Origin of the sequence: Listeria sp. ILCC797, from assembly GCF_900186185.1 — a bacterium.
Taxonomy (GTDB): domain Bacteria; phylum Bacillota; class Bacilli; order Lactobacillales; family Listeriaceae; genus Listeria; species Listeria goaensis.
In genome coordinates this window covers 112,983-210,475 of sequence record NZ_FYBS01000005.1, presented here as the reverse complement: position 1 = coordinate 210,475, position 97,493 = coordinate 112,983, and the positions used below count along the sequence as shown (strand labels likewise).

Here is a 97,493-nt window from a genome sequence, read left to right as displayed (position 1 = left end):
ACCAATAATGGAAATCGCTATTTTTTTCCCGTTCATGGTTACACCCCTTTTCTCTATTTATATAAAAAACACCTCTTATAGTATACAACAAGAAACTCTCTTTTAAAATTAAAACCCCCAATTTTGTTGGTCTTACTCTTCCTCCCACACTAGCCGTTCTTGTGTTTGTAGCGTTATAACAACCTCCCTCTTACGTACGCTTTTGCCATAAGGTCGCGCAATTCAGGCAGGGCATTCTAATTGAAACTCATCTCCAGTTTATGTATTTTTCTTACAATTTTAATAGAGCATGTTACTTTTCTTACTGCCTATGTAGATTTTGTGAGCTTTTTAAAAAAAGGACATAAAAGAAAAATAGATAGACAAAAATCCAGTAATAATGCCATCTTTAAAAAATGAGCTTTACTGGATTTTTGCTTACTTTTATTTATTTTTCTAATCTTTCGATACCGTTTTATATTTCTTACCTGGCCAAAATGCCCATCTGCCAAACAGTGTTGTAACTGCTGGAACGAGTAGCGGCCGAACTAAAAATGTATCTAGTAATATACCAATAGCTGTAATGAGTCCAAATTGGACGAGCAGATTAATTGGCAACGTTGTTAAAACTAAAAAGGTTGCGGCTAAAATGACACCTGCAGATGTAATAACCCCGCCTGTTTGGTGTACGCCTTCTTGAACCGCTTTTCGTAGCGGCCATTTTTCTGCGTTTTTCCAAATACTTGAAATCATAAAGATATTGTAGTCCTCTCCTAGCGCCACAATAAATACGAACGCATAAAGCGGTATGAGCCCTGAAATGGCTGTTACACCAAAACCGTGATGCAAAATGAGCCAGCCTAATCCAATTGCCGCCGCATACGAGATTAAAACAGACAAGACAAGATAAATAGTCGCTGTAATCGAACGCAAATACGTCAATAGCAAGATGCTTATAAGCGCAATGACAAGCGGAATAATCACTTTTTCATCATGTTCCGTCACAGCGCGGCTATCATACTGGGCAGCCGTTTGACCAGCAACATACGCTTTCGCTGAATCATCACTTGCCACTTGTTTGATTTTTGGAATTAAATCCATCGCTTCATTGCTGTAAGGATTCATATCGAGTACGACATCATATTTCACCACACTCGAATTCTCTCTACTTTTTTCAGGCAAACTAACAGATTGAACGCCTTTTATGTTCTCTAAATCCTTCCTGAGCCCTTCAGATGGGTTTTCAGCAAGCACCTCGACTTTAGCTAAATACCCCGCCCCGTAATGATCACTTATTAGCTTAAACCCTTCACGTGATGGCATATCTTCTGGAAAAGTTGAGAGTGTGTCATACGTATAGGAAACATTGGTCGTTTGAATGGCTGCTCCCCCAAGTAGAAGCAGTGCGACAATAGTGACAATAATTGGATGTTTCGTGGCAAGTTTCCCAACACGATTCCAAAATTGGTTTTCGCTTTTATGTTTTTTATTCGGATGCGGGATAAAAGGCCAAAATGAAACGCGGCCAAATAGCCCAAGAAGCGCCGGAACTAGCGTTAGCGATGAAAGTAGCATAATCAAAATGGCAAGGCTAAACGGAATCGCAAAGTTGTGAAATGAACCGTACTGTGCAGCAAGTAGCATTAAGAGTGCCACCATGACGGTAAGTCCGCTTAATAAAATAGCGCCCGACGTCCCACTAAACGCTGTTCGGAAAGCTTTGAAGCGGTTTTCCTCATGACGTAAAACAGAGCGATAACGTGTAATGAGGAACAAACAATAGTCGGTCCCGGCTCCAAACAAGAGCACGGTCATAATGGAAAGCCCTTGCGAACCATACGTGATGAAACCATGTTCGCCTAGAAAACCGAGTAGTGGCGTAATCATCAAGTAAGCAAATCCGACCGCAATAAGCGGAATAAGCGCTAAAATCGGCGAACGATAGATGACAAGTAAAATAATTAAAACTATGAGCACCGTTGCAATAAGTAGTGAAACATCGGCATCTTGGAATAGCCCTGTCGCATCAACGCTAATACCTGCTGGCCCTGTAGTCCGCGCAACTAGCTCATCTTTACTCGATATTTTTTGGCTAAAAGGGTTCTCGCCTAGTACCCCTTCCGCACGCGTTTTTATTTCATTCATCCCCGTTTTAAGTTCATCTGCTGTGGCAGACTCGTCCATCAAGATAGTTTGAATGAAAGTCGTTTGGTCTTTTGAAAGTTGCTGTTTTAGGACAATTGGTGGCAGTTTCTCAAGTGGAATCGTGGCTTCCTGATGCGCCACTGGTGTTTTTGTAAGCGACGCATTAATGGCTTGAATGCTCGCTAAGTCCTCATTTGTCAAACCTTCTGCACGATACCAAGTAATCAGAAGCGGCGTTCCCGCCTGACCACCAAAATATTCTTTTACTTTGTTGTCCGCTACAACAGATGGCTCGCTACTTGGAAGGTCGCTTGCCGCATCATCTTTATATTCATCCGCACTCGGCAAGAAAAGCTGCAACAAAATCACAGCAAGTATCCAAATGGAAAGCGTCACAAAACGCCCTTTCTTTCCCCCAACACCATCAGCCATTTTTTCCAAAAAGTGACTCATATCTTTTCCCCCTTCGTTTATCAGTCGATAAATAGATTAGCATACTTTCACTTATCAATCGATAAATATGCTTCGATAAAAAAAAGATATTAAATTATACCTCTTTTTTACATAGCCCAAACAAAATAAAATTAATCGTTTCTTTCACACGAACATCCGTCGGTTCAGCACTTTCAAACTTGCTCATTTGCGAGAAAAGTGGACTTATCGCTGAAAGGAAAAAACGAGCAGCGCGTTCTGCAGAAATAGGTTCACGAATTTCCGCACGAGCTTCTAATTGCTTAAAAACATGCTCAAATGGACGCAAATACGTATCACGCCAAAGCGTATAAAGTAAAAATTGATTTTCTTCTTTTAATTCATTCAAAATATCATGAATCATTAGTAAAATATTGGTCGGGTGTTTATCAATTAGCATGATAACCATCTCATTTAGCGCATCCACCGGCGCTAAATTTTTCCGAATTAACTCGCTCATGTCAGCTTGAATGCTCGTCGTAAGCTCCTTCACAACCTCAAGATAGAGCATCTCCTTATCTTTAAAATGGTGATAAAGTGCCGGCTGCGTAATTCCAGCGATGACAGCAATTTCACGCGTTGACACGCTCCGATATCCTTTTTCCATAAATAAATCTCGGCCAGCATCTAAAATTTTCTTGCGCGTAATTAAAAATTCTTCTGCTCGACTTCTCTTCACCATGTCAAACGCTCCTTTTCCTCAACATGGTTTCATTTTATCATAAACAAACAAGATTTTCCCACCCTTCTTTTAGATTAAAACTGACATCGCTTTCCTAAAAAAACATTCTTCCCTCCTAAAATTCATTCCAAAAATCCGAATTGAAATCGCTAAATGTAAGATAATCTAACAAAATTCATAGAATTCATAAATAATTCTTGCAATTAAAATTTATTTATGTATTATAGTGGCATAAAGAAATTAATCAATGTTAGTTTATCTAACATTAAAGGAGAGTTGAATATGGAATCTGTCTTTATGTTTTTTTGTACATTGTTAGTTTGGCTTATGACACCAGGAATTGCATTATTTTATGGTGGCATGGTACGTCGAAAAAATGTTTTAAGTACAGCGATGTATAGTTTTGCTTCGATGGCCGTCATCTCGATTTTGTGGGTTGTTGTAGGTTATTCGCTCGCCTTCGCACCAAATAATGGCTTCATTGGCAGCTTTGACTGGAGCTTTTTAAACCAAGTTGGTTTCGCACCGAATGAATTATACAGCGATGCTATTCCCCATCTGCTCTTTATGATGTTTCAAATGACATTCGCTGTTTTAACAGTCGCTATCATATCTGGCGCTTTCGCAGAACGAATGAATTTTGCCGCCTATCTTGTTTTCATTATCCTTTGGTCACTCCTCGTCTACGCCCCTGTCGCACATTGGGTTTGGGGTGACGGCGGTTTCCTTCGCAATCTAGGCGCGCTTGATTTTGCTGGTGGTAATGTCGTTCACATTAGCTCCGGTATAACAGGTCTTGTACTCGCCATCATGCTCGGACGAAGAAAGGAAGTCGATACGGCTTCACCACACAATCTTCCCCTTGCTTTAATCGGGGGAATCTTCGTTTGGTTTGGTTGGTACGGTTTCAATGTCGGCAGTGCGCTCACAATTGATAACGTCGCAATGGCGGCATTTGTCAACACAAACACAGCGGCTGCGGCCGGCATTATCGGCTGGTGCCTTGTCGAGTGGCTAACGAATAAGCGTCCCACTATGCTTGGAACAATTTCAGGCGCTATCGCGGGTCTTGTATCCATCACTCCCGCCGCTGGTTTTGTCACCGTTCCTGCTTCCATGCTCATCGGCCTTCTTGGCGGCGCGCTTTGTTTCTGGGGTGTCTACTGGCTAAAAGGAAAAGTCAAATATGATGATGCTCTAGATGCATTTGGCCTTCACGGAATCGGTGGCATCTGGGGCGGTATCGCAACCGGCTTGTTCGCCACAACTAAAATCAATGAGGCAGGAGCCGACGGTTTATTTTATGGAAATCCGGCGTTATTATTTAAACAACTGGCAGCCATTTCCATAACCGTTGTCTTCGTCGCAATCGCAACCATCATCATCGTTGTACTTATCAAACTCGTCCTCCCGCTTCGTGTTAGCGAAGAACAAGAATACAAAGGCCTAGATTTGACACTTCACGGCGAAAAAGCTTATCAGGATTAAAAGGAGGTTTTACAATGGCAAATTTAACAAAAATTGAGATTATTACGCGCCCCAACCGATTTGCAGCCTTCCAAAAAGAATTGGCTAAAATCGGCGTTAGCGGTTTAACTGTAACAAAAGCACTCGGCACAGGTCTTGAAAAAGGCTTCATCGAATTGTACCGCGGCAAAAAGAAAGAAAATAATATTCATGAACGCATGAAAATTGAAATCGTCGTAAGTACTGTTCCTGTAGAAGACGTTTTACGCGTCGTCGAAAATACACTCCGAACTGGAGAACCAGGCGATGGGAAAGTTTTTATTTATCCGCTTAGCGAAGTGATTAAAATTAGCACAAGCGAAACTGGAACCCAAGCACTTCAAGATTCACCTACTGAAAATTAAAATTAACCAAATAAATGCCTCCTTTTCTAAAAAAATCATGAGAAATTGTCTTTTCCCCTTTACTATGGGCGGAATACAGCTATAATTGATAGTGAGATGTATTTAGATTGGAGGCGCGAGCTCATTTTATGCGTAAGATTCCCATTTTCACTATAATTGCTGTTTTGCTAATTGGTGGCGGATATTTCTACTATCAACACATGAGCACAAGAGTTGATATTACGTTTAATTTTACACCAACCAAAAAATCAGCAGATCATACTGTTAGCGGCACAATTGACGGCGCGGGTACTGAAGAAGTTACTATCCCGCTCTCTGAAGAAATGTGGAAGACCGTTAAAAAGGGCAGTCGTTATAACGTAGAAGCGACATTCTATAATAAAAATAAAGTCAGTAAAGAAGTAGCTAAAAATTTACAAGGTCCTTTCTGGGAAAACGAGGCCAATCAAGGTCTACTTGTAAATAAAGTTAAAGTCGATAATATGGAAGCCATTACGACTGGATTTTAAAAAAGTGGTGCGAAGCTAAAAACTTCACACCACTTTTTTTATTTATTTGATGACTTCCGTTTTTTTCGGTACAGATGGACAAGAACGAAAAATAAAATAATAATTGGAACGTAAATCACAAGTATTGGAATGAACGCTGTAAAAGTTGTCATTGTTGTTTTTCTCCTCCATTGTTATGGTTCTTATTCTTTTTCAGGAACAGTCAAACCTAACTCCTCTAATTGTGCTTTGCTTACTTCACCAGGCGCGTTTGTTAGTGGGTCAACTGCACTTCCTGTTTTAGGGAACGCAATTGTGTCGCGCAAATTGTTTTTTCCAGCTAAAATCATCACAATGCGGTCGAGTCCTAGCGCGATACCGCCGTGAGGTGGCGTGCCGTAGTCAAGCGCATCCATGAGGAAGCCGAACTGTTCTTCTGCTGCTTCGTCCGTAAAGCCGAGCGCGCGGAACATTTTTTGCTGTACTTCTTTTTGATAGATACGAAGCGAGCCGCCGCCAATTTCATAGCCGTTTAGCACAATATCATAGGCTTCCGCCATCGCCTCTCCTGGCTTTTCTTCCAAAAGAGGAATGTCTTCTGCTCTTGGTAAAGTGAACGGATGATGTGCAGAAACGTAGCGTTTTGCTTCTTCATCGTACTCAAATAGTGGCCAATCTGTTACCCATAAGAAAGCGAATTTGCTTTCGTCAATCAGTTCCAGCTCTTTCCCAAGTTTTGAGCGGAGTGCCCCAAGAGAAGCCGCAACTACTTCGCTTGTATCTGCTGCAAAAAGGAGTAAGTCGCCAGCTTCTGCATCAAGTGCTGCGCGTAATTCAGCCTGCTTTGCTTCGTCAAAGAACTTCGCAATTGGACCTTTTAACTCGCCTTCTTCAACTTTAAGCCATGCCAGTCCTTTCGCGCCGTAAGTGCCGACAAATTCACCTAGCGCATCAATTTCTTTACGCGAGTATTTATCAGCCGCTCCTTTTGCGTTAATTGCTTTAACAACGCCGCGAGCTTCAATTGCAGACGTGAACACTTTGAATGCCACATCGCTTACAAGAGCTGAAATATCGATTAGCTCTAGGCCAAAGCGTACATCTGGTTTATCGCTACCAAAACGTGACATCGCTTCACTGTAGGTCATGCGCGGAAATGGTGCACTGATTTCAATCCCCTTCGCTTCCCGTACAACGTTTACGAGCATTTCTTCGGTCATGCCCTGAATTTCTTCTTTGGATAAAAAGCTAGTTTCAAGGTCGACTTGAGTGAATTCAGGTTGCCGGTCGCCTCTTAAATCTTCGTCGCGGAAACAACGAACAATTTGGTAATACTTGTCAAATCCAGCTGTCATTAAAAGCTGTTTCAAGATTTGCGGTGATTGCGGTAGCGCATAGAAATTCCCCGGATAAACGCGGCTTGGAACTAAATAATCACGCGCCCCCTCAGGCGTGCTTTTCGTTAAATACGGTGTTTCAATATCATAAAAACCAAGTTTGTTTAATGTTTCGCGGAAAACGCGCGTCACCGTGTGGCGCATTTTAAATGTTTCTGCCATTTCGTTGCGGCGCAAATCAAGATAGCGATATTTTAAACGTAGCTCATCGGAAACATTGATGCCGTCTTCAATGTAAAATGGTGGCGTTTTGGAACGATTTAAAATCGTCACGCTTGATGCCACAATTTCTACTTTCCCAGTTGCAATTTTAGTATTGATAACCGCCTCATCACGCGCGGCCACTTTTCCTTTTACGGTAATGACAAACTCTGAACGAATGGATTCCGCAATACGAAGCGCCTCTTCGGAAAACTCCGGGTTAAAGACGACTTGGACAATTCCTTCGCGGTCACGCATATCGATAAAGATAAGCCCACCTAAATCACGACGTTTTTGTACCCAACCGTGTAATACGACTTCTTGACCAATGAATTTTTCTGTTATTTCTCCGCAATATGCTGTTCTCTTTTCCACGTTTTTTCCTCCTTAGGATTTCGTTAAACGGCTTATAAGTTCCTCAGCTGAAACTGAAATTTGTTCACCCGTTTCCATATTTTTAAGCGGGTATTCACCCGATGCAAGCTCTTCTTCTCCGATGATAACCGTATATTTTGCTTCTTTGCGATTCGCATCTTTCATTTGCGCTTTAAATTTGCGCTTTTGGTAATCTTTATCAGCACTTATACCAGCATTTCGCAACTGATTCACGATTTTAACTGCTTCAAGTTCTGCTTCCTCGCTCGCTACAATGACATAACAAGCAAGTTCCTTATCTTTTGGAATTTCAATTTCTGCCGCCTGAAGCGCAAGAAGCACACGTTCAACGCCCATACCAAAACCAATTCCCGGAGTATCTGGACCATCAAATTCTTGCACAAGTCCGTGATAGCGACCGCCGCCACAAAGTGTCGTTTTAGCCCCAAAACCTTCCTCATCACTCATAATTTCAAACGTCGTATGATTATAGTAATCAAGCCCGCGGACAAGCGTTGGATCCACTACAAACGGAATGTCAATTGCCTCTAAAAACCCTTTTACTTGGCTAAAATAGAGACGGGAATCTTCATTTAGAAAATCTAAAATAGATGGCGCCGTTGCCACAAGTGGATGTGCGTGGTCCGTCTTGCAATCCAAAATACGAAGTGGATTTTTATGCAATCGATTTTGACAATCCGAACAAAACTCGTCAATGCGCGGTTCGAAATGCGCAATCAGAGCATCCCGATGTTTCAACCTGCTTTCTTTATCCCCTAGACTGTTAATCGTTAGCGAAATATTTTTAAGACCAATGGATTTATAAAAATTCATCGCAAGCGCAATGACTTCCGCATCAATCGCAGGATCCGCACTCCCAATTGCCTCCACGCCAATTTGTGTGAATTGACGCTGCCGCCCGCCTTGTGGCCGCTCATAACGGAACATCGGTCCATTATAGTATAGCTTCACTGGTTGATTGACATCACCGAACATTTTATGTTCAACAAACGCGCGTACAACCGAAGCAGTTCCTTCCGGACGCAGTGTTAAACTCCGATTTTTTTTATCATGAAATGTGTACATTTCTTTTGAAACAATATCCGTTGAATCTCCGACACCACGTTCAAATAACTCCGTGTGCTCAAAAATTGGAGTACGAATTTCTTCATAACGGTAGTTTTCACAGATTTCGCGAAATTTATCTTCAAGAAAATGCCATTTTTGTACCTCTTCAGGTAAAATATCTCGCGTGCCTCGTGGTAATTGAATTTTCATCACATTTCCTCCTTTTTTGAATATAAAAAAATCCCTCGTCACTTGTCCGAAAACAAGGGACGAGAGATGTAGATTCACCCGTGGTACCACCCTAATTGGAATTTTTGAAATTCCCACTCTTCCGTTAACGCCGGACTACGTTTCGACCTACTCGTTTTCGATCAAAACCTCGGAAGTGTCTTTCCAAAAAGTTTCACCATGAATTTCTCTCAGCAAATGAAATTCTCTCTTTTATGGGAGTGATTCTTTGTACTTTTCTTCGTCATCAGTTTAAATATGAATTATTTCTAGGTTACTAAAAAAAACGACTAAAGTCAATTAGCTAAAAGAAAAACTGTAAAATTATATCAAATAACATTCAGTAGTGCGTAAAATTGTTTTCTTTTTTCAAAAAATTATGGTTAATAGTTCCATGAAAGCTTAATTTGTGGTACCATTTTAATGACCTGAAGAAGTTTTTATAAAGGTGGTGTAGCAATTTCGTGAAGAATAAATTTTTATTTATCACCGTTTTATCGGCGTTACTCATTGCAGCGGGGGTTATTACAACGATTGCGATGGCGAATGCAAATGCCGTTCGCGTTCAGGCGGAAGTTTTAAACGTGCGAAACGGTCCAGGTCTTGCTTATGACGTAACAAGTCAAGTCCGTAAAGGTGACGTGCTTCGCGTCATTGGAGAAGAAAATAAATGGTATAAAGTTCGTTTAGATAACGGAAATAGCGGTTGGGTAGCCAGCTGGCTCGTTGAAAACACAGATGTGAGCGCTGCAAGTAATAGTATGGCGATCGTAAGTTCTGAAAACGGCTTAAATGTCCGGTCCAAACCGTCAACTGATAGCACAGTTTTAGGCATATTAAATACAGGTGATCAAATCAATGTTGTGAGTGAACAAAACGGCTGGGCTCAAATTCAATATAAAGGGCAAAACGCTTGGGTAAATGCGAGTTACATAACAATTCGTGAATCAACGACAAAAGTTGACCAAAATAATTTGCAAAGTTTAACGATTCGTGATGACTCTACAAATATTCGAAGCAAGCCTGATTTAAGCGGTGAAGTGATTGAAAAAGCAAACTCTGGTCATGCTTACGGAATTCAAGGTGTCCAAGGTGACTGGTATCAAGTTCAAACAGCTGATGGACAAACTGGTTATGTAGCAAACTGGGTTGTCGATGTAGGAAATGAAAATGAAAAACCCGCTAAATCAAAAACGACGAAACTTTCTGAAGCAACTATCGTCCTTGATCCAGGCCACGGTGGAAACGATCCCGGTGCAAAAGGTGAAAATGGAACCATAGAAAAGAAAGCAACGTTAAAAACAGCAAATGCCATTAAAGCTCGACTAGAGCAAGCTGGCGCAAAAGTGATTATGACGCGTGACCACGATGAATATATTTCATTACGTCAGCGTACAAAAGTAGCTTCGAAAAACAATGCTGATGCATTTGTCAGCTTGCATTTTGATAGCCTTGAAAACAACGACGAAAGCGTAAGCGGCCAAACTACTTACTATTATGATAGCAGTGATAAAGGGCTCGCAAAAAGCATTAATAAGAGTCTTGGCAATACCCTTCCAACAACAAATCGCGGTGCTCGTGTTGGCGACTTTTACGTTGTACGCGAAAACTCGCAACCTGCTGTTTTATTAGAACTTGGCTATTTAAGTTCAAAAACTGACGAAGCCAACATCAATTCTAATTCATACCGCACAAAAATTGCTGAAGGCGTAACAGAAGGACTCGCAAACTATTTCGCAAACTAAAAAAACCGGAAAGTAAGTGTTAAGCTTACTTTCCGGTTTTTCTATTTCATTAAATCAGCTGAATCAAGCAAAATCGTGACTGGCCCGTCATTAACAAGCGAAACTTTCATATCCGCTCCGAAAACCCCGGCGTCTACACCTAAACCAGCTTTTTCCAACTCTTTATTAAATCGATTATAAAGCTTTTCCGCTTCCGCACCCGGTGCCGAGTCCGTGAAACTTGGTCGGCGCCCTTTTCTTGCGTCTGCATAAAGTGTGAACTGCGATACGCTAAGCACGTTTCCCGAAACCTCTTGAATGGATAAATTCATTTTCTGGTTTTCATCTTCGAAAACACGGAGATTTGCAATTTTTTGTACTAAAACATCAATTTCTCGTTCTGTATCCGTATGAGTAAAACCAACAAGAAGCAAGAATCCTTGTGGAATTTCCGCAATAATTTCATCATCTATCGTCACACTTGCACTTGTAACCCTTTGAAGCACAACACGCATAGCCAATCATCCTCCCTAGCTCATCAATCGTCTTACCGTATAAACATCTGGAATTTGTTTAATTTTATCTACAACGCGCTGTAAATGATTAATATTATGAATTTGCAAAGTTAATACGAGCGTTGCCATTTTATTATTATCAACTTTCGCATTCACGCCATTAATGTTTGAAGTCAAACTATTAATTACTTGCAAAATATCATTCAATAAGCCATTGCGATTATAACCATAAATTTCAATATCCACATTATAATCATTTTTCGCCTGAAAATCTGCATCTTCCCACTCTACGCCGATGAGCCGCTCACTTTCGATGAACTGCACATTCGGACAATCCGAACGGTGAATCGAAATCCCGCGCCCCTTCGTAATATAGCCCACAATTTCATCGCCCGGAACAGGGTTACAACATCTGGACAAACGAATAAGCAGATTGCCAACACCTTGAACAACTACACCCGCATTATGCTTGATTTTAAGCTTCTCGTTATTGGCCTCCGCATTGCTATTCCGCGCTTCCGCTTGCGAAAGCAATTTTTCCGTTTGCTCCTCTTGGTCGCGCTCCTTCCGCTCTTTCTCCGTCAAACGATTCGCCACTTGAAGCGCCGTAATCCCGTTATATCCAACAGCAGCAAACAAATCATCTTCATGGGAAAAATTCAGCTTCTCAAGGAGACGTTTGAGATTTTCGTTCGTCATAATCTTTTTAGGTTCAAAATCCATTTGCCGAAGTTCTTTTTCAACCAAATCCCGGCCTTTTTCGACATTTTCTTCTTTCGCTTGCCGTTTGAAGAATTGACGGATTTTATTTCGCGCCTGCGACGTCTGCACGAGTTTTAACCAGTCACGACTTGGCCCGTAGGAATGCTTCGACGTTAAAATATCGATAATATCCCCAGTCTTCAGCTTATAATCGAGTGTGACAATTTTGCCATTCACTTTCGCGCCAATCGTTTTATTCCCAATTTCCGTATGAATTCGGTATGCGAAATCAAGTGGAACCGAGCCGTTTGGTAGCTCGTAAACATCGCCTTTCGGTGTAAACACATACACAACGTCCGCAAATAAATCTAATTTTAACGATTCCATAAACTCTTCCGCATTATCAGACTCATTTTGGTACTCCAAAATTTCACGGAACCAAGTCATTTTATTATCAAATGACGTTTTCGAGTTAACGACTTTTCCTTCTTTATACGCCCAGTGCGCGGCAACCCCGTATTCTGCAATTTGGTGCATCTCATGCGTCCGAATTTGCACTTCAAGCGGTTCGCCTTGCGGTCCAATAACCGTCGTATGCAGCGACTGATACATATTCGATTTCGGCATCGCAATATAATCCTTAAAACGTCCCGGCATCGGTTTCCAGCGCGTATGAATGACGCCCAGTACCGCATAACAATCTTTAATGCTACTAACTAGAATCCGTACCGCCAATAAATCATAAATTTCGTTAAATTGCTTATGCTGTTCCGACATTTTGCGATAAATCGAATAAATATGTTTCGGCCTACCAGAAATATCCGCCTGAATATTTAATTCATCCAAGTTGTCTGAAACGCCGTCAATCACATCTTGCAAATAGCGCTCACGCGCACCGCGTTTTTGTTTCATCAAATGTACAATGCGGTAGTATTGTTGCGGATTCAAATAGCGTAATGCTGTATCTTCAAGTTCCCATTTCACGCGGCTAATCCCAAGTCGATGAGCAAGCGGTGCGAAAATTTCAAGTGTTTCCGTCGAAATCCGGCGCTGTTTTTCTACCGGAAGATGTTTTAAAGTACGCATATTATGCAGTCGGTCTGCTAACTTGATCAAAATAACTCGAATATCTTGCGCCATCGCAATGAACATTTTCCGATGATTTTCAGCTTGCTGTTCCTCATGCGATTTATATTTAATTTTCCCAAGTTTTGTAACGCCGTCCACAAGCATCGCCACTTCAGCATTAAACGTTTCTGTTAAATCCTCAAGTGTCACATCCGTATCTTCGACAACATCGTGTAAAAAACCTGCCGCTACCGTTTCAGGGTCCATTCTTAGCTCAACAAGAATTCCTGCTACTTGAATTGGATGAATAATATATGGCTCTCCCGATTTTCTAAACTGTTCACTATGTGCATCTCGCGCATATTCATAAGCCTTTTTCACAATTTCCAGATGCGTTTCATTCATATAATTCGAAGCCATTTCGATGACTTGCTCTGCTGTCAAATTTTGCTCTTTCGCCATTTTATCCACCCCCTTCTTTTCCCCTTGTCTAAAATAGATTCTTAGTTACTATTATACACAACTAAAGTGGCTTTAGAAAGTAGTTTTCATGCGCCACTAGAAAAAAACACTTTCCAAAAGGAAAATGTTTTTTCTAACTTAAAAGTCCATCAAAATCAAGCGATCATACCCGTTCAATTTTTTATGTCCTTCTAATTCTGTCAGTTCAATTAAAAAGGCGCACCCAGCAACAATTCCACCAAGTTTTTCCACAAGTTTGATCGTTGCTTCAATCGTACCACCCGTTGCAAGCAAATCATCTGTAATGAGCACACGTTGCCCCGGTTTAATCGCATCTTTATGCATCGTTAGCGTATTTGTACCGTACTCAAGCTCATACTCCATTTCAATTGTTGCACGCGGCAATTTGCCAGGTTTACGTACTGGTGCAAAACCAATACCAAGCGCATAAGCAACCGGGCAACCAATAATAAAGCCACGCGCTTCTGGCCCAACAATCAAATCTACTTGTAGTTTTTCAGCATACTCGACAATCTGATCTGTCGCAAATTTATAAGCTTCACCGTCATTCATAAGCGGTGTAATATCCTTAAATACAATGCCTTCTTTTGGCCAATCCTCCACGATTGCGACAAATTTTCTAAGATCATTTAAATCCATGTTTATTCCTCCAAAGTGGGTAGGCACTAGGCCTCCATAATGCGCTTCATCCAGCTAAATAGTTCATTAAAGCTCGCATAAAGCAGTTTTTCTCGTGTTGCAAGTTCTTGTTTTTTCGATTGATAAATTTCGGCCTCTTCTAAATTTCGTTTTTCTGAAAGGTTATTTAGTAAAATCACGCCACTTTCTATTTTAACAAAATCCAGCTCAAAAAACACGTTTGACATAAAATCAATTTGTTGTTTACTCCAACCGAACTTTTGATTTAAAGCAGGACCATACTTTTCAAGCGAAAAAGGTTGATATTTTTTAATCAGGGCAAAAAGATTCGCAAATGCCTTTCTATCTGGCAGCGCCTGGAAATCTTGATTTTCAGATGCTCCGAAATGGACATAAATCCGCTCAGGCTGGAACTTTTTAATGAACGCCTCCACGTGACCCGTTTCTTTCGGTAAATCAACAAAAACCACTTCACGCGCGCTCTCCCTGTCATCAGGCGTATACACCACATTCGCAGCAATCGCCGGAAGTTTCGTTACGGTTTCTTGGTTAAAGCAGATGAAAACCCGTTCGCGCTCAGATTCTTTTAATAAACGTTGCCATTCTGTTCGGTTACGCGCATCAAAAAGCTGGAACTCATTGACTTCAAGATCAACCAACCTAAGTTGCGGCTTCCGAATATGATTCCATTCATTCACATTCAGTTCGCCTACAACGCTAACAAGCGCATTTTGTGCCACATTATCCGCCAAGTCACCTAAATTGAAACCAATGCCATCTAAAAGCACGTTTTGGTCGGTCAGCACCGTTTTCAAATGCGTTTTATCCGCACCAATTCGTTTCGTATCTTTCAAATTAATCTCTTCAAATTGGAAAACTGGTTTCACATTGCCCGTTCCAAATGGCGCCATCTTTTCAATCATCTGAATGAATGGCAGTGAAACGTCAGCGAGTTGCAACGTGTCTTCCACGCTAAGCTCTCGTTTTACACTCGTGACATCTAACGCATCAGCCTGCGCAATTAAAGCCGCTTCAAGCGCCGCTAAATTATGAAGCGACACCGTCATACCAGCTGCCATGGGGTGCCCGCCAAACGCTTCAAGAATCGCCCTGTTTTTATCAAGCTCTTGATACAAATGGAAATGCGGTACACTTCTGCCAGAACCTTTAGCAATCCCCGCCTCCTCATCAATGGCAAGACAAATGACCGGACGATTAAATTTTTCTACTAATCTAGACGCAACAATTCCTAGCACGCCTGGATTCCAATCCTTTTCAGCAACCACAATGATACTCGGAATTTCAGTTTTCGCCTCCAAAATTGCAACGGCGCTCGCGGTGATGTCACTAACGAGTTTCCGTCGATTGACGTTTGCTTCATCAATTTCCTCGGCCAAATATTCCGCTTCCTCCTCATCAAAAGCGAGTAGCAATTCCGCAGCCGGGTCAGCAGCGCCTAAACGACCGACAGCGTTTAATCTTGGGGCGATGGCAAACCCAATTGTTTCTTCGTTTGCCTCCTCCAATTTGACACTTGCTTTCGAAGCGAGAACACGCAAGCCTGTGTTTGGCTTTTCACGAAGCACTTGAAGTCCCTTTTGTACAAGAAGACGATTTTCATCTGTTAATGAAACAAGGTCCGCTACGGTCCCTACGGCTACCATGTCTAATAAGTGCGTCGGCTCTTCGCCAAGCAGCGCGTGCGAAAGTTTGTAGCTAACGCCGACCCCCGCTAAATCTTCAAAAGGATAGTTCGAGTCGGGGTGCTTTGGGTGGATAACCGCAACTGCTTGCGGCAAGGTTTCGCGCATTTCGTGGTGGTCGGTTATAATGACATCCATCCCGATTTCTTGAGCAAAATCCATCACTTCAAGAGCCGCAATCCCATTATCAACCGTAATAATCAAATCGAAGCCTTGGTTCTTAATCATTTGAAATGCGTTCTGATTCGGCCCGTAACCCTCCGTGAAGCGATTTGGAATATAAAACTGTACAAGTGCCCCCAAACTTTCTAACGTCTTGTAAAGCACCGCAATGCTCGTTACGCCGTCCGCATCATAATCACCGTAAATCATAATTTTTTCGCCCGCTTGAATCGCAGACTTAATCCGTTCTACAGCTTGCTCCATTTCTGCAAGTAAAAAAGGATCATAACTCGCATATTTGGAAGGATTCATGAACTTATCGTACTGCCCTTCCGTCGTAATCTTACGTTTCACAAGCATTTTCGCAAGCGGAAGCGACACATTCAACTCTTTAGCTAGGTTTGCTACTTTTTCGCCGTCAACTTCTTCGGTCTTCCATCTGTATTTTGAATGAATCACAATTCCCCCACCTTTCAACCCTCCTATTATATCGGAAAACATCGGAAAAACCAATAGTAAAAAGCCCAAATCAAAATCGATTTGGGCTCCAGAGTAATGCTAAACGGCAATAAAGTCTTACCGTTTAGCATCACTCTGATTTTGCGAGCTGCGTTTTGTATTCAAATATTAGTTTTGCTCATCCTGATTTTCAACTTTCGCATCGGCTACTTCTGTTTCTTCTGTGTCGCGAATTGAAATCGTGGACGTTTTTGTTTGCATCGCTTTCGCCGCCGCAAGTTGGCGTTCTAGATTTGTTTTTTCTTCATGAAGTTGTTTGACTTGCTTATTCATCCCTCGTACTTTAGCAATATTCAAACAGAAAATAATCAAGCCTCCGATAAGCACTGAGCCTAAAATAACTAATATAAGCGGCCACTCTAGTTTTGCGAAAAAGAAATTGACTTCAACTGATTCAACATTAATAATCGCAAAAACAGCAATTAAAATCGCTAAAATAATTCCTACAATAACCTGCCATTGATTTTTCATAGCATCTGTCTCCTTTTTTCTAATTATACAAATTTATTCCCGCAAAAAATTATGCTAAAACAAAAGCCGGACAACTCGTCCGACTTTCGTTACTCGTTTTTATACCATAGGTTGCGATGGGTTATTTCTTTTCTTTTTCTTAACCGTTGCAATTGGTCCTTTTTTATTCACTTGACGTGCTTTAAAGACATACCACAACTGCATGGCCATGAAAATGGAAGAGAATACGCTTGAAACAAGCCCAACAAGTAAAGCGATTGAGAAGCTTAAAATCGATTCACTACCAAAAATGACAAGCGCCACAACCGTGAAAATAACCGTCAAGATAGTGTTAATCGAACGCGTGAATGTTTGACGTAAACCGTGATTAACAGCAAATGCCACATCTTCTTTCGTCTTATAACGCCCCATCTTGCGTCCAATATCTCGAATCCGGTCCGCTGTTACAATCGTATCATTAATCGAATACCCGATAACAGTTAGAACCGCCGCAATGAATGTCAGATCAACCTCAATCTGGAAGATACTGAAGAAAATGAAGATGGTAAAGGCGTCAAATAGTAACGATAGAATCGCCGCAATCCCCATATAAAATTCAAAGCGGATCGCAATATAAATAACTATGAGTACCGAAGCTATTGCCATTGCGTACAAGCCGTTTTTCGCGAGTTCTTTCCCGACAGTCGGCGTTACTGTGCTAATGCTTGGTTCATGTTTATATTCTTTCTCAAAATGCGTTTTAAATTTCGCAATTTCATCTTGCGAAAGAGCACCTTTGTAGGAAACTACCGCCGTTTTGTTATCCTTACCTTGGAAAACAATATTATCAGACGGCATATCAATGTCATCTAAATCTTTTTTAATCTGCTGTTCTGTTAGCGGTGAATCAGACGTAATTTCTGCTCTCGTACCACTCGCAAAATCAATGCCCAGATTAAGTTTAAAGAAACTTAAAACAACAATCCCAATAATGGCGATGCCCGTAAAAATCCACAAGAACAACCGGTGATTCTTAACGAAATCAAAACGATCAAATGGTGTTTTTAAGTCATACGTGCTAATACCATCATGCAAATTATGAATGGCATCAGGTTTCACACTAAAGGCACGTGGTTTATTGTTTAATACGTTGCTCTTAACAAGCAAGCCAAGCAGTACACGCGAACCCCAAACGGCCGTTAGGAAGCTGACTAAAATACTAATAATTAGAACCGTCGCAAAACCTTTAATCGAGCTTGTTCCAAAGTAGAACAATACACAAGCAACAAGTAAAGTCGAAATGTTTCCATCGAAAATGGCACGGAAGGCTTCTTTTACGCCGACTTCAAACGCCGCTTTCGTCGATCGCCCGACTTTCAGTTCTTCTTTTATTCGCTCATAGGTGATAACGTTCGCGTCGACGGCCATCCCTATCCCGAGAATCAGCCCGGCAATCCCTGGAAGCGTCAGCGTTGCGTTCAGCAAGGCTAGAACGAGTAAAACAATGTATGTGTAAGCAACAAGTGTTACACATGCAATAATCCCAGGAATACGGTATACAAGCATCATAAAGATGAAAATAGCCGCAACCCCGATAATTCCAGCAAGAATTGTTTCATCAAGCGCATCTTGACCAAATTGTGCCCCAACAGATGTCGAGTATACCTCGGTCATCTTAACTGGTAAAGCACCCGAATTTAGCAAGTTCGCTAAGTCTTTTGCTTCTTCAACAGAAAAATTACCCGAGATTTCAACCTTATTTGTGTCTAAAACTTGGTTGACATTTGGTGCCGATAAGTAAGCAGGATCTTTTTTAGTTCTCTCTGTTTTATATTTTTGGCCCTCTTTCCAGTCTAACCAAATAACGAGTTGGTTGTCAGGTTTTTCAGCCAAAATTGTTTTCGTCACATCAGCGAATTTATCAGCACTTTTTAGTTTCAGTGTGACAATCGGTTGATTATTTTGATCGAAAGCTTGTTTTGCTCCCCCAGGAACTAAATCAGAACCATCCATCATAAGTTTATCGTTTGCGTCCCTAAAAGAAAGTTCCGCTGTTGTCGATAACATTTTTCGTGCTTCATTTTGATCCGTCACCCCAGCAAGCTGGACACGAATACGGTTATTTCCTTCAATTGTGATGCTAGGCTCAGCTACGCCGATACTGTTAATCCGGCGATCGAGGGCACTTACAGTATCCGTAAGTGTCTGTTTAGTCACTTCACCTTTTCCAGAAGCAGGCTCTACTTGATAAAGCACTTCAAATCCGCCCTGTAAATCTAGTCCCAAGTTAATATTTTGTAAAACCATTTTCCCTGTGCTGAAAACGACCCCAAAAATAATTGCCACGACTAGGAAGAAGGTTACTAACCTACTTTTCTTAATCATTTCTTTTCCTCCCTCATCTAAACCATGAAATGCTATTTAGAAAGTTCAGAAGATGTCGCTTCATTATCTTCCAAATTCTCTGTTTCATTGTTTGCGCTAGCGCTAATTGCTGGCTCGTTAGATGTTTTTGTAATAAAGTCCATTAATTGTCCAATGTTCATCTGCATTATATCATTGACACGTTCATGCAAATTCGGAGTGGGATTTGTAGCCCATTTAACTTCTGTTAAAAATGACCAAATGTGTTCTGGTTTGATTTCTCTATAACTAAGAAGATGGAAATCTTCCACTTTAATTAAAATAGCTGGTTCCAAACTTTCATACCAGTCTTCGTGCGACATCGCACTTCCCCTCCCTCATTTTACAATCAACTATTCCCATTTTATCTAAAAATCAACCAAATGAAAAGCAGAAAGTGAAAAATCCACATAAATGACACATTTAATTGTTCAAATTGGTACTTCCTAACAAAAAAGAACCGCCCTAGTTTGAACTAGAGCGATTTCTTTATTTTTCTTCAGTTTCTTTTTCAGTTTCTGCTACTTCTTCAACTGGCTCAGTAGGTGCTACTGCAGGAGCAGCGTTTCCTTTTTCAAGAACCGTACGAATCGCATTGCGATCGAATGTCAGCTTCGTGTTGCCAGTTTTTAGTACGACAGTGCCATCTTCAATTGCTTCAACTACGCCATGAAGACCACCAATCGTAATAATTTTGTCGCCTTTTGCTAAACTATTTTGCATGTTTGTTACTTCTTTTTGACGCTTTTGTTGAGGTCTAATTAGTAAGAAGTAGAACAAGACAATCATCAAAATAATTGGAATAAATGCTGTTAAACCACCCAAAAATTGTCAGCTCCTTTAAAAAAATATTTATTAAAAATTTTTCGCATTTGGTCCGTTAAAACCATATTGCTCAAAAAATTCTTCACGAAATTCTAGCAGACGATCAAAGCGAATTGCTTCACGTACTTGCTCCATTAAGTTTAACAGAAAATGCAAATTATGATAAGTCGTAAGTCTTATTCCAAATGTTTCATCGCAGCGAATTAGATGGCGAATATAGGCTCTGGAATAGTTTTGACAGGTGTAACAATTGCAGTTTTCATCAAGCGGTCCAAAGTCGTTTGCGAATTTGGCGTTTTTAATAACTAGGCGTCCGTTTGAAGTCATACATGTACCATTACGCGCAATGCGTGTCGGCAAGACACAGTCAAACATATCGATGCCTCTAATGACCCCATCGATTAATGAATCTGGCGAACCAACACCCATTAAATAGCGGGGTTTTCCACTTGGAAGAAAAGGTGTTGTGAATTCAAGCACTTCATTCATGACGTCTTTTGGTTCGCCTACTGAAAGGCCGCCAATCGAATAGCCTGGAAAATCAAGTGAAACGAGATCTTCCGCACTTTGACGTCGTAAATCTTCATAAGCGCCGCCTTGTACGATGCCGAATAGACCTTGAATATTAGGCTTCATATGCGCTTTTAGACCGCGTTCTGCCCATCTGGACGTACGTTCTACGGAGCGCTTCATGTATTCATGTGTGGCTGGATATGGTGGACACTCGTCAAAACTCATCATGATGTCAGAACCGAGTGCATTTTGAATTTGAATAGCTTTTTCAGGTGATAAAAATAGTTTGTCGCCATTTAAATGATTGCGAAAATGAACGCCTTCTTCTTTGATGTCGCGCATATCGCTTAAGCTAAAGACTTGAAAGCCACCTGAATCGGTTAAAATAGGTTGGTCCCAGTTCATAAACTTGTGCAGACCACCAGCCTGCTCAATCAATTGCTCACCGGGTCTTAACCATAAGTGATAGGTGTTGCTTAAAATAACACCCGCACCCATCTGTTTAAGCTCTTCTGGCGACATTGTTTTGACAGTTGCTTGCGTGCCAACAGGCATAAACATTGGCGTATCAAACGTACCATGCGGAGTATGTAGTTTTCCTAACCTCGCACCTGTTTTTTTATCAGTTTTAATTAATTCATAACGAATAGCTGTCATGTGTTACCTCTTTCTTTTTACTCTACTAAATAGCATAACGAAAATAAACATAGAAAACAAGGTTTTTCACAAAATTAATGGATAAACATCGCATCGCCAAAACTAAAAAAGCGATACTTGTCTTCTACAGCATGCTGATACGCTCGCAAAATATTTTCACGCGTGGATAAAGCGGAAACGAGCATGATGAGTGTCGACTTCGGTAAATGGAAATTAGTAATTAACGCATCTACCGCTTTAAACGTATAGCCAGGGAAAATAAAAATATCCGTCCAGCCAGAATCGGCTTTTAATTCGCCGTCAAATTTTGTTGCAATTGTTTCTAGTGTCCGAATGGAAGTCGTACCAACAGCCACAATTTTTTTGTCGCTTGCTTTCACTTGATTTAAAACCGTTGCAGTTTCTTCCGTCAGACGATAAAATTCCGAATGCATTTTATGGTTTTCCGTATCGCTAACGTCTACCGGACGAAACGTGCCAAGACCAACATGGAGCGTCACAAAACACACGTGAACTCCTTTAGACCGAATCGCCTCTAAAAGTTCTTCAGTAAAGTGCAGACCCGCAGTTGGAGCGGCAGCAGAGCCATTTTCGCGCGCATAAACCGTTTGATAGCGGTCCTGATCGCTTAGCTGCTCTTTAATGTAAGGCGGAAGCGGCATTTCTCCGAGGTTTTCGAGCACCTCATAAAATATGCCCGTATAGTGAAACTCCAAAATACGACCACCATGCTCAAGCTCCTCAACACACGTCGCCGAAAGCTCACCCTCACCAAATGTGATTTTCGCACCTACACGAATGCGTTTCGCAGGCTTCACAAGCGTTTCCCACTTATTTTCTTCTTTTTGTTTTAATAAAAGCACTTCGATATGTGCGCCCGTCTCCTCTTTAATTCCGTGGAGGCGAGCAGGTAGAACGCGCGTATCATTTAATACAAGCGCATCTCCTTCGTTTAAATAATCGATAATATTCGTAAATTTTTTATCGCTTAAATCCCCCGTTTTTTTGTCCAGCACCATTAAGCGACTTGACGTGCGGTCAAGTAATGGCGTTTGAGCAATGAGGGATTCTGGCAAATCAAAATCAAAATCTTCAACTTTCATTCATGGACACCTTTTTCGTTTTGAATTCCAAAATGGTCGTACGCTAATTGTGTTGCGAGCCGACCTCTTGGTGTACGTTGCAAAAAACCAATTTGCAGTAAATATGGCTCATGCATATCTTCAATCGTTTCGCGTTCCTCACCGATGCTTGCTGAAATTGTATCAAGTCCAACTGGGCCACCACGAAATGATGTCATAATCGTTTGCAAAAGCTTCTGGTCAATCGTATCAAGTCCGCGCGGGTCAACACGTAGAAGCGTTAGCGCATCTCTTGCGACTTCATAAGAAACAAGTCCATCGCCTTTAACTTCAGCAAAATCACGCACGCGTTTTAATAAACGATTGGCAATCCGCGGGGTTCCGCGTGAACGCCTAGCAAGCTCAAGCGCGCCGTCTGCATTAATTTCCGTCGTTAAAATTTTAGCCGTCCGTAAAATGATATCCATCAATTGTTCTTCCGTATAAAATTCCAAGTGGTCAATTACACCAAAGCGGTCGCGCAGTGGCGCCGATAATTGCCCCGCACGCGTTGTCGCTCCAATCAGCGTAAATGGTGGTAAATCGAGGCGTACCGACCGCGCAGATGGCCCGTTTCCGATAACAATGTCCAAACAATAATCCTCCATCGCAGGATAAAGCACTTCCTCAATGGATTTTGATAACCGGTGGATTTCATCAATGAAAAGCACATCGCCCGGTTCGAGTGATGTTAAAATTGTCGCTAAGTCGCCTGGACGTTCAATCGCGGGTCCACTTGTCGTTTTGATGTTTGTTCCGAGCTCGTTCGCAATGACCATCGCAAGCGTCGTTTTCCCCAAACCAGGAGGGCCGTATAAAAGCACATGATCCAGTGCTTCTTCCCTTCTTCTTGCCGCCTCAATAAAAATGCCAAGATTATGCTTGACCTTGTCTTGACCGATGTATTCTGCAAGCAATTGTGGCCGCAAGCTTGTTTCAAACGAGATTTCTTCAGGACTCACATTTTCGGAAGAAACAATACGCTCATCCATGCCACATCCCTCCTTAATTTGTCATTAATTTCAAAGCTAGTTTAATATAGCCGTCACTTGTAAGCATCTCATCTTGCAGTTTCGGCACGATTTTCTTCAGTTCGCGCTCACTATAACCGAGTGCCTGTAAGGCAAGAACCGCCTCCTCGAGCTGCGGCGGAAGCCCATCTGTAATTTCTTTTTTAGCCACAAAATGAGGAATCTCACTTGTCACCACGTCGCCTAATTTTCCTTTTAGGTCAAGGATAATCTGACGCGCTGTTTTTTTCCCAACACTAGGGAATTTTGTTAAATACACATCGTCTTCGATTTCAATCGCATTAATAAGCTGCGTAGCATCTCCTGCGGCCGTTATAGCGAGCGCGCTTTTAGGCCCAATTCCTGAAACACCGAGCAGTTTTTTAAACAAATAACGCTCTTCCGTCGTTTGAAATCCGTAAAGCGTAATATTATCTTCACGAACATGTTGATGTAAATAGACTTTCGCTTCTTTTCCTTCTTGCGCCGCAAAAGCAAACGGGTTGCCGGCAACAATTTGGTAGCCGACCCCGTAAACTTCTACAACGATATATTCAGGTGTAATGGCCGCAACTTGGCCTTTCATATAATCATACACGTCAATTCGTCCCTTCTGTCATACCATACCTTTCATGATAGCATATTACGAACATTTGTGCTAACAATCGTCTTACAGTTGTGCAATGCAGTCTTTAATGACACGTGCTGAATGCTTGAACGCCTCTTCTTCCTCGCCGTTCAGCTTTAACTCAATAATTTCTTTGACGCCGTCCTGATTAAGAACCGCTGGAACACCAATCGCCAAATCGCGCTCCTCGTATTCGCCTTCTAACACACACGACACCGTAAGTGCACGTTGACTTCCGCTAAAAATATGCCGACAAATCTCAACGATTGTGCCACCAATTCCGTATTCCGTACAACCCTTTTGGTGATAAATTTCAAAACCAGTATCGCGTGCAATCTCCCCGATTGCTTTCAAATCAAGAGAATCGCCTAGCTTCTCCGCGCTATATTCGTTCACCGGTTTCCCGTAAATGGAAGAATGCGACCAAACAGGAAACTGCGAATCACCATGTTCACCTAAAATGAAGGCATCAATACTTTGCGCCGCAATATCAAGACGCTCCGCGAGTAGCCTCCGAAGCCGCGTTGTATCAAGCCATACACCAGTACCTAAAACGCGATTTTTAGGTAGCCCCGATAACTTCCAAACTTGATAGGTAATGATGTCACAAGGGTTTGTAGCCACCAAAAAAATGCCATTAAAGCCACCTTTCATCATTTCCGGAACAATACTCGCAACAATTTTCGATGTGCTTTTTTGCTCATCAAGCCGCGTTTGCCCTTCCTTTAAAGCACCTGCTGTCACCGTAATGACCGCAATATCCACATCTTTACAATCTTTTGCTTCACGTACAGAAATATCCATTTTTCCCGGAATAAACGCAGCCGCATCAGCCAAGTCTTTCCGATTTCCTTCCACACGATCTTGATTTATGTCAACTAAAATAAGCTCTTCAATAAAACGCTGATTCACAAAAGCGTGAGCCGCCGCAGTTCCAACGTTCCCCGCCCCAATAATCATAACTTTCCGTGGTTTCATTCGTTTACTTCCCTTCATTATTTCACTACGCTCTCTATTCTACAAAAAAAGTAGAAGCTTCCGCAACTTATTTTAAAAAGAAACGCAATAATTTTTCCCGATATTTCGAATTCGGATAACGAAATTTCATATCAAAAGCAGTCGTCTGCCGCAGCACACTTTTCTCGTGCGAAAACGTCCGAAAACTGGCTTCCCCGTGATAGTTCCCCGTGCCGCTATCACCCACACCACCAAACGGCAAATAAGGCGTAGCAATGTGCATCAGCGTATCATTAATGCACACACCACCAGAAGATGTTTTAAAAAGAAACTTCCGCTCGATTTTTCGACTTGCAGTAAAAAGATAAAGCGCAAGCGGCTTAGGACGCTCACGAATAAACCGAATCGCATCTTCTGTCTCCGCAAAACGAATGAGTGGCAAAATCGGACCAAAAATTTCCTCCCGCATCACAGGACTATCCAAATCTGGCGCTTCCAAAAGGTACGGCGCCATTTTCAAATTCGCTTCATCGACGAATGCATCTGGCACATAGCTTTGAAGCCGTTTAAAATGCGCCTCGTTTACAATCCTTCCGTATGCTTCATTCATCAGAGGGTTTCCACCGTAAAGTTCCGTTATCGCTTCTCGAAGCTCCGCTTTAAATTCATCATAAATGTCGTCCTGAACTAAAACATAATCCGGTGCAATGCACGTTTGCCCAGCATTCACCCATTTTCCGAAAGCAATGCGTTTTGCAGCCAGCTTCATATTTGCATCGTTCATCACAACAAGCGGACTCTTTCCACCAAGTTCAAGCGTGACAGGAGTCAAATGATTCGCCGCTTTTTGCATCACAATTTTCCCAACGTGCGTCGAACCCGTAAAGAAAATATAGTCCATTTTTTGATCCAGCAATTCCGTCGTCACGTCCACGCCACCATTTACAACCGCAATGATTTCTTCACGAAAGCGCGATAAAACGTGCATCAGCACTTGTGCTGTATGAGGTGCGAGTTCCGATGGTTTTAAAATCACCGTATTCCCAGCTGCAATGGCCCCAATCAGTGGTGCGAGCGCTAATTGGTACGGGTAATTCCACGGGGCGACTACAAGCACCGTGCCGTACGGCTCACGTTGAATAAATCCCTTGGAACCAACATGCGTCAAGCTCGTCTTCACTTTCTCGACACGCATCCATTTTTTCAAATGCTTTAAAGCAAAAGAAATCTCTTCATAAATAATCCCAATCTCTGTCATGTATGCCTCAGAATTGCTCTTCCCCAAGTCCTTTTCGAGTGCTTCCAAAAACAGTTTTTCGTTTTCTTTCAATAGCATCGCCAAATTTTCAAGCGTTGTTTTTCGGTGTAGAAAACGCTTCGTATGCCCCTCATCAAAATAAGCTTTTTGCCGCCCCATAATATCACTAATTTGCATGGTTTTCCCTCCTAAAAAAGGCGCCACATTTTGTCGGCACCTCTCTCGTTTAGTCGTTATTCGAGTTTGTATAAACTTCTTGCACATCATCATCGTCTTCTAAAATGCTAATCATCTTGTCAAATTCAGCGCGCTTATTTTCTGGAACTTCCTGATAAAGCGTAGGTTGCATCGTAAGTTCTGCCGCTTCAAATTTTAAGCCTGCCTGCTCCAACTCATCTTTCACCACCGTAAAATCCGCTGGCGCCGTAAAGACTTCAAACGCTTCATCACTCGTAATAATATCTTCAGCGCCCGCCTCAATCGCAAGTAGAATGAATTCATCTTCACTGAGGTCTAAATTTTCCCGCAACACAACTAAGTAGCCTTTCCGATTAAACATATAAGCCACACTACCCGTTTCCCCTAAACTGCCGCCATTTTTATTGAAAGCAACGCGCACATTCGTCCCCGTACGGTTTTTATTATCCGTAAGCGCATGCACCAAAACAGCCACACCACCTGGACCATACCCTTCGTAGGAAATTTCGTCATAGTTTTCCCCCGCCTGATTGCCAGCCGCCTTTTGAATTGCGCGTTCCATATTATCATTTGGCATATTCGCCGCTTTCGCCTTATCCATAACAAGTCTGAGTGCAGGATTTAATGCGGGATCAGCTCCACTTTTCGCCGCCACATAAATTTCCTTGGCAAGCTTCTGAAAAACCTTCGCCCGTTTTGAATCCTGCGCATTTTTTCTTCCTTGAATATTCTTCCATTTTGAATGCCCCGCCATAATCCGCTCACTCCTTCATTAAAATTCTAACGTATTCAATCTAGCCATGCAAGTTTATAGGCAAAAGAAAAGCACCCAGATTTCTCCGAGTGCTCTTCTTTATTTCGCGTATTCAACCGCTCTTGTTTCCCGAATCACCGTTACTTTAATGTGTCCTGGATAATCAAGTTCTTCTTCAATACGTTTGCGAATATCTCTAGCTAGGCGATATGATGCTAAATCATCAATTTCGTCTGGCTCAACCATAATCCGAACTTCACGTCCAGCTTGAATGGCATACGATTTTTCAACACCCTCGTAAGATTCCGAAATTTCTTCCAGTTTTTCTAAACGACGGATGTAATTTTCAAGTGTTTCACTACGCGCGCCTGGTCTAGCAGCAGAAAGCGCATCCGCAGCAGCAACTAAAACAGCAATGACAGATGTCGGCTCAGTATCCCCGTGATGGGAAGCAATACTGTTAATGACAACATCATTTTCTTTGTATTTCGTCGCTAATTCGACACCAATTTCAACGTGACTACCTTCAATCTCATGGTCAATTGCTTTCCCAATATCATGAAGTAAGCCAGCGCGTTTTGCCAGTGTCACATCTTCACCAAGCTCCCCAGCTAAAATTCCAGCCAGTTTAGCAACTTCCAGTGAATGATTTAAAACATTTTGTCCGTAACTTGTACGGTAACGCAAACGACCTAAAATTTTAATTAAGTCTGGGTGAATCGAATGAATCCCAATTTCGAAAGTAGCTTGTTCCCCAACTTCACGGATGTGCTCATCCACTTCTTTACGTGCTTTGTCGACCATTTCTTCAATACGTGCCGGGTGAATTCGTCCATCTTGAACTAATTTTTCCAGTGCAATTCGCGCAATTTCACGGCGAACCGGATCAAAACCTGATAAAATTACAGCTTCTGGCGTATCATCGATAATTAAATCAATACCAGTTAGTGTTTCAAGCGTACGGATATTTCGTCCTTCACGCCCAATAATTCGACCTTTCATTTCATCGTTTGGAAGTGTTACAACAGATACTGTCGTTTCAGCAACATGATCTGCCGCACATCGTTGAATGGCAAGTGATAAAATGTTTTTCGCTTTTTTGTCCGCTTCTTCCTTCGCCTTGCTTTCAGATTCCTTCACCATGATAGCTGTATCATGAGAAAGCTCCTCTTCTACTTGGTTAAGGATGACTTTTTTCGCTTCTTCTTTAGTGAGTGCGGAAATGCGTTCGAGCTCATCTTGCTCTTTTTGAATCATCTCATCAATTTTGCTTTCCTTCTCTTCAATATGTTGTTGTCGTTTACTGATATTCTCCTCTTTTTTCTCGAGTGTACCTTCTCTTTTACTTAAAGAAGTATCTTTACGGTCGAGGTTTTCCTCCCTTTGCAATAAGCGATTTTCTTGTTTCTGTAACTCTCCTCTTCGCCCACGAAGTTCATTTTCGATTTCAGTACGTACTCTATGGCTCTCTTCTTTTGCTTCTAGCAACGCTTCTTTTTTCGTTGTTTCCGCCTCTTTTTTAGCATCTTCAACGATTAATTCAGCTGTTCCACGAGCAGCAACCAGTTTCTTTTCAGAACTAGCTTTATAAATAAGTGAGCCGACAACCAAACCGACGATTAAGAAAAGCAAACCGGAGATGATTGCGACTACTACGCTCATCCTTACACCTCCTTCGCTATTCAGTTTTCGTTATCATTATGTCGGTGGCCAAAAATGATTGGCACAAAGTGTATTTTCTATCATTAGCTGGATAGACTCCAACTTTACTAAAAAGCAGTTTTATTTTCCATCATCACTCTTTAGCAAATGTAAAATATACAATCTAATTTTATATTTGAATATACGTATTGTCAAGGAAAGGGCAGAATAATACGAGAAAAAATACCTTTTCGCCTGTTTTATACAAAAAGCCTAGTTTATATTCAACTATAAACTAGGCTTTACTTTTATTTTATTCGTCTTCTAAAAGACTAAATTCTTCATCTGCATCTGGTGTACTAGCTTGTTCTGAACTCGCGTCAATGCCATACTCCGCACGAACACGCGTTGAAATTTCATCCCGAATTTCTGGATGCTCTTTTAAGAATTGTTTCGCGTTTTCACGACCTTGACCAATACGTTCCTCATTGTAGGAGTACCATGAACCGCTCTTATTGATTACATCTACTTCAGAAGCCATATCAACAAGTTCACCTTCACGAGAAATTCCTTCCCCGTACATGATATCTACTTCAGCCACTCGGAATGGTGGTGCCACCTTGTTTTTAACAACTTTAATTTTCGTTTTATTCCCAATCACTTCGGTTCCTTGTTTCAACTGTTCAGCGCGACGAACTTCTAAACGAATTGTCGAATAGAATTTCAATGCACGTCCACCTGGCGTTGTTTCTGGATTACCAAACATTACACCAACTTTTTCACGAATCTGGTTGATGAAAATCGCAATGGTTTTGGATTTATTAATAACACCTGATAATTTACGCAAAGCTTGCGACATCAAACGAGCTTGAAGACCTACATGGGCGTCCCCCATCTCCCCTTCAATTTCCGCGCGTGGAACTAATGCAGCAACGGAGTCAATAACTAACATATCTACTGCGCCACTTCTTACAAGTGCTTCTGCAATTTCAAGCGCTTGTTCACCTGTATCTGGTTGTGAAAGCAATAATTCATCGATATTGACACCTAAATTTTTCGCATATGTTGGATCTAAAGCATGTTCAGCATCAATAAAGGCAGCTGTTCCACCTTGTTTTTGCACTTCAGCAATGGCATGAAGGGCAACGGTCGTTTTACCAGAACTTTCTGGCCCGTAAGTTTCAATAATTCTTCCTCTAGGATACCCACCGACGCCTAAAGCAATATCAAGAGCTAATGAGCCGCTTGAAACAGTGGAAATATTTTGGTCACTATGTTCACCTAATTTCATAATAGAACCTTTACCAAATTGTTTTTCAATGGATTTTAAAGCTTGGTCTAAAGCAGCTTGACGATCGTTCACGTTATTGCCTCCTCTATATATCTCTCTTAGTCATATTTCTCAATTTGAAATTCTCTTAATTTAAATTCCTAAAGTAACTATACCTTATTTCAAATTAAGAATCAAGCAAAAAGCGAACATTTATTCGCATTTTTTAAAAATCGCTTTTTAACATTCTCACACAAGTATTATAACGCGTGCTATAGCTGTTCGTCCAACTCTTTTTTCAGCGCCGTTTCTTACTTTTTACAGTACTTCACAGCCTTTTCGCCTTAATCAAAAACCCATCTTTTCCGCTAAAAAGTGATTAATAATTTGAAATCCTTGTTTTACCGCACGATTTCGATTATGATTCCGATCTCGCCCAAAAACAAAAGAATATGTTTCCGTTTTGAAGCCTGCAACACTAAGGCCAATAAAAACTGTTCCTGGTAAGTGTCCATCTAATTCACCTGGTCCAGCTACGCCAGTAAAACTAATTCCCATTTTTGCATCACACAGCTTGCGTATATTTTCAGCCATCGCTTTCGCACATTCTGAACTTACTACGCCGTGTTCAGCAATAATATTTTCTGAAACACCAAGAACATCCTTTTTCATTTCAGTGCTGTATGTCACCATACCGCCTTTAAAAATATCCGATATACCTGTTGTAGCTCCTAATTCAGCTTGAAAAAGCCCTGCCGTTAAACTTTCGGCCGCAGAAATCGTTATTTTTTCTTTTAACAACTTCGAAATGACTACATCTGCAAGGGACGCCTCACCGTAACCATATAAAAATTCACCATCTCGTTTTAAAATTTCCTGCTCCGTTTCGAAAAGTAATTTATTCGCTTCTTCTTTTGTTGCGGCTGAAGCTGTAATTCGAATTTCAACTTCATTATCCGTTGCATATGTTGCGATAGTCGGGTTCGTCTGCTTCTCAATTAAATCATGTAAATCAGCAGCTAGTTTTGACTCGCCGATACCGAAAAAATGCATTATTTTCGACTCTAAATGAACTGCTTCCCCTAGTGAACTTTTGAGGAGCGGTTTCGCATACTGCTGAAACATTGGCTTCATTTCCGACGGAGGTCCAGGCAGGAGCATATAATTTTTGTTTTCCAACTCGAAAAACATGCCCGCTGCAAACCCAAAGTCATTTTGTAAGACAGTGGAACCTTCAATGACTAGCGCCTGCAATTTATTGTTTTCCGTCATCGCCCGCTTGCTTGCGGCAAAGTAGTTCGTTATTTTATCTAGATGAAACGCATCCTCCACCAAATTTTTATGAAGATGACTCGCTAAAACTTGTTTCGTCAAATCGTCTTGCGTTGGCCCTAAGCCGCCAGTAAAAATAAGGAGGTCACTCCGCTTCTCAGCAATCGTAATGACTTCATGAAGGCGCTCAGGATTATCTCCTACCACCGTATGATGATAAACAAAAATGCCAACATTCGCTAACTCTTTGGATAAAAAAGCGGCGTTTGAGTTTACAATTTGACCCATTAAAATTTCTGTTCCGACCGCAATGATTTCTGCACGTACCATATCCACACCCCTTTTAATTTAACGAGAAAAAACAAAATACTTCCTCCAAAAATTGCTTGGCTGAAGTATTTCTGTTTGTTACATAGAGCCTTTGAAAACTCCACGATTTTTATAAAAATAGTCGATTCCCGACCAAACTGCGAAAAATGCGCAGACATATAGGAAAATCATATCGACGCGAATTCCCGTCCAAGCAAATGGGAAATTGTCTAAAAACATTAACGGAATTGCAATCATCTGTGTAAATGTTTTTATTTTTCCAAGTTGCCCAGCAGCAAGCACTTCGCCTCCCTCAACAAGAAGTAAACGCAAGCCTGTTACGGCAAGTTCACGGCTAATAATTAAAATGACAATCCAAGCTGGCGCGATATTCATTTCGACCAAAATGATGAATGCCGCTGTAACAAGTAGTTTGTCCGCCATTGGATCCGCAAATTTACCAAAATTGGTAATGAGATTGTATTTCCGAGCTAGGTGCCCATCAAACCAATCCGTTAGTGCCGCAACAACAAAAATGATTGTCGCAATTAAACTTGTTACAGGAATTGTAGAATCCAACCATTCAACATTTCCCCATGAAAATGGCACAACACAAATAATGACAAAAATCGGAATTAAAATAATACGTGCCACCGTGAGTTTATTAGGTAAATTCATTCTTCCATCTCCCATCTTTTACTATTATTCATAAAGAAAGTATAGGCAAGCAATCACCTATACCTCTTTTATGTTACTAATTAGATGTCGTTGAACTATTTGTACTGTCATCACTATTGTCTTGAAGTGTCACAGTTAATACTTGCTTCACTAGCGTTGGTGCAAGTTCGAGCGTTTCGCCGTTTATTTTAACAGTAGTTACAGGGGCATTACCAACAACAATCGAAATGGTTTTGTTTTCACCACCATCAATGGCTTCACTCTTTTCCCCGTCTTTTAAAATACCGTTATAAATGTTAGCGCCTGCTTCTGTAGAAACGCCTACCCAGCTATCGCCACCAGATGCTGATAATTCAATCGTTAGCTTATCCGCATTTGCGACTGTATACGTTGTTGCATTACCTTGTGTTTCACCTTTTGTAATCGTAACTTGTTTGTCTTCCTCTTTTTTCGCTTCTTCTTCTTTCTTCTTAGCATCAGCAGCTTTTTGCTCTTCTTCTTTTTTCTTCGCCTCATCATCACTATTAGTTGATTTTTTTGTCGAAGAACCGGTATCGTCCTGAACTTTAACCGTTTGATTATCGTTCGTCGAAGTCACCTGATCATCATTTGATTTATTGGCAAAAACAAAATACCAAATAATAAAGAGAATAAACAGGATAAAGAGCGCAATAAGCACTTTTGGTAAAATATCAAAAAAACGATTTCGCGTTGAAGCAGACCCGCCAACAGAATGCGTTGTAAGTGGCGCCGCCTTTTTTTGTGCCCTACTTTGCTCTTGGTTCACCACTTCTTGTTGCGAATAAGGAACTTCCGATTCGAATTCAGTAAATAATTCTGCGCTGTCTAAATCGACTGCTTCCGCATATTGTTTAATAAAAGCACGCGTATAAAATTTACCAGGCATAACCGAATAGTTGCCCTCTTCAATTGCAACTAAATATCTTTTTTGAATTTTAGTAATTTGCTGTAAATCATCCAAACTGAGTCCTTTTTCTCGACGTGCAGCTTTCAGTTTGTCGCCTAAATCAGTCAATATAAAACACCTACCATATTAAATCTTAATTTATCTATCACATGTTCCAGCCACCATTAACACCCAGAGTCTGTCCAGTAATATAATTATTTTCATCACTCAGCAAATAAGAAGCGGCATTTGCAACATCAACAGGTGTAGCAAGTCGTCCTAACGGAATTTCCTGCTTTAAGTCAGCCTTTTCACTTTCAGAAAAACGCTCTAGCATCGTCGTATCTACAGCGCCTGGTGTAATCGCATTGACGGTCGTTCCAGTATACGCTATTTCTTTGCTTAACGCTTTTACAAAAGCAAGCTGTGCACCTTTCATTGTTGAGTATACAACTTCCATTGCTGCTCCAACTTCTCCCCAAATAGAACTTATAAAAAGAATTTTGCCACACTCGCTCTTTTGTATTTTGGGTAAAAAAGTGCGAACTAAGCGGAGCGGCATTTCAACATGTATTTGATAAAGATGTTTCAATGATGCATCTGAACTATCCATAAAAAGTGTATATTCAGATTCCCCAGCAGCATGAACAAAAACATCAAGTTGAAAAATGGAGTCCACAATGTTTATTAAACTTTCAGGATTTCTAAAATCAGCTTGGATTGGAAAAATATCGACTTGCGAATTAGCAAATTCAGCCATAATTTCTTTAATACTTTCGAAATTCTTGTGATAATGCAAATAAAGATGGAAACCATCCTTTGCAAGACGCCTCGCAATTGCTTGTCCAATTTCACCACTTGCTCCAGTTATAAAAGCATATTTATATGTTTTATCCATTTTAAAACTCCCTGAAAACCTATTAAATTCATAATAGCATGACTTCGTTTATAATACCATTTTTTCGTTGAGTTTGCTCATAAAAACTTGAGATTTTATACTTTTCTTTAATTTTGTTCAGGTAAAAGGGTGAAAGTTGTAATTTTATCCTCATCAGCCAGAGATTGGATAAAAGAATCAATGTCCGATTTAGTCACCGCTTCAAGTGCTTCTGGAATATCAAATAATGAGGCATCTTCTAAAATATATTGACTAAACTGATTGGCAATAAATTCAGGTGAATTAAGCGATCTCAAAAATTGCCCGATTTTTTTACGCTTAACAAGTTCTATCGTTTCTGCTGATACACCTTCTTTGGCGCTTTTAAAAATAGCGTCTTGAATCGCTTTTGACTGTGCATCAGGGTCCTCGGCATCCCCACCAATAATCACAAACGAAAAGCTGTCTTGTAGCGAATAATCAAACCCAAATGTGTCATCAATGACGCCCGCATTGTAAAGGTTTAAATAGTTTTCTGATGTTGTTCCAAATAAAATTTCTAGCGCAATATCCGCCGTCATTTCATGTTTAACTGCTTCAAAACCACGCAATAACCCGATATCCTCTTTCACGCCCACTAAAACTTTCGCTACTTGCACAGGAAATGATACATTTCTATGCTTCATAGCCACTTGTTTTTGTTCGTTCGGGAAAGAACGTTTTATTTCAGCTGGCGGAGCAAACGATTTTTCACTTTGATTTTTACGAATGTCTGCCATCATTTCCTCTGGCTCAAGTTGTCCGACAACAAATAACACCATATTGCTTGGATGATAAAACGTGTGGTAGCAAAGATATAGCAAATCTTTGTCGATTTCCGCGATGGATTCAACCGTTCCCGCAATGTCAATTTTAACTGGATGCTCTTTATACATATTTTCAATTACGCCGAAATAAGCGCGAAAGTCAGCATCATCGTCATACATTCGAATTTCCTGACCGATAATTCCTTTTTCCTTCTCAACCGTTTCTTTTGTAAAGTAAGGTTCTTGTACAAAATTAAGTAGTGTTTCTAAGTTTTCCGGAATGTTTGATGTCCCCGAAAACAGATAAGCGGTTCTAGTAAAAGATGTAAAGGCATTTGTAAAAGCCCCTTTTTCCCCGAATTTAAAGAAGATATCGCCTTCCTCTTTTTCAAACATCTTATGCTCTAAAAAGTGAGCAATACCGTCTGGAACATGTTTCATTTCCGTTTCGCCAAGTGGAACAAAGGTATTATCAATCGAACCGTAATTCGTTGTAAAAATCGCAAATGTTTTACTGAATCCTTTTTTGGGCAGCAAGTACACTTTCAAACCATTATCAAGCTGTTCATGATAAACGCTTTCGCCAACTTGTTTAAAATCGATTTTTTCCATCAAACTCACTCACCTTTCTCCAAGAAATAAATCGTATCTTCTTGAATTTTTTGTATCGCGGCAACAACTTCTGCTTTTGTCGTCGCTCTAATTTTTCGGATCCAATTTTCAAGCGTTAAATCGCTCTTTTTAAGCACGTTACTATACGCCAGCTCAATTAGTCCTTGGGCGCCGTCACTTGTTTCAAGCAATTGGTTGATATACAATTCTTTTGTTTGCTCAAGCTCTTCTTCCGTAAAATCTCCAGCTTTCATTGCGGCGACTTGTTCTTTAATAATCGTCATTGCTTGTTCGCGATTTTTTTCGTCAATGCCTGCTGAAATGAGCATAAATCCTTTAAAGGAATCTACTCGGCTAGAGGCATAATACGCCAGACTCGCTTTTTCACGGACATTGATAAAAATTTTCGAATTCGCGTAGCCACCCAATAAGCCGTTTGCAATTTGCAGTGGGACAAAATCAGGGTCACCGAATAAAACGCCCGTATGGTAGCCTAACACGAGCTTTGCTTGGTTGATGGGTTGGTTTTCGGTAATCAAACGTTCAGCAGTTGCTGGTTTTGACGGGACAACCGTTAGCTCTTTCATTTCGCGTTCACTAAAACCTAATTTTTTCACAAAAGGAGCTACTTCATCACGTGACAAATTACCACATATGAACAGTTCAATCGTATCTTCGCGAAGAAATTCTTGATAATAAGAATAAAGATTTTCTGCGGTGATACCCTCAAGCTCTGAAAGAATGCCCGCAGCCGGATATTGAAAAACGTCATCTGCGAACATTTCCTCGATAAGGCGCATATTCGCATAACGAATTTTATCGTCATAAACGCTCTCAAGTCGACTCTTCAAGTTCACTTTTTCCCGAGCAAACGTTTCTACATCAAAAGCTTTTTCAGACACATTTGGGTTGAAAAACACTTCGTTTAAAAAAGCAAACGCATCGGCTAAAAGTTGTTCTCCTTCTGGCACAAGCTGCCCGTCCACCATATCTAAGACAGCCGTAATGATATGCTCATTGCCTTTTTTCTCGACCGAAGTAAAAAAATTGGCGCCGTACAAATAAGCAAGCCGCCGCCTAAAGGTCGTTTGCGTTTTATATGTAGCATTATTCGTTTCAAGCATCATAGCAAGAAGCGATCGTTTCGTAATTGTTTCACGTTTTAACGGCGAACGAAACTTAAATACAATACGATTTGATTTAAATTTTCCCGTTTGAATAAATGTTGTATGTATTGTTCCTAATTTTTCTTGATAATAATCCATATTGAAGGCTCCTTCCGATTTTACCCTACCCCTCATTTTAGCGTAACTGCTGCGGAAGTACAATTCTAAAAGCTGAGCCTCTGCAAAATGCAGAGGCTCAGCTTGTGCGCATATTTATAAGGGTATTATTTTCCTTTAATGTAATTGATGCCGTCTGCTTTTGGCGCTTCTGCTTTACCAATGAAGCCGACAAGTGCCAAGATTGTTAAGACGTAAGGTGCAATTTGTAAATAGATATCTGGGATTTCTTTGAAGAATGGCAATGAGCCTCCCGTGATGGCAAGACATTGTGCAAATCCAAAGAAAATAGCAGCGCCCATTGCGCCAAGCGGATTCCATTTACCAAAGATCATGGCAGCTAGCGCCATGTAACCTTGTCCTGAAATTGTTGCATGACCGAAGTCTAACGTAAAGGACTGTGCGTATACAGCACCACCTAGGCCACCTAAAATACCAGAAATAATCACACCTTGATAACGCATGAAGCGTACTTTTATCCCCATCGTGTCAGCCGCAAGCGGATGCTCCCCAACCGAACGAAGACGAAGTCCAAAACGTGTTTTATAAATGATGAACCAAGAGAGTATTGCGAATAAAATCGCCACATAACTCATAACTGGCACATTCATGAAGAAAATTTCACCAATGAATGGAATATCTTTTAAACCAGGAATATCCGGTTTCCCAAAATAATAGGTGATTTGATCCGTTTGACCTTTATCATAAATGACTTTTACGAGAAAAAGTGAAAGTCCTGTAGCTAAAAAGTTAATCGCTACACCCGAAATAACATGATCAGCACGGAAATTAATCGTTGCAACTGCATGGACAAGGGAAAATATCCCACCAACAAGCATCGCTGCAATTAGTGATATCCACGGAGTTAACGCACCAAAGACATCTTGAAAAGTAAGGTTAAAGACGATTGCCGAGAATGCACCCATGACCATCATACCTTCTAGCCCGATGTTAACGACACCGCCTCGTTCAGAATAAACGCCGCCAAGTGCTGTGAAAATTAGTGGTCCTGCCATGAGTAACGTACTGGAAACTATCGTTGCTAAAATCGCAGTCATTCTGCTTTCGCCCCTTTCTTAAATTTCGCCATCGTCCAACGAATGATATAACTAGATGCTACAAAGAAAATAATAAGGGCGATGATGACATTAACTAATTCATTTGGAACTCCTGCAACAGCTGGCATATTGAGCGCACCAATTTTAAGGGCACCAAATAGTAAAGCCGCGAAGATAATTCCAATCGGAGAGCTTCCGCCGAGTAGGGCTACGGCGATTCCGTCAAAGCCGATACCAGGCGAGGCACTCAGGACGTATGCATTTCCATATGTACCAAGGCCTTCCATAACGCCGCCAAGTCCTGCTAGACCACCTGCAATGACCATTGACATAACGATTGTTTTCTTAACGCTCATTCCGGCATACTGGGAAGCGTTTTCGTTAAAACCAACTGCTTCAATTTCATAACCAAATGTTGTTTTATTTAGCATCAGCCAAATAATTAAAGCGAAGCCAAGTGCAATTAAAATCCCCCAGTGCAAGGTCGAATATTGTGTGATTTCTTGCAAGAACGCGGATTGTAGCGAAGCACTTTCGCCAACAGTTTTGGTTTTATCAAGCCCATCGGTTAAGAGATTTTGAACGACATAGTTGAAAATATAAAGCGCCGTATAGTTAAGCATGATAGTTACAATAACTTCATTTACGCGCAAAGTTGCTTTTAATATCCCTGGAATGAACGCCCAAAATGCGCCAAAAAGGATACCGGCAATAACGGCTAGTGGCAAATGAATCCATTTCGTTAAGCCATCAAATTGTAGCGCTACGATAATCGATCCTAGCCAGCCCATAAGCATTTGCCCTTCTGCTCCGATATTGAAAAGCCCTGCTTTAAACGCAACCGCTACTGAAAGCCCGACTAAAATGTAAGGCGTCGATTGACGAATGGTTTCACCAATGTAGTAAGGTTGACCGACAACGCCGTCAATCAGAGCGGAATAACCAGCAATTGGATCATAGCCAAAAACAAGCATGATGATAGCTCCGGAGATGAGTCCCAAAATAACGGCAGTCACGGGAATAACAAGTGCATTTAACATACTTTTGACTTTACTCATGAACTTCTTCCTCCGTTTCTGCCTTTACTTTCGAGCCAGCCATTAAGAGTCCTAGTTCTTGTTCCGTTGTTTCTTCTGGCTTCACGATAGCTACGATTTTGCCTTCGTAAATAACCGCGATTCGGTCACTCACATTCATAATTTCATCAAGTTCAAACGACATTAAAAGAACCGCTTTTCCTTTATCGCGCTGCTCAATCAAGCGACGGTGAATAAACTCGATTGCCCCAACATCTAACCCACGTGTTGGTTGAGCCGCAATAAGAAAATCAGGGTCGCGACTTACTTCCCGAGCTATAATCGCTTTTTGTTGATTCCCCCCTGAAAGGGCTTTTGCTGCCACGTATTCGCTACTTGCGCGCACATCATATTCTTCAATTAAACCACGCGCAAAATCATACATCGCTTTATGATTTAAAAAGCCTTTACTTGAGATTGGTTTCTTATAATACGTTTGAAGCGCAATATTTTCGCCTAAACTCATCTCGAGCACTAAACCATGTTTATGGCGATCCTCTGGAATATGTCCTAACCCAGATTCTGTAATTTTACGCGGTTTATTGTTTTCAATAGATTGTCCGTTTAATTTAATCGTGCCTGCCGAAACTTTTGTCAAACCGCTAATGGCTTGAATCAATTCACTTTGTCCATTTCCATCTACACCAGCAATCCCAACAATTTCTCCTGCACGAACAGACAAGTTTAAACCACGGACGCTTTCAACGCCTCGTGCTTCTTTTACTACTAAGTCTTTCACTTCAAGAACATCTTTACCGGGAGTAGCTGGTTTTTTCTCCGTTGTAAAGACGACTTCACGACCAACCATCATATTCGCTAGTTCTTGTGGATTTGTTTCGGAAACATTAACAGTTCCCATTCCTTTACCACGTCGAATAACAGTGACACGGTCACATACATCCATAATTTCTTTTAATTTGTGCGTAATTAAAATAATCGATTTCCCTTCTTTAATTAAAGCGCGCATAATTTGAATGAGCTCTTTAATTTCTTGCGGCGTAAGCACCGCTGTTGGTTCATCAAAAATTAAAATATCTGCACCACGATAAAGTGTTTTTAGAATTTCAACACGTTGCTGCATTCCAATTGAGATATCTCGTACAACGGCATGCGGATCTACACGTAAACCATAACGATCAGAAATTTCTTGAATTTCTTGAATGGCCTTTTTCTGTTCAATGACGCCAAATTTATTAGGTTCTTTACCTAAAATAATATTTTCTGCCACTGTGAATTTGTCGACAAGCATAAAGTGTTGGTGGACCATTCCAATACCGAGATCATTAGCTTTATTTGGGCTATGAATATCTTCTTTTTGACCTCTTACGCGAATTTCACCACCATCTGGTTCATACAAACCGAATAGTACGTTCATTAGTGTCGACTTTCCTGCGCCATTTTCACCTAACAAAGCATGGATCTCTCCCTGCTTTAACTGTAAGGTAATGTTATCGTTAGCTACAAATCCAGAAAACTCCTTTCTGATTCCTAACATTTCAATAACATAATCCACATTCTCACTCCCTTTATCCGCTTCTTCAAAACGGAAAAACAGCCACTCGCGCATTTCTCACGAAAGACGCCGCCTCTCCCCGATCAGTCTAAAAGCGATTCTCGAGTTTTTTATCCGTTTATATCAATGCACTTTTCTGTAAAAATATGTATGTACGATAAATCCTAGTATCAATAAAAAAGGCATCACTTTATTTTATTTCTATTTGCTTTCCAATGCAATCATAATTTATAAAAAAACAAAAATATCTTTTGGGTTTCTTAGTAAAAGGGTTTACCTATCACTAGAAAGCGGTTTCATTTAGAAATTGAATGACAGGCCGCCAGTGGAGGCGGCCTTGCCAGTCTTTATTTCATCACGGTTTTTCTGGAACTTTAATTTCACCATCAACAATTTTTTGCTTATATTCGTCAACTTTTTTCAGAATATCAGCAGAAATATTTTCTTGATGTGGAGATAGTCCAACAGCATCCTTATCTAAACCATATTCGATTTTCTCGCCACCAGGGAAATCCCCTGCTTTAGCACGAGTAGATAAGTCTTTAACAGCGATATCAACACGTTTAATTTCAGAAGTTAAAGTAACATTGTACTCTTTACCATCGTTTGCTTTAACTTTTCCTTCGTCCCATTGGTCACGGTCAACACCGATTACCCAAACAGCACGGCTAGGATCTTTTTTCTTCAAGTTTTTCGCTTCTGCAAACACACCGTTACCAGTGCCGCCAGCAGCATGGAAGATAACATCTACGCCGCTTGAATACATTGTCGAAGCAATTTGTTGTCCTTTATCTGCTTTTGCAAAATCATTTGCATATTGAACATCAATTTTCGCATCAGGATTTACAGCTTTTACACCTTCAGTGAAACCAGCTTCAAAACGGTCAATAACTTCACCCTTAACACCGCCGACAAAACCAACTTTATCAGTCTTCGTAGTAAGTCCAGCTACTACACCAACTAAGAAAGATCCGTCATTGTCTTTAAATCCGATACTTACAACATTATCACGATCATCAATGTTATCATCGACAATAGCAAAGTGATTATCTGGATTTTGCTTAGAAACTGTTTCAATCGCTTCTTTTAATTTGTAACCAATACCGAAAATTAAATCATAATCAGAACGAACAGCTGTGTTTAAGTTTGTTTTGTAATCAGCTTCAGATGCAGATTGCAAGTAGTTATAGCCATCTGTACCTTTTTTCATGTCGTTATCTTTACCGAACGCTTGAAGACCTTCCCAAGCTGATTGGTTAAATGAACGATCATCTACACCGCCAGTATCAGTAACCATAGCAACAGTGAAGTTTTTATCACTATCTTTGCTACCTCCGCTTTTACTATCCGAATCATTCGAACCACAAGCTCCCAAAACTAAAGCAGAAGCTAAAACTGTTGTTAGTGCTAAAGCAAATGTACGCTTTTTCACCTGCAAACCCCTCCCAAGAGATAAAATGTCAGCTAGATTTAACGGTTTACTACGAACATTCGTATCTTTTTAGGATATGTAAGTTCCCTTTTTGCTAAAAACGAAAATTCTTTGTAAACGTATACCTCTAACTGTTTTTAATATACCATGTTCTGCCTTAGAAATAAACAATGAAAGTCACATTTTTTAAATACAAGTAAATTCCGAAAATTTATTTTTATTCTAAACCCGTTCACTTAGTAAGCGTTTACATTTATTTCTAAAGAAAAACCAGTTCAAAAAATGAGCTGGTTTTCGTTATTATTCTTCCCCTTCAATTCGTTCAACGTTCACTCGGCGGGGTTTACTACCTTCATGTGGACCGACTACTCCGCGTTGCTCCATCTCGTCAACGAGTCTAGCAGCCCGGTTATAGCCAATTCTGAATTTCCGTTGTAACATCGAAACAGAAGCGGTTTGCATCTCTATGACAAGCTGGACGGCTTCATTGTAAAGTTCATCTTCACTTTCTTCTGCTACATCAGGCACATCATCTGGAATCATTTCTTCGTTATACTGCGCTTTTTGTTGCGCAATCACGAAATTCACCACTTTTTCTACTTCTTCATCGGATAAAAACGCACCTTGTACACGTGTTGGCTTACTTGAACCTACAGGTAAGAACAACATATCACCACGGCCTAGTAACTTCTCAGCGCCTCCCATGTCTAGAATTGTTCGCGAATCCGTTGCGCTAGAAACCGCAAAAGCAATGCGTGAAGGAATATTTGCTTTAATTACACCCGTTATGACATCTACAGAAGGACGTTGCGTTGCAATAATGAGGTGGATACCAGCGGCACGCGCCATTTGGGCGAGTCTCGTAATGGCATCTTCCACATCATTTGAAGCAACCATCATTAAATCAGCAAGCTCATCGACAATGACGACAATAAATGGCAATTCTGCTTGTTTTTCTTCATTTTCTTCGTTATGGCGGCGAACATGTTCATTATATCCTTCCATGTTTCGTGTCCCAGTATGTGAGAACAAATCATAGCGTCGTTCCATTTCAGCGACTACTTTTTGCAAGGCTTGTGCCGCTTTTTTCGGATTGGTTACGACAGGTGCTAATAAGTGTGGAATGCCATTATATACATTTAGCTCGACCATTTTAGGGTCAATCATCATCATTTTCACTTCATGCGGCTTGGCACGGAGTAAAATACTTGTGATGATGCCATTAATACAAACTGATTTCCCGCTACCTGTTGAACCTGCAACGAGTAGATGAGGCATTTTGTTTAAATGGGCTAACGTTGCCTCGCCGGAAATATCACGCCCGAGCGCAATTTGGAGTTTATCTTCAGGTTTATTTTGGCTGTTATTCTCAAGCACTTCACGCAATGTGACGACTGCCACATTTTGGTTGGCAACTTCAATACCAATAGCCGATTTCCCTGGAATTGGTGCCTCGATACGGATATCTTTCGCTGCAAGGGCAAGCGCAATATCGTCGTTTAGCGAAACAATTCGGCTTACTTTCACACCAACTGCGGGTTGCACTTCATATTTGGTAACAGCGGGTCCTAAATGCACCTGTGTTATTTTCGCCTTTACACCGAAACTTTCAAATGTTTCTTCCAGTTTCCTAGCATTCGCTTTAATTTGGTCATACTCCGCAGATTGATCGGTCGGCTTAGCTTCTACCAATAAATCAAGAGAAGGCAATTGATAGATTTCATTTTCAAAAGACTCTTGTTCAAATTTCAATTCAGCTTGAACAACTTCCTCTTTTTTCTCCTCCGCGATAGTTTCTACAACAGGTTCTGGAGCTTGATTTTGGCTGAAATTAGAAATAATCGGTGGCAATTTTTCTTCGACGTTTTCTTTTTTGGGTTCCTCAGCTAGTTCTTTTGGTAATTCATTTTCTTTTGGTAATTCATTTTCTTTTGGTAATTCATTTTCTTTTGCTAGCTGTTTTTGCTCGCGCTCAGCTTTTCTTTCTTTGCTTTTTTCATTCCAAGCTTTGCATTTTTGGACGACGAAAGTTACCGCTTGTTTGACTTTTTCTTTCACAACAGCAAGCGGAACTCCAGAGGCAAAACACAAACCTACGAAGACAAGAATAAGTCCGATTATATTTGTTCCTACTTTAGACACGAGAAAATAAGTAATCGAGGACACGAAAGCCCCAATCATTCCGCCCCCAACGGTTAGGACAGTGCTTGGGTGAATGAGGTTTGTGAACGCAACTTCCCAAGAATATTCCAAAAACGCTCTGTCTGCTGGAAGGTTTTGCGCGATAAAAGTCATATGTAAAAGGGTTGCGAGTCCGATAAATATTAAGTAAATGCCAATGAGTCTTTTCGAAAACATTTTCGGTCGCACGCGTTTAATCATCAAATAGCCACCGAGAATAACAAGGCCAATTAGCAGGCCATAGCTAAGCGAGCCAACTAATAGTTCGCCGAGCGCGTAGACGTGTTGGCCGATAAACCCTAATTTGAATATACCAACGAGTCCTAATGCAATTAAAATAAGACCTGTAATTTCGAAACGAAAAATAGGATTATTTTTTTTCTTTGAACGCGAATTTGTTCGTTTGCGCGTCGCCGTTTTTTTCTTTTGAGTTGCCAATATTTTCCCCACCTTATTCTCAGTTTCTCATGAAAATCCTGCTTTATTATAACATATTTCAACTTCGCTTGACTCATTCAAAAGTCCTATTTACCAAACAAATGTACGTAAAAAACCGCAACACTTAATGGAAAAGTCGCGGTTTTCTTGTTACAATTCGGCACCACTTTGAATAATTTTATTGACAATGCCGTATTCAATCGCAGCATTAGCAGAAAGCCAAAAATTACGATTGGTGTCTTTTGCAATTTTGTCAAGCGGTTGTCCAGTTGCTTCGCTAATCATACGGTTAATTCGTTCACGCATTCTAATAATTTCACGCGCTTCAATTTCGATTTCGCTATTTTGACCTTGCCCCCCACCAAGAGGTTGATGAATCATGTAATGCGTGTTCGGCAAGCTAAAACGATTTTTCTTTTTAGCTGCTAAATAAATTGTGATGCCTGGACTAGCCACCCAGCCAGTGCCGATAATACGGACTTCCGGTTTGACAAAACGTATCATATCATGAATTGTATCTCCTGCTTCAATATGGCCACCTAGGCTATTAATAAAGATTGTAATCGGATTATCATTCAAAGATTCTAAAAGCAACAACTGACTAAAAACTTCTTTGGCTAAATCTTGATTAATTTCGCCGTATATTAAAATGGTCCGATTATCAATCATTTTTCGTGTTAATAAATGATTAATATCTTGGTTTCTGTCTACTTCCATTCTGCACTCCTCTTCAAAACAATTTATTTGTTCATTGTACCTTTTTGAGCAAACAAGTTCAAAAGATATGTGTAGTAGACTATAGAAAACTTCAAAATAAAACGCAAGCACACCTTCCACAGACAATGAACGAGAGAATTTGCGTGCATTGAACTAACAGTTTCCCCGAGGCCAGAAATCCGAAATTTGCTGTTTGTCAGAGTTCGGTGCATTTTATAAATGCGGCGTCCGTTTCGGTCTCATTTTACCGCCGCGGACTTCTGACATACTTCCGCCAACTGCCAAAAAGGCCTCTGGATCAATGTCGTCTAAAATCGCTTTTAATTTGACTTCTTCAAACCGAGAAATAATAACAAAAATCACTTTGCCCGTATGGCCTGAATAACCGCCAGTAGAATCAAGATAGGTCACACTTTTGCCAATTTGCTCCATAATTTCAAGCCCAATTTCTTCATAGTACTTGCTGATAATAAAAGCACTTTTTGATTCGTCCATTCCTTGAATGACAATATCAATGACTTTATACGCTAAAAAGTATGTAATGAGAGAATACATCGCTCTATCCCAATTAAAAGCAAATCCTGCTACACAAAAAATAATAATATTGATGACCATAATGATTTGTCCTGTAGAAAAAGGCGTTTTACCATTAATGATGATGGAAACAATTTCCGTCCCGTCAAGCGCCCCTCCGTTACGAATTACAAGTCCCACGCCTAGTCCAAGCGTCACACCGCCAAAAACAGTTGCGAGCAGTAAATCATCTGTTACAGGTTCAAAATCATGCAGTAAAAGTGTCACAATAGACATGACCGCAATGCCATACAATGTGAATAAAGCAAATACTTTACCAATATGCCGGTAACCGAGAATAAAGAAAGGAATATTTAAAACAAAGGTTAATATACCTAGAGGAAGCGGCGAAAGTTGCGAGATAATAATGGAAATCCCCACTACGCCACCATCTAAAATTTGATTATTTACGAGGAAAAGTTCAAGGCCGACACCCATTAATATTGCGCCGACAGTAATAATAAAAATTTTATAGAACAGCCACTTTATTTTTTTACGCCTACGAATCTTCACTTCTCGTAATGCTTGTTCTTCTAAAAAATCCGAGTTTACTTGCAAAGCCATCACTTCCTGTTTTCCGCATTTTATCTCTTTTTAGTATAGCATAGCCACTTTTAAGTTGTATAGAAACTTCATTTGGTGAAGTACTTTTACACTTGCCGAATTCTCCTTACTTATAGTAAGATAAAAGGTGCGCAACTTGTGGAGAATAGCATAACAATGCGTATCTTTTCACATAATAAATTAATAAAATAAGGGTGATAAAAAATGAGTGACTATCAAGTGTTGTTATACTACAAATACACGACAATTGATGATCCTGAAACATTTGCAAAACAGCATAGTGCTTTTTGTAAAGAAATTGGATTAAAAGGAAGAATTTTAGTAGCGACCGAAGGGATTAACGGAACAGTTTCAGGCACAAAAGAAGCTGCCAAGCAATATATGGAGCATATGCATGCCGACGCTCGCTTCCAGGATATGGTTTTTAAAATAGATGAAACCGACAAACATGCCTTTAAAAAAATGCATGTCCGGCCTCGTACGGAAATTGTATCGCTTCATTTAGAAGATGATGTAAACCCTCTCGAAGTAACGGGAAACTACATGGCACCTGAAGAATTTCGCGAAGCTCTAAAAGATCCAGACACGGTTGTCCTAGATGCAAGAAATGATTATGAATTTGATTTGGGACACTTTCGCGGTGCCATTCGTCCAGATATTAAAGCATTCCGCGACTTACCAGAATGGGTAGAAGAAAATCGCGAACAATTTGATGGTAAAAAAATCGTTACTTACTGTACAGGCGGAATTCGTTGTGAAAAATTTTCTGGCTGGCTGAAAACGGCAGGATTTGAAGACGTTTCGCAACTCCACGGCGGTATTGCCACATACGGCAAAAACGAAAATACAAAAGGCGATTTATGGGACGGCATGATGTATGTGTTTGATGAACGTATTTCTGTACCTATCAACCGTGTTGAACACCGAGTTGTTGGCCGTGACCATTTTGACGGGACACCGTGCGAACGCTATATTAACTGCGCGAATCCTTATTGCAACAAGCAAATTCTTGCTTCAGAAGAAAATGATGAAAAATATTTGCACAGTTGTTCTCATGAATGCCGCGTTCATCCTGAAAACCTCTATGTAAAAAATAACCACCTTTCTCAGGAAGACCTAGAAACTCGCCTTCTTGCAATTGGCGAAACGTTATCAAAATCCATTCGTTAAATGGAAAAAGCAAAAATGCGTCTTTGCATTTTTGCTTTTTATTTTGCCAACTTCTGAAAATCAATTCCTCGTGCCATACAAAAATCTTGCAACTCACCCTTCACAATGAGCGGCGTGCCAGAAATTTCAAGCATATTTTTAGCGTCAGCAAGCACGAATAAAGCCGCCAAATTTTCTTTAAAAAGTCTCAGCTTCTGAATAGTTGCCCCCTTCCCTTCTTTTTTCAAAGAATGAAGAACAAGGCCAGCGATACCAGCAGCTTTTGCACCTAAAATAAAACTTTTCATCATATCAAGTGGCGTTTTGATTCCTCCCGACGCGATAAATTCCATGTCGCTAAACTCTGGTCGCTTAACATCAAGCAAAGACTCTGCCGTTGTTAACCCCCACTCTTGCATAAAATCATAACCTTGATCTCGTCTTCGGTCATTTTCAATTTCTGCAAAATTAGTTCCACCACGTCCGCCAAGATCCACAGTTTGAACCCCAAGTTCTTTTAAAAGCCGAACCGTTTCAAAGCGCATACCAAAGCCGACTTCTTTGACGATAATCGGGATATTTATTTGTTCCGTATATTTTTTTATCGCCTCTGCCCAGTGCGCAAAATGACGGTCACCTTCACGCATCACGAGCTCTTGCGCCGGATTAATATGAATTTGTAATATATTTGCTTCTAACATTTCGATGGCACGCTTCGCTTTTTCAACGGAAACTTCCGGGCTTACATTTGCAAATAAAATGCCGTTTGGGTGTGTCTTCCTGACAATTTCATAGGTGGGAATTAAATCCGGATTTGAAAGAGCAGCAGACTGTGAACCGACAGCCATCGCAAGGCCGGCTTCACGTGCGATTTCGGCTAAATCTTGATTGATATTTTTCGTGTGTGCACTGCCACCTGTCATAGCGTTAATATAGAAAGGGACATCAAACGTGTGCCCTGCAAATTGTGTTTGTAGTGAAACGTCTTGTACGTCTAAGCGAGGAAGTGACGTTCCTAAGATTTGTAAATCTCGAAAAACATATTCCGTTCGCTCATAGTTTTTTAAAGCAAGCGTCACATGTTCGTCTTTTCTGCGTTCTCTAAGCAGCGCTTCTTTTTTATCCAATTTCTTCCCCACTTTCTTCATTTGAAAACTTGACTTCAAACGGGCTAATCTCGCTAAACCATTTTGCTTTTTCCCCTTCTGTCGGGGTGTAAACGGCATTATTCTCCATTAAAATTAAACCGTGAAATGTCTGAATATCGTCCTCACAGTCCTCGCAGTAGGCAATCTCATCTTCATTCCAAGCTGCGAAGAGAACGTCTTTTTTTAAAGCTTGATGCGGATAATCTAAAATGAGTTGTTGGGCGATTTCGCGATATTTTGAGAAGGCTTCTTCTTTCTTCTCAAAAGTAAAACTTGAAACGATATTTTCTTCCCATTCTTCAAAAAACCACCATGGTTCGTAGTCACCTGTTGTTAAAAGCACTTTCCATTCAGTCATTTGAAAACATCTCCCACACTACAGAATAGTTAAATTATAGCAATTGGACTGCGGAAAGTAAATTTTTGAAACTCGGGAGAAAAAGCGCTAAACTAAGATGTAAAGGATAAATGAAGGGTGTGTATCAGGATGGCAATTGAAACAGCAATTATTCGCGTTACTGGCTTTGTGCAAGGTGTTGGCTTTCGCTATACGACAAAACATGTGGCCTATAAATATGATGTTTGCGGGACTGTAAAAAATTTAGATGATGGTTCTGTTGAAATTGCGGCGCGTGCGGAAAGTGACAAGCTTGAAAAATTTATTGAGGCTGTAAAAAAAGGCCCCTCGCCTAGTGCGCGCATTCAAGAAGTTTTCATCTACAAAGGCGCTCCTGTTCCTGAAACGAAAACTTTTGATATCGTTTACTAAAATGAGGGCTTGAATTCCAGTACTATTTGAATTATAGTTAAGGAATGAACCGGGAAAGGAGCTGATGCGCGTCGTGACAATTCTTGTTCAAATGTTTTCAGAGCCAGAGTATGTATCACTTACTGTGACATTTTTACTTATGCTTGCGCTATTTCGTTTTTGGCCAGTTATCACACTGTTTAAACCTAAAATGTTATCGCGCGCTGAAGCAATCCATGTTTCTCATTTAACGATTGATAGGCGAATAGAAATGGTCAATGAGCATGTTAGTTTCGTCGTTAATTGGATTGTTGCTACTTTGAAAAAAAGTCAGTCCGATGACGAAGAAAGCCATCGTTCTTAATCTTTCAAGCAGAATGAACTTTTAGGAGGAAATAAGAACAGTGAAGAAGAAAAAAATTATACTCATTAGCATGCTTGCGGTGGCGCTACTCGTCCTTTCTGGATGTAGCATGGATCCATCACAAAATCAGGACGGCTTTTTCTATACGTATTTAATTGCACCACTTGTTTGGTTTATTCAGTTTGTGGCATCATTCTTTAACGATAATTACGGGATTTCTATCATTATTACAACTCTTATTATCCGTGCCATTATCATGCCGCTAAACTTGCGTACAGCGAAAGCACAAATGTCCATGCAGTCCAAAATGGCTGTTGCGAAACCTGAAATTGATGATATTCAAGCGCGCTTAAAACGTGCGGCAACAAAAGAAGAACAATCAAAAATTCAACAAGAAATGATGACCGTCTATAAAAAATATGATATTAATCCGATGCAAATGGGTTGTTTGCCACTTCTCATTCAAATGCCGATTTTAATGGCGTTTTACTATGCTATTCGTGGATCAGAAGAAATCGCAAGCCACACTTTCTTATGGTTTAATTTGGGCTCACCAGACACGATTCTAGCTATTATAGCCGGGCTCGTCTATCTTGGTCAATATTTTATTTCAATGATTGGTTATACTCCTGAACAGAAAAAACAAATGCGTATCATGGGATTACTATCCCCTGCGATGATTTTATTTATTTCGTTTTCAGCGCCTTCTGCACTTGCTTTGTACTGGGCTGTCGGTGGGATTTTCTTAGCTGGTCAAACTTTACTTACGAAAAAACTTTATATGAACAAACATCCAGAAGTTAAAGAAATGGCGAAAGAAGAACGCGAATTCGAAAAAATTGTCGAGGAACAAAAGAAACAACAATAAAAAGAAGCTGGGGCGTTATAACCCCAGCTTTTTTTTATTTAGTTACCTCAGCTTCTTCTTTTTGAATAACAGGTAACGTGATGGTAATTTCTGTGCCTTTATCTTCTTCGCTTTTTGCGTTAATGGTTCCTAAATAGCCTTCAACTAGCTGCTTGGCGATAGCTAGTCCTAAGCCGTTCCCACCTTTTTCGCGACTGCGTGCCTTATCTACGCGGTAAAAACGATTAAATACTTTATCAATTTCATCAGCAGAAATTCCGACACCGTGATCGCGAATTGAAATGTGAATTTTGTCTTTCACTTTGAAAACATTCATATTCACTTCTTTCGCTCCGTCCGAATACTTCACAGCGTTGTCCATAATAATAATGAGTAGTTGTTCCAAATGATTGTGCTGAATCATCGCATGTAAATCGGTTTCTTTCTCGTCTAAAGTAAAAGTAAAATCTTCATACATGACTTCAAAATTGCGTTTTACTTGCTCCACAACATCGTTCACATTGACGATTTGAAGTTCTTTTGTTTGAGAAACTTGTTCAGCGCGCGATAAATCAAGCATTTCTTGCACTAAGCGTTTCATTCGGTTGAGTTCGGTTAGCGAAGCATTTAATGATTCGTCTAACACCTCTGGATCACTTTTCCCCCACCGATTAAGTAGTTTCAAATGACCTTCCATAATTTGCACTGGTGTCCTCAGTTCATGCGAGGCATCTTCCACAAATTGTTTTTGCTGCTCAAAGCTCGTTTCAATTCGCGTCATCATGTCGTTAAAAATAACGGTAAGCTCAGTAATCTCGTCACGCGACTTGGATGTCGTTTCAATTCGTTTTTGGAAACCATTATTGCGAACATCATTCATTCCTTTCGCCAGTTTCGTTAACGGACTCAGGAAGTTTTGTGCGAGCAAATAACCCAACATTCCACTAATAAATAGTGCAACCCCGCCAAGAATGAACATCGTTACAAGCAATTTACCCATAATTTTGTTGTAACTTGTTAACGGATTAATAATTTGAACATAACCGATAACAGTAGAATTATCACTTATGGATGTAATTGGACCTTGTGAAATCAACATTTTATCCCCATTAATCGTGGGCTTACTTGTCACCCGTTCATTCGTTTGCCGAAAATATTGTGTAAAATCGTTGTTGGCCGTTTTTGTACTGGCCGTTAAAAAGTACTTTTGAATATATTGCCCATCTGCATCATAAAGCGCAATGACTTGGTCTTGTATTTTACGGCTGATGTTCGGATTTTTATCGAAAACTTCGACCAGCAAATCCGTATTATCAAGATTTCCGCTTTTCAGCACTTCATTGGCTGTTGTTTCAGCTAACAACGAATCGACTTTCTGCTCTTCTTCATTTAAAAGCATTTGTCCAATGCCTTGATAAATTGCGTATGAAAACAGGAAAAATGTAAGGAAAATGGCGGCACTGGCGCCGAATGTCCATTTAAACTTTAAAGAACGGCTCTTTAGTGAAAAGTTACTCGTCGTCATGTACGCATCACATAGCCTGTGCCCCGAACGGTCTGAATATAGCTTTCTTCATCAGGGTGATCGATTTTATTCCGCAAATAACGGACATAGACGTCCACCACGTTCGTTTCAACCTCAGTTTCGTAACCCCAAACCTTATTTAAAAGCACTTCTCTGGTTAAAACAATGTTGATGTTTTCCATTAAGGTTAAAAGTAACTCATACTCCCTTTTTGTTAAGTCGATAACTTCCTCACCTCGGCGAACAATGCGGCTTTCCTTTTCTACAACTAAATCACGATATTCGAGCGTCGTTTGTTTTAAGGATTGCTCAGCATTTTCAACGCGACGAAGGAGTGAGCGCAAGCGCGCAAGAAGTTCTTCTATCGCAAATGGTTTTACGATGTAATCATCTGCCCCGTGATCCAGTCCTGAAACTCGGTCAATAACTGAATCTCTTGCTGTTATCATTATAATTGGTGTTTGCTTCACTTGACGAACGCGTCGGCATACTTCTACACCATTTAAATGCGGTAACATTAAATCAAGTAAAATGGCATCCCAGTCTTCTTCGAGTGCAAGTTCTAGCCCCGCTCTTCCATCATTAGCCACTTTTGTTTCATAGTTTTCATGTTGAAGTTCAAGCTCTATAAAACGTGCTAAATTTTTTTCATCTTCAACGATTAAAATTTTACTCATCTGAAAAACCTCTCTTTCGGTTTCAAAAACATCATACCTATTACTATTGTAACTAACTTTGCAGATAAAACAACTAATAATCCCTTTATGACAACTTTTTTGATAAAATCTTAGCTGATTTTAAGAAATCAGACTTATTGCTGTAAGTATACCAGCCTCCATAAAAAGCTGTAAACAAAAAACACACCTCTTAAAAGAGATGTGTCTTAGTTATTTTTATTCATCAACTTCTGGCCACTCTGTATGGAACACGCCAGGTTTGTCGACACGCTCGTACGTATGAGCGCCGAAATAATCGCGTTGAGCTTGGATTAAGTTCGCTGGTAGAACTTCGGAACGGTAGCTATCATAATAGCTGATTGCCGCTGTGAACGTTGGAACCGGAATCCCAGCTTTTACAGCTTCAGAAACTACTTCGCGAAGTGCTCCTTGATAGTTATGCGCAATATCTTTAAAGTATGGATCTAAAAGAAGATTGCTTAAATGCTTATCATTATTGTAGGCATCTGTAATTTTTTGTAAGAAACGGGCACGAATAATACAACCCGCGCGGAAAATTTTCGCAATTTCCCCGTATTGAAGATCCCACTCATACTCGTCGCTCGCCGCTTTCATTTGCGCAAAACCTTGGGCATAAGAAGCGATTTTACTGAAGTACAAAGCACGACGTACAGATTCAACAAACGCCTTCTTATCACCATCAAAATGATAGCTAGAAGGGCCGCTTAAAATGGTGCTGGCGTATTTACGTTCATCTTTAAGCGCAGAAATATAACGCGCGAAAACAGATTCTGTAATGAGCGAAAGCGGTACGCCTAAATCAAGCGCGCTTTGGCTTGTCCATTTACCAGTACCTTTTTGGCCGGCTTTATCTAAAATGACGTCAACGATTGGTTTCCCAGTTTCATCGTCACGCACTTTTAAAATGTTCTTCGTAATTTCAATTAAGTAGCTATCTAGTTCGCCTTCGTTCCATTCTGCGAAAACGTCAGCTAATTCATCGTGATTTAAACCAACAATATCTTTTAAAATCGTGTAGGCTTCAGCGATGAGTTGCATGTCGCCGTATTCGATGCCGTTGTGCACCATTTTAACGTAGTGACCAGCACCATCTGGACCAATGTAAGTGACACACGGTTCACCGTCTGCAACAGCTGCGATTTCACGCAAAATTGGCGCCACTAAATCGTACGCTTTTCTTTGTCCACCAGGCATAATAGATGGGCCTTTAAGTGCGCCTTCTTCTCCGCCAGAAACGCCTGTTCCAATGAAGTTGAAACCTTCTTCGCTCAACTCTTTGTTACGACGAATTGTGTCTTCAAAGAATGCATTTCCGCCATCAATTAAAATATCGCCTTCTGTTAGGAAAGGTTTTACCGCTTCAATCATCATGTCCGTCGCATTACCTGCTTGAACCATAATCAAAATACGGCGCGGTACTTCAAGAGATTCAACAAACTCCTCTAAACTATAAGTCGGAACTAATTTTTTATCCGGATTTGCTTCCATAACCGCTTTTGTTTTTTCAGTAGAACGGTTGAAAATCGATACCGTGTGCCCGCGACTTTCAATATTTAGTGCAAGGTTACGCCCCATTACACCCATTCCAATAACGCCAATTTCTTGTTTTGCCATATGAAAATTCTTCCCTTCCTCGTATTTTTAAGGCAGAAGTCCCCTGTCTTACATTTTCTTTCAACCACTCTACTATACCAAATATTGAGAATCACGGCAAATGAATGTTTCTAGCCATTCACAACATTTTACAAATTTTTTGAAAAAGAAATCGTTTCCCCAAGATTTTCTCCGGATAAAGCAAGGGCTAACACCAGTTCTGTTAACCGTTCAAGCGTATTTTCAGAAATTTGTTCTTCCTTTGAATGCGGATTTTGATACCCAGCAGAAAGGAGTACGGTAACAAGCCCGCGCTCGTTAAACACACTCGCGTCTGATCCGCCCGCAAAACAAACGGATTCGACTGGCCATTTTAAGCGGTTTAACGCCCGCTTTAGTAATGCCACGCTATGATGGCGCTCTTCTAAACGGAAACCGGGATGTGTCACATGCGACTCCCCTTCAATTTCAACGTCGTATTTGATACCCGCCTCAAAAAATAGTTGCTTCACTTCTTCCATATACGGCATCAATTCTTCAAGCGGCATGTAACCAGATAGTTCCAATTTCATGAAAACAGTTTCATCAGCATTTTCATTAATTGCGCCTTCAAATTGCTTCACCGCATGTTTTACAGCCGGCGGCAAATTGACTTGTTTCAACTTATGGATGATAGTTCTAGCAACATTAATCGCGGATATTTGTGATTTTTTGAAATTTTGGATAATCGTAAAATCGAGCACGACATGTGACTCGCAGGCGATTTGAAAGCTCCCCACTTCTCCCGGTGCGTCCAGCGAATATCCGAAGCGTGACGTCAGCACACTTAAATCGAGCATTTTAGCCCCGAGCATCCCTACCTCTTCTTTTGCTGAAAAAATGAACTCAAGTGTTCCGTGCTTCGCTTCTGAATTCGTTTGTAGCGTGTCAATCAGCTCGAGCATAACTGCGACGCCAGCCTTATCGTCTGCCCCTAAAAAACCATTCTCACTTGTGTAAACTCCATTCCGCTTTTCCAGCTTCGGAGCCTCCCCGTTCGTTGCTGTATCCACGTGAGCATTAAAGAACAGCGCAGGAAAGTGTTCATCCGTTTTGTCTAAGCGCGCCATAATCCCGTCGTCTGATTTAACAAGTATTTGCACATTCCGCTTTTTGAGTTCTGACTCGATGTAGTCCAGTATTTCCGCTTCGTTGTAAGACGGGGAATAAATTTTTACGAGCTCTTCAAAAAAATCGGATGCGGCCATCATTCTCTCCTTCTTTCCTTTGTTTTTATATAGAATAACATAATTCTTCTTGAACAGTTACTACTATCTTGGTAAAATAAGGTAACAATGTTTCGAGAGGAGCTTATGCTGCATGTCCAACAAAAAATTTGTCCGTTTTGTGGTCATCTTAATGCTTATCGCCATCGTTCTTTCAAGTGTCATGGCTGGAGTATTGATGTTTCTTTAAAAATAATCACAATCGCCAAAAAGTCGGAGGTTCTCCGGCTTTTTTTATGCAAAAAAAGAGCAGCACTGCAAAGAGTACTACCCAAAAACATCTAGGGAGTTTAGGGGTATGGATCTAGATGTACAGTACCATACCCCTATATTCACAAAATAAAACGTTAATAAAGCGGTGTGTTATCTTGCGTCATCTCTTCCACAGACTTTTTAATGGACTGCAAGAAACGTCCTGCTAACAGGCCATCTAAGATACGATGATCAATGGATAAACATAGATTTACCATATCACGAACAGCAATCATATCGTCCACAATAACCGGACGTTTCACAATCGCTTCCACTTGTAAAATGGCTGCTTGCGGATGATTAATGATTCCCATGGACTGAACGGAGCCAAATGAACCCGTACTGTTTACTGTGAATGTTCCACCTGACATATCGTCATTTGTTAGCTTATTCGCACGCGCTTTGGCAGCAAGCTCACTAATTTCACGCGCAATACCTTTAATTGATTTCTCATCGGCATTTTTAATAACTGGCACGTAAAGTAAGTCGTTCGCTGCAATAGCGATCGAAATATTGACATCTTTATGCTCAATAATTTTGTCACCAGCCCACGTACTATTAAGCGCTGGGAACTCTTTAAGTGCACGTGCCACAGCTTTAATAAAGAACGCAAAATACGTAATGCCAAAGCCTTCTTCTTTTCTAAATGACTCTTTAATACTGTCACGATAGCGTACTAAACGCGTCGCATCAGCTTCAACCATCATCCAAGCATGTGGAATTTCATGTTTACTTTCCACCATATGTTTAGCGATAGCTTTGCGCACGCCATTTACAGGGATTTCACGGTCGCCATTCGCCGCGCGCGGATAGTCTTTCGGCGCTTCTTTAACAGCTTTTTCAGGCGTCGCTTGCTTAGCAGGAGCAGCTTTCACACCGCCATTTTCGACAAAACGAAGCACATCTTTACGCGTAATCCGACCACCTGCACCAGTTCCTGTAAGATCAGCCAAGTCAATTTGATGTTCTGAAGCCAAGTGCAACACGGCTGGGGAAAAGCGCGCGCCAGACGGGGCACTTGCTTTCGCTTCTTTTAGACTACCGCCGTTTTGTTCCACTTTAGGTTCAACTTGCGCCGTTTGTTCTTCTTTAGGAGCTTCCGCAGATTCAGCACCGTCTGCGTCCGTTTCAATCGTACAAATAATCGCACCAACTTCAAGCGTTTCATCTTCCTTGGCGATAATTTCTTTAATGACACCACTATAGGAAGATGGAATTTCTGCCGTCACCTTATCTGTTAATACTTCAGCCAAAGCATCATATTTTTCAACTTTTTGTCCCGGTTCTACAAGCCAAGAACTAATCGTTCCTTCCGTGACACTTTCACCAAGTTTTGGCATTGTAATTTCCATAACAGCCACACTTCTTCACTCCTTCTTTAAAATTCCGCAAGTTCCCGCATTTTATCTAAAATCTTATCCGGATTGATCATGAAATATTTTTCCATTGTTGGTGAGAATGGCATTGCTGGCGTATCTGGACCAGCTAAGCGCGCAATTGGCGCATCCAAGTCGAATAAACAATGTTCTGAAATAATTGCCGCCACTTCTCCAATAATGCTACCTTGTTTATTGTCTTCGGTCACTAAAAGGACTTTCCCAGTCTTTTTAGCCGCTTCAATAATGGCTTCCTCATCAAGCGGGTAAATCGTCCGCAAATCTAAAATATGCGCCTCATACCCGTCACTAGCTAGCCTTTCTGCCGCCTGTTGCGCGAATTCAACGGCAAGCCCGTAGGTAATGATCGTAATATCATCCCCTTCGCGTACAACATTGGCTTTTCCAATTGGAACCGTGTAGTCCGTCTCTGGAACTTCCCCTTTAAGCAAACGATAAGCTCTCTTATGTTCAAAGAAAAGCACTGGGTCGTTATCGCGAATCGCCGCTTTTAGCAACCCTTTTGCGTCGTAGGGGTTCGATGGAACGACGATTTTTAGCCCCGGTTGGCCGAAGAATACTTTTTCGACGGACTGCGAGTGATAAAGTGCTCCGTGGACGCCGCCACCAAAAGGCGCGCGAATGACCATCGGAACAGTCCAGTCGTTGTTTGAACGGTAGCGAATTCTTGAGGCTTCGGAAATAATCTGATTGACTGCTGGCATAATGAAGTCCGCAAATTGCATTTCAGCTACAGGACGATAGCCATACATAGCCGCCCCGATGCCAACACCTGCTATCGCTGATTCAGCGAGCGGCGTGTCGATAACACGTTCTTCACCAAATTTATCATAAAGTCCTGCTGTTGCTTTAAAAACGCCGCCTTTTTTACCGACATCTTCTCCTAAAATAAATACTTTATCATCGCGTTCCATTTCTTCGCGAAGCGCCATCGTAATGGCATCAATATATGAAATGACTGGCATTTTTACTCCTCCTCCGCATTCTCTTCGTATACATGTAGAAGTGCTGATTCCGGCTCCGCGTATGGTGCATTTTCCGCATATTCTGTCGCCTCATTCACTTCTTTTGCAATTTCTTTTTCAAGTTTTTGCAAAATTTCTTCTGTCAAAACGCCTGCTTCTAAAAGCTCGTTTTGGAAGATAAGCAGCGGATCTTTTGCTTTCGCATCATTCACTTCTTCTTTCGAACGGTACGCGCTATCATCATCATCAGAAGAGTGTGGCGTAAAACGGTATGAAACTGTTTCAATTAACGATGGGCCTTCACCCGCACGAGCGCGGTCCACAGCGCGTTTGAATGCTGTATAGACTTCGGTAATATTATTTCCATCCACACGTTCACCCGGCATGCCGTAACCAATGGCACGGTCAGAAAGTTGTTTCGCCGCATATTGTTTTTCTGCAGGTACACTAATCGCGTATTTATTATTATGAATGACATAAACCACAGGTAATTTATGCACACTAGCAAAGTTAATTCCTTCATGGAAATCACCTTGATTAGAAGAACCTTCACCTGTTGATGTATAAGCGACAATATTTTCGCCAGCCATACGAGCAGCTAACGCAATCCCTGCCGCATGTGGGAATTGTGTCGTAACAGGAGAACTTTGGGTGACAATGCGCTGCGCTTTATGCCCGAAATGGGCGGGCATTTGTCGTCCACCTGAATTCGGATCTTCTGCTTTGGCAAACGCAGAAAGCATAATATCTTTCGCTGTCATTCCAAATGCAAGAACAACTGCTAAATCTCGGTAATACGGCAAACAATAGTCTGCATCTAAATCAAAGGCATAAGCCGCACCAATTTGTGCGATTTCCTGCCCTTGCCCAGAAATTGTAAATGGAATTTTCCCTGAGCGATTTAATAGCCACATACGTTCATCTAAACGACGCGCTAATAAAGTCGTACGAAACATTTCCAGTAATTTTTCATCAGATAATCCAGTATCTTTTAAAGCCATTATCTTTCCTCCTAATTATCAATCAAGGTATTTATTACCCGTGAATTTGATTCCCATCAACAGTAAGAGCTGCTTCTGCAAAAGCCTCTGATAAAGTTGGATGCGGATGAATCGTCGCCCCAATTTCCCAAGCTGTCGCATCAAGCACTTGTGCAAGAGCTGCTTCACTAATCATGTCCGTCACATGCGGTCCAATCATCGACACACCAAGGAGATCATCTGTTTCTTTGTCTGAGCAAACCTTAACAAATCCGTCAGATTCCCCAAAAACAAGTGCTTTCCCAATGCCGCGGAAAAAGAATTTCCCTTTTTTCACCGCATGTCCACGTTCTTTTGCGATGTCTTCGCTCATTCCGACACTCGCAATTTCTGGTGAAGTATAAATACAACGTGGAACCAAGTCATAATTTAATTTTTCCACCTGCTTGCCAGCAATGAAGTTCGCCGCAATCGTTCCCTCGTGCATCGCAACATGTGCCAATTGAAGCGTTGGGATACAGTCGCCAATTGCAAACATATGGCTTTCCTTTGTTTGATAAACATCATTCACTTGAATAAAACCTTTTTCAACAACAACATCTGTATTTTCTAAACCGATATTTTCAACATTAGCCGCGCGACCAACAGACACAAGCATTTTTTCAGCTGTAAATGTTTGCTTTTCGCCCTTAACAAGCGCATCAATCGTGACAGAGCCATCTTTTTTGATTAAAGAATCCGCCTGAACTTCTGCACTCGTAACCATTTTAATTTTTTTCTTTTTAAAGAGCCTCATGAGTTCTTTCGAGATTTCTTTATCTTCCGTTGGGATGATTCGGTCTGCATATTCGAGAACCGTAACATCAACGCCAAAATCGTGCAGCATCGAAGCCCATTCCATACCGATTACACCGCCACCAACGATTAAAATTGACTTCGGCAAAGCTTCCATTTGGAGCGCCCCGTCAGATGAGAATACATCTTTTTCATCAAGTTCGAGTCCTTTTAAAGAGCGTGGTCTTGAGCCTGTTGCGATAATAAGATTTTTTGAAATAAGCATTTCATTTTCAGAGCCGTCAAGAAATTCGACGGATACCGTTCCTGCTGTAGGCGAGAAAATAGATGGACCTAAAATCGTTCCTTTTCCTTCGTATAGGTCGATTTTCCCTTGTTTAAACAGTTGATGGATACCATTTGTTAATTGCTCCACAATTTTCGCTTTGCGTTCTTGTGCCTTTAAGAAATTAAGCGATGCACCACCTTCAACTGTAACACCAAATTCTTCTGCTTTTTTTACAGTTTGAAAAACTTCAGCAGAGCGCAGTAGTGCTTTACTCGGAATACAACCTCGATGTAAGCATGTTCCGCCTAGTTTATCTTTTTCAACAACCGCTACAGATAAGCCATTTTTTGCCGCACTAATCGCTGCAACATAACCACCTGTTCCGCCGCCCAAAACGACTACATCATACTCTTTCGCCATCTAAAAATCCTCCTCCTAGTATTCTAAAGCAATCTCTTGTCCTAACAAAATTCGCTGTGCGCCTTCATTTAAAGCCTTCATTTCGTCTTCACCTGGTGAGACAATAACCTTGGCAATCCAAGACGTCAGCTCCGTTATTTTCTTCGTAAAAGAAGCGCTCCTTGCAAGCCCGCCAGTTAAAATAATGGCATCCACTTCACCAGTAAAATGCACAGCAAGACTCGCGATTTCCTTACTCACTTGAAGGGCCATCGCATCAAAAATGAGCGCTGCGTATTCATCACCATTTGCAATCATCTTTTCAACTTCACGCATGTCCGTCGTACCTAGATACGAAGCAACGCCGCCCTCACCCATAAGTTGCTTTTGCAATTCTTCTTTTGAATGATTTTGGTCAAAACACGCGTCTAGAAATGCGTTAAGCGGTATAGTTCCAGCGCGTTCAGGGCTAAATGGACCTTCGCCGCCTAGCGCATTATTCACATCAATAGCAAACCCGTCCTTATGCGCCGCAACCGAAATACCACCGCCTAGATGTGCAATAATAAAGCGACTCGCTTCATACTCCTGGCCTAGCTCACTTGCTATCTTACGCGCCGTAGCCTTATGATTTAGCGCATGAAAGATACTAATTTTTTCATAATCCTTATGACCAGAAATACGCGCTACTGGTTCTAATTCATCAACCACAACCGGATCCACAATATAAATCGGAATTTGAAAGCCCTCGCCTAATTCAGCCGCAATTAAACCACCTAAATTAGATGCATGCTGCCCTGAAACACCAATTCGTAAATCCTGAATCATGTTCTCCGTTACCTTATACGTGCCACCTTTTAGTGGCCTTAAAAGCCCTCCACGTCCCACAATAGCATCAAGTTCCTCAAGCGAAAATGCTTTGCTTCGCAACGTTCGAATGATGATTTCCTTACGAAATTGAAGCTGTTCAAGAATTGTTCGAAACCCCTTTAATTCTTCATGTGAATGCCTTATTTCTTCTTCAAAACGTAAAGTATGTCCATCAAAAATTGCGAGTTTTGTTGATGTTGAACCTGGATTAATCGCAAGTACTGTAAAGCTCATTTCTGCCCCCTTCTAGCGCTAATCGCCTACTGAATTAAATTTGTGAAATTTATTATGTGTTATCAGTTATTTCAGCACTATTGTAACATGCACGCTTCACAATCCAAAAACTCTTTGCATCAAAAACAAAGAAAACGCTTTATTCCGATTTTTATAACATATTCAGACCATTCTGCCAGTTAATAAAAAGGGCAATATTACATTTAATTTTGAATCACTTGCAAAAAAAATTACCATCAGGACTTTCGAATCAACAATGCTATCATAAATGAACTTAATCCGCATTTTCAGTAGGCCTCATAAAATATCTGCACTCTTCACAGAAGGAATTCTAAATAGTGTCTTTCATAGGCGGCTCATGCTTTGAGACTTTCTCGCTAAAGTCTCAAAGCGCACTTGACCTTGCTAAGAATTTCATCATTCTAATAACGAGGAGCTGCGTTTTAATTTACGTGAATTTAGAGTTTTCCACTAATCTGCTTAAAGTTATTTTCTTCGTTACTATTTCCTCATACTCCGCATCATCTATTTTTTCTCCTAAATCAGGTGCACTTTTTCATCACGTAATCTGTTGCAAATAAGATGATATGGCAGAACAACCTCTTCGTCCGAACTCGTTTGAAAACTTCCAAACCACCATGACGACTAAAACAAAAACTTAACTTTTGGATGAAAGCAAGTTTTACCGTCCCTAAAATGATTGCATCACTCTTGGCTTTCCCATAAAAAAAGATAGCTACATTAAAAATTAGTAGTTGTTTTTATAGGTAGGTAATAAAACTTACTCTTATATTTTAAACAAAAAGCTTTTCGTATGCAAGCAATTTTGTTTTTTTATCGTGCGGATTTCGTCTTACTTGCTTGGGAAAGCATTTCTTCCGCATGTTGTTTCGCTAGCTCAGTAACTTCTGTCCCCGCAATCATCCGACTGATCTCCAAACTTTTTTCAGCTCCGTGAAGAATTTCCACGTTAGTAGACGTTCGTTCATTTTCAATATTTTTCGTAATATAGTAATGATGATCCGCCATTGCCGCAACTTGCGGTAAATGCGTAATACAAAGGACTTGTGATCCCACCGAAACCGCGTAAATTTTTTCAGCAATAGCCTGTGCCACGCGCCCGCTTACTCCCGTATCCACTTCATCAAAAATAATCGACGTAATCCCTTGATGCTTCGAAAAAATCGTTTTCAGCGCCAACATCATACGCGATAGCTCACCGCCTGAAGCAATTTTCGTCATCGGTTTTGCCGGCTCCCCAGGATTTGTAGACATATAAAAAACCACTTCATCTTGCCCCGTTTCTGAATACTCTTCTTTGGTTGAAAAATGGACCTCAAATATGGCTTTTTCCATATACAGTTGACTGAGTTCTTGCTTAATTTGCGCTTCCAATTGGGTGGCGGCTTTTTTTCTTAGGGAAGTTAGGCGCGTGGCTTTTTCAGCGACTTGTTTTGCCAGCCGTTCGACGTTTTCCGAAAGTTCACCAACATGTGCTTCGCTATTCGCGAGTTTTTGAATTTCATCTTGGATTTCAAGATGGTAAGCCATTATGTCTTCCACCTTTTTCCCGTATTTCCGTTTCAATTGGTTCATTTCCGCCAAGCGATTTTCAATTTCGTTCAATTGCTCTGGCTGGAATTCCATCTGCTCAAGCGCCTGTCTAATTTGCATCGCCGCATCTTCCAATTGGTAATAGCTTGATGCAATGGTTTCGTGTACGCTATCAAAATCGGGCGACACGCCTTTTGCCGTTTCCATCTGATGCATCGCCTCACTCACAGCTGAAAGTCCGCCAGAATCTGCTTGAAGCGCACTATACGCGCCATTCAAATTTTCATTTAATTTCTCGAAATTGGCCAGAATATTTTTTTCCGCAAGAAGGGTTTCTTCTTCGCCAGCTTCCAAGTGGGCAGCTTCAATTTCCTGATTTTGAAATTGAAGCATATCTAAGCGCTGTGCGAGTTCTTGTTCATTTTTTGTGAAATCGCGAAATTCTTTTTGCGCCTTTTTATACAAAGTAAAAGTTTCTTCATATTCTTGAAGCGGTTTTGTTTCGCCGCTGTACCGGTCGAGAAGTGTAAGGTGAAACTCGTCATGCATCAACTCTTGGTGCTCATGCTGACTATGAATATCAATTAATTTGGAACCAATATCTCGAAGAAGCACTGTTGTCACAAGCTTCCCGTTTATGCGACAAACATTTTTCCCGCTTCTAAACATGGTTCGCTCTAACACAACCATATTATCCGTTGCATCGATACCGTTCTCCGCAAGTGTTTTTTGCGCAGCGATGTTATCTTCTGCAAGGATAAATAAACCTTCTAAAGAAAGCTTATCTTCGCCGTGGCGAATGAAATGACTTGATCCCCGGCCACCTACAAGTAAACCGAGAGCATCGATAATAATCGATTTCCCAGCACCTGTTTCACCGGTTAAAACGGTCATTCCTTCTTCAAAAGACAGAGAAAGAGATTCAATGATAGCCAAATTTTTAATCGTTAATTCTTGTAACACCTGCCGAAGTCCTCCTTTTTATAACATTTCCACTAAACGTTCTGAAACTTTTTGTGCGTCTTCTTCCGAGCGACAAATAATTAGACAAGTATCATCGCCACAAAGTGTTCCGGCTTTCTCAGGCCAATTTAAATTATCGAGCAAGGCGCCGATTGCGTTTCCGTTTCCCGGCATTACTTTTAAAAGCAATATAAACTGAACTGTATCAATACTAATAAAGCAGTCAACTAGCGTACGCTTTAATTTTTGCTGTGGGTTGAATTTGTTATCAGCAGGCAAACTATACTTATATGTTCCATTTTGTGTTGGCACTTTCACCAAATGAAGTTCCTTAATGTCACGAGAAATGGTTGCCTGCGTAACTTTCACGTCACGCTTTTGCAAAAGTTCTACTAATTCTTCTTGCGTATCAATCTCATTTGAAGTTACAAGTTCACGGATAATAATGTGTCGATGACCTTTATTCACTATTTTTCACCTCGCGTTATTTTTTATATCTCCATATTAACGAAAAAATCGCATAAAGTCACGGATTTAACGCAAATATTTTTTGAATTGACAAATTTTTATTTATTCATGAGGGTTTATATTTTTTGTAAAATGCGTATAAAATAAAAAAACCAGCATAAAAAACTGGTTTTCTAGTCTAATTGTGTATGTGCAAGCGCAACAATTTTTTCTAGCGCGTGGCTCTCTAATAAAATTTCACCTGATTCATTTCCCGTCCATTTAAGATGCGCAATAAATTCAATATTCCCTTCGCCACCTGTAATCGGTGAGAAATCAATGCCTAGCACATTAAAACCAAGCTTTGCGGCTTCCGTTAAAATATCTTCTAAAACCGCTAAATGAATTTTAGGATCGCGCACAATACCTTTTTTCCCAACATTTTCTTTCCCTGCTTCAAATTGCGGTTTAATCAGTGTCATCACATCGCCGCCAGTTACAAGCACCGTACGCAAAACAGGCAATATAAGCTTTAAAGAAATAAATGAGACATCAATGGTCGCAAAATCTGCTAAGCCAAGCGTGAAATCTACGGGTGTGACATGCCGGAAATTAGTTCGCTCCATCACGGTAACCCGCGAATCATTGCGCAGCTTCCAAGCTAACTGGTTATAGCCTACATCAAGCGCATATGAATGTTTCGCCCCGTTTTGAAGCGCACAATCTGTGAATCCTCCTGTAGATGAGCCAATATCAAGCATCAATTTATCCCGCACATCAAAATCAAAAACTTGCAGTGCTTTCTCAAGTTTTAATCCGCCTCGACTGACATACGGCAAAGTTTTTCCTTTCACGCGTAGTGCGCTATCCACAGGAATTTTCTCGCCAGGTTTGTCGATTCTCGTATCCGTCCGGAAAACAATTCCCGCCATAATGGCGCGTTTTGCTTTTTCCCTCGTTTCAAAAAGGCCTTGTTCCACTAGCAAAACATCCGCGCGTTCTTTTTTTACACTCATAATAAATTCGCCTTTTGCTTCCCGAAACGCGCAAGCATTTCTTTTATTTTCATTTCAATGCCAGAAACCGATAAGCCATATTCCTCTAAAATGACTTCTACTGAACCGTGGCTTATAAATTCATCTGGCAAGCCTAGTCGACTAATAACGCTGTCGCTATACCCATGTTCTTCTGCAAATTCCAAGACCGCACTGCCGAATCCACCCGCTAAAAGGGCTTCCTCAACCGTTAAAATCGGCATTTTTTTCGCAAAAAGTTGGTGTAAAAGAACTTCGTCAAGCGGTTTGATGAAGCGTGCATTAATAACGCCGACGCGTAATCCTTGTTTGCGTAAGTGGAGAGCCGCCTCACAAGCGATAGAAATGGTTGTGCCAAATGTCAAAATTGCAGCATCTACTGGTTCAATCAATGTTTCAAATTCCCCAATGGGAAGAGCTTCTGCTGCTCCGCTCAAATCAACGCCTAATCCGTTGCCTCTTGGGTAACGAAGTGCGAACGGACCTTCAAACTCATAAGCAGTCTGAATCAGTTGGCGTGCTTCAAATTCATCTTTTGGCATCGCAATCACGATATTTGGAATTCCGCGTAAAAAACTAATGTCAAAAATACCTTGATGCGTCTCACCGTCCCCGCCCACAAGGCCAGCTCGGTCAATTCCAATTATCACATTTAAGTTTTGTCTGCAAACATCGTGGACAACTTGGTCGTAGCCGCGCTGTAAGAAAGTGGAATAAATTGCTAAAAACGGCTTTAAACCTTCCGCAGCAATTCCAGCAGCAAGCGTAACGGCGTGTTGTTCGGCAATCCCTACGTCGAAAAAGCGTTCTGGAAATTCTAAAGCAAATTTTTCTAGCTTAGAGCCGACTGGCATAGCTGGTGTAATCGCAACAATTCGCTCATCTTTTCTCGCTAGTTCCAAAATGCCTTCACTAATGACCTCACTCCATGCCGGCGCATCTGTTACAGGTTTAATAAAAGCACCTGTTTCAACTTTGTACGGTCCCGTGCCGTGCCATGTTCCTCGCTTATCAGTTTCAGCAGGAGCATAGCCTTTTCCCTTCGTCGTGACAACATGAATAAGCGTTGGCCCCTTCACCTTTTTAGCAAATTCAAGATTCGTAATTAAATCTTGATAGTCGTGACCGTTCACCGGTCCTAAATATGTGTAACCCATTTCTTCAAAGAAAGTTCCTTGGACGAGCAAATATTTTACGCTATCTTTTACTCTTTCTGCAAAACCAGCGATTTTATCTCCCGCTGTAGGAATTTTTTTCATTGCCGCCTCTAAATCTTTTTTGGCACGTTTAAATTTACCCGAAGTTCGTAGCTTTCCGAGCATATTGTGCATCGCACCAACGTTTGGTGCAATCGACATATTATTATCATTTAAAATTACAATCACTTCTTTTCCCATATCGCCTATATGATTAAGTGCCTCTAGCGCCATTCCGCCTGTCAAAGCACCGTCACCGATAATAGGCACGACATGAAAATGTTCGTTTTTTATATCTCGCGCAATTGCCATCCCTGCTGCTGCGGAAAGAGAAGTAGAACTATGTCCCGTTTCAAAAACGTCATGAGGAGATTCTTTTCTTTTTGGAAAACCATCTAATCCGCCCTGTTGCCTAAGTGTATCAAATTTATCTGCCCTACCCGTTAAAATTTTATGCACATATGACTGATGCCCAACATCCCAAATAAATTTGTCATCTGGGCTTTGGAAAGCATAATGAAGTGCAATCGTCAGTTCAACTACACCTAAATTAGGTCCAATATGGCCACCTGTAACCGAAGTAGATTCAATCAAAAACTTTCTAATCTCTGCGGCTAACTCTTCCATTTCAGGTATCGCCATATCTTTTAAGAAGGCAGGATCCTTAATTTTAAAAAGATCCAATAGAAACAGCTCTCTTTCTTCATAATTTAATAAAAAGTGCCCATTCTATTTGGGCTTATTTGCCATTACTTGAAATCATTATATCATTTTCAATCTGTTTCACCAAGTGAATTCAAGTGAAAATACTTTTAGACAACAAAAAAAGCAAACCTCAAAATTGAGATTTGCTTTTGATTTTAAAATAGTAATTACGCTTTGTTAACGTTAGCCGCTTGTGGTCCACGAGCGCCTTCTTCTACGTCAAAAGTAACTGCTTGACCTTCGTCTAAGCTTTTAAAACCATCAGATTGGATAGCGCTGAAATGTACGAATACATCGTCTCCACCTTCACGTTCGATAAATCCAAAACCTTTTTCTGCGTTAAACCATTTTACTGTACCTTGTTCCATTTTAAATATTCCTCCTCGTGCTCCCGAGCACATTATATTGTACTATTCTTGCTTATGGCACGAGATGGAATGCTGTTCACAATCGTATCCTTACCCACAAAAATAATGCTATTTAAGCATATCACGTAAGAATCAAAAAAGCAAATGTTTACCTCAAAATAGTGAAACAATTTTTACAACTATTCAATTATCTCGCTTCACAATTAAATCAGCTAGACCAATTAAGAAATCCGTTTTTAAATCGCTACCTTGAAGTGCTGCAATTGCCAAATGATAATGCTCGTCTAACGCTTGCTTTGCACCGTCAAGTGTTAATAAACTTGGATAGGTGCTCTTTTGGTTTCGCTCATCAGAACCTGTTTCCTTACCTAATTTCGCTTTATCCCCTGTCACATCCAAAATGTCATCGCAAATTTGAAAAGCGATTCCAATATTTTGAGCATACGCGCTCAAGCGTTCCTGCTGACTAGCTGACGCATTTCCTAGCACGCTGCCCGCATAGACAGCCGCATGGAGCAGTGCTCCCGTTTTCCGCACATGGACTGATTCTATCTCCTCAAGCGTGAGTTGTTTGCCCTCGCCCGTTAAATCTGCTTGCTGTCCGCCTACCATACCAAGAGCGCCAGCGTTTTTGGCGTAACATTGAATAATTTTTATCCGTTTATTAGCATCAATCGTTTCATCGTTTGCTACTTCCGAAAAAGCCATCGTTAGGAGAGCATCTCCTGCAAGAATAGCCGTTCCTTCATTAAATTTCTTGTGGTTCGTTAGTTTGCCGCGGCGATAATCATCATCATCCATCGCAGGTAAATCATCGTGAATTAAGCTGTATGTATGAATCATTTCGATAGCGCTCGCCGCGTGGCTACCTAAGTTTTTGTCGCCTGATAAAGCATCGATTGTCGCAAAGAGCAAAAGTGGACGAATTCGCTTTCCACCTGCTTGAAGCGAATAGTGCATCGCTTCTTTTAAAAGTGGTTCAATCGCTTCGTTTTCAACTGCGGAAAAGAGGCGTTCTTCAAGTTTTGCTTTATACGTATCTATAAAAGCATCAATGCTTGACAATGTTATTCGCCCTCCACTTCAAACGGCTTCTCTTCGTCCGTTTCCGTTACCACTTTAGCCATCTTCTCCTCAGCCGCTTGTAACTTCGTTTGGCAAAGTTTCGTTAACTCGATTCCTTTTTGATACATATCAAGCGATTCCTCTAAAGATGCATCGCCACTTTCTAAAGCTTCCACAATTGCTTCTAGTTCCTTCATCGCTTCTTCAAAACTTTGTTGTTTTTTTGTTACCATTTATTTTTCCTCCTCTTTGCTCGTCACATTTGCCAGAAAGGCTCCATCGCTTAAAACAACCTTCACTTCATCACCCGCAGAAAGTTCGCGCACTTCTTTCACGACCTTTCCGGCTCTATATGTCACCCCGTAACCTCTTTTTAGGAGGGAAAGCGGACTTAAAAGTTCCAACGCCGAAATATGCTTTTCAAACTCATATCGCTTCAATTTGATGATATCAGTCGTAGCAACTTGTAATCGCCCCGCCAGTTCCTTTGTGTCGCGTTTTGCATCCGCCACTAGGCGTTCGGGTGAAACCAGTTGTAGCCGATTGGAAAATTGTGTCAGACGCGTTTCTTGTTGCCAAATAACCCGCGAAAATGCATTTTGCATCCGCCCCGAAAAATAATCCAAACGTTCAGTCTGCTCATCAAGCAATTTTCTTGGCCCACGTAGCAAAAGTCGCTCCCGCTTCGCTCGCAAATTGACTTCAGAACGCTCTAAAGTTTGCCGCATTAAATTTGTTAGCCGATACTTCCGTTCAAGTAAACGTTCATTTAAATCTTGATAGTGTGGCACCGCGAGTTCCGCAGCAGCAGTTGGAGTCGCCGCCCGAACGTCCGCCGCAAAATCAGCAAGCGAAAAGTCCGTTTCATGCCCGACCGCTGAAATGATAGGCACGTCGGAATCGAAAACCGAGCGTACTACGATTTCTTCATTGAATGCCCAAAGCTCTTCGAGTGAGCCACCACCTCGTCCAATAATCATCAGATCAATGTCGTTGCGCGCATTAATACGGGCAATATTTTCTGCTATTTTACGAGCAGCCGTTTCTCCTTGAACAAGTGTTGGGAAAACGAGTACTTCCACACTGGGCATTCTGCGGTGAATCGTCGTCAAAATATCGCGTACCGCAGCCCCAGTTGCACTTGTCACGACAGCAATTTTAGAAGGGAAAGAAGGAAGCACTTTTTTATGCGCTGCATCAAAAAGTCCTTCCTTGTCTAATTTAGCTTTTAATTGTTCAAATTGAACGTATAGCGCACCGACGCCGTCTGGTTCCATGCTGTCCACGTAAAATTGATAGCGTCCTGCCTTATTGAAGACGGACACTCGACCGGTCACGAGAACGTTCATGCCATCTTCTGGTTGAAATGGCAATTTGGCAACTGATTTTGCAAACATGACAGAACGAAGCATGGCCGCTTCATCTTTTAACGTAAAATAAATGTGGCCGCTCGCAGGTGTTTTTAAATTCGAAATTTCCCCTTTGACAAAAACTTGTTTTAAATATGGGTCTGCCTCAAATTTGCGTTCAATGTATTTTGTAAGTGCTTCAACTGTTAAATATTTTTCTTGCAAAATCATCACGTCCAATTTTTATTGCTTATTATAAATTCGTTTTGCGGCTTTTAGCGTGTTCGTAAGGAGCATTGTAATCGTCATTGGACCAACGCCGCCTGGAACAGGTGTGATATAGCCTGCTTGTTGGAAGACATCGTCATAATCGACATCGCCGCACAATTTGTTGTTTTCATCGCGGTCCATGCCGACATCGATGACAATTGCGCCTGCTTTGACATAGTCTTTTTTCACAAATTTAGCAAGGCCGGTTGCGACAACTAAAATATCCGCTTCACTTGCGACTTCTGCTAAATCTTTTGTTCGGCTATGCGCAATTGTTACGGTTGCATTTTCTTGCAATAAAAGTTGCGCAACTGGTTTTCCGACGATGTTACTTCGTCCAATGACAACCGCGCGCTTGCCTTCAATTGTTTCACCTGTTGATTTGATGAGCTCAATAATCCCTGCTGGCGTGCACGGAACAAGCGAATCTTTGCCAACGAATAAGTTGCCAACGTTAAGAGGATGGAACCCGTCTACATCCTTCAGTACGGAAATCGTGTCAATGACCTTTTCCTCCGAAATATGTTTAGGAAGTGGCAGTTGCACTAGAATCCCGTGAATGGTTTCGTCTTCGTTTAGATCTTTGACGGTTTGGAGCAGCTTTTCTTCTGAAACATCTTCTGGAAGTTCGATAAGTACTGACTTCATGCCGCTTTCTTCTGTGCGCTTTTGTTTATTTCTTACATATGTACGTGACGCTTGGTTATTTCCTACGAGCACAACTGCAAGCCCTGGTTGTTTGCCTTCGCTTTTTAGCGCGCTAACTTCTTTCGTTACATGTTCCTGAATCTCTTTTGCTAATTTTTTACCATCAATAACTTGTGCCATCTTCATTGCCCCCTTGAAAACTTATGATTAAATAGACTTGGCGAAAAATACTTTTTTCACCAAATCTACAGTAAAACCATTAATCGTTTTGTGCAATATTTGCGAGTACGCCATTGATAAATTTGCTTGCTTTTTCATCGCTATAAATCTTTGCGATTTCAATTGATTCATTTAAACTTACACGATCTGGCACATCTTCTAAAAAGAGCATTTCAAATGCGCTAACTCGCAAAATGGAGAGGTCAACTTTATTTAAGCGGCTTAGTTGCCAATTATCTAGATGTGCTTCGATTTTTTGATCAAGTTCGCTTTTATGTTCTGTCACTCCATTTACAAGTGTTTCAACATAATCATCTTGTTCCTCATCCATCACATTTTGAATCGCCTGCTCGACTGGCATTTCATTCAATTCCATTTGGAATAAAGCTTGAAGCGCTCTTTCGCGTGCTTCTCTTCTTTTCATTTTAATACTCCTTTAAAAACGTCTCTTAAAATGTTAGGTCATCAAAAGAAAGCGATTCGGTTTTTTCAAATTGAACGCCTACAATGTGCACATTGACTTCTAAAACATGAAGTCCTGTCATGCTGAAAATTGTATCGCGAACCGTATTTTGGATGCTTTCAGCGACTAGCGGAATGCTTGCACCGAATAAAACTGTGCAATAGATTTCAACCGTGATGCCTTCTTCTAGTAAATCCACTTTGACACCTTTACGATAGTTCACTGCCCCGCCAAAACGTTCACGCATTTCTGTCGCAAAACCGCCTTGCATGGCCGCCACTTGCTCTACTTCATTTGCTGCAAGTCCAGCAATGACACCAATAACCTCAGGCGCAATTTCAATCTTCCCAAGCGGTTCGTCCTGTCCTTTACGTAAATCTTTTGTATAGGCCATAAATTACTCCTCCTCAGTGTTTTTCATTACATCATTTTTTTCTAAAAACTTCGTATTGAAATCTCCTGAACGAAACGCCTCTGTTTCAAGCACTTTTATGTGGAATGGAATGGTGGAAGGAATTCCATCAATCGCAAATTCGGAAAGCGCGCGTTTCATTTTTTCGATAACTTCTTCGCGTGTATCGGCGTAACAGATTAATTTTGCAATCATTGAGTCGTAAAACGGCGGAATTTTATAATTTGGATAGGCTGCCGAATCGATTCGAACACCGTTTCCACCTGGCGGCAAGTAAAATTTAATTTCACCTGGCGCTGGCATAAAGTTGCGTTCTGGATTTTCAGCATTAATGCGGCATTCCATTGCCCAACCGCTTAATTTCACGTCTTGTTGCTTGATGGTTAATTCTTCACCAGAAGCTACTAAAAACTGTTGTTTCACGAGGTCAATCCCTGTAACAAGTTCAGTAACAGGATGTTCAACTTGGATACGCGTATTCATTTCCATGAAATAAAAGCTTTTTTCTTTTGGTTCGTAAATGAACTCAATTGTGCCGGCGCCTGAATAATGAACAGCTTTTGCCGCTTTAACTGCAGCGCGTCCCATTTTTTGTCGTGTTTTTTCATCGAGGGCTGGTGATGGACTTTCTTCAATTAGCTTTTGTAAGCGGCGTTGAATGGTACAGTCGCGTTCCCCGAGGTGAATAACGTTGCCATGATTATCCGCCATAATTTGAATTTCCACATGTCTAAAGTCTTCGATGAATTTTTCAATATAAACACCCGGATCACCGAATGCTGCTTCAGCTTCTGCTTGGGTCGTTTTGATACCAGAAATTAATTTCTCTTCACTCTCCGCAACGCGAATTCCTTTTCCGCCGCCGCCAGCTGTTGCTTTAATGATGACTGGATAGCCAATTTTCTTAGCAATTTTCTTACCTTCTTCGGCATCTTGAACGATTCCTTGTGAGCCGGGAACAACTGGAACTCCGGCTTTCCGCATCGTTTCGCGTGCAACATCCTTCGTTCCCATTTGCGAAATAGCTTCCGCGCTTGGGCCGATAAAGGTAATATTGCAATCAGCACATAAATCCGCAAAATCGGCATTTTCTGCTAAAAAGCCGTATCCGGGATGAATAGCATCACAATTTGTTAAAACAGCGACGCTAATAATATTTGACATGTTTAAATAACTATCTTTTGTTGCGGCTGGACCAACGCAGTAAGCTTCATCAGCTAATTGACTATGTAAAGCATCGCGGTCAGCTTCAGAATAAATCGCAACCGTTTCAATTCCCATCTCTTTTGCAGCACGAATAATACGAACGGCAATTTCGCCACGATTGGCAATCAATACTTTTTTAATCATTTCGCATTACTCCTTATTTTTTTCTAACTTTAAAGAGAGGTTGACCAAATTCAACAAGTTCCCCATTAGAAACTAAAATTTCAGCAATCTCACCGTTTAAGTCAGCTGTAATTTCATTGAATAATTTCATCGCTTCTACGACACAAACAATTGTGTTGTTTGACACTTGAGAGCCAATTTCAACAAATGGCGGTTCGCCTGGGCTACCAGATGTATAAAACGTTCCTACCATTGGAGAGGTAATTACTTCTAAATCGCTTGTTTCCACTGGTGCTTCGGACACGACTGGAGATGGCGAATTTTCTACAACATTTACTTTTGGTGCAGCTTCAGGCAGAACGACTTGTCCTACTTCACTTAGTGCATGGGAAACTACGCCACTGTTTTTCTTTATAGAAAGCTTTGTTCCCTCTTGGTCTAATTCAAATTCATTTAAATTGGAATCGTCAATCAGCTCAATAAGCTGTTTAATATCATCAAATGATAGCATTTTTTTCTACACTCCTTAACATATCTAGTTCACAAACTAATTTCATTGTACCATAATTTCTTTTTAAATGGATAAATCACACGCTCATATTTCAATTTTTTCACAAAAAAATAGTACCTATCGGTGGATAAGTACTACTTCTTTTACTAAGCACGTGATACGTAACTAGCTTCTGTTGTATTAATCACAAGTGTGTCCCCTTCGTTTACGAAGAATGGCACCTGAACAACTAAGCCTGTTTCAAGTGTTGCTGGTTTAGAGCCTCCAGATGAAGTATCACCTTTAATTCCGGGTTCAGTTGCAGTTACTTCTAACTCAACTGTGTTTGGCAAGTCTACACCAATTGTTTCACCTTGATACATGATGATGTTGATTTCCATATTTTCTTTTAGGAATTTCAACTCATATTCAATTTGCGTTGCTGGCAATTCAATTTGTTCATAAGATTCGTTATCCATGAACACGTGATTTGTGCCATCTGCATATAGATATTGCATTTTACGGTTATCAATTTGTGCTTTGGCTACTTTTTCGCCGCCGCGGAATGTTTTTTCTTGAATCGCGCCAGTACGTAGATTGCGTAGTTTAGAGCGAACAAAAGCGGCTCCTTTACCTGGCTTCACGTGTTGGAAATCCAAAACGCGCCAAATCCCATTATCTACTTCAATTGTAAGACCAGTACGAAAATCGTTAACTGAAATCATCTTTTTTCCTCCTGTAAATCCCATTTTCTTAGTTCTTACTTATTTAACCACAAATGGCTAAAAGTTACAAAGAAATTTTATAAAATAATGAGCTCTTTTGGCGAATGAATTAAAACCTCATTCCCTGTTTCTGTAATTAAAATATCGTCCTCGATACGTACACCGCCAATTCCAGGTAGGTAGATGCCTGGTTCGTCAGTCACTACATTGCCGGCAACTAATTTTTGCGGACTCTTCATCGATAAGTTTGGACCTTCGTGGATTTCAAGTCCGATACCATGACCTAGAGAGTGTCCAAAATCCTCACCATAGCCGAAAGAAGCAATGTGATCACGCGCAATTTCATCCGCCTCGATGCCAGTCATACCAGGTTTTAATGCCTCAATAACTTTAAGTTGCGCATCTAGCGTAATTTGGTAAATCTCTTTTAATTTTTCGCTTGGTTCGCCCATCGAAACTGTTCGCGTCATATCGGAACAGTATCCATTGTAATAGCAACCGTAATCCATTGTTACAAAGTCGCCTGTTTCAATTTTTTTATCAGATGCCACTCCGTGTGGAAGCGCCGAACGAATACCGCTTGCCACAATGGTATCGAACGAAGATGAAGTCGCGCCTTGTCTGCGCATAAAGAATTCAAGTTCATTGGATACTTCAAGCTCTGTCATGCCAACTTTCATAAAGCGAATGATATGTTCAAACGCGGCATCTGCAATTTCGCATGCAGTTCGAATTTCTTTTAATTCGGCTTCTGTTTTCACTTGGCGCATCTTTTCAAAAAATCCTTGAACTGGAGAAAGTACTGCAGAAAATATTTGTTCCATTCCTTTAAATTCAGCAACAGTAACATAAGCTTCTTCAAAAGCCAATGTTTTTACACCATTTTTTTGGAGTAATTCTTCGACAGTTTCAAAGATTGGTCCTTGGTGCTTCACAATTTCATAACCTACAGCTTGTTTAGCGGCTTGTTCCGTATAACGGAAGTCCGTCACAAAATAAGCTTTTTGGGGCAAAATTAGCGCCACACCACTCGTACCAGTAAAGCTAGAAACGTAACGTCTATTATATTCGCTCGTCACAAGAACGGCTTCCATTTTTTCATTGACAAGTGCTTGCTGTATCCTTGATAATCGATTCATTTTTAACTTCCTCCCTATATGTAAGTTTCGTTTTTTATTTTACCATAAGTCGCGCACAAAAACTCATCCGAGAGCTGGATGAGTTTTTGCGGTATACCATTTTTTAGTGAAGTGAGGTAGAACAGCCCAAAACGCATTGGACTACTCTTTTTATAGCCTTTTTTTATAAAATTAAAACATTCAAGAAAAAGTCAGCAACAACCTGTGCTTCCTGTGTTATAATTAGTTTTTAGAAATCATAAAGGCTGGTGAACTTGTTGGAAGATAGACAAAAACCTGCTTATGGTGGTCAAGCAGTCGTTGAAGGCGTCATGTTTGGCGGCAAAAAGCAAACCGTTACAGCCATTCGCAGACTAGACGGTACGATGGAGTACTTTTATTTAGAAAAAAATAGCCCTCAATGGGTTACGACTTTAAAGCGCATTCCTTTTTTAAGAGGTATTGTGGCACTCGTTGAATCTAGTGCCATTGGTTCCAAACATTTAACGTTTGCAACTGATCGCTATGATGAAGATCCAAATCAACCTGAAGTGGAAGAAAAAATTGAGAAAAAAGAATCGAAAGTTGCCCTCTGGCTCGGCGTTGCGGTTATTGGCGTCCTTTCATTTGTTTTCGCGAAATTCGTGATGACGCTGATTCCAGTGTTTCTCGCACAGTTTTTCCGTTTTCTTGTTCCAGGTGATGTTGGACAAGTCATTTTAGAAAGCTTTTTTAAACTTTTATTGTTGCTAACTTACATTTTTGCCATTTCACAAACCCCCATTATCAAGCGGGTTTTCCAATATCACGGTTCCGAGCATAAGGTGATCAACTGCTATGAAAACAACCTCCCTCTTACGGTAGAAAATGTTCAAAAGCAGTCGCGGCTTCATTATCGTTGTGGGAGCAGCTTCATTTTATTCACCGTAATTGTCGGGATGTTCATTTACTTCTTAGTGCCAACTGACCCGCTGTGGCTCCGTGTTGTGGATCGTATCTTGCTCATTCCGGTTGTGCTAGGCGTTGCATTTGAAGTGCTGCAACTAACAAACAAGTGTCGGAACATTCCCGTTTTGCGCTTCCTAGGCTATCCAGGACTCTGGCTTCAACTTATCACAACAAAAGAGCCTGACGATTCACAAGTTGAAGTTGCTATCGCTTCTTTTAATGAACTTTTGCGCGTTGAAAAAGAAGGCGTTCCAGAAGATGAATTGCCTCAAAATTTAGAGTTACTGGAGTAGATGAATATGAAAAAATCATCCAAAATTATTTTGACTCTAATTGTTGTACTGTGCCTGATTGGCATCTTTACAGGTGGCGCGATTTCACTTGTCACACTCATTATCATTGGGGCGATTTCCGCTCTTTTACTCTTTGTTTTATTTCATTTTATTGCAACTCCAAAAGCGTCAGGATACAAAAAAGCGGTGAAGCAATCCAAGCAACTTCGCCGAAACGAAGAAAATCGCATTTCAAAAAAGAAAAAATCTTCGTTCAAAGTCATTGATGGTGGGAAAAAATAAGTTATAATAGAATTGATGTTGTATTGGAAAGGAGTTTACAGAATTGGATTTCAGTTGGATTTTAGCCATTGCCATTTTACTGATTTTACTTGGTTATGAAGTATATCAGCTAATTATGCGCAGAAAAGCAATCACCGTTTTATCAGAAGAAGAGTTTAAGGAGGGGTATCGCAAAGCACAGCTTATTGATGTGCGCGAGCCTAATGAGTTTGACGGCGGTCACATTTTAGGAGCACGAAACATTCCTGTGACGCAACTTAAACAGCGTATTTCTGAGTTCCGCAAAGATCAGCCCATTTACTTATATTGTCAGTCCGCACAGCGTAGTAATCGTGCAGGCATCATGCTTTATAAGCGCGGCTACCGGAATATTTACCAGCTAAAAAGCGGTTTCCGTAAATGGTCAGGTAAAACAAAAGCGAAATAATCATGAAAGCCGTCTCCGTTTACGAGGCGGCTCAAATTTTATAAAGGAGCCTATATATGTCTAAAATAGTAGCACCGAAAATTCCTCATCATTTAACAAATGCGTTTGAAGCAGACTTAACCGATTCTTATATGCAGCACATCCTTTTTACAGGCGCTTTCCCACTTCCAGAAACAGAAAGTCTTGTCATTAATCAGTCAAAATTTGAAAATGTCTTTTTCGAAGGTCGTTATTATCCGAAATTTGACCTGACTGATGTTCTTTTTGAAAAATGCAATTTATCAAACGTAACCCTCTATTCAAGCACTGTTCATCGCGTAACATTTAGCGATTGCAAATTGACTGGCGTTGATTTTTCCGACAGCTTGCTACACAATGTGACCTTCCAGAATTGTTTGCTCGATTTAGCAGGGTTTAGTTTTTCAAAATTTAAAAATGCCACATTTATAGATTGCCAATTGACTGGCGCAGAATTCGAAAGCACTGAATTCAAACAATTTTCATTTCAAAATTGCCTTTTAACGGACTGCCTTTTTGCTAATACTTCGCTAAGCGGGCTTGACTTCACAAGCTGCACATTTGAAAAACTAATTGCTTCGATTGAATCACTAAAAGGACTAAAAGTGAACGAGGAACAAGCCTTAAAATTGTCCACCCTGCTCGGCATCATTATTGAATAAAATCAGACTAAATACTGACTTAGTTTCCATCTATCGTTGGTTATAAATCCTCTATTTTCTCGTTAAAATAATGGTATCGATATAAAAAGGGGATTTCAAAAATGAAGATATACATACTTTTAACTAGCACCAATACTCTACTCGCAAGAACGATTCAAAAATCAACAGGATTTCCGTTCTCACACGTATCACTTGCATTAGATGCTTCACTTTTTAATACATATAGTTTTGGAAGAAAAAGTGATTTAAATCCATTTCAAGCTGGTTTTGTTCGAGAAAACATGCATGAGCCAATATTCCAAAACGCAACCTGCATCATTTACGAACTTCAAGTTTCAAAAGAAAAATATGCACAAATTAAACGCTCCATCCATAAAATGAAACGCCGAGAAAAACTTTATCGCTATAACTTCTTAGGTTTGTTCGCTATGCTTTTCCAAATTCCCTATAAACGGGAAAACCACATGTTCTGCAGTCAATTTGTTGGGCAGACACTGCTTGAGGCTGATATTAAAATTGATAATATCCCTCCTGAATTGTTAAAGCCAAGTGACTTTACAGCGTTTGAACCATTGAATGAAGTTTTCTCTGGGCAATTGAAAGACTATCCAATTTTTGAAAAAGACAATAAAATTGCTTAAAAAAACCGGGAAGAAGAGCCAACCTCTTACTTCCCGGTTTTTATTATTTTTGATAACGAAGTACTGGTTTTCTTGCAGCACGCGTTTCATCAAGACGTTTTACATACGTATCATGCGGCGCTTCTTGGACGATTTCAGGATCATCTTCTGCTTCTTTTGCAATTTGTAACATCGTATTGATGAATTTATCAAGCGTTTCTTTTGATTCCGTTTCTGTTGGCTCAATCATCATCGCCTCTTCCACAATGAGTGGGAAGTAAACTGTTGGCGGATGGAAATTATGATCTAACAGACGTTTCGCGATATCTGTCGTTCTGACGCCAAGTTTCTTTTGACGATTGCCGCTAAGGACAAATTCGTGTTTGCAGACTTGGTCGAACGGGAGATCAAACGCTTTTTCAAGTCGGCGCATCATGTAATTGGCGTTTAAAACGGCGTACTCGGTTACTTTTTTGAGTCCGTCTGGGCCCATGGTGCGGATATACGTATACGCCCTGACGTTAATTCCGAAGTTCCCATAATAAGGTTTTACACGGCCGATAGATTGCGGGTAGTTGTAATCAAACGTGTAGTTTTCCCCTTCTTTCGTTAAAACAGGCGTAGGCAAGAATGGGATTAAATCTTTTTTGATTCCAATTGGACCAGAGCCAGGTCCACCGCCGCCGTGCGGACCGGTAAATGTTTTATGCAGATTTAAATGCACCACATCGAATCCCATGTCCCCTGGACGCACCTTTGCCATAATCGCATTTAAATTTGCCCCATCGTAGTATAGCTTTCCTCCCGCAGCATGAATGATTTCCGCAATTTCCACGATGTCTTTTTCAAAAAGACCGAGTGTGTTTGGGTTTGTCAGCATGAGCGCGGCTGTATCTTCGCCAACGACAGTGCGCAAATCTTCAACATCAACAAGTCCTTTTTCGTTCGATTTCACGGTCACTACTTCAAAGCCTGCGACGGTTGCAGAAGCTGGGTTCGTGCCATGCGCAGAATCAGGAATAATCACTTTCGTACGCTTCGTATCCCCGTTTGCTTCGTGATAAGCGCGAATCAGCATCAGGCCAGTCCACTCGCCCTGCGCCCCTGCTGCTGGCTGTAATGTTACTTCGTCCATGCCCGTAATTTCCACTAGACTCGTTTGCAAATCATATAAAAGAGCCATCGCGCCTTGCACGGAACTTTCAGGCTGATACGGGTGAATGTTCGCAAATCCAGGAAAACGTGCTACTTTTTCATTAATTTTTGGATTGTACTTCATCGTACATGAACCGAGCGGATAAAAGCCTGAATCTACGCCAAAGTTATGGTTGGAAAGCTCGGTGTAGTGACGCATAATTTCAAGTTCGCTAAGCTCTGGTAAATCAGCTTTTTCCGAACGAATATAGCTCGACTCAAAAATATCTTCTAAGTTCGTTTCAGGAACATCTTGCTCTGGCAGACTAAAACCGATACGCCCAGGCACGGAACGTTCGAATACAAGTTTCATCGTTTCACTCATTTTACTCCCTCCAAACTCTCTACTAATGCTGTAATAAAGGCATCGATTTCGTCTTTCGTGCGCATTTCAGTTACGGCGACAAGCATATGATTCGCGTATTGCGGCGCATAGAGCCCTAGATCAAAACCGCCAATAAAACCGCGCTCAAGTAGCATTTCATTAACGTGTTTCACTGGCTCATCTAACTTCACGACAAATTCATTAAAGAAAGCGTCCGAGAATAAAACGGTAAAACCAGCCGCTTGAAACGCACTTTTAGCATAATGAGCTTTATCAATGTTTTGCTTGGCCATTTCTGGAAGCCCGTTCTGACCAAGCGCGACCATTGCAACAGAAGAAGCAAGCGCATTTAACGCCTGATTCGAACAAATATTTGATGTTGCCTTATCGCGGCGAATGTGCTGTTCACGCGCTTGGAGTGTCAATACATAGCCACGTTTTCCGTTCTCGTCAACCGTTTCACCGACTAATCGTCCTGGAACTTTACGCATTAATTTTGTCGTACACGCGAAATAGCCACAGTGCGGGCCACCAAACGATTCAGGAATCCCAAACACCTGCGTATCGCCAGCCACAATATCCGCCCCAAACTTCCCAGGTGGGGTTAAAATTCCTAAAGCGAGCGGATTACTTGAAACAATGAGTAGACCTTTTTGTTCGTGAACAATCGCTTCAATTGCCGCTAGATCTTCTACTTGTCCATAAAAATTAGGATAACCGACAACGACACCGGCAACCTCATCGTTCATAGCCAATTTAAGGGCCGCTAAATCCGTTTTTCCGTCCTTTTCAGGGATGAGCTCTACTTCGACATGTTGCCCACTTGCATACGTCCTTAACACGTTAATAGATTCAGGGTGAACCGCCTCAGATACTAACACTTTCTTCCGCTTTGTATGCCCTGATGCAAGCATAGCCCCTTCAGCGAGTGATGTTCCGCCGTCATACATCGACGAGTTCGCTAAATCCATTCCCGTCAACTCTGCAATCATCGTCTGAAACTCAAAAATCGCCTGCAATTCCCCTTGCGAAATTTCTGGTTGGTACGGCGTATAAGCCGTGTAAAATTCAGAACGCGAAATAACATGGTCCACAATTGTTGGAATGTAGTGCGAATACACGCCTGCCCCTAAAAATGAGGCTGTTTCTTGCGTATTCACATTTTGTGCAGCGAGTTTCGTAAGTTCACGCAATAAGTTGGGTTCCGAAATGGCCGGTTTTAAATCATAATCCCGATTGAATCTAATTTTCTCAGGAATATCCGTGAATAAATCTTGGATGGAACTGACCCCAATTGTTTCTAACATTTCTTTTTCATCTTGCTCCGTCATTGGTAAGTAGCGAAATTTTGACATGTTCTTTCCTCCTTTTAATGGCGTAAAGTTTATTTTCCTCGCTTATAAAACGGCGTTTCAACAACGACTGCTTTAAGTTTCTTGTTGCGCACTCCGACTTCAAGCTCAACTCCAAGTTCTGCGTAATTCGAGTCGATCAAGGCAAGACCTAAGTTTTTCCCTAAAGTAGGTGATTGTGTGCCCGATGTAATCTTCCCGATTTCCTTCTCGCCTAAGTAAACAGGATAATCGTGTCTTGGTATCCCGCGGTCAAGCAGCTCCACCCCAACAATCTTACGCGGTACGCCCGCTTCTTTTTGTGAAATGAGCGCTGCTTTTCCAATAAAATCAGGCTCTTTTTTTAGCTTTACGGCGAAATTAACGCCTGCTTCAAGTGGCGAAATTTCTTTTGATAACTCTTGACCGTAAAGTGCTAAATTGGCTTCAAATCTAAGCGTATCACGTGCGCCAAGCCCAATTGGTTTTGCCCCTGCACTCACAACTGCTTCAAACACGGTAACCGCATCTTTAGCCGCCATATAAATTTCGAATCCGTCTTCACCTGTATAGCCGCTTCGCGAAATGATTGCGTCTACTCCAACTACCTTTTCCTCTACAAAACCAAAGAATGGAATGCTCGCCAAATCGGCATCTGTCAGGCTTTGCACAAGTTTCTCGGCATTCGGTCCTTGAACCGCTAGTTGGCCATATTCTGATGAAACATTTTTAACTTCTACATCTTCACTAGCATGCTCTTTTAGCCAGTTAAAGTCTTTTTCTGTATTCGCAGCGTTGACAACGAGTAGATAATCTTCATCGTTGCGTTTATAAACAACTAAATCATCTACGGTGCCCCCGTCTTCGTAACACATAATATTATATTGCGCGCGTCCATCTTTTATGTTCGCAATATTATTTGTTAACATTTTTTCTAAGTATGCGGTGCTCTCTTTCCCTGTCACATGAATTTCCCCCATGTGTGAAACATCAAATACTCCAACATCGGTGCGAACTGTTTCATGCTCGGCTTTTATCCCTGCAAATTGTACTGGTAAATCCCATCCCCCGAAATCAATTGTCTTGGCTCCGTACTTCCCATAAATGGAGTGAAGCGGTGTCTGTAATAGCTCTGCCAAAATGAAAACCTCCTTTTAAATTTAAGCATAGGAAAAAGGCTTACTAAATCATAAGCCCTGTCGTAAAAAACTCCAGAGTTGCGTCCCATAAACATCCTTTTGCCTGAGAGTTTCACATACTTCATGCTTTCCCCGTCGGCGCTGTTTTAACAGTCTCTCTGTTTATTTTCAACCGCGTTTTACATATGTATCCTGCCTTTTCCTATAGCTTATCACGCCTTGCAACGTTCGGCAAATTATACGTTCTAACGTATATAAAAGTATTTTCCAAAGGATTCGTTCGTAATGAAAGGGCTTTATTTATTTTCACTCATAAAAACGTACGCATAGTTATCGAATTCACAAAGTTTTGCTACTGGAAAATTTTTTTATGAAGTGATTATTTGTTTTTGGCGTCAATTAAGCGTTTGCATTTTTATAAAGTTGTCGAAATTTCATTTTCGGGCGGAAAACCCCTTTTATACCAAAAAGGAGTTGTTGTGTATGTGGCGAATATAATTAGCAAGAGGTGAATTTTATGCCCCAACTTTTTTTTGATAGTATGTTAGAACAATGTTTTGAGCTGCGTGCAAGCGATTTGCACTTGCACCCTTCTATAACTTGTTACCTTGTGAGAATTCGTGTTTCCGGTAAGCTCCACCCGCTAGCCACTATCCCGTTTGATCTTGGCGATAAGTTAATTTCTTTCTTAAAATTTAATGCTCAAATGGATATCGGCGAAAAGCGTAAGCCGCAATCTGGACAATACGAGCGCATCATCAAAAATCAGACAATCGCTCTTAGAGTATCTACACTTCCGAATAAAACTGGAAGGGAAAGTATGGTTTTGCGACTCTATCATTATGAGAAGCCACTGCCATTTTTAGAAACAACTCTTTTTTATGCTACAGCAAAATCTATTTTCGAATGTTGTGCTTCTAAATCAGGTTTATTTCTATTTTCTGGCAGTACTGGAAGCGGTAAGTCAACATCTATGTATAGTCTTGCTACTGAATTAACGCGGCATACACATAAACAAGTTATCACTATTGAAGATCCTGTCGAACATCTTCATCAAGAGTTTTTACAAATTGAAGTGAACGAACGCGCGGGCCTCACTTATGGAACTATTATCCGTGCGATTCTAAGACATGATCCAGACATTCTTATTATTGGTGAAATTCGTGATAGTGAGACCGCACAGATGGCAATTCGAGCAGCTCTAACAGGGCATCTTGTTATTAGTACTATCCACGCAAGTAGTTTAGATGGCATCATTGCCAGGTTAGCTGAATTAGGCATATCCAAAGAAAATTTGGCGCATTGCTTACTTGGCATAAGTTTTCAAACAATACATGCGCTTTATTGCCCGCTATGCTTAAGTTCTTGCCAACTTTTTTGTACACATCTTTCAAGAAAACGTACGGTTCTTTATGAAGTCGAAACTCGGCAAATCAATCTTCTGCAAATGCTAGAAGGACAACGAAATACCCCCACATTATCACTTAACAAACAATTTCAGAAAGGACTCTGCTATGGCTTTTTTTAATCAATCTGACTGGAATAAAGATGGCGATTTCCTAGTTCGCCTTTCCGAACTTTTAGACAAAGGTTTTCCAATTGATACCGCTATCGCCTATCTAGCCATCACTTCAAAAAAAGAAAAAAGACGCTATCTTATCATGCTTGAAACATTGAATACGGGTGCAAACTTTTCAATCGCTTTACAAAAAGCAGGTTTTCCTTCCTTCATTTCGGCACCTGTCCTTTATGCAAATGAACATGGCTATTTTAACGAAACCCTGTTAGAGTGCGGCAAGCTACTAAAAAGAAAAGCCGAACAACAAAAATCTCTTAAAAAGACATTTCAATATCCGGCTGTTCTCTTTTCAACTGTTATCATCGTATTTTTCTTGTTACGGATTTTCTTGCTGCCGAAGTTTGACCTGCTGTTTAAGCAAATTGCTAACGGTGAAAATGCATCTGGTCAGTTCTCATATTTCTTACTACAACAATTACCGATTATATTATTTGGCCTGATGCTAGGTTGCTTCTTCCTATTCTTATTCATTTTAAGCAGGAGCAAACGAAAAGATGCTTTAAAACGCGCCTTGTTTTTCAATAAAATCCCTATCGTTTCAAGTTTTACGCGTATTCACTATTCTCAACTATTCGCGAGAGAATGTGGTTATTTATTGAAGAGCGGTCTTTCTATTCAACAAACTTTTCAGCTCTTCATGCAAAAGAAATCCACTTCTTTTTTTATGAATATAGGCGAAAAATTTACGATTTCCTTAGAAAAAGGGCTTTCTTTTACGGAAGCTGCAAAATCTATTGGAATCTTTGAAAAAGAGCTTGTTTATATTATTAAACACGGCGAGAAAAATGGTACTTTGTCAGATGAACTTTTATTTTATTATGATTTTTGTCATAGTAAAATGCTCGAAAAAACAGAAAAACTTTTTGGCTATATTCAGCCAGCTGTATTTCTTATTATCGGCATTTTAATTATTTCGATTTATTTATCAATCCTCTATCCCATGTTTTCAATGGTTAATCAAATCTAAAAGGAGTGTTTTCATGTTTAAAATTAATTGGAAAGACAATCAAGCGTTTACTTTAGTGGAAATGTTAATCGTTCTGCTCGTCGTCAGTGTTCTGTTACTCCTAACGATTCCGAACATCGTGAAGCAAAGTAAATCCATTAATGATAAAGGTTGTACTGCTTTTATTTCTGTTGTAGAAAGTCAAGTCCAAGCTTATCAATTAGAATTCAATCAAGTTCCTAGTTTCGCTGATTTACTCGCGAAAGGTTATCTATCTCAAGATCAAAAAAGCTGCCCGAATGGAAAAAGCGTTCAAATTGATGCTTCAGGAAATGTAAAGGAAAATTAGTGAAAAGAAATAGCTTTACACTCATTGAAATGTTGTTTGTTTTACTGATTTGCAGTTTAACCATTCAATTAACAATTACTCCTGTTCACCGCCTTATCGATCAAATTGCAGAAAAAGAGATGCTTGAGCAAATCAAAGCGGATATTTTTTTGGCCCAAACTATCGCGATTACAAACGGCGAACGAACAGAAATCATTTTTAATCCCGATCAATTTCAAATGGTTGTAGGTGAGCAAACACGCTATACAGAAAAATTTCCTAAGTCGCTAAAAGTTGTTCAACTAGAAAAATTCCAATTTCTACCAGATTCTGGTCATATTAATCGTTTTACAACCGTACACTTTAAAGGGCTTACACGTGACTACAAGTGGATCTTTCAAATTGGGAAAGGACGTTTTAGAATTGAAGAAGCCTAACGGTTTTACGCTGCTTGAAAGTATTTTTTCGCTTAGTATTTTAGTTTTGATCACGTCTTTTATTACGCCATTAATTTTGTTCATGCTTAGTCAACTTGAAACCGAGCGAGAATTAACGATACTTTATCAGCACCTACACGATCAAGCTCGGGCCCATCAATCTCCCCCTTTCAAAAAAGAAATTGATGGTTATTATATTGAGCAATTAAAAAAGGAGGAGATTTGTGGTTGGTCGAGTAAAAATAAAAAATGTCTCCCTCTCGCCGAATAAAAATGCCTTTAGTCTGCTAGAATCTATCATGGCTCTTTTAGTAACAATCATTATTTTTACAATGATCCCTTTCTTACTGCAGACCGAAAAAAAGATATTGAATGTGACGAATATTTCTCATAGTGCAGAATGGCATATTTTTGTGAAACAATTACGCGAAGAGATTGGAAACGGGAAAATTCATATTCGTTCAGACAATAAATTCTGTTCGATTTCAAACAAAGAAATTTGTTACGAATTCTATAAAGATGTGATTCGCAAGCAAGTTGACGGGAAAGGTCATGAAACGTTGCTTACAAATGTCGCTCAATTTTCAATGTATTTAAATGATGCGGAACTAAGTTTGAAAATCAAAACAACTGCAAATAAAAATTTCACTACCATGCTTATGATGGAAAGGGAGTGAGTTAATTTTGAAGAACGGCTTTTCTCTCCCGATTACTCTATTTATCCTTTTCATTAGTTTTCTTATTTTAACAAGTGTTATTACTCTCTTTAATCGCCAAATGGAATTCGAACAGCGGTGGCAGAACTATTACATGGAGCAAATAAAACAAACCAGCATATAGTTGAAAACCAATTTACTTCATTTATACAAAATGACACACTGTCTACTTTTTAACAGACAGTGTGCCATTAATAAATTCGTTCAGAAGACGAAACTAAGTTTGAAATTTCCCCATCTTTAGTGGAAATAAGTTGTTCAAACTGATAGCCGTATAAAACTTTTTGGCCATCTGGTGAACTAACAATTGGTTTATTATCCATGAGTTCTACGATAACACGATGTGATTTCTCTTCTGGATTAATCAATACAAGACGATATTCATTACCTTGTGGACTTATTTTTTTACTTTCATACGGTTCAAACGTCAGGAATGTTTTGGCCGTAAAATTTTTGTCGAAATACGGAATAAAGGTTCCTAACTCATCGTATTCTCTAGGCATCTCATATTTATAAATGGTTTGAAATCCTATTGTTCGAAAATCATACGTGACTTTTGATGGGTCATCAGGTCGTTCAGTTGTAAGAAGCATATTGTGGCTTACCGCAAATTGCAAAATATTGGCCACGATAAGACTTTCTGGTTCTTGTTCTCTAGTATCTTCCAAATACAAATTACCGAGTTCAATCCCAGGTTCTTTCCGGTTTACTACATACAAATTATCACTATACCAACTGACAAACTGCGATGTAGTCGTCACTTTTGAAATTTCACTCGTTTCTGTATCAATAACATTTACTGTATAAGCAAAATTTTGATCAAAGAGAACCATCATTATTTTGTTTATCGAATCCGGATTCCAATAAAAATTGGCAGATAATGGTTCCATCTCTTTACTCATAAGAGTACTACCATCTGATGTCGAATGAACAGATAAATTCACTTTATTGTTTTTTTGAATAGCATACACGAGAAACTGAGAACCATCTGGACTTAATTGCACATCAGAAATTAAGCTGTCTACAGCTAATATTGGTTTTTCTTTTCCTGTATAAATATTGTAGTTGACGAAGTTTGTGCTTTTTCCTTGTTGGGCTTGCACTAAGACACTATCATTATTTAGCCAACCGACAATGCGAACAAACTTCTGCTTACTTGTTTGAAATGGCTTGACAACCATATTCTCATCTTTCTTCGCATCTTTCTGCTTAGGAGGAGAGCAGCCAAATGAAATAGAAGTGATTACGACAACGAACACAACTAGGATAAGTACTTGTTTTTTCTTCATCTCAAGCCTCCAATCTGTTTATCTATCCATAAAAATACCCTTTTTAGAATAAGCTAAAACTAGATTAGATGGCGCTTTTTTTAATTATTACGCTTCCTCATTTGGGAGCGCTAACCATGCAGCTCCAATAACGCCTGCATCATTGCCTTTTGTAGCAATTGAAATTTTAGTTGATTCCCTAACTGCTGGAAATACCATTGTTTCAAAATAAGCAATAACTGGTTTTAATAAAGCATCACCAGCAGCTGAAACACCTCCACCGATAATAATCTTCTCAGGATTTAACATATTACCAATATGGCTAAGTGCTAAAGCTAAATAGAATGAAATTTTATCGACAACAAGTTTAGCTAGCTCATCATTTTCTTTTTCAAAATCAAAAACAAGTTTAGCTGTTACTTCTTCATCATTTATAATCGCATCACGGAGTTTAGACTTACCTAAAAAGTCTTTTGCTAAGTCTTTCGCAACCCGTACGATACCTGTTGCAGAAGCGATTGTTTCTAGGCACCCTTTCTTACCACATGTACAATCATAACCGTTTTCAGGCACGACCGTAACATGACCAATTTCGCCAGCTGCGCCTCTTACGCCATGAAGAATTTTGCCTTCAGCAAAGATTCCGCCGCCAACGCCTGTACCTAATGTGACGAATACTACATTTGCACCGCCTTCACCAGCACCTTTCCAGCGTTCACCAAGTGCTGCAACGTTTGCATCATTATCTAAGTGAACTTTTAATCCAGTTATACGACCCAGATCTTCTGACACATTTTGTTCTTCTACCCAGTTCAAATTATAAGCGCCTTTTACAGTTCCCTTTTCAAAGTTTACAGCGCCTGGAGTTCCCATACCGATGCCATAGAATTCATCGCTTTTAACTTGAAGCTCAGCCAATTTTTGATTTAAGCTATTCCCAATATCTTGAACAATGTTTGAGCCGTTGTCTTCGATGTTCGTTTTAATTGTCCATTTCTCAGTAATATCGCCTTCTTTGTTTAAAAGCGCAATTTTTGCTGTTGTTCCGCCTAAATCAATACCAATTAACTTTTTGTCCATGTCCCTTATTCTCCTTTTATTTACTATTTTTCTTCTGTTCTTTTATTAACTCTTGTTTTAGAATACCTCGCGCTTTAGCATATAGCTCTCTATCTAAAATTTGGTGTTTAAAAAGTTCTGTCAGTTCATGCTCCATCATTTCGATATCATACTCGCGTTTGCCAAGATAAACAATAATGCCATACTTTTTTAATAGCTGTGCTACATCGTAAACAGAATTCATAGTGCTCCCTCTAACTGGTTAGAATTTTTTAATTGATTATAGAAATCTAAAAAGAACTTTTCATCAGATAAATCTTTAGCTATTTCAGCTTCTTTTAAAGCATTTTCTCGGTCGCCTTTATGCAAATAGGTCACTGCTAAAATATAATGAGCTTGCGGAATTTCTGGATTCAGTAGAATGGCTTCTCTAGCAGCTGCTTCTGCTTTTGAATAGTGCCTGTTTTGTAAAGCTTCTGTGGCCATAAGGGTATAGCTATATTCATCAGCACTTCTTGTTTCTACTAAATAATCAAGTATTTTATTGGCTTCTTTATGATTTCCTTCTTGAAAATAAGATTGGGCTACACTATTACTAATAGCAGGATTCTGCACTTCACCAGCTTTATCAAATCCCATGACTAGAAATAGAATGGCTAGCGTAACAAAGCCAATTCCGTAAAAAAGTCGCCGCCAGTGAAAATATTGTAGTGGTAAAGATAATGCTCCTGCTAAAAAGAATCCTCCTACAAGGCCACCCACATGTCCAGCCAAATCAATTCCAGTTGCAAAAATATCGATGACTAAATTTACTGCAACCAATGCCGCAATACTAGAACCTATTGTTTTAGCATAAAGATGCGGTTTTAAAACAACTAAGTAGAGCAACGCGCCAAATAGAGCAAAAACAGCTGTACTCGAGCCAACAGCCACATTATTGTTTAACGCAAAGCTTGCGATATTTCCAGCAATTCCGCCGATGAGAAGAATTGTGGCGTAGCGCCATTTCCCATAAATTTTCTCTGCCCATGGACCAACTATATAGAGCATGAGGCAATTTGCTGCGATATGCATGAGTCCGGTATGCAAGAAAATAGGTGTAATTAGACGCCACCATTCGCCTTGATAAATTAGCGGGTTAAACTTAGCACCATATTCAACTAAAGTGAAGGTACTAAGCGACATATCTTTAAAAAACACCCAAAGAAAGTACGCGATTTGCATCGCAATGAAGGTATACGTAATATAAGGTTTTTCTTTTCTTGCTGTTTGTTGTTCTTCAGTTACTTTTTTGGTGATATAGTTGATAACGGTTTGCCGCTCCAATGCGACACGTGCTTCTGTCATTTCACCTTCTACAGAGAAAGTTCCTTGTTGAATCCCAAGTTCATTTTCTAACTCTCGTAACTTTTGTTCAGTATGTTCTGTTGAAATTAAAAAGTTTTGGAGTGAAATTTTATCATTTTTACCTGTTATTATTTTTTCAAATACAGGTTTGTCCCCCACAGGCTCAAAAGGACTGATGTAAATGTTCACGAGTGAAAGCTTTAATCTACCCATTTGTTTACGAAGATTTTCGGCCACGTTAAAGACATGGGTCACGTCGCGCTCCACTACACTTGCCCATCCTAATTCTCGCATTTGAATACGAATGACTGGGCGATCCTTTTTATTTGGATTATCTAACCATAGTTCTTGTTTTTCTTCATGTAAATGAATGAGTCGATAGTTTTCTTGCCCTAAAAAGTAGTTCGTTAACAGCCAGAAAACATAATTTTCTTGGAGGCTCAAAAAATTCCCTGCTTTCTCTCTAAAAATACAGATTACATTTACTACTATACGCAAAAAAATAGGCGTTGTAAACAAATCCTAAATAAAATTCTTAACGATTAAATAACCAAAATTTTCCCAACTGGTATATCATGTCTTTCTGGTTGTAAATCGCTACTTATTTGTTCGCTAAAGCAAAGTGAAATTGTTTGATTAGGATAGTTTTCGAGATAGCGGTCATAAAAGCCACCGCCAAAACCAATACGGTATCCAACATCGTTATAAACTACGCCCGGAACTAACAGTAGATCAATTTTTTCTTTTTGCACAATGGTTGCCTTTTCACTCGGCTCTTTAAGTCCTAGTTTTTTCTCAATTAACTGGTCACCACTTTGATACTCGCGAAATTGCATTTTATTACCTGGATAGATAGTTTCAGGAATGACAATTGTTTTTCGTTCTTGAAAGGCTTTTTCTATGATACATGTTGTATCTACTTCTGGAAATCTTGAGATTGTTACGCCAACAATCATTGCTTGTTGCCATTCGGTTGTGTCAAAAAGTTGGTTGGCTAATTTTTCTGATTTCTCGCGATGCTTTTCTTTATTCATCTGATTGAGTTGTTGCAAAACGTTTTGACGTAAGTCATTTTTATTCATTGGCATAAGGAAACCTCCCTTTTAAATAAAAAAAGCAACAGGGGAAATCCTGCTGCTTACTTTGTTTCGCGGTGTAAAGTTACACGACGCAATCTTGGACAATATTTTTTTAGTTCAATACGTTCAGGATTTTCACGTTTATTTTTAGTCGTAATGTAGTTACGATCGCCACACTCCGTGCATTCTAAAGTAATATTTACGCGCATTGTTTTCCCTCCAACTCTATTCAGAAAAATTATTTATAGACCTGTATTATAATATCATTTTTAGGCTGATTCTGCAAGGTTACATGTGATTTTCTTTTTATTTTCTTTACAAATCTTAAAAGGCATGGTCTTTTAGTAAGCTTTATGTTATAAATAAAGGTAGAGTTTTAGTGAAAAGAGGTGTTACTACATAATGACCGCAATCATAATAATTCTTCTTGTTGCTGCTATTGTCCTGTTCATTGTGTCTTTCTTGAAAAAGGGAAATACAGAACAGACAGAAAGCGAATTTGAAGAAGTTGCGTCGCAGCTGATGCATGAAAATTATCAGCTTAAAAAGCGTGTGTCTGCTCTTGAGAAAGCTATGCAGACTACTGAAACTAAAGAAGCGACTGAAGAAGTGAAAGAAGAAACAACTGAGATGGTAGCTGAAGAATCCTCTTCTACTCCAAGTCCTAAAATGCAATCTCTATTAAAAAAACAAGTTATCACTCTTTATACATCGGGGATTGCAACTGATGAAATCGTGGAACAATCATCTCTTCCGAAAGAAGAAGTTGAACAAATCATAGAAGAATATTTGGAACATTGATTCCAACTGGCAAGAAAGGAGTAAATCGTTGAAAAATAATTTACGCATGATTGCTCTAGGTCTACTCATTTCTGCTGTTGTCCTTTTTGTTTATTCAGAGTTTTTCTCTTCAGAAACCGATGCAGCAACAAAGGAACCAACAACGAAACAAGCAGCTGGAAATAGTAATACTTGGAAGCAAAAATATGAGAAACTTTTAGCTGAGCAAGAACTTGAAAAAAATGAAGTCGCCGAAAAAGAACGTCAAGAAGCTGAAAAGAAAGCGGCTGAAGAAAAGAAAAAAAATGAAGAAAAAAAATATACAGTAGTCGTTTCAAAAGGTGAACCTACTTCTCAAGTAAGTGAAGACTTGAAAAATAATGGTATTATTGCCAATGCACAAGACTTCGACAAGTATTTGAAACAAAATAATTATGAGAAATACGTTCGTGATGGTAAATATGAAGTCACAAATAAAATGACTTTTGATCAACTCGCGAAAAAATTAACTCATCAAGATTAAAAAAACCCAAAGTGCCAAAGCACTTTGGGTTTTTTTTATTTGGACTCGTCTTTTTTGAAACGAGGTTTGCGTGGGCGGTCTTTTTTCTCTTGCGCTTTTTTCTCATCGTAGCCTTCTGGCTTTTCAAGAAGTACTTTGCGAGATAGATTGACGCGACCTTGATGATCGACTTCAATAACTTTGACAGTGACTTCATCGCCAAGTTTTAGAACATCTTCTACTTTACCAACGCGCTCGTAAGCAAGCTCAGAAATATGCACAAGCCCGTCTGTTCCTTTGAATAGCTCAACAAAGGCACCGAATTTTTCGATACGACGAACTTTTCCTGTATAAATCTCGCCAACTTGAACTTCACGAACGATATCTTCAATAATGGCCATTGCTTTTTTGTTCATCGCTTCGTCTTGAGAAGCAACATAAACTGTACCATCTTGTTCAATATCAATTTTCACGCCAGTTTCTTCAATAATTTGATTGATTTGTTTTCCGCCAGGTCCGATAACATCTTTGATTTTATCTGGCTTAATTGTCATGGTCACAATTTTTGGTGCATAAAGAGAGAGCTCAGTACGTGGTGCACTAATTGTGCTCATTAGGTGTTCCAAAATGTGCAGACGGCCTTCTTTTGCTTGTGCAAGAGCTTCTTCTAAAATTTGGCGGCTCAAACCATCGATTTTAATATCCATTTGAAGTGCTGTAATTCCTTCGCTTGTCCCAGCAACTTTAAAGTCCATATCGCCGAAATGGTCTTCCATGCCTTGAATATCCGAAAGAATTGTGTAGTCATCGCCTAATTTCACGAGTCCCATTGCAATCCCAGCTACAGGTGCTTTAATTGGTACACCAGCATCCATCAAAGCGAGTGTCGAGCCACAAATACTTGCTTGCGAACTTGATCCATTGGATTCTAGAACTTCCGATACAAGACGAATTGTATACGGGAAGTCTTCTTCAGATGGGATAATATATTGAAGCGCACGCTCACCTAACGCTCCGTGTCCAATTTCCCGGCGACCAGGCGCACGGCGTGGACCAGTTTCGCCTACACTGAATTGCGGGAAGTTATAATGGTGCATAAAGCGTTTGTATTCTTCAGCGCCTAATCCATCAATGATTTGATGCTCACGAAGAGGAGCTAGCGTACAAATACTTAGCGCTTGCGTTTGACCACGCGTAAATAAACCAGAGCCATGCACACGTGGAAGAAGGCCAGTTTCAGAGGATAACGGACGAATTTCGTTTACTTTACGGCCATCTGGACGAATTTTTTCTTGCGAGATAAGACGACGCATTTCATCTTTCTCAATTATTTCTAAAATATGTGCGACTTCTGCAAGAACAGCTTCTTCATCTTCAAGTTCTTTTGCTTTATAGCCTTCTAAAATTTCTTCTTTTACTTCTTCAATCGCAGCTTCGCGTGCTTTTTTCTCTTCTGTTTGAATTGCTGCTTTCATTTTCGCTTCACTTAAACTCTTCACTTCTTCTTCAAGTTCTGGGTCTGTTACGAAAAGCTCAATTTCGCGTTTTTCTTTTCCAACGGCTTTAATGATTTCTTGCTGGAATTCACATAAGCGCTTGATTTCCTCATGACCAAACATAATTGCTTCAAGCATCGCTTCTTCGGATACTTCTTTGGCGCCTGCTTCAACCATGTTAATCGCTTCGTGTGTTCCCGCAACGGTTAATGAAATATCGCTTTTTTCAGCTTCTTCAATTGTTGGATTGATGATGAATTTGCCATCAACGCGTCCAACATCAACACCTGCAATTGGGCCGTCAAACGGAATGTCTGAAATGCAAAGCGAGATGGAAGAACCTAGCATTGCCGCCATTTCTGGTGAACAGTCTTGATCGACACTGAATACAGTTGACGTAATTTGTACTTCGTTACGGAATCCTTCAGCGAATAACGGACGAATTGGACGGTCAATTAGGCGTGCTGTTAGTGTTGCGCGGTCACTTGGACGTCCTTCACGTTTTAAAAATCCTCCGGGCACTTTACCAACAGAGTACATTTTCTCTTCATAGTTTACCGTAAGAGGGAAAAAATCTCCTGGTCTTGGTTTTTTTGATCCAACTGTTGCTGTTAGAACAACTGTATCGCCGTAGCGCACAAGTGCTGCGCCGCTAGCTTGTTTTGCTAATTGTCCTACTTCGATTTGTAATTTTTTGCCTGCGAGCTCTGTCTGAAATACTTGTTTTTCCGACATAAATCATTCTCCTTTTTTAGAGAACGTTTTCCTTTACCATGCATAAGAATGCTTCATGCACACCCCGAATGCGGGGCACGCATAAATCCAAAAACCTACCATAAAAGTGAGATAGCGCCCTTTTTAGCACGTTTTTGGATTCATGCGATAAATAAAAAATCGTTCTCTTTTTTCTTAATAAAAAAGCGGGAGACAAAATCGTTCCCCGCTTTTCTTGGTTTCGTTATTATCTACGTAAACCTAAACGTTTAATAAGTTCGCGGTAACGTTGAACATCTTTTTTACGTAGGTAAGTAAGTAGGTTACGACGGTGACCTACCATTTTCATTAGACCTCTGTAAGAATGATGATCTTTTTTGTGTACACGAACATGCTCATTTAAGCTGTTGATTTCTGCAGTTAGTACAGCAATTTGTACTTCCGGAGAACCTGTATCCGTATCATGAACACGGTATTCAGCAATGATTTCGTTTTTACGTTCTTGAGTTAAAGCCATTTAACTCCACCTCCTAAATTTTCTAATCCCCACTTACTGAGCAATGCGCCGGTGACTCGCAAATAGCCAAGTAAAGGTTCTTGTCGTACAGATTTAAAGATACACTAATTTGGGAATAAAATCAAGTTAAATCAAACTTTCTCCCTCAAAATAACGACGGGTGTTCTCTTCGTCTTTTTTTAGCTGCTCGATTAAGCCTTCCATACCATTGAACTTCATTTCCGGTCTAAAGAAATGGAACCATTCAATTTCGGCGCTTTCACCATAAATTTCCCGATCAAAATCCAAAATGTACACTTCAATGGAAAGCTCTTGGTCAGTTTTAAAGGTAACATTGTAGCCAATGCTTGCCATGCCCAAATAGCTTTCGCCGTTTACGATGAACTTCACGGCATAAATTCCGAGTTTTGGAATAAGGTAGTCGCCGTCAATGCGCATATTAGCCGTTGGGAAGCCTAACGTGCGTCCACGCTTGTCGCCATGAATGACTGTGCCGCGCACTTTATACGGGTAGCCTAAAAGTTCATTCGCCTCATCTAATTCGCCACTTTCGATGTAGTTGCGAATGTTCGTTGAGCTAATTTTAGCATTGAACGCTTCTTGCTTATCGACAATTATGACGTCAAAACGCCCTTTTGCATATTCTGGTAGCTCACTCATTTTACCGGCGCCTTTTTTGCCGTAAGAGTAGTCGAAGCCAGCCACGACATGTTTGGCATGAAGACCAACTAAATATTGTTCGACAAATTCTTCTTTTGACAATTCGGAGAAAGCAGTCGTAAAACGCACCACGTATAAAATATCAACGCCAAGTGCAGCTATTTTTTCTTCCTTTTCCTCCAAAGGGGTTAAATATTTTACTTTCTTACGCATTTTGCTAAGCACAACAGATGGGTGCGGGTCAAAAGTGAGGACTGCGCACTGCTCATTGTTTGCCACAGCGATTTCTTTTGCGCGCAAAATGACTTCCTGATGTCCGCGATGAACACCGTCAAAAAAGCCTAGCGCAATAGTTTTCGGCTGTAAATCCGAATTTAACGTATTAGGGTGATGTATAAAAATAGTTTCCATGAAATCTCCTTTTCACTCGTAACATTTCCTACATATCATATCTATTTTTCACCTTTTTGGCAAAAAATTAGTTTAGCGGACCATCTCTTAATTCGATGACTTTTTCAGGTTTTAAAAGCTGCGTTTTCGTCGGGTGTGGTTTGTAGATGGCAACCAATTTGC

At 40.4% G+C, this 97,493-nt stretch carries 93 protein-coding genes, 1 pseudogene, 1 riboswitch and 1 other annotated feature (1 of these 96 only partly in view); of the genes and pseudogenes, 21 read left to right on the top strand and 73 right to left on the bottom strand.

What is annotated here, in order from left to right:
• Window positions 1-435: 435 nt before the first annotated feature.
• The gene (locus tag BN1609_RS07315) at window positions 436-2,577 is read right to left on the bottom strand and encodes an MMPL family transporter (RefSeq protein WP_088815812.1); all 2,142 of its coding nucleotides are present in this window, start codon (window positions 2,575-2,577) and stop codon (window positions 436-438) included.
• A 94-nt stretch (window positions 2,578-2,671) separates the two neighbouring features.
• Window positions 2,672-3,277, bottom strand: coding sequence for a TetR/AcrR family transcriptional regulator (locus BN1609_RS07310; RefSeq protein WP_088810038.1), 606 nt, complete (start codon window positions 3,275-3,277; stop codon window positions 2,672-2,674).
• A gap of 282 nt (window positions 3,278-3,559) precedes the next feature.
• Here BN1609_RS07310 and BN1609_RS07305 point away from each other — a divergent pair, with 282 nt between their 5' ends.
• The 3 genes from BN1609_RS07305 to BN1609_RS07295 all read left to right on the top strand — a co-directional run bounded on the left by BN1609_RS07305 (window position 3,560) and on the right by BN1609_RS07295 (window position 5,657).
• Window positions 3,560-4,765, top strand: coding sequence for an ammonium transporter (locus tag BN1609_RS07305; protein WP_088810037.1), 1,206 nt, complete (start codon window positions 3,560-3,562; stop codon window positions 4,763-4,765).
• Between the two features lie 14 nt (window positions 4,766-4,779).
• Window positions 4,780-5,148 carry a P-II family nitrogen regulator gene (locus BN1609_RS07300; protein ID WP_088825604.1) on the top strand — a complete coding sequence of 123 codons (369 nt, stop codon included), beginning with the start codon at window positions 4,780-4,782 and terminating at the stop codon, window positions 5,146-5,148.
• 128 nt (window positions 5,149-5,276) lie between these two features.
• Window positions 5,277-5,657: a hypothetical protein gene (locus BN1609_RS07295; protein WP_088810035.1), complete on the top strand. Its 381-nt coding sequence runs from the start codon at window positions 5,277-5,279 to the stop codon at window positions 5,655-5,657.
• Between the two features lie 182 nt (window positions 5,658-5,839).
• Here the strand turns inward: BN1609_RS07295 and aspS are convergent, their stop codons facing one another.
• Together aspS and hisS are read right to left on the bottom strand one after the other, a co-directional pair.
• Window positions 5,840-7,609 carry an aspartate--tRNA ligase gene (aspS, locus tag BN1609_RS07290; RefSeq protein WP_088825605.1) on the bottom strand — a complete coding sequence of 590 codons (1,770 nt, stop codon included), beginning with the start codon at window positions 7,607-7,609 and terminating at the stop codon, window positions 5,840-5,842.
• A gap of 12 nt (window positions 7,610-7,621) precedes the next feature.
• Complete coding sequence (gene hisS / locus BN1609_RS07285; protein ID WP_088815814.1) at window positions 7,622-8,887, bottom strand: histidine--tRNA ligase; 1,266 nt, start codon at window positions 8,885-8,887, stop codon at window positions 7,622-7,624.
• Window positions 8,888-8,939: 52 nt separating this feature from the next.
• Window positions 8,940-9,162, bottom strand: a binding site (T-box leader).
• A 207-nt stretch (window positions 9,163-9,369) separates the two neighbouring features.
• Between hisS and BN1609_RS07280 the strand changes: the two genes are divergently transcribed.
• On the top strand, window positions 9,370-10,650 hold the full coding sequence (locus tag BN1609_RS07280; protein ID WP_088810032.1) for an N-acetylmuramoyl-L-alanine amidase: 1,281 nt from the start codon (window positions 9,370-9,372) through the stop codon (window positions 10,648-10,650).
• 41 nt (window positions 10,651-10,691) lie between these two features.
• On the opposite strand, the gene dtd is transcribed toward BN1609_RS07280, so the two are convergent.
• From dtd to BN1609_RS07130, 30 genes and pseudogenes are all read right to left on the bottom strand, one after another.
• On the bottom strand, window positions 10,692-11,144 hold the full coding sequence (dtd, locus tag BN1609_RS07275; protein WP_088810031.1) for a D-aminoacyl-tRNA deacylase: 453 nt from the start codon (window positions 11,142-11,144) through the stop codon (window positions 10,692-10,694).
• A gap of 15 nt (window positions 11,145-11,159) precedes the next feature.
• Complete coding sequence (locus tag BN1609_RS07270) at window positions 11,160-13,376, bottom strand: bifunctional (p)ppGpp synthetase/guanosine-3',5'-bis(diphosphate) 3'-pyrophosphohydrolase (protein ID WP_088840712.1); 2,217 nt, start codon at window positions 13,374-13,376, stop codon at window positions 11,160-11,162.
• 138 nt (window positions 13,377-13,514) lie between these two features.
• A complete protein-coding gene (locus BN1609_RS07265; protein ID WP_088810029.1) occupies window positions 13,515-14,036 on the bottom strand; it encodes an adenine phosphoribosyltransferase in 522 nt (173 codons plus the stop codon).
• A gap of 26 nt (window positions 14,037-14,062) precedes the next feature.
• The gene (recJ, locus tag BN1609_RS07260) at window positions 14,063-16,360 is read right to left on the bottom strand and encodes a single-stranded-DNA-specific exonuclease RecJ (protein WP_159458330.1); all 2,298 of its coding nucleotides are present in this window, start codon (window positions 16,358-16,360) and stop codon (window positions 14,063-14,065) included.
• A gap of 168 nt (window positions 16,361-16,528) precedes the next feature.
• Window positions 16,529-16,891, bottom strand: coding sequence for a lipopolysaccharide assembly LapA domain-containing protein (locus BN1609_RS07255; protein ID WP_088810027.1), 363 nt, complete (start codon window positions 16,889-16,891; stop codon window positions 16,529-16,531).
• A 99-nt stretch (window positions 16,892-16,990) separates the two neighbouring features.
• Window positions 16,991-19,255, bottom strand: a complete 2,265-nt coding sequence (gene secDF / locus BN1609_RS07250; protein ID WP_088815816.1) for a protein translocase subunit SecDF — start codon at window positions 19,253-19,255, stop codon at window positions 16,991-16,993.
• A 32-nt stretch (window positions 19,256-19,287) separates the two neighbouring features.
• Window positions 19,288-19,596 (bottom strand): post-transcriptional regulator, encoded by a 309-nt coding sequence (locus BN1609_RS07245; protein ID WP_088810025.1) that lies wholly within the window; start codon window positions 19,594-19,596, stop codon window positions 19,288-19,290.
• Between the two features lie 166 nt (window positions 19,597-19,762).
• The gene (yajC, locus tag BN1609_RS07240) at window positions 19,763-20,098 is read right to left on the bottom strand and encodes a preprotein translocase subunit YajC (RefSeq protein ID WP_088810024.1); all 336 of its coding nucleotides are present in this window, start codon (window positions 20,096-20,098) and stop codon (window positions 19,763-19,765) included.
• A 30-nt stretch (window positions 20,099-20,128) separates the two neighbouring features.
• Window positions 20,129-21,268, bottom strand: a complete 1,140-nt coding sequence (gene tgt / locus BN1609_RS07235; protein ID WP_088810023.1) for a tRNA guanosine(34) transglycosylase Tgt — start codon at window positions 21,266-21,268, stop codon at window positions 20,129-20,131.
• Window positions 21,269-21,342: 74 nt separating this feature from the next.
• Window positions 21,343-22,371: a tRNA preQ1(34) S-adenosylmethionine ribosyltransferase-isomerase QueA gene (gene queA / locus BN1609_RS07230; RefSeq protein ID WP_088810022.1), complete on the bottom strand. Its 1,029-nt coding sequence runs from the start codon at window positions 22,369-22,371 to the stop codon at window positions 21,343-21,345.
• Window positions 22,368-23,381, bottom strand: a complete 1,014-nt coding sequence (gene ruvB, locus BN1609_RS07225) for a Holliday junction branch migration DNA helicase RuvB (RefSeq protein WP_088810021.1) — start codon at window positions 23,379-23,381, stop codon at window positions 22,368-22,370. Before ruvB ends, queA begins: the two co-directional genes overlap by 4 nt.
• Before the next feature lie 13 nt (window positions 23,382-23,394).
• A complete protein-coding gene (gene ruvA, locus BN1609_RS07220; RefSeq protein WP_088810020.1) occupies window positions 23,395-23,997 on the bottom strand; it encodes a Holliday junction branch migration protein RuvA in 603 nt (200 codons plus the stop codon).
• 72 nt (window positions 23,998-24,069) lie between these two features.
• A complete protein-coding gene (locus BN1609_RS07215; RefSeq protein WP_088815820.1) occupies window positions 24,070-25,005 on the bottom strand; it encodes an L-lactate dehydrogenase in 936 nt (311 codons plus the stop codon).
• A gap of 67 nt (window positions 25,006-25,072) precedes the next feature.
• Window positions 25,073-26,419: an aldehyde dehydrogenase gene (locus BN1609_RS07210; RefSeq protein ID WP_088810017.1), complete on the bottom strand. Its 1,347-nt coding sequence runs from the start codon at window positions 26,417-26,419 to the stop codon at window positions 25,073-25,075.
• Between the two features lie 49 nt (window positions 26,420-26,468).
• On the bottom strand, window positions 26,469-27,194 hold the full coding sequence (locus BN1609_RS07205; RefSeq protein ID WP_088840710.1) for a YebC/PmpR family DNA-binding transcriptional regulator: 726 nt from the start codon (window positions 27,192-27,194) through the stop codon (window positions 26,469-26,471).
• Between the two features lie 99 nt (window positions 27,195-27,293).
• Window positions 27,294-28,856, bottom strand: coding sequence for a ribonuclease Y (gene rny, locus BN1609_RS07200; protein ID WP_088810013.1), 1,563 nt, complete (start codon window positions 28,854-28,856; stop codon window positions 27,294-27,296).
• Window positions 28,857-29,148: 292 nt separating this feature from the next.
• Window positions 29,149-30,198: a recombinase RecA gene (gene recA / locus BN1609_RS07195; RefSeq protein WP_088810012.1), complete on the bottom strand. Its 1,050-nt coding sequence runs from the start codon at window positions 30,196-30,198 to the stop codon at window positions 29,149-29,151.
• 255 nt (window positions 30,199-30,453) lie between these two features.
• The gene (locus BN1609_RS07190; protein WP_088810010.1) at window positions 30,454-31,707 is read right to left on the bottom strand and encodes a competence/damage-inducible protein A; all 1,254 of its coding nucleotides are present in this window, start codon (window positions 31,705-31,707) and stop codon (window positions 30,454-30,456) included.
• 78 nt (window positions 31,708-31,785) lie between these two features.
• Window positions 31,786-32,364 (bottom strand): CDP-diacylglycerol--glycerol-3-phosphate 3-phosphatidyltransferase, encoded by a 579-nt coding sequence (gene pgsA, locus BN1609_RS07185; RefSeq protein WP_088810008.1) that lies wholly within the window; start codon window positions 32,362-32,364, stop codon window positions 31,786-31,788.
• A gap of 76 nt (window positions 32,365-32,440) precedes the next feature.
• Entirely contained in the window at window positions 32,441-33,400 is a 960-nt protein-coding gene (locus BN1609_RS07180) for a RodZ family helix-turn-helix domain-containing protein (protein WP_088810007.1), read from the bottom strand.
• Window positions 33,401-33,437: 37 nt separating this feature from the next.
• The gene (gene ymfI, locus BN1609_RS07175; RefSeq protein WP_088810005.1) at window positions 33,438-34,169 is read right to left on the bottom strand and encodes an elongation factor P 5-aminopentanone reductase; all 732 of its coding nucleotides are present in this window, start codon (window positions 34,167-34,169) and stop codon (window positions 33,438-33,440) included.
• A gap of 107 nt (window positions 34,170-34,276) precedes the next feature.
• Window positions 34,277-35,566, bottom strand: coding sequence for an EF-P 5-aminopentanol modification-associated protein YfmH (gene yfmH / locus BN1609_RS07170; protein WP_088810004.1), 1,290 nt, complete (start codon window positions 35,564-35,566; stop codon window positions 34,277-34,279).
• Window positions 35,547-36,831: pseudogene (gene yfmF / locus BN1609_RS07165) on the bottom strand (EF-P 5-aminopentanol modification-associated protein YfmF). Before yfmF ends, yfmH begins: the two are co-directional and overlap by 20 nt.
• Before the next feature lie 125 nt (window positions 36,832-36,956).
• A complete protein-coding gene (locus BN1609_RS07160; protein WP_088810000.1) occupies window positions 36,957-37,907 on the bottom strand; it encodes an ABC transporter permease in 951 nt (316 codons plus the stop codon).
• Window positions 37,904-38,947: an ABC transporter permease gene (locus BN1609_RS07155; RefSeq protein WP_088810048.1), complete on the bottom strand. Its 1,044-nt coding sequence runs from the start codon at window positions 38,945-38,947 to the stop codon at window positions 37,904-37,906. Before BN1609_RS07155 ends, BN1609_RS07160 begins: the two co-directional genes overlap by 4 nt.
• A gap of 10 nt (window positions 38,948-38,957) precedes the next feature.
• Window positions 38,958-40,496, bottom strand: coding sequence for an ABC transporter ATP-binding protein (locus BN1609_RS07150; RefSeq protein WP_088810047.1), 1,539 nt, complete (start codon window positions 40,494-40,496; stop codon window positions 38,958-38,960).
• A 355-nt stretch (window positions 40,497-40,851) separates the two neighbouring features.
• Window positions 40,852-41,928 (bottom strand): BMP family protein, encoded by a 1,077-nt coding sequence (locus BN1609_RS07145; RefSeq protein ID WP_088809999.1) that lies wholly within the window; start codon window positions 41,926-41,928, stop codon window positions 40,852-40,854.
• A gap of 300 nt (window positions 41,929-42,228) precedes the next feature.
• Window positions 42,229-44,547: a DNA translocase FtsK gene (locus BN1609_RS07140; RefSeq protein ID WP_088840709.1), complete on the bottom strand. Its 2,319-nt coding sequence runs from the start codon at window positions 44,545-44,547 to the stop codon at window positions 42,229-42,231.
• 150 nt (window positions 44,548-44,697) lie between these two features.
• Window positions 44,698-45,264 carry an ATP-dependent Clp protease proteolytic subunit gene (locus BN1609_RS07135; RefSeq protein ID WP_088809996.1) on the bottom strand — a complete coding sequence of 189 codons (567 nt, stop codon included), beginning with the start codon at window positions 45,262-45,264 and terminating at the stop codon, window positions 44,698-44,700.
• 213 nt (window positions 45,265-45,477) lie between these two features.
• Entirely contained in the window at window positions 45,478-46,404 is a 927-nt protein-coding gene (locus BN1609_RS07130; protein ID WP_088809994.1) for a YitT family protein, read from the bottom strand.
• A 201-nt stretch (window positions 46,405-46,605) separates the two neighbouring features.
• Here BN1609_RS07130 and BN1609_RS07125 point away from each other — a divergent pair, with 201 nt between their 5' ends.
• Window positions 46,606-47,571, top strand: a complete 966-nt coding sequence (locus BN1609_RS07125) for a rhodanese-related sulfurtransferase (RefSeq protein ID WP_088809993.1) — start codon at window positions 46,606-46,608, stop codon at window positions 47,569-47,571.
• Between the two features lie 38 nt (window positions 47,572-47,609).
• Here the strand turns inward: BN1609_RS07125 and fni are convergent, their stop codons facing one another.
• Entirely contained in the window at window positions 47,610-48,677 is a 1,068-nt protein-coding gene (gene fni, locus BN1609_RS07120) for a type 2 isopentenyl-diphosphate Delta-isomerase (protein ID WP_088809992.1), read from the bottom strand.
• The gene (locus tag BN1609_RS07115; protein ID WP_088815829.1) at window positions 48,670-49,056 is read right to left on the bottom strand and encodes a DUF1033 family protein; all 387 of its coding nucleotides are present in this window, start codon (window positions 49,054-49,056) and stop codon (window positions 48,670-48,672) included. The genes fni and BN1609_RS07115 overlap by 8 nt, the downstream gene beginning before the upstream one ends.
• A 129-nt stretch (window positions 49,057-49,185) precedes the next feature.
• Here BN1609_RS07115 and BN1609_RS07110 point away from each other — a divergent pair, with 129 nt between their 5' ends.
• From BN1609_RS07110 to yidC, 3 genes are all read left to right on the top strand, one after another.
• A complete protein-coding gene (locus BN1609_RS07110) occupies window positions 49,186-49,467 on the top strand; it encodes an acylphosphatase (protein ID WP_088809989.1) in 282 nt (93 codons plus the stop codon).
• A gap of 64 nt (window positions 49,468-49,531) precedes the next feature.
• Window positions 49,532-49,810 carry a hypothetical protein gene (locus BN1609_RS07105; protein ID WP_255377330.1) on the top strand — a complete coding sequence of 93 codons (279 nt, stop codon included), beginning with the start codon at window positions 49,532-49,534 and terminating at the stop codon, window positions 49,808-49,810.
• A gap of 40 nt (window positions 49,811-49,850) precedes the next feature.
• Complete coding sequence (gene yidC / locus BN1609_RS07100; RefSeq protein WP_088809987.1) at window positions 49,851-50,678, top strand: membrane protein insertase YidC; 828 nt, start codon at window positions 49,851-49,853, stop codon at window positions 50,676-50,678.
• Window positions 50,679-50,712: 34 nt separating this feature from the next.
• Here the strand turns inward: yidC and BN1609_RS07095 are convergent, their stop codons facing one another.
• From BN1609_RS07095 to BN1609_RS07080, 4 genes are all read right to left on the bottom strand, one after another.
• Window positions 50,713-52,182: a HAMP domain-containing histidine kinase gene (locus BN1609_RS07095; protein ID WP_088809986.1), complete on the bottom strand. Its 1,470-nt coding sequence runs from the start codon at window positions 52,180-52,182 to the stop codon at window positions 50,713-50,715.
• A complete protein-coding gene (locus BN1609_RS07090; RefSeq protein WP_088809984.1) occupies window positions 52,179-52,859 on the bottom strand; it encodes a response regulator transcription factor in 681 nt (226 codons plus the stop codon). Before BN1609_RS07090 ends, BN1609_RS07095 begins: the two co-directional genes overlap by 4 nt.
• A 216-nt stretch (window positions 52,860-53,075) precedes the next feature.
• Window positions 53,076-54,494, bottom strand: a complete 1,419-nt coding sequence (gndA, locus tag BN1609_RS07085; RefSeq protein ID WP_088809982.1) for an NADP-dependent phosphogluconate dehydrogenase — start codon at window positions 54,492-54,494, stop codon at window positions 53,076-53,078.
• A gap of 128 nt (window positions 54,495-54,622) precedes the next feature.
• Window positions 54,623-55,723, bottom strand: a complete 1,101-nt coding sequence (locus BN1609_RS07080) for a M20/M25/M40 family metallo-hydrolase (protein ID WP_244169941.1) — start codon at window positions 55,721-55,723, stop codon at window positions 54,623-54,625.
• 109 nt (window positions 55,724-55,832) lie between these two features.
• Between BN1609_RS07080 and prli42 the strand changes: the two genes are divergently transcribed.
• Complete coding sequence (gene prli42, locus BN1609_RS07075) at window positions 55,833-55,928, top strand: stressosome-associated protein Prli42 (protein WP_088809974.1); 96 nt, start codon at window positions 55,833-55,835, stop codon at window positions 55,926-55,928.
• A 157-nt stretch (window positions 55,929-56,085) separates the two neighbouring features.
• Here the strand turns inward: prli42 and BN1609_RS07070 are convergent, their stop codons facing one another.
• From BN1609_RS07070 to BN1609_RS06975, 20 genes are all read right to left on the bottom strand, one after another.
• Entirely contained in the window at window positions 56,086-57,351 is a 1,266-nt protein-coding gene (locus BN1609_RS07070; RefSeq protein WP_088815833.1) for a dihydrolipoamide acetyltransferase family protein, read from the bottom strand.
• A gap of 17 nt (window positions 57,352-57,368) precedes the next feature.
• Entirely contained in the window at window positions 57,369-58,352 is a 984-nt protein-coding gene (locus BN1609_RS07065) for an alpha-ketoacid dehydrogenase subunit beta (protein ID WP_088809970.1), read from the bottom strand.
• A 2-nt stretch (window positions 58,353-58,354) separates the two neighbouring features.
• Complete coding sequence (locus BN1609_RS07060; protein ID WP_088809969.1) at window positions 58,355-59,353, bottom strand: thiamine pyrophosphate-dependent dehydrogenase E1 component subunit alpha; 999 nt, start codon at window positions 59,351-59,353, stop codon at window positions 58,355-58,357.
• Window positions 59,354-59,387: 34 nt separating this feature from the next.
• Window positions 59,388-60,815, bottom strand: coding sequence for a dihydrolipoyl dehydrogenase (gene lpdA, locus BN1609_RS07055; RefSeq protein WP_088839259.1), 1,428 nt, complete (start codon window positions 60,813-60,815; stop codon window positions 59,388-59,390).
• A gap of 15 nt (window positions 60,816-60,830) precedes the next feature.
• A complete protein-coding gene (buk, locus tag BN1609_RS07050) occupies window positions 60,831-61,898 on the bottom strand; it encodes a butyrate kinase (protein WP_088809965.1) in 1,068 nt (355 codons plus the stop codon).
• An 834-nt stretch (window positions 61,899-62,732) separates the two neighbouring features.
• Window positions 62,733-64,415, bottom strand: a complete 1,683-nt coding sequence (gene recN / locus BN1609_RS07045; RefSeq protein ID WP_088809964.1) for a DNA repair protein RecN — start codon at window positions 64,413-64,415, stop codon at window positions 62,733-62,735.
• 18 nt (window positions 64,416-64,433) lie between these two features.
• Window positions 64,434-64,883: a transcriptional regulator AhrC/ArgR gene (gene ahrC, locus BN1609_RS07040; protein WP_088809963.1), complete on the bottom strand. Its 450-nt coding sequence runs from the start codon at window positions 64,881-64,883 to the stop codon at window positions 64,434-64,436.
• 173 nt (window positions 64,884-65,056) lie between these two features.
• Window positions 65,057-65,878, bottom strand: coding sequence for a TlyA family RNA methyltransferase (locus tag BN1609_RS07035; RefSeq protein ID WP_088840708.1), 822 nt, complete (start codon window positions 65,876-65,878; stop codon window positions 65,057-65,059).
• Window positions 65,875-67,776: a 1-deoxy-D-xylulose-5-phosphate synthase gene (dxs, locus tag BN1609_RS07030; RefSeq protein ID WP_088815838.1), complete on the bottom strand. Its 1,902-nt coding sequence runs from the start codon at window positions 67,774-67,776 to the stop codon at window positions 65,875-65,877. The genes BN1609_RS07035 and dxs overlap by 4 nt, the downstream gene beginning before the upstream one ends.
• A gap of 188 nt (window positions 67,777-67,964) precedes the next feature.
• On the bottom strand, window positions 67,965-68,165 hold the full coding sequence (locus BN1609_RS07025) for a cold-shock protein (RefSeq protein ID WP_007474297.1): 201 nt from the start codon (window positions 68,163-68,165) through the stop codon (window positions 67,965-67,967).
• A gap of 183 nt (window positions 68,166-68,348) precedes the next feature.
• Window positions 68,349-69,230, bottom strand: a complete 882-nt coding sequence (locus tag BN1609_RS07020; RefSeq protein ID WP_088825618.1) for a polyprenyl synthetase family protein — start codon at window positions 69,228-69,230, stop codon at window positions 68,349-68,351.
• Window positions 69,231-69,232: 2 nt separating this feature from the next.
• Window positions 69,233-69,463 carry an exodeoxyribonuclease VII small subunit gene (xseB, locus tag BN1609_RS07015; RefSeq protein WP_088815840.1) on the bottom strand — a complete coding sequence of 77 codons (231 nt, stop codon included), beginning with the start codon at window positions 69,461-69,463 and terminating at the stop codon, window positions 69,233-69,235.
• The gene (gene xseA / locus BN1609_RS07010) at window positions 69,464-70,807 is read right to left on the bottom strand and encodes an exodeoxyribonuclease VII large subunit (protein WP_240310338.1); all 1,344 of its coding nucleotides are present in this window, start codon (window positions 70,805-70,807) and stop codon (window positions 69,464-69,466) included.
• A 15-nt stretch (window positions 70,808-70,822) separates the two neighbouring features.
• Window positions 70,823-71,677: a bifunctional methylenetetrahydrofolate dehydrogenase/methenyltetrahydrofolate cyclohydrolase FolD gene (folD, locus tag BN1609_RS07005; RefSeq protein WP_088825620.1), complete on the bottom strand. Its 855-nt coding sequence runs from the start codon at window positions 71,675-71,677 to the stop codon at window positions 70,823-70,825.
• A 79-nt stretch (window positions 71,678-71,756) separates the two neighbouring features.
• Window positions 71,757-72,140, bottom strand: a complete 384-nt coding sequence (gene nusB / locus BN1609_RS07000; RefSeq protein WP_088809951.1) for a transcription antitermination factor NusB — start codon at window positions 72,138-72,140, stop codon at window positions 71,757-71,759.
• Between the two features lie 25 nt (window positions 72,141-72,165).
• Entirely contained in the window at window positions 72,166-72,573 is a 408-nt protein-coding gene (locus tag BN1609_RS06995; RefSeq protein WP_007543544.1) for an Asp23/Gls24 family envelope stress response protein, read from the bottom strand.
• A 3-nt stretch (window positions 72,574-72,576) separates the two neighbouring features.
• Window positions 72,577-73,941 (bottom strand): acetyl-CoA carboxylase biotin carboxylase subunit, encoded by a 1,365-nt coding sequence (accC, locus tag BN1609_RS06990; protein WP_088809949.1) that lies wholly within the window; start codon window positions 73,939-73,941, stop codon window positions 72,577-72,579.
• Window positions 73,942-73,954: 13 nt separating this feature from the next.
• Window positions 73,955-74,431 (bottom strand): acetyl-CoA carboxylase biotin carboxyl carrier protein, encoded by a 477-nt coding sequence (gene accB, locus BN1609_RS06985; RefSeq protein WP_088840707.1) that lies wholly within the window; start codon window positions 74,429-74,431, stop codon window positions 73,955-73,957.
• Between the two features lie 146 nt (window positions 74,432-74,577).
• Entirely contained in the window at window positions 74,578-75,135 is a 558-nt protein-coding gene (gene efp, locus BN1609_RS06980) for an elongation factor P (protein ID WP_088809945.1), read from the bottom strand.
• A 77-nt stretch (window positions 75,136-75,212) separates the two neighbouring features.
• Window positions 75,213-76,274, bottom strand: coding sequence for a Xaa-Pro peptidase family protein (locus BN1609_RS06975; RefSeq protein ID WP_088840706.1), 1,062 nt, complete (start codon window positions 76,272-76,274; stop codon window positions 75,213-75,215).
• Between the two features lie 311 nt (window positions 76,275-76,585).
• Here BN1609_RS06975 and BN1609_RS06970 point away from each other — a divergent pair, with 311 nt between their 5' ends.
• From BN1609_RS06970 to BN1609_RS06950, 5 genes are all read left to right on the top strand, one after another.
• A complete protein-coding gene (locus tag BN1609_RS06970; protein ID WP_088810045.1) occupies window positions 76,586-77,494 on the top strand; it encodes a DUF1385 domain-containing protein in 909 nt (302 codons plus the stop codon).
• A gap of 6 nt (window positions 77,495-77,500) precedes the next feature.
• Window positions 77,501-77,776, top strand: a complete 276-nt coding sequence (locus tag BN1609_RS06965; RefSeq protein ID WP_088815849.1) for a hypothetical protein — start codon at window positions 77,501-77,503, stop codon at window positions 77,774-77,776.
• Window positions 77,777-77,819: 43 nt separating this feature from the next.
• A complete protein-coding gene (locus BN1609_RS06960; protein WP_088809942.1) occupies window positions 77,820-78,203 on the top strand; it encodes a rhodanese-like domain-containing protein in 384 nt (127 codons plus the stop codon).
• Between the two features lie 56 nt (window positions 78,204-78,259).
• Window positions 78,260-78,883, top strand: a complete 624-nt coding sequence (locus BN1609_RS06955) for a pentapeptide repeat-containing protein (protein ID WP_088815851.1) — start codon at window positions 78,260-78,262, stop codon at window positions 78,881-78,883.
• A gap of 101 nt (window positions 78,884-78,984) precedes the next feature.
• The gene (locus BN1609_RS06950; protein WP_088809939.1) at window positions 78,985-79,524 is read left to right on the top strand and encodes a hypothetical protein; all 540 of its coding nucleotides are present in this window, start codon (window positions 78,985-78,987) and stop codon (window positions 79,522-79,524) included.
• 43 nt (window positions 79,525-79,567) lie between these two features.
• Here the strand turns inward: BN1609_RS06950 and gcvPB are convergent, their stop codons facing one another.
• From gcvPB to gcvT, 3 genes are read right to left on the bottom strand one after another with little or no spacing between them, the layout of a single operon-like run.
• Window positions 79,568-81,022 (bottom strand): aminomethyl-transferring glycine dehydrogenase subunit GcvPB, encoded by a 1,455-nt coding sequence (gene gcvPB / locus BN1609_RS06945; RefSeq protein WP_088840705.1) that lies wholly within the window; start codon window positions 81,020-81,022, stop codon window positions 79,568-79,570.
• Window positions 81,019-82,377: an aminomethyl-transferring glycine dehydrogenase subunit GcvPA gene (gene gcvPA, locus BN1609_RS06940; protein ID WP_088809935.1), complete on the bottom strand. Its 1,359-nt coding sequence runs from the start codon at window positions 82,375-82,377 to the stop codon at window positions 81,019-81,021. Before gcvPA ends, gcvPB begins: the two co-directional genes overlap by 4 nt.
• Before the next feature lie 29 nt (window positions 82,378-82,406).
• Complete coding sequence (gene gcvT / locus BN1609_RS06935; RefSeq protein ID WP_088809933.1) at window positions 82,407-83,492, bottom strand: glycine cleavage system aminomethyltransferase GcvT; 1,086 nt, start codon at window positions 83,490-83,492, stop codon at window positions 82,407-82,409.
• 81 nt (window positions 83,493-83,573) lie between these two features.
• A riboswitch (glycine riboswitch) is annotated at window positions 83,574-83,664 on the bottom strand.
• Window positions 83,665-84,009: 345 nt separating this feature from the next.
• On the opposite strand from gcvT, the gene comGA reads away from it, so the two are divergent.
• The 5 genes from comGA (at window position 84,010) to comGF (ending at window position 87,459) form a co-directional block, all read left to right on the top strand.
• The gene (gene comGA / locus BN1609_RS06930; RefSeq protein ID WP_088815855.1) at window positions 84,010-85,020 is read left to right on the top strand and encodes a competence type IV pilus ATPase ComGA; all 1,011 of its coding nucleotides are present in this window, start codon (window positions 84,010-84,012) and stop codon (window positions 85,018-85,020) included.
• Entirely contained in the window at window positions 85,007-86,038 is a 1,032-nt protein-coding gene (comGB, locus tag BN1609_RS06925; RefSeq protein ID WP_088809931.1) for a competence type IV pilus assembly protein ComGB, read from the top strand. The genes comGA and comGB overlap by 14 nt, the downstream gene beginning before the upstream one ends.
• Window positions 86,039-86,051: 13 nt before the next feature.
• Window positions 86,052-86,366: a competence type IV pilus major pilin ComGC gene (gene comGC / locus BN1609_RS06920; protein ID WP_088809930.1), complete on the top strand. Its 315-nt coding sequence runs from the start codon at window positions 86,052-86,054 to the stop codon at window positions 86,364-86,366.
• The gene (comGD, locus tag BN1609_RS06915) at window positions 86,366-86,782 is read left to right on the top strand and encodes a competence type IV pilus minor pilin ComGD (RefSeq protein WP_255377328.1); all 417 of its coding nucleotides are present in this window, start codon (window positions 86,366-86,368) and stop codon (window positions 86,780-86,782) included. The genes comGC and comGD overlap by 1 nt, the downstream gene beginning before the upstream one ends.
• A 224-nt stretch (window positions 86,783-87,006) precedes the next feature.
• Window positions 87,007-87,459, top strand: a complete 453-nt coding sequence (comGF, locus tag BN1609_RS06905; protein ID WP_088809928.1) for a competence type IV pilus minor pilin ComGF — start codon at window positions 87,007-87,009, stop codon at window positions 87,457-87,459.
• 230 nt (window positions 87,460-87,689) lie between these two features.
• Here comGF and BN1609_RS06900 read toward each other — a convergent pair whose 3' ends face one another.
• From BN1609_RS06900 to rpmG, 6 genes are all read right to left on the bottom strand, one after another.
• The gene (locus tag BN1609_RS06900; protein WP_088840703.1) at window positions 87,690-88,787 is read right to left on the bottom strand and encodes a hypothetical protein; all 1,098 of its coding nucleotides are present in this window, start codon (window positions 88,785-88,787) and stop codon (window positions 87,690-87,692) included.
• 87 nt (window positions 88,788-88,874) lie between these two features.
• The gene (locus BN1609_RS06895; RefSeq protein ID WP_088815860.1) at window positions 88,875-89,846 is read right to left on the bottom strand and encodes an ROK family glucokinase; all 972 of its coding nucleotides are present in this window, start codon (window positions 89,844-89,846) and stop codon (window positions 88,875-88,877) included.
• 16 nt (window positions 89,847-89,862) lie between these two features.
• Window positions 89,863-90,069 carry a YqgQ family protein gene (locus BN1609_RS06890; protein WP_088809925.1) on the bottom strand — a complete coding sequence of 69 codons (207 nt, stop codon included), beginning with the start codon at window positions 90,067-90,069 and terminating at the stop codon, window positions 89,863-89,865.
• Complete coding sequence (locus BN1609_RS06885) at window positions 90,066-91,616, bottom strand: rhomboid family intramembrane serine protease (protein WP_088809924.1); 1,551 nt, start codon at window positions 91,614-91,616, stop codon at window positions 90,066-90,068. Before BN1609_RS06885 ends, BN1609_RS06890 begins: the two co-directional genes overlap by 4 nt.
• A 98-nt stretch (window positions 91,617-91,714) precedes the next feature.
• Complete coding sequence (locus tag BN1609_RS06880) at window positions 91,715-92,260, bottom strand: 5-formyltetrahydrofolate cyclo-ligase (RefSeq protein ID WP_244169943.1); 546 nt, start codon at window positions 92,258-92,260, stop codon at window positions 91,715-91,717.
• 50 nt (window positions 92,261-92,310) lie between these two features.
• Window positions 92,311-92,460 (bottom strand): 50S ribosomal protein L33, encoded by a 150-nt coding sequence (gene rpmG / locus BN1609_RS06875; protein WP_003719608.1) that lies wholly within the window; start codon window positions 92,458-92,460, stop codon window positions 92,311-92,313.
• 193 nt (window positions 92,461-92,653) lie between these two features.
• Here rpmG and BN1609_RS06870 point away from each other — a divergent pair, with 193 nt between their 5' ends.
• Entirely contained in the window at window positions 92,654-93,052 is a 399-nt protein-coding gene (locus BN1609_RS06870; RefSeq protein WP_088815862.1) for a hypothetical protein, read from the top strand.
• A 28-nt stretch (window positions 93,053-93,080) separates the two neighbouring features.
• The gene (locus BN1609_RS06865) at window positions 93,081-93,554 is read left to right on the top strand and encodes an endolytic transglycosylase MltG (RefSeq protein WP_088809922.1); all 474 of its coding nucleotides are present in this window, start codon (window positions 93,081-93,083) and stop codon (window positions 93,552-93,554) included.
• A 35-nt stretch (window positions 93,555-93,589) separates the two neighbouring features.
• On the opposite strand, the gene pnp is transcribed toward BN1609_RS06865, so the two are convergent.
• The 4 genes from pnp to truB form a co-directional block, all read right to left on the bottom strand.
• On the bottom strand, window positions 93,590-95,764 hold the full coding sequence (pnp, locus tag BN1609_RS06860) for a polyribonucleotide nucleotidyltransferase (protein WP_088809921.1): 2,175 nt from the start codon (window positions 95,762-95,764) through the stop codon (window positions 93,590-93,592).
• A 226-nt stretch (window positions 95,765-95,990) separates the two neighbouring features.
• A complete protein-coding gene (gene rpsO / locus BN1609_RS06855; RefSeq protein WP_003719603.1) occupies window positions 95,991-96,260 on the bottom strand; it encodes a 30S ribosomal protein S15 in 270 nt (89 codons plus the stop codon).
• A 126-nt stretch (window positions 96,261-96,386) separates the two neighbouring features.
• Window positions 96,387-97,331: a bifunctional riboflavin kinase/FAD synthetase gene (locus BN1609_RS06850; RefSeq protein WP_088809920.1), complete on the bottom strand. Its 945-nt coding sequence runs from the start codon at window positions 97,329-97,331 to the stop codon at window positions 96,387-96,389.
• Window positions 97,332-97,398: 67 nt separating this feature from the next.
• Window positions 97,399-97,493 carry the final stretch of a tRNA pseudouridine(55) synthase TruB gene (gene truB / locus BN1609_RS06845; RefSeq protein WP_088840702.1) on the bottom strand. It continues 826 nt past the right edge of the window, so the window shows 95 of its 921 coding nt (coding positions 827-921); the start codon falls outside the window, past its right edge; it ends in the stop codon at window positions 97,399-97,401.

Coding starts and splice junctions, on each gene's coding strand:
- queA (WP_088810022.1), bottom strand. CDS start 22,371: ATGAAAGTTGAAGATTTTGATTTTGATTTGCCAGAATCCCTCATTGCT.
- BN1609_RS06880 (WP_244169943.1), bottom strand. CDS start 92,260: ATGCCAATGAATAAAAATGACTTACGTCAAAACGTTTTGCAACAACTC.
- BN1609_RS07125 (WP_088809993.1), top strand. CDS start 46,606: ATGAGTGACTATCAAGTGTTGTTATACTACAAATACACGACAATTGAT.
- BN1609_RS07300 (WP_088825604.1), top strand. CDS start 4,780: ATGGCAAATTTAACAAAAATTGAGATTATTACGCGCCCCAACCGATTT.
- BN1609_RS07210 (WP_088810017.1), bottom strand. CDS start 26,419: ATGCAAATTAGTGATATTATGGGGCGGCAAAAAGCTTATTTTGATGAG.
- accC (WP_088809949.1), bottom strand. CDS start 73,941: ATGATTAAAAAAGTATTGATTGCCAATCGTGGCGAAATTGCCGTTCGT.
- BN1609_RS06850 (WP_088809920.1), bottom strand. CDS start 97,331: ATGGAAACTATTTTTATACATCACCCTAATACGTTAAATTCGGATTTA.
- BN1609_RS07245 (WP_088810025.1), bottom strand. CDS start 19,596: ATGTCGCACGAAGACTGGTATGAAAGTTTGGAACCAGCTATTTTAATT.
- BN1609_RS07160 (WP_088810000.1), bottom strand. CDS start 37,907: ATGACTGCGATTTTAGCAACGATAGTTTCCAGTACGTTACTCATGGCA.
- BN1609_RS07090 (WP_088809984.1), bottom strand. CDS start 52,859: ATGAGTAAAATTTTAATCGTTGAAGATGAAAAAAATTTAGCACGTTTT.
- BN1609_RS07105 (WP_255377330.1), top strand. CDS start 49,532: ATGCGCGTCGTGACAATTCTTGTTCAAATGTTTTCAGAGCCAGAGTAT.
- yfmH (WP_088810004.1), bottom strand. CDS start 35,566: ATGGAAAAAATCGATTTTAAACAAGTTGGCGAAAGCGTTTATCATGAA.
- gcvPB (WP_088840705.1), bottom strand. CDS start 81,022: ATGAGTGAAACGATGAAACTTGTATTCGAACGTTCCGTGCCTGGGCGT.
- BN1609_RS07110 (WP_088809989.1), top strand. CDS start 49,186: ATGGCAATTGAAACAGCAATTATTCGCGTTACTGGCTTTGTGCAAGGT.
- BN1609_RS07205 (WP_088840710.1), bottom strand. CDS start 27,194: ATGGCGGGGCATTCAAAATGGAAGAATATTCAAGGAAGAAAAAATGCG.
- gcvPA (WP_088809935.1), bottom strand. CDS start 82,377: ATGTCAAAATTTCGCTACTTACCAATGACGGAGCAAGATGAAAAAGAA.
- hisS (WP_088815814.1), bottom strand. CDS start 8,887: ATGAAAATTCAATTACCACGAGGCACGCGAGATATTTTACCTGAAGAG.
- secDF (WP_088815816.1), bottom strand. CDS start 19,255: ATGATTAAGAAAAGTAGGTTAGTAACCTTCTTCCTAGTCGTGGCAATT.
- nusB (WP_088809951.1), bottom strand. CDS start 72,140: ATGAAAAGAAGAGAAGCACGCGAAAGAGCGCTTCAAGCTTTATTCCAA.
- prli42 (WP_088809974.1), top strand. CDS start 55,833: ATGTCCAACAAAAAATTTGTCCGTTTTGTGGTCATCTTAATGCTTATC.
- BN1609_RS07025 (WP_007474297.1), bottom strand. CDS start 68,165: ATGGAACAAGGTACAGTAAAATGGTTTAACGCAGAAAAAGGTTTTGGA.
- BN1609_RS06975 (WP_088840706.1), bottom strand. CDS start 76,274: ATGAATCGATTATCAAGGATACAGCAAGCACTTGTCAATGAAAAAATG.
- ymfI (WP_088810005.1), bottom strand. CDS start 34,169: ATGGATAAAACATATAAATATGCTTTTATAACTGGAGCAAGTGGTGAA.
- BN1609_RS06890 (WP_088809925.1), bottom strand. CDS start 90,069: ATGAATTCTGTTTACGATGTAGCACAGCTATTAAAAAAGTATGGCATT.
- BN1609_RS07065 (WP_088809970.1), bottom strand. CDS start 58,352: ATGCCAGTCATTTCATATATTGATGCCATTACGATGGCGCTTCGCGAA.
- BN1609_RS07270 (WP_088840712.1), bottom strand. CDS start 13,376: ATGGCGAAAGAGCAAAATTTGACAGCAGAGCAAGTCATCGAAATGGCT.
- tgt (WP_088810023.1), bottom strand. CDS start 21,268: ATGACAGCTATTCGTTATGAATTAATTAAAACTGATAAAAAAACAGGT.
- BN1609_RS07095 (WP_088809986.1), bottom strand. CDS start 52,182: ATGACGACGAGTAACTTTTCACTAAAGAGCCGTTCTTTAAAGTTTAAA.
- BN1609_RS07215 (WP_088815820.1), bottom strand. CDS start 25,005: ATGAAACCACGGAAAGTTATGATTATTGGGGCGGGGAACGTTGGAACT.
- comGC (WP_088809930.1), top strand. CDS start 86,052: ATGTTTAAAATTAATTGGAAAGACAATCAAGCGTTTACTTTAGTGGAA.
- lpdA (WP_088839259.1), bottom strand. CDS start 60,815: ATGGCGAAAGAGTATGATGTAGTCGTTTTGGGCGGCGGAACAGGTGGT.
- BN1609_RS07265 (WP_088810029.1), bottom strand. CDS start 14,036: ATGGATTTAAATGATCTTAGAAAATTTGTCGCAATCGTGGAGGATTGG.
- BN1609_RS07080 (WP_244169941.1), bottom strand. CDS start 55,723: ATGATGGCCGCATCCGATTTTTTTGAAGAGCTCGTAAAAATTTATTCC.
- BN1609_RS07305 (WP_088810037.1), top strand. CDS start 3,560: ATGGAATCTGTCTTTATGTTTTTTTGTACATTGTTAGTTTGGCTTATG.
- buk (WP_088809965.1), bottom strand. CDS start 61,898: ATGAGCTTTACAGTACTTGCGATTAATCCAGGTTCAACATCAACAAAA.
- BN1609_RS06870 (WP_088815862.1), top strand. CDS start 92,654: ATGACCGCAATCATAATAATTCTTCTTGTTGCTGCTATTGTCCTGTTC.
- BN1609_RS06970 (WP_088810045.1), top strand. CDS start 76,586: ATGTTTGGCGGCAAAAAGCAAACCGTTACAGCCATTCGCAGACTAGAC.
- BN1609_RS07060 (WP_088809969.1), bottom strand. CDS start 59,353: ATGGCTTTAAAAGATACTGGATTATCTGATGAAAAATTACTGGAAATG.
- BN1609_RS07295 (WP_088810035.1), top strand. CDS start 5,277: ATGCGTAAGATTCCCATTTTCACTATAATTGCTGTTTTGCTAATTGGT.
- BN1609_RS06965 (WP_088815849.1), top strand. CDS start 77,501: ATGAAAAAATCATCCAAAATTATTTTGACTCTAATTGTTGTACTGTGC.
- rpsO (WP_003719603.1), bottom strand. CDS start 96,260: ATGGCTTTAACTCAAGAACGTAAAAACGAAATCATTGCTGAATACCGT.
- BN1609_RS07190 (WP_088810010.1), bottom strand. CDS start 31,707: ATGGTACGTGCAGAAATCATTGCGGTCGGAACAGAAATTTTAATGGGT.
- gndA (WP_088809982.1), bottom strand. CDS start 54,494: ATGGCAAAACAAGAAATTGGCGTTATTGGAATGGGTGTAATGGGGCGT.
- BN1609_RS06995 (WP_007543544.1), bottom strand. CDS start 72,573: ATGGCCTATACAAAAGATTTACGTAAAGGACAGGACGAACCGCTTGGG.
- BN1609_RS06955 (WP_088815851.1), top strand. CDS start 78,260: ATGTCTAAAATAGTAGCACCGAAAATTCCTCATCATTTAACAAATGCG.
- BN1609_RS06895 (WP_088815860.1), bottom strand. CDS start 89,846: ATGGACAAAAAGTTAATTGGTATTGATTTAGGCGGAACAACAGCAAAA.
- efp (WP_088809945.1), bottom strand. CDS start 75,135: ATGATTTCAGTTAACGATTTTCGTACTGGTCTTACAATTGAAGTAGAT.
- comGB (WP_088809931.1), top strand. CDS start 85,007: ATGGCTTTTTTTAATCAATCTGACTGGAATAAAGATGGCGATTTCCTA.
- BN1609_RS07035 (WP_088840708.1), bottom strand. CDS start 65,878: ATGAGTGTAAAAAAAGAACGCGCGGATGTTTTGCTAGTGGAACAAGGC.
- accB (WP_088840707.1), bottom strand. CDS start 74,431: ATGCTATCATTTGATGATATTAAACAGCTTATTGAGCTGATTGACGAT.
- pgsA (WP_088810008.1), bottom strand. CDS start 32,364: ATGAATTTACCTAATAAACTCACGGTGGCACGTATTATTTTAATTCCG.
- xseB (WP_088815840.1), bottom strand. CDS start 69,463: ATGGTAACAAAAAAACAACAAAGTTTTGAAGAAGCGATGAAGGAACTA.
- BN1609_RS07310 (WP_088810038.1), bottom strand. CDS start 3,277: ATGGTGAAGAGAAGTCGAGCAGAAGAATTTTTAATTACGCGCAAGAAA.
- BN1609_RS07315 (WP_088815812.1), bottom strand. CDS start 2,577: ATGAGTCACTTTTTGGAAAAAATGGCTGATGGTGTTGGGGGAAAGAAA.
- BN1609_RS07255 (WP_088810027.1), bottom strand. CDS start 16,891: ATGAAAAATCAATGGCAGGTTATTGTAGGAATTATTTTAGCGATTTTA.
- rny (WP_088810013.1), bottom strand. CDS start 28,856: ATGAGCGTAGTAGTCGCAATCATCTCCGGTTTGCTTTTCTTAATCGTC.
- BN1609_RS06950 (WP_088809939.1), top strand. CDS start 78,985: ATGAAGATATACATACTTTTAACTAGCACCAATACTCTACTCGCAAGA.
- BN1609_RS07115 (WP_088815829.1), bottom strand. CDS start 49,056: ATGACTGAATGGAAAGTGCTTTTAACAACAGGTGACTACGAACCATGG.
- BN1609_RS06900 (WP_088840703.1), bottom strand. CDS start 88,787: ATGAAGAAAAAACAAGTACTTATCCTAGTTGTGTTCGTTGTCGTAATC.
- folD (WP_088825620.1), bottom strand. CDS start 71,677: ATGGCACAAGTTATTGATGGTAAAAAATTAGCAAAAGAGATTCAGGAA.
- BN1609_RS07155 (WP_088810048.1), bottom strand. CDS start 38,947: ATGTTAAATGCACTTGTTATTCCCGTGACTGCCGTTATTTTGGGACTC.
- rpmG (WP_003719608.1), bottom strand. CDS start 92,460: ATGCGCGTAAATATTACTTTAGAATGCACGGAGTGTGGCGATCGTAAC.
- pnp (WP_088809921.1), bottom strand. CDS start 95,764: ATGTCGGAAAAACAAGTATTTCAGACAGAGCTCGCAGGCAAAAAATTA.
- BN1609_RS07135 (WP_088809996.1), bottom strand. CDS start 45,264: ATGGAAGTAGACAGAAACCAAGATATTAATCATTTATTAACACGAAAA.
- comGA (WP_088815855.1), top strand. CDS start 84,010: ATGCCCCAACTTTTTTTTGATAGTATGTTAGAACAATGTTTTGAGCTG.
- dtd (WP_088810031.1), bottom strand. CDS start 11,144: ATGCGTGTTGTGCTTCAAAGGGTTACAAGTGCAAGTGTGACGATAGAT.
- ruvB (WP_088810021.1), bottom strand. CDS start 23,381: ATGGATGAGCGTATTGTTTCTTCCGAAAATGTGAGTCCTGAAGAAATC.